The sequence below is a fragment of the Terrimonas pollutisoli genome, assembly GCF_029360765.1.
GTDB classification, from domain to species: domain Bacteria; phylum Bacteroidota; class Bacteroidia; order Chitinophagales; family Chitinophagaceae; genus Terrimonas_B; species Terrimonas_B pollutisoli.
In genome coordinates, this window is record NZ_JARKNA010000021.1 from 1 (window position 1) to 99678 (window position 99678).

Below are 99678 nucleotides of genomic sequence, written 5' to 3' on the forward strand. Positions count from 1 at the left end.
GGCAATTGGGTCATTGTCTAAAAAGTATGGCTGGCGCTTCAGAGTATGTGATAGACTCCTTTCCGGTAGCGGTGTGTGATAATATTCGAATCAGCCGATGCAAATTATTGCGGGGCAAACAATGGAGAGGTAAACAGTGTAGTATGCGCCGGTACTTTTATGGAGTAAAAGTTCCGGTATTGGTCAATTCCTCAGGCATTCCGGTTGAATTTGGATTTGTGCCGGGTTGTGAAAGCGATGTACAGGCTTTGAAAAAACTACCATTGGCAGTGGCGGCAGAGAGCAGGATTTATGGAGATTCCGCCTATACTGATTACCAGATAGAGGATGATATGAAAGAAACTGATTTGATCGAACTGATGATTCAACGTAGAAGCAATTCTAAAAGACCGGATGAGCCCTGGATACGGTTCATTAAAGAACAGATGAGAAAAGGAATAGAAACATCCTTTAGCGAAATAAAGGCGCTATTCCTTAGAAAAATACACGCAGTGACCTTTAAAGGATTCCTGCTCAAACTGGTAATGTTTATTCTGGCTTTTACACTGAATAAGCTTACCAATTAACTAGCAACTTGAATTAATTAATATTTTGAGGTGCTGGACCCGGTGTAAATAATTTAGCTGTCCCGTAGGGACAACAGGTTGGTAACAAAAAAGGGGAAATGATGCCTCTCGTCCCGTAGGGACGGTTGGTGATTCAGAGAAATGTTTTATCTTTTTTAAAATATTTTCTCATGGCCAATACCTATACTCAATTGCATATTCAATTTGTTTTTGCAGTTCAATACAGGGCAGCTCTGATTGATGCTTTATGGAAAGAAAGATTACATCAATATGTAACAGGAATTTTTCAAAAAAACCAACACAAGATGTTACAGATTAACAGCATGCCTGATCATGTGCATGTCCTGATAGGACTTCGTCCGAATCAATCCATTTCCTCATTAATGCAGGTTGTTAAAGCAGAGAGTACAAACTGGATCAACGATAATAAATTGACGAAAGAAAAATTTGCCTGGCAAGGCGGCTACGGTGCATTTTCGTATGCTAAAAGCCAGTTACCCCGGGTAATTTCTTACATTCAAAACCAGGAAATTCATCATAAAAAGCAAACTTTTTTAGATGAATACAGGGCTTTTTTAAAAGCATTTGAGGTGGAATATGACGAACAATATATTTTTAAAGAGCCGATCTGATTTTTATTTTTTTCAACAATCATCACATGACGCCCCTATGGGGCATAAAAACATTACCTGTTTCTTTCTACCAACCGATTGTCCCGCTGGGACAAACAAACGGATCATATTATTCCAGCACCTCGAAATATTAATTACCCCGCACTCATATTTACAAAGGTTCGGTGATAATTCAGGGTTTAAGCCATAAACAGGATTATTTTTATCTTTCACTGAAATCGTTAAGTGTCATGTTCAAATATTTGGTCGTTACCCTATCTGTGACCGTAGTGGTTTTTCTGCAAGCTTGTGTTCCCGGCTCGTACAGCAAAACAAACAAAAGTTATAAGAAACAGGCCAAAGGCTATGCCAAATTGTTGCGTGCATATCCCGTAGAAGATTCAGCCGGTTTGCCTTATGCTACAGAATGGGTCGGTACCACTAATTTCAGTATGCGGCGTCCTAATTATGTAATCATTCACCATACGGCGCAAAACAGTTGTGAGCAAACCTTAAAAACGTTTACATTGACCCGCACCCAGGTAAGTTCTCATTATGTTATTTGCAAAGACGGAACAGTGCATCACATGTTGAATGATTTACTGCGGGCACATCATGCCGGTGTTAGTAAATGGGGTAATGCATCCGACATCAACAGTAGCAGCATCGGTATTGAAATTGACAACAACGGGCTTGAATCATTTACCGATGCGCAGATAAATACTTTACTGGCCCTGTTGCAACGATTGAAAAACGCCTATACTATTCCGATAGCGAATTTTATTGGTCATGCCGATATAGCACCGGGAAGAAAGGTTGATCCCAACCGCAACTTTCCCTGGCAGAAACTGGCAGAGCAGGGTTTTGGCTATTGGTATGATACAACCAATGTGGAAGTGCCTGCTGATTTTAATGCTATGCAGGCATTGCGCATTATTGGTTATGATATCAAAAAAGAAGAAAATGCTATTCAATCGTTCAAATTGCATTTCGTGCAAAATGATTCAACTCAAGTTTTAACTGATAGTGATAAGAAAATATTAGTCGATCTGCAAAAAAAGTATCAATAACGACTTCTTCTATGCATTCTGCGCTTTTTTGCCTGTTATGAGTTAATTTTATCGGATAGTAAATGATTGTCCCACTGAAAATTCTTTTATAGCAACATGGTTGTTCGCCATCTTATTTGACGATAAATAATCTGAATGACAGCAGAACATCAGCGGCTGGCGGTGAATGCCGGTAAAGAAATTCCTTTGGTGCAATGGGGTCCCTACCTGAGCGAACGACAATGGGGTACTGTGCGGGAAGATTACAGCGTATACGGAGATGCCTGGCATTATTTTCCATTTGACCATGCACACTGCCGTGCTTATTTGTGGGGAGAAGATGGCCTCGCAGGTATCTCAGATTTTTTCGGAAATCTTTGTTTTTGTATTGCACTATGGAATGGCAAAGATCCCATATTGAAAGAAAGACTTTTTGGATTAAGTAATCCACAGGGCAATCATGGAGAAGATGTGAAGGAGTTGTATTATTACCTCGATAATCTTCCGACGCATTATTACATGGAGTATTTGTACAAATACCCGCAGCAAGCTTTCCCCTACGATCAATTAAGGCAGGAAAATCAAAAACTGAATAAACAGGAACCTGAGTATGAGATACTGGATACGGGTGTGTTCAACAACAACCAGTATTTCGATGTATTGGTAACATACGCCAAGCAAGGTGCACAGGATATTTTTATAAAAATTGATATTACCAACCGGTACAGCAAGTCTGCGGAGATTCATGTATTGCCTACCTTATGGTTTTACAACCGGTGGGATGGCGGCAGTTTCAGGGAGAAGCCGTCAATTACTTATGTAAATAAAAACACCGTTAGGGCCGATCATGAAAGACTGGGTGATTACTATTTTTATTTTCAATCCACGGAAAAAATTTTTTTTACCGAAAATGAAACCAATACCGAAAAGGTAAGTGGGATGCCTAATGAATCTATTTTCGTTAAAGATGCATTTCACGATGCGATCATCAACGGAAAAAATGTCAAAGAACTTTCTGAAAAACAGGTGGGCACTAAGTTTTCCCCTGTGTATAAAATGCGGGTCGCCGCAGGTGCTACCAAAACAATTTATTGCCGGTTGAACAATAAGTTAATGGATAATCCATTTAGCCGGGGGTTTAAAGATATTTTCTCTACTCGAAAACAGGAAGCCGATGATTTTTATGCGGCGATTTTGCCAAAGGGGATGAGTGAAGATATGGCAAGAATACAAAGGCAGGCCTTAGCTGGTATTTTGTGGAGCAAGCAATATTATCACTTTGACGTAGAGGAGTGGTTGAACAAAACAGATGGCATAACCCCTATTAACAATAACCGCCTTACGGGCCGGAATAATGATTGGACGCACCTGAAAAACCAGGACATCATAATGATGCCTGATAAATGGGAGTATCCCTGGTATGCGGCATGGGACCTGGCTTTTCAATGTATTTCCATGGCTGTGGTTGATCCCACGTTTGCCAAACATCAATTGCTGTTGGTAATGCGTGAATGGTATATGAAACCGGATGGACAATTACCGGCATATGAATGGAACTTCAGTGATGTTAACCCGCCGGTACAGGCATGGGCTGCGATGCAGGTATACAATATTGAAAAAAAGCAAACAGGAAAGGGCGACATTAATTTTTTAAAAAAGGTATTTCAAAAACTGCTGATCAACTTTACGTGGTGGATCAATCGAAAAGACGTAAGAGGTAACAATATCTTTGAAGGCGGCTTCCTGGGTTTGGATAATATCGGAGTTTTTAATCGCAGTTTTCATTTTGCCGGTGAAATGCAGTTGGAACAGGCGGATGGTACAAGCTGGATGGGCACCTATGCACTGGACATGATGGACATGGCAGTGGAAATAGCGATGCAGGATGCCTCGTTTGAAGATACAGCCACCAAGTTTTTTGAGCATTTTGTGTTAATCGCCGAATCGCTTAATCAACATGGTCTTTGGAACGAAGAAGACCGATTTTTCTATGATATATTGTGTGTGACGGGGGCGGCGCCTATTCCGCTGCGGATTCAATCGATTGTAGGTATTACGTCCTTATATGCGGTGTCTACCATCAGCAAAAAAGTTTTAGACCGGCTTATTGATTTCAAAAAGCGTATAACCTGGTTTGAAAACTATCGTAAAAAGAATAAAAAATTTTGGCCCAATGAGGAAAGAAGCAATGACGGTGAAACCTTGTTGTCGTTGATTCCAAAGGAGAGGTTGGTTGATTTACTCAAACCCCTGTTGGATGAAAACGGGTTTTTATCTGACGGAGGAATAAGGGCATTATCCAAATATCACGAAGAGAAACCTTACTCCGTGACGGTGGATGGAATTATCTACAGCATAAAATATGACCCCGGTGATTCAACCTCCGATATGTTTGGCGGCAACTCCAACTGGCGCGGACCCGTGTGGATGCCCATCAACTTCCTTATCATTCAATCCATCCGTAAATACGGTGAGTTCTATGGCGATACGTTGCTCGTCGAGTACCCAACAGGATCGGGCAATAAAATAACTCTTACCCAGGTAGCCAACGAATTGACCAAAAGAGTGATCAGCTTGTTTGAACAAAATGGAGATGGGAAACGTCGTTTATACGGAAAGTATAGCTGGTTTTATGAGCAGCCGGCCAATCAGCACCTGCTTACTTTTTATGAATATTTTCATGGGGACAGTGGCAGAGGATTAGGCGCCAGCCATCAAACGGGTTGGACGGCTTTGGTAGCGGAGCTGATCAGTGAGTATGGCGGCCATAAGCCCATTGAATAATTGAAAATTAATCTCTGAAACAGGAACGGTATGCTCCCGGTGTAATACCTTCTGTTTTTTTGAACAGGCGAACAAAATAATTGACATCACTAAACCCGCATTGCAAACTCACATTGGTGATGCTAATATTTTTATCGGTCAGTAATTGTTTGGCGAGTTTCACCCGTTCTTTATTGATGTATTCCAATGGCGTGATACCAAATTGTTCTTTAAACCAGGCAAAAAACAAATTGCGGCTCATATAAGCACGGCGGCTGAGTTTGTCGACAGCTATCTTTTCCGTCAAATGCTCATGGATATAATGCAACACATAATGAAGCCTGTTTTGATTGTTGTTGTTGCCACTGTCAGCCTTTACTTGTTGCAGGTGCTGGCTTTGTACGAGGCGTATCAGTAGTTCCTTCAGGTTTAGATCTGCAAAAATATTTTTGGCCTTGTCTCCGCTGCTGCAGACCCGCATTAGCTTGTTGATCAAATCTGTTACTTCAGTATCATTGTCAAAATGATATTGATTGAACTGTAGTTTCCATTCATGTTCTTCCGACCGGTCACTATTGTAAAAAGTATTAAGATACTGCAACGTGTTGTTTACATATCGTTCATCAACGGCCAGGGCAATACATTGTGTAGGATTTTCTGCCTGCGCTTCGGGGAAATCGATCACCATAGTTTCATTAGCGGGCACAATAACTGTTTCACCCGGCAAATAATCAAATGAAGGTTTGTCAAAAAGATGCATTACCTTTTTTCCACGCACCATGCTGGTAATGACAAAATCACTGAACGTTAATGGCACACGGTAAGTTTCCTGGTAGCTTTCAAAAATATTCAGTTCGCAATTATTCAGGTTAAAAATACGGCGATTTTCTACCAGCGTTTGCAGGTATTTGGGATGGGTGAGATCAATCTTATTTAAATAATTCCTGGCAGCCACAACCATTTTTTGTAAACTCAATAATAGCTATTCTTTTTAATCTGCCAAATGATTTTGGTACGATCGTGCTACAAATAAGTACAAAATTCACCCGGATTCACCTGATTTTTTTAAAAATTGGATCATTATTTAACGATTAAAACGCTTACATATGAGTACAGCAACAGTTTCAGCCCCTAAATCCAATGTGGCTGCCCGCCCAAAATTTAAAGACAAATACGATCATTATATTAACGGTGAATGGATAGCACCCAATAGCGGTGAATACTTCGATAATATCTCTCCTATCGACGGAAAAGTATTTACAAAAGCAGCCCGCGGCAATGCAAAAGATATTGATAAAGCTATTGATGCGGCACAATCCGCTTTTCAATCATGGGGAAAAACAGCCGCCAGTTATCGCAGTAATATTTTGCTAAAAATAGCGCAGGTACTTGAAGACAATTTAGAGTATCTCGCTGTCGTGGAAACAATTGATAACGGAAAGGCATTGCGGGAAACAAGAGCTGCGGATCTTCCATTGGTGATAGATCATTTCCGGTATTTTGCCGGTGTTATTCGGAGTGAAGAAGGTACGGTAAGTGAGCATGATGAGACTACTGTCAGTATCAACTTGCATGAACCTATCGGCGTAGTAGGACAAATCATCCCATGGAATTTTCCATTATTGATGGCCACCTGGAAAATAGCCCCGGCATTAGCCGCAGGTTGTACAGTTGTAGTAAAACCGGCAGAACAAACACCCACCAGCATCATGGTATTGATGGAACTGATCGGTGATATTTTGCCAAAAGGTGTTTTAAATATCGTGACAGGTTTCGGTCCGGAGGCAGGTAAACCGTTAGCATCATCCCCAAGAGTAAACAAAGTTGCATTTACCGGGGAAACAACAACCGGCAGATTGATCATGCAATATGCATCCGAGAACCTGATACCGGTGACGATGGAACTCGGCGGTAAGAGCCCTAATATTTTCCTTGAATCGGTGGCGGATGCCGATGATGAATTTTTTGATAAGGCTGTAGAAGGCGCCGTGATGTTCGCATTAAACCAGGGTGAGGTTTGTACCTGTCCTTCAAGAATACTGGTACATGAGAAAATCTATGAGAAGTTCATGGATCGGGTGATACAAAGAACGAAGGCGATCAAACTGGGAAATCCTTTGGACGGCTCAGTGATGATGGGCGCACAGGCGTCAGAAGACCAGTATAATAAAATTTTAAGTTACCTGGATATCGGAAAACAGGAAGGAGCGCAGGTACTTTGCGGCGGAGAAGCCTTTCATCAAAACAGTGGGTTAGAGCATGGCTATTACATTAAGCCTACTATATTCAGGGGCCATAACAAGATGCGCATATTTCAGGAAGAGATCTTTGGGCCTGTTACTTCGGTGACGACGTTTAAAACAACCGAAGAAGCTATCGCTATAGCTAATGATACCTTATATGGATTAGGTGCTGGTGTCTGGACAAGAGATGCACATGAAATGTACCAGGTGCCAAGAGCGATACAGGCGGGAAGAGTTTGGGTGAACTGTTACCATGCTTACCCGGCCCATGCTCCTTTTGGTGGCTATAAGAAGTCTGGTTTTGGAAGAGAGACACACAAGATGATGCTCAATCATTACCGCCAAACTAAGAATATGCTTATTTCCTACAATAAACAAAAGCTCGGATTTTTCTAGTTCGCAATGTTAGAGGCAAGCAAAACGGTGGCCCGTAAGCCACCTTTTTTCTTTTAAAAAAGTAAGATGGCTATAAAAAGAATACTGGCGACTGATGCGGCACTTGAATTAATTCAGCGCTTAAAGCAAACGCACGGTCCATTGATGTTTCATCAAAGTGGTGGCTGTTGCGATGGCAGCCAGCCGATGTGCTTTGCCGGGGGCGAATTTAAAGTTGGCGGAAGCGATGTTTGTCTGGGTGAAGTGGATGGCTGTAAATTTTATATGTCCGCCGATCAATTTGAGTATTGGAAACATACACAACTGATCATGGATGTAACACCCGGACGAGGTAGTAGCTTTTCATTGGAGATACCTTTGGGTGTTCGCTTTTTTATCCAGTCTAAATTGTTTACGGAAACTGAACTGGAAGACCTGGAACCTATGCTGGAAAAATAGAGATGCCTTACAGTTTGGCATAACTATTTCTGTCATTTCAAAAAATGATAGTTATGAACAAGGGTATTAAAGCCTTGCTGGCCTTTGTTTTACTGGCAGGCTCTTGCAACAACGAAGGAAAAACCTCTACACAAGTAGAAAAAGATTCTATAACTCCTCCCAACATGATAGCAGAGGATACTCTGTCATCGGGTTGTTATTCTCAAATAGTACAACGTGATACATCTTCTCTACAGTTACAAAAAAAGGGTAGTAGTTTAACCGGTGCTTTATCTTATTCCATTTACCAGAAAGATCGTAATGACGGAACGGTAATGGTAGAGCAGTCAGAAGACATTATAAAGGGATGGTACCTGTTTAAGTCAGAGGGAATAATTTCTGTTCGACAGGTCGCCTGGAAGATAAATGGCGAAGAACTATGGCCTGCCACCGGTGAAGTGACACAAAAAAATGACACGACACTATTTGCTAAACCTGATCAATTGAGATTTGACAGCACCAGGCCTTTTAAAAAAGTTTCCTGTGTTATTTAGGCGCCTAATTCATCGATGCACTGATTTTTCCTGATAACTCTGTTGACTTGATTGAGTACTTTTGAAGGAATAAAATAACAGTATGGAATTTGGACGGGTAGATGAAAATGAATTGCCGCATATTGATTTTTCTTTACCGGCAGAACCTGCTTTCAATAAGGCTGTACTAAAAGGAAAGCCTGCTAAGAATGCTAAAGTTTATCTGGGTTGCGCTAAATGGGGAAGGGAAGAATGGGTTGGAAAAATATATCCGCTAAAAACCAGGGAGAAAGATTTTTTGCAGCATTATGTTCAGCATTATAATTGTATCGAATTAAACGCTACGCATTATAAAATTTATGGTGAGCCGGGCATCCGTAAATGGGCTGATAAAGCAAAAGGAAAAGATTTTTTGTTTTGTCCAAAGATGTATCAGGGGTTGACACATAAAGGAAAGTTAGATGCAAGGCATCCTCTCCTTAATGAATTCTTCAGGGGTATCGTTGCTTTTGAAAAACATTTAGGCCCCGTCTTTGTACAGGTGAGTGATACATTTTCTCCCAAACGGAAACAGGAATTGTTTGATTTTCTTTTGGCACTACCAAAGGACCTGCAATTCTTCCTGGAAGTCCGGCATCCCGATTGGTTTGGCAAAGAGAAAGAAAGGACGGATCTATTTGCATTTTTACGGGATAACAATTTCGGGGCGGTGATCACCGACACAGCCGGACGCAGGGATTGTGCCCACATGCACCTAACGGTTCCGAAAGCATTTATCCGTTATGTAGGCAATAGCCTGCATCCAAGCGACTATACAAGAAGTGATGCCTGGGTGAAGCGGATGAAATACTGGCTGGAAAATGGATTAGAAGAATTATATTTTTTTATGCATATGCATGATGAAGCTACTTCGCCTGAACTAACTGTTTATTTGGTTGATAAACTGAATAAGGAGTGCCGGTTGAATTTGATAAAGCCAAAATTTATAGAGAGCGGACTAGCATCTAAAGTTTCTCAAAAAGGATTATTTGATTAATAGATTCAATCGCTGATAAGATTCATGATGAGTTTAATCATCAATTCCTTGGTAGAAGGATCGCTTTGTGCAACTAATAGGGCTAGAGCTACTAAAGCGTTGTCATTAATTTTCGCTTCATTGGTCTTTCTTAATAAATATTTGTTACGCTGTAAGAACCAAATAAACAAAAAGGCTCCGATACGTTTGTTACCATCGGCAAACGGATGATTTTTTATTGTAAAATACAGCAGATTTGCGGCTTGTTCTTCAATTGTTGGATACAGGTATTCTCCATCAAAGGTTTGTATAACACTTTTTAATAGACTTTTAAAGCCATCGTCCCGCTGTCTGCCGAATAACTCGGATGCTTCATGCACCTCCAGCAATTTTCTCTTTAACTCTTCAATAGCAGTAACAGCTTCCTTATATTTTATTTCATAAGTAAGTTTTTTATCTGATGAAGTAGTTTCAAGACTTTCAGTATCAAATTTGTTAAGTAAAACAAATGAACGGGTATATTGGGAAATGATTTCCAGTAGACCTTGGGTTTCGTTATTCGTCAGTTCTTTTTTGCCAACCGTTCTTTTTAAAAACTCTACGGTTTGTTGTAATTCTTTCCATTTCTCTTGTTGCTCCTTCAGTCTTTTCTCATTAACGGTATAACCTTTTACCAAATGATCCTTTAGCGTTTGAGTTGCCCAAATACGAAATTGAGTGCCTCTTTTGGATTTAACACGATATCCAATTGAAATAATGACATCAAGATTGTATAAATTTACCTTGTATTTTTTCCCATCAGAGGCAGTTGTCAAGGATTCCTTGACAACTGTTTTTTTGTCTAACTCCTTCTCCTTGAATATATTGTTTATATGCAAACTAACATTCTGCTTGGTTTGTTGAAATAACTCAGTAACCTGACTCTGATTTAGCCAAACCGTTTCTTGCTCGAGTAAAACCTCTAACTGACTCTTCCCATCTTCCGTTTTATAAAGTAATATTTCCCCTTTTTTATCCATGGTCCAATTTACAAATTTTAGGGTCAGCTAATTGCATACAGTTCATTCCATCGTGTCGTATATCGTGGGCTTCTCAATTCCTGCCGCATTTTCCAATCCCGGGTAGTTCCGCTGGCCGCAAACTTTAATACATCATCCCGCTGACTGAAATTGACATTGTCAATCATATCCATCAGTTTTCGTTCGCAGTTTTTATTTTCCGATAAAAATAAATTTCCCTGTATGGATTCATCAGGAACAATACCACTCAGCATAACGCCGGCTTTTTTGTACAGCGTACCTTTGGTATAAAGCTTATCTACCAACTCAACGGCAGGTTTGATTAATTCGTTGGTAAATGATGTGGCAACAGGAAGCATCATTGAAGTAGTTAAGGTACCGCTTGCATAACGGTCCTTAAAATCGATCAGGTGATTCTGTTCTTTGGCAACGACAAAAATGCTAATCATTTTGGCTGCACTTTTTTGTCTTCTGAGCTTTTCGGCTGCTCTTGATGTGTAAGTGGCTATTGCTTCTTTAATGTCGCTGATATTACCAACCGGGCTGCCAAACATGCGGGTGGTAGCGATCATTTTCTTGGTGACCAGTTCGTCTTCCATTTCTTTTGTCGGAATTCCTTTCAACTCTCTTATCATTCTTACACCAACTACGCCGCCGAGGTGAGTGTGAGTAAACTCCTCGCTCATATTTCGCAACTGCAATGCATCATAAATGCACCAGAGTTCTTTTAACTTTTTGGCATATTGATGGCCTATTCCCCAGATATCACCTACGTCCGTTTTACGTAAAGCGTCAGTGATTTTGTCATCGGTGTCAAGTACCATTACGCAACCTGTCTTTTCTTTGTTTTTTTTCGAAAGCCGGTTTGCCAGTTTAGCCAGCACTTTTGTAGGTGCGACACCCACTGATACTTTAATACCGGTCCATTGTTCTACGGTTTCTCTTATGTCCTTTGCAATAGAAGGAAGATCTTCTACAGGAAAAATGCTCAAATCTAAAAAAGCTTCGTCTACAGAATACACTTCTACATTTTGTTTGCCTACAATCGTCCTAAGCGTTTCCATTACCCGCCAGCTCAGATCGCCATACAGGTTATAGTTGGAAGAAAATACGGCTACATTATGTTTTTTAATCAACGGCTTCGCCATAAAATAAGGACCTGCCATTTCCACTCCCAGTTTCTTCGCTTCATCACTTCGGGAAATGATACAACCATCGTTGTTACTTAATACAACAACCGGCTTATTGTCAAGATGCGGCTTAAACAACCTTTCGCAGGAACAATAAAAATTATTGCAATCAACTATTGCTTTCATGTGCTTATTTTATTTTAACGCCAGGTCACATGGTCCCGACAAAGTTGGGATTCATCGCTGTTGGTATAATAACTCGTCCGCCGCGGCGGATTATGGCTCATTTCATTTGAAAATTTTTATGACTCTTCTCATATTGCTGTTCGTTGCATTTTGCTGTTCTTATTCGACTGGTAAGCTTGTAATGAACTGTCCAGTACATGTATCACGCAAGTCACCACGCCCCAGGCATTGTATTGGCTAAATTCACCAACTTCAACTGCCTGATGATTTTTATTTTCGGCAGTCAATATCATTTTATTAAAACTCAACTGAAGGCGACGCACCAGCAATTCTCCATCTACTGCTGCTACGATGATTTTGCCATTGCTTGCTTTCACACTACGATCAACCACTAATATATCGTTCGGATAGATGCCGGCACCCACCATCGCTTCCCCGGTCATACGAAAGAAAAAGGTGGCGGGTTTGTTCATGATCAGCTGCTCATTCAAATCGATACCACGTTCCATATAATCATCGGCCGCAGCGCCGAAGCCAGTGGCGTTGGCGGTCTTTACTTCTTTTTGGGTGAACTGCCTGGAGCCCTTGTAGGCTGCACCATAAAATTCTTCACTGTCCATAAAAAAGATTTTTTGATTAGCTAAAAATTTTAGTAAATTTATGCTAAATATTTGATCATACTAAAATTTCTTTATGCAGCGGGAATTCATACAGCCAGAAATGCCTTTTGACAATTTCAGGGGCATGAAGGAGTATTTATTGGTCATTCAACCAGATGATGAGGTATATAATAAAGTGAGTAAAGAAAAGCAATGCTTTTATGAGCAATACCGGCAAAAAGTTTCTATCAAAACAAAGCCACATATTACGATAGCCAATTTTATGGCTCGTGAAGAGATGGAAGAAACGATGATACGCTGGATTCAACGTATCGGGCTTCAGCATGGCAGTTTCCCTGTAACATTAAATAATTACAGTGGATTCCCGCCTCATACTGTTTACCTGAGGGTTCAGGACCATCAACCGTTCAAAAGATTGGCTACTCAGTTGCGGGTTATTGATACCTATGTACGGTCAAGTGGATGCCCGCCGGTTTATTTGTGTAGCCGGCCACATATGACCATTGCCCGCAGGCTTCCTGAGAAAGTGTATGAAAAGGCCATGATGGATTATTCGCAAAAAACATTTATTGAAACGTTTGCTGCCCGTGAGTTAACACTTCTCAAACGGGACCATCAATATGATGGCTGCGAGGTGGTAAGCAGATTTCAACTACCGGCAAATAACAATAATCTTTTCAATTAATACTTAATCTTATGCAACTGGATATAACAACAACCTTACCCGGCTATCGAATTAATGAGTATTTGCTTGTATTAAGTCCCCATGAAGAATTATGGAACAGAATAATAAAGGTTAAGGAGGAGTTTGGTGACAAATACCAATCAGATCAGGCCAAATGGAGCAAACCACATATAACGCTGGCCAATTTTGTACAATATGAAATGATGGAAGAGCGGCTGATCAACCGGCTGAAAGTGGTCGGTATGGCATTCCCGCCATTTAAAGTAGAATTAAAGGATTTTGGCAGCTTTCCTTCGCACACCATTTTCATTAATGTTACTTCCAAAGTTCCCATTCAAAGCCTGGTAAAACAAGTGCGCAGTGAAGCCCAGCGCCTGATGAAATTGAATGATGAAAATAAACCGCACTTTATCATGGAACCCCATGTAACGATTGCCAGAAAGTTGCAACCCTGGCAGTACGATAAAGGCTGGCTTGAATACAGTAATAAAAATTTCACCGGGCGGTTTATTGCTAATGAAATGACATTGCTACGAAGGCCCGTCGGTGAAAAGAAATATAAAACGGTAAGACGATTTGAGCTTCAAAACCTCCCGGTGTTGACAAAGCAGGGGGAGTTGTTTGGATAAATTTTAAATCAGGGAGAGACTATGTTAAAAAGCAACGCTGACGTTTATTATAACCATTAACCGAACGAGAGCAATGGCTGGCAGCGCTGATTATTGATATCGCAATATCAATACATAAGGCATTTGGACCCGGGTTACTTGAAAGTGTTTATGAAAAATGCTTTTGTTACGAGTTGACAAAACGGAAAATTAAATTTCAAAGACAAAAAGTTGTTCAACTGATGTATGATGAGCTTGTCATTGATGAAGGCCTTCGTATTGATATTTTGGTTGATGAGTTGATTGTTGTCGAATTAAAAGCCCAGGAATATTATCATCCGGTTTGGCAGGCTCAGGTATTAAGCTATCTTAAACTTAGTAATAAACGATTGGGCTATATCCTGAATTTTAATATGCCAGTAATGAAGGATGGCATTTCAAGATTAATACTATAAGGAGATTTTGGAACACAGGGACACGGAGTCACAAAGTCACAGGTGTTGTCAAGGTGAACTAATTTTTCTTATCGTGCCTCTGTGTTTCAGAACAACTTTTCCTATAATAATAAATAAAATTCCATGTCAGAAAAACTAAAGCAGGATCATTTTAAGGTCGCTGCGAAAAATAAAGAAGAATCGGAGCAATACCTGCAGGGCAGGGGTGCGCAATTCAACACAAAGAACCGGTTTCTAAAAGATGAGCGAACAAGAGAACATATTGAAGGCATCGACGATTGGAGCGAGGAAAATGTTGCGACACAATATTTGGAACAGGAATCAAAAACCATTGTCAACAAGGTGGACAGCCCCGATGTAGGGATGATGTACAGCATGAACCCCTATGCCGGTTGCGAACATGGTTGTATCTATTGCTATGCCCGGAATGTACATGAATACTGGGGTTATAGCGCCGGTCTTGATTTTGAACGGAAGATCATTGTAAAAAAAAATGCACCGCAACTGCTTCGAAAATTTTTGATGCATCCGAAATGGGATGCTACACCCATCATGCTCAGCGGTAATACAGATTGTTACCAGCCGGCGGAGCAAAAATATCGTTTGACGAGAGGATTGCTGGAAGTATGCAATGAGTTTAACCAGTCAGTGGGAATACTGACAAAAAATTCCTGGATATTGAAAGATAAAGATGTATTGCAGGAAATGGCGAAGAAAAGAATTGTATCGGCGATGGTTTCCATCACGTCTTTCAATGAAGATCTAAGGCGGGTAATGGAACCCAGGACAACTACTGCAAAACAAAAATTAAAGGTAATCAATGAGCTCAGCAATGCCGGCGTACGCATGGGTGTCATGATGGGCCCTATGATACCGGGACTGAATGAACATGAAATGCAACGGATCATGAAAGAGGCTAGGGATAATGGCGCCACTTTTACTGCTTATACTTTTATCCGTTTGAATGGAGCAATTAAATTCTTATTTCATGATTGGTTGTATAAAAATTTTCCTGACCGGGCGGACAAAGTGTGGCACCTGCTTGAGCAAAGCCACGATGGAAAGGTAAATGACAGTCGATGGGGCGTACGGATGAGAGGTGAAGGGGCAATTGCGCAAATGGTAGCACAACAATACAAAAAGTATGGTAAGCTGTATGGAATGAATGCAGAGGAATGGCATTTGGATACGAGTATTTTCAGGAGGCCGGGGGAGCAGGGGAGATTGTTTTAGACTTATTTTTACGTTAAACAGAATTACTGTTATTTTATACTTTGTAATTTTATAGTGGCCATGATAACAATTTCTCATAAGCAACAGTTAGGGACAGGCATTTACACAGTTCCAGATATTGGCAGGCTTTTGGGCCTTCCACAAGCTAAAGTTCGGCGTTACTTAAACGAATACTGGGATGAAAGACTGGGAAAGAGATTTTTTAATGAAACTTATTCATGGTCTGCTGGAAATAATATCAAGGCAGTAAATTTTTATACACTTATTGAACTGTATACCTGTTTCCATTTACAAGAATTGGGAGTTTCTCCAAGACAGATTTTGAAATCAAGAGTCGCAATCGCAGAAGATTTACGAATCCCCTATCCATTTGCAAGTGCGAATCTTTTAAGTGATGGGAAAAAAATTTGGTATGAGTTTAAAGATAGTGTCGTAAATGCAGACGGATCCAAGCAAACGGATTTCGTAGAGTTTATTCGGAAATTTGCAAATAAAATTGAGTTCAATTCAAGCAAAATAGCTGAAAAATTCTGGCCAGCAGGAAGAAAAAGTGATGTTGTAATCAATCCCCATCATCAATTTGGCCAGCCAGTGTTGAACGGGACAAATATTAATGCCGAGGTGATTTTTTCAATGTACGAAAGCGGCGAATCTGTGGAGTCTCTTGGTATTCTTTATGATTTGACCCAGAAACAAGTTAATGACGCAATATCCTTTTATAAAAAATCTACCGCATGACAGAGGTTTTCATTGATGAGAATCTATCAGAATATGTGGCGGATGCACTTAATTCCTTAAATAAGGGATATTTTAAAAACGTACTGGTTTATTCAACTAAAATTAAATTTGGTAAAGGACAGCCCGATGAGATTATAATTCCTTCCATAGGCAGGTCTAACGGTATTATGATAACTAAGGATTTAAATATTTACAAGACCAGATTGCAGTATCAGTTATGTGAGCAATACAAGATTGGAGTTTTCTTTATTAAAATGCAGAGAGGCATGGATAAACACTGGGAGATCGTCAAACTTCTTATTAACTCTTGGGAGGAAATTCTTGATAAAGTTGCTAAAGAAAAAAGGCCATTTGGATATGAGATTCCTATTAGAGGCAGAATGAAAAAAATATAGCATGTGCTGAAAGTTTTTGTAATAAGTGCCATTAAAAAAATAAGCTGATTGCTTAGTGAAAGAACTTATGATGCAATGCCGGCTATTGAAGAGGTAAACTTCTAAAAAATTACCTTGCCCACAAATAAATCACTTCTTTTGTTTCATCCGAAAAATCCTTAATGTCGTCTTCGGTAATTACTTTTTCAGCAAATAGCTGGGCAACGGTCATCAGCCATCTTGAGCCTCCTAAGCCATTATACCGGTTGGCAATAGCGCCGTCATGTTTTTCGATAACTTTAAAGAGCTTCAGGTATGCATCACGGGTATTTAATTTTTCCGTATGCCAATCCTGTAATGTCCGGCCAGCATCATTCAACGCATTGATGTAAGCTGTATTTAAACCCTTATCTATACATTGCCTGGCGATTTTCTTTTCTCTTTTTGATAAGTCGTAGTACATAAATATATTTTTAAGCAAAATTGATGCTTTAATTCTGCGGTGCGGCCCGGAATATGCCTTTGATATGTTTTTTGCAAAATTAACCGGATGTATTTTCGGGTGACAACTATTAAAATACTTGTTGATAATTTCAGTAGCTTTCATAAAAATTGCCGGCTATGGTAGATTTTAATCATCTTGAAGGAGACGAAAAGCTTAAAGCAGAAAATGAGTTTCTGAAAATGAAACTAATGCTGGAACAAGGGACACATTTCGCTGGTGATGACAATACTAATTTGCCGACAGAAATAGAAAACCAGTTTCTGAATAATGTAATGGCTTTTGAAAAACAGTTTGCGGAGCATAAGACAATAAAGCTGTATGATAAAATAGGAAGGCCAACACATTTTAAACCTGTAGCGGAAATTGCAGACGAAGATGTTGAAGAGGCATGGGACCAATTGAGTGAATATCTCAACGAACATGGTATTGACCTGAGTGTTTGCAGCCCCAACATTTCAGCAAGAGAACTGTATCGCTTTACCACCGAAGAATTGTTTGAACATGAAATGGGTGATATGGACCTGCCCGGCTGGACCACCAATTTTATTTATGATGAGTTTCATCCTGATCCGGTGTATGATAATTCAAGATTGGTAGAGCAAGATTTATTTAATGATATATTCCGGAAGGCTGATCTTTTTTATGATATACATTATGCTAAAGATGGTTTTGTTTTCAATGGCCTTTACTACAATGATTTTAAATTATACGGTGAAAGGATAAACAGGTTTAAGTCATTGTTTGATGAAATTGAAGTGGCTGAATTTAATGTTGATGACTGCACTGTAAAAGAAAACCATTGTTTGGTACGGGGGCAATACAAAGCCACGGCCAGGATGGGAGATGATGAATCAATTTTTACTGGTTCATATGCGGTAAAGCTGGTCATAAGTGAATTGGGATATTGGGACATGAAAGAAATACAGATCAGCGGTTTTAATCCTGATTGAAAAATAATTTTAAAATTTCTTATTCAAAATTTGGTAGCAACAAAAAATTATTTCAATCTTTGCATTCGCAAAACAAATTATATGCTCTGTAAACAAAGATTACATATTGAATCAATGAACTGGTTTAGTCCCAAAGGCGACTATACAGTTTGCGGGGCATGTAATGCTGCAGGATAAGTTGAAACAACGAATTCGCTCAAATACAGGCCCCGACAGAATCGTCGGGGTTTTTTTATACCCCCAACCCCTAAAGGGGAGGAATGTATGAAGTGTGTTTAAAGATGTAAGCGGCTTATGTATTTTTTGATTGATTGAATCTATTAACAAGAAAGAAATAAAAGTGCTGAAGCAATTACGACATAAACGATTTACAATGCAAATGCTTGATGACAGGCTATCGTCACTCAGATGCGATTGGTATGTGCAGGCGAATCAAAGTATTGAGCCCATAGGCAATGTGAATGATAGTGATCATAAACGACCGTGTTATATCTGTACGTAGTCCGCCACAAGTGGATTATACAAAGAAGCCCGGTCGCAGCAAACGACCGGGCTTCTTATTTATTGACAATTAAAGATGATGTTATGTTTCATTTATTCAGCAAAAGGATCAGCCATGTGATTGGGTTGTTCCAGGGACATTATGTTGATGTAAGATTGTTTTACACATTTCGCTTCAATGAGATGGCTGTAGTCAACTTCATAGGTGAACTGGATGCGTCAAAAGCTTTTCAGTATATCAGTGAACAATACAAACATAACATCACCGGTATTTACCAGCACAACTATTTTGATCATGAAAAGAAAGGTATCTTTTTTAACAACACCGTGTTTGTTTTGAAAGATAAAAGGATGATCGAGATAGCAGTCAATTACTGTCATGTGCTGCATAGCAACAAGCAGTATAACTGGGGAAATGAATTAACCCGTGAACTGGCCAAATTCCGTGCAGAAGCAGCATCTGCAAATGATAATAAAGTGATCGGTTTTGCACGCAGCAACAATATGAATTAATAAATGAATGAAAGAGATTATGTGCAGAAGGAGGAAATAAGCTTTCCCCGGAGATGCACGGGGAAGCTTTTCCAAAACGAAAGACCATTAAACCCAAATATGAAAAGGCAGTGGAGTACATCTTCACTGCAACTATAGCAGTATTCCAATTGGTTGGATACTTCGTTTGGAACGAAGAGGTTGCTGGTTCGAGTCCGGCCTGTTATACTTATGGCCCGTTCTTCTAATGGTTGAGGATATCATACTTTCTATGTGATGATACGGGTTCGAATCCCGTACGGGGTTACTTAGAGTTCGTTGGTGTAACGGCAAACATTTCAGATTGTCTATCTGGAGCTATGAGTTCGACTCTCATACGAACCGCTGAATTATATGCAGCATACGCATTGACGGTGGTGTGCCGGTCTTCCAAATCGGATGAGAGTGTTCGAATCACTCATGCTGCACTCATTATTGGATGGTGCAATGGTAGCATTTCAGAATTTGAATCTGAAGATGCTGGTTCGAGTCCGGCTCCGATAACAATTAATGTTGGCTTTAGCTTAACTGGTAAAGCGCCACACTGTGAATGTGGAGAACAGGGTTCGAGCCCCGGAGTCAACCAATGAAAAGAGTGCGGCTTGGTGTAACCGGCAACACGGTCATCTTCCTCCCTTTCTGGGAGGAAAACATAAGATGATTGTTTTCAGTTCAAATCTGAAAGCCGCACACGATAGCTTATAGTTCAACGGATGAGAATACTTCACTACGAATGAAGAGATGAAAGTTCGAATCTTTCTAAGCCAACTGTTTGAACTGGGATGAGTGGGATGTTTGAGATCAATGAGATGATCTTAGTAATTCCGATAATCTCATAAATCCTGGTTCAGACAATTTAAGCCTGTAGCCCAACAGGGAGAGGCAGTAGTCTCAGAAACTACTTTGTGTGAGTTCGAATCTCACCAGGCTGACAAAGAATTGTGGTTTAGAGTAACGGTTAACTCAGAAGTCTCATAAGCTTCAGATGTTGGTTCTAATCCAACAGCCGCAACAAATGATGACTTAGCTCAATGGTTGAGAGCATTACCCTGATACGGTAAAGGTTGATGGTTCGATTCCATCAGTCATCACAAAAAGGAATGCGACTTAATTCAATGGAAGAAGATCATCGTTACAAGGTGATAGTAGTTGGTTCGATTCCAACAGTCGCAACAATAAAGTCTCGTAGCTTAATTGGCCAGATGTACCCGGCTTTTAACCGGGGGGTTCTGGGTTCGAATCCCAGCAGGACTACAAAGGATGAATAGCTCAATGGAAGAGTCCGCCACGGGCGGATTAAGCGACAAGATGAAAGTTCGAGTCTTTCTTCATCCGCTTATAATGTTATTGCGAGCATATCGAAGCAAGTGAGTGCGCCAACGATGGTGAGTTGGGCTTGTCTGTAAAACAAGTGCCTTCGGGTTGAATAAGTTCGAATCTTATCACTCACACAAAAGGGAGAGTCCGGTTGGTTGAGCCCCGATAGCTATCGGGGTTGAAAACAGACGTTTCGCCGAAGGTGGATCAAGAGTTTGAGTCTCTTTCTCTCCGCAGTTGAGGATGAAACACAAAGCCACTAAGGCTCAATGGCACAAGGGAAAAAGACAAATAAAAAATCTTTGTGTTTCTGTGTCTTGGTGCCTTTGTGGTTCAAAAAAACAAAGGAGAGTTGACAGAGAGATAATGTGCAGGTTTGCTAAACCCAGGCTATCGGTAAAACGGTACAAAGGTTCGACTCCTTTACTCTCCGCAGGTTTGTGATGAATGAATTCGATGATGAGGAAAAGTGATCAGTCAATATTCAGCACAAACAAATGGACGAATAGCTCCAATGGCAGAGCATCGGTTTGAAGCGCCGACAGTACTGGTTCGAGTCCAGCTTCGTCCGCAAAAAAATGAGTTTGGTGTAACTGGCAACATGACGGTCTCCAATCCGCCAGAGGCGGACGAATCTTGTAACTCATGCTCGATCATAAAACGATGTAAAAAACAAAACAATGGAACAGGTACAACAGCAATGGAGAAAGTTAAACGGCGAACGAATTAAAATTCCTATTGCCGAAGAAGTAAGCAATGTATTGATGCGTGAAAGAGAAGCCGGTCATGAACTGAAGGTTTGCATCGGTACCGATAGCCAGGTAAAAGGAAAGATTACTGAATTTGCCATCGTGATCGTATTCATCCGGAAAGGGAACGGTGGTTTCATGTACATACACAATGAGATCAGTAAACAAAAGATGAGTATCAAACAACGGATGCTGATGGAAGCAGGCAAAAGTGTGGAAGTGGCTTTTGAATTGTGTAAGATCTTTTCCCGCTTTAGTGTGGATATGGAAGTGCATGCCGACATTAACACCAACCCAAACTTCAAAAGCAATGATGCTTTGAAAGAAGCTATGGGTTATATCGTAGGGATGGGATTTGCTTTCAAAGCAAAGCCGGAAGCTTTTGCCAGTTCCAGTTGTGCGAATAAAGTGGTGCAGTAAAAAGAACTAAGATTTGGAAGGATTAAATGGATTATGAGGAAAAGCATTAGTCTCAGTAATCCTTCTGAATCCGGGTTCAGATGAGTATAAAAGTTTAAAAAATAATACAATGCTGACTCGTGTAATGAAATAGTAATTGATCATTGAAAACGAAAAATGATTTTACTATTTAAAAATTAAATAACATGGACAATTTATATAACCAGAAAGTGATCAGTGCCAACAATGTGTTTGCTGATTCCTTCCTGGATGCTAAAATTCTTTACCTGTACAGCTTCAACCTACTGCCCAGTATTAATTATATCGGGCAGATTGATGGTGAAAAAACTTTTGCTGCAATAAAGGAAAAGTTTGCAGGCAGCGTAAAGAATATACACCAAACAAGATGGTACAAACGAAAGAAAAAAAAGTTTGAGTTTGACAAGACAATCATGATCCTGGATAATAATTGTGTGCTTGAATTTGATGAAGACTATTGTGAGGTACTGCATGATGGAAGGCAGCCTGATTTTGTAGAAGCCATTTCAGCTATTGCTGTTCAGTTTAAAGAAAGACAAAGAAGGCAACCGCTGGAGATTAATCTTATCGTACAGGCAAGAAACAGGCTGGAGTTAAAAGCTATGGATATCAAACGGACAAAGCTTGATCTGGATCTTTTTTATGAGGATGATTTTAAAGAAACTGATGAAGTGATAAGAAAGAGATTAAGCCAGAGGAATGATAAAGGAATCGTTCTGTTGCATGGGTTGCCGGGCACAGGCAAAACAACATACCTGCGCTACCTGGTGGGTAAGATCAAAAAAAGAGTATTGTTCTTATCGCCATCAGTAGCCGGCAACCTGATGAATCCTGAGTTCATTGAATTGCTGATTGACAATCCGAATACAGTGCTGATCATTGAAGATGCTGAAAACATCATCATGGACAGAAAACACAACAATAGTTCATCTGTGTCGAACCTGCTGAATATTTCTGACGGTCTGCTTGCAGACTTTCTGAATGTGCAACTGATCTGTACGTTCAACAGTTCGTTGACGATGGTGGACAATGCCCTGATGCGAAAAGGAAGATTGATCGCTAAGTATGAATTTGGAAAATTGGAAGTAAGGAAGGCGCAGAGATTGTCGAAACACTTTGGATTTGATACTATCATCAATCAACCGATGACCATAGCCGAGATTGCTAATCCGCATGAGAAGGCGCAGCAAGTTGAAAAAATGGAAGTGGTTGGCTTCAGAAGACAGGCAGAGTTGATGAATTAAGTTCTTTAAAATATTTCCTTCCTCTTTTAAGGATTAGGAATAAAAGCTTGCCTGACGGCAAGACTGGTATAGGCCTGTTGACGACAAACCAGGTTTATGTTTCGAAGAAGCATAGCAGTGCAGACGCAGTAGCTATCTGTATGCTGTTGTTGCACCAGGATATGCCAGCCCAACCGCTGGTGTCATGGGTTCAATTCCCATTCCCGACTGTAAACGTCGGGATAGCTCAGGAGGTAGAGCACAGCAAGGAAGCGCAGGTTCGATTCCTGCTCCAGGCTTAGAATCTGGATAGCTCAGTTGGTTAGAGCACTACACGGCTAATGTAGGATGAAAAGAAGTACACCGCTTCTCAAATGGTGATAGACATTAAAGCCAGGCTTATAAACCGGCGATGTTGAAGTACCATACAGTTTTTATACTGCGTGGTCATGGATACAAAGCAATCAGTTTGTTGCCTGCAAGTTGATATGCTGATAATGAAAGGTATAATACTCCGGTAATTAAAGAAGGTTTATCTGTTAAGCCTTAAGGTTATCGCACTGTTATAATAATCGTTATTCACCATCAGCTTCCGTAATAAAAAGATGGTTTATAAAACTGGCTTTATTAAAAAAGATGAACAGCGAACGGAACGATGAAAGGAGCGTCGCAACGAAGCTCAATCGGAGTTAATGTCGCTGGTAAACAAATAAAAAATTTTAAAACAAAGAAAGATGAAACGTGTAAAAGTAAACGAATACCAGGTAGCGCTGGTATTTAAGAACGGAGCTTATCAGCGTGTATTGCTGACCGGTAAGTATTGGTTTTGGAAAAATGAAAATGTGTACGTGAATGATGTAACCAAGCCATTCGTTGCACCGGTGGAACTGAACATCCTGCTGAAGGATGCTATGTTGGCAGACATCCTGCATGTAGTAGAAGTAAAGGACAACGAGATCGTACTGCAATACGAAAACGGTTTGCTGAAACAGGTATTGACCGCCGGTCGTTACACTTTCTGGAAATCTGTTATTCAATACCAGTTCATTCGTGCTGATATTAGTAAGATTGAGATCACTGAAAACATTGATCGTACTGTTTTGCTGAGTAAGTGTGTTGTTCCTTATGTTCGTAACCTAAGTGTTGAGAACTATGAAAAGGCTGTGCTGTTCATTGACGGTAAGTTTGATAAAGTGTTGAACAGTGGTGTGTATTACTGGTGGAAGAACAACATTGCCGTTCATATTGCCCGTGTAGATATGCGTCAGCAGCAATTGGAAATAAACGGCCAGGAGATCCTGACCAGGGACAAGGCTGCTTTGCGTATCAATGCATGGGCGCAGTATAAAGTGACCGATATTGAAAAAGCCGTATTGATGAACAAAGAATACGATAAGCAATTGTATGTGGCTTTTCAACTGGCGTTGCGTGAATATGTAGCCGGCTACAGCTTTGATGAGTTGCTGGACAAGAAGGATAGCATTGCTCCTTTCATCCTGCAGCAGGTAAAACAAAAAGCTGAATCATTGGGTGTGGAAGTAAATGGTTTCGGTATCCGTGATATCATCCTGCCGGGTGATGTAAAGGAGATCATGAACCAGGTATTGATCGCTGAGAAAAAAGCCCAGGCGAACACAATTATGCGCCGGGAGGAAACCGCCAGTACCCGTAGTTTGCTGAACACTGCCAAACTGATGGAAGAAAATGCGATGCTGTGGAAGCTGAAAGAAATGGAATACGTAGAGAAGATCGCAGATAAGATCAGCAGCATCAGTGTAAGCGGTAATGGTATGCTGGTAGAACAGTTAAAGCAGATCTTTGTGCCGCCTAAACAATGATGATGGTTGCCAGCCAGGTTGCTTCTCCCGCTTACAGCGGGATTGCAATGACGCGGCTGGCAACCTTTTCTAAACTATTTTTATAGCACAAACAAGATGAAATAAAAATCTCTAATGAACTAACTGTATGATCATTCTTATTCAATGTAAAGATAAAGTTGGCCTGGTAGCGGTTATTGCGCAGGTGATGGCCGGCAATGGTATCAACATACTTTCCATGCGGGAACATGTAGACACCATCGAAGGACAGTTTTTTTTAAGACTGGCAACCGATTCGCATTCCGATGCTGGCAAACTGTATGATGAATTAAAAGCAGTGCTGCCCGCTGATGCAGCTATTACTGTAAATCCGCAGCCCGAAAAGAAAATAGTGGTGATGGTGACAAAGGAGTATCACTGCCTCGGAGATATTTTAATGCGCAATCATTTCAAAACATTGGGTGCAACGGTGCAGGCTGTTATCGGCAATCATGCTGTGCTGCAGGATATATGTGAAAGGTTTGCTGTGCCGTTTATACATGTCAGTCATGAGCTGAAAAGCAAAGAACAGTTTGAAGCGGAACTGGAAAGTCATTTGCAGCAATATGAATATGATTACCTGGTGCTGGCCAAGTTTATGCGCATATTGTCGCCGGCGTTTATTGCAAAGCATCCGCCGAGTATCATCAATATCCATCATTCATTTTTACCGGCATTTGTAGGAGCAAGTCCATACAAGCAGGCTTTTGTACGCGGGGTAAAATTGATTGGCGCCACGGCGCATTTTGTAACCAACAATCTTGATGAAGGGCCCATTATCGAACAGCAGATCATACCGGTCAATCATACGTTTACACCGGCTGCAATGGTTACTGCCGGCAAGGAAATTGAAAAAGCCGTATTGGCCAAAGCGCTGAAGATGCTGTTTGAGGACCGGGTGTTTGTATATAATAATAAGACGGTGGTGTTTGAATAGATTAGTGGAGAAAATATGTATGTAGCCGGCCTCAGTACTAATGGCATCGTTCCTTGCGTCGCACACTTCGGGGTTCGGTAATTCTATTCGGCAAATTAAAATAGCTTTAAAAGCAAGTATGATACAAGATGTAATTGATAGAATTGAGTGTGAATTGATCATAGCATTTGAAGATTTGGATTATTGGTTTGGAAGTCATGATAGTGAACTTCATTATTTGCCTTCAAATGGTGGATGGACAATAAGACAAATACTCGGGCATATTTCATTGACCAATCATTTTTTACTCATATTAGTCAGGAAAGGAACCTTAAAGTCTATTGAAATTGCGAGCAATACTGAATACAAGAATTTGCTGGTTAGCTACGATCTCGATTGGGAAAAATTGAAGTTGATTGGTGAGCATAAATCTTTTGAATGGAATAGGCCTCAACACATGGAGCCGACAAATAAAATTTCATTAATAGAAGTGAAACAAAAGCTAATTGATCAAAAAGAAGAGTGCTTGTCACTCTTAAATCAAGTATCGAATGGTGAGGGTGTACTTTACAAAACTATGATGAGTGTAAACAATCTTGGTAAGATTGATGTGTATCATTATTTGTATTTCCTCGTACAACATATCAGACGGCATCTAATACAAATGACAAAAGTGAAATTAGAATTTGACGCTTTAAAAACGGAACAATGAACAAACTTAAAATAACAGGAAAAGAACTACGATCCATCGGCTACCCTGAAGGGCCGGTGATCAGCATTGCCATGAATGTGATGCAAAAGAATTTTAAACATGATACAAAGGAAGAAGTAATGGAGATTTTAAAAAGAATATTGGAAAAGCCGGAAGCTTTTAAAGACGATCAAAAAGTAGCAATGATAGCTGATCAGCTAATACCTAAGCCATCAGCGGAAGGTGCTGAATTATCTCTAAATAAAACAGGAATTCAATTCAACGTCTTCGGGCAGGAGCATATCGAAGAAGGCGCCATGCACCAGATGTACACCGCTGCTAAATTGCCGATTGCAGTTGCAGGAGCATTGATGCCCGATGCGCATAGCGGTTATGGTTTGCCAATAGGTGGGGTACTGGCAACAGAAAATGCGGTGATCCCCTATGGAGTAGGAGTGGATATTGGGTGCCGCATGTGCCTGAGTGTATTTGATATGGACCCCAAAGAACTCGTACAACGTGAAAGTTATTTCGCAAGAGAGATCAACGAGGCTACGCTGTTTGGCAGCGGTGCACAATTTGACCGGGCTGCCGATCATGAAGTGATGGAGAATGAATTATTTCACCAGTTGCCCTTGCTGAAGAATTTGCATGGCCGTGCATGGAAACAATTGGGTTCTTCCGGTTCAGGTAATCATTTCGTGGAATTTGGCGAAGTGGAGATTACTGAAAAAGATGAAGTGCTGGGTATTGATCCCGGAATGTATGTGGGCTTATTATCGCATTCCGGTTCAAGAGCATTGGGAGCAAATATTGCCAATCACTACACAAAGCTTGCTATCAGCAAAAGACGTTTGCCGCAGGATGCAAAGAATCTTGCATGGTTAACATTGGATGAAGAAGAAGGCATTGAATACTGGAATGCGATGAACCTGGCGGGTGATTATGCATCAGCCTGTCATCATGTTATTCATGATAAAATTGCAAAGCAATTGGGAAGAAAGCCTCTGAAGATGGTGGAGAACCATCACAATTTTGCGTGGAAAGAAAAATGGGAAGGAAAAGATGTAATCGTTCACCGTAAAGGAGCAACGCCTGCCGGTAAAGATGTATTGGGTATCATTCCCGGATCCATGACGGCGCCAGGTTTTATCGTAAAAGGAAAAGGTGAAGCGGCCTCTGTCAACTCTGCGTCGCATGGCGCCGGAAGAAAAATGAGCCGCACCAAAGCCATGGCTTCGGTTACTGATAAACAATTGAAAGATGAATTGCAAAAACACGGCGTAAAATTGATTGGTGGCGGCCTGGATGAATCACCATTTGCTTATAAGGACATCGAAGTAGTGATGAAGAGCCAGCAGCATCTTGTTGATATCGTTGGCAAGTTTACCCCGAAGATCGTAAAGATGGATGGGGCAAAACATAAACAGTGGAAGTCAAAATCAAAAGGAGAAATTAGTGGGGAATAATGCCCACAGCGGTATTTAGCTGTTAAAGAAACTCTCGGTTGAATACCGCTACCTTTTATAGCGTTGTCATTTCCCGCAAACCATGGTATAGTCATAAATATTCTTGATTCAAATCGCCAACCCGCATCATGGTTTACCTGATTCTGAAGGATTGTTTTCACCCTTCCTATAACGCGATCTCCATCTTCTCAAACCGTTAGTCGAATGACAGATTTAACGCTTTATCCGGGCCTTTGAGTGGGCTTTGACCGGGATCGACCATATAGCAAAAAGCAACCTGTCTTGTACAATTCCGGCCAAAGCGGCCGAATTGGTAACAAACAGCTTTTGTGTTATTAGTTGGCATAAATGGCGAAAGCGGCCGGTTGGTTTTTAATCGCTACAGGTGCTTTGTATTCTTGTTGTGCAATTGCAAACATCATGATGCGGCTTAAACAGGATGTGCCGGTAAACATGCTGATCTTTTTACTTTCAATTTTTAATCATGGCACAACAAAAAGGGATAATCCCACTGAGAGGAACAATCGGTAACATCACATTTTATAAATCGGGTGATGGATACCTGGCCAGGGAAAAAGGCGGTATAGATGCTCAACGTATCGCTACTGACCCGGCTTTTCAACGAACCCGTGAAAACGGGGCTGAATTTGGCAGGGCTGGTATAGCAGGAAAAATTTTAAGAACTGCACTACGATCCTTGCTTCAAAACACGGCTGACAGCCGGATGATAGCCCGGTTGACAAGGGAAATGATGAAGGTGATACAAGCAGATGCAGTGAATGTAAGAGGCATGCGCAACGTCATCGATGGCGAAGCGGAATTGCTGGAAGGTTTTGAATTTAACAGTAACGGTAAACTGGGCACTACATTATTTGCCCCTTATACCAGCACTATCAACAGGGTGACGGGAGCACTGACGATTCAAATTGCATCCTTCATTCCAGCCAATATGATTGCTGCGCCCAACGGGGCCACTCATTTCAAAATAGTATCGGCCGGAGCCAGTATTAATTTTGAAAATGAAACCTACGAGGTGGTTACCAGCAGTACTGCGGAATTACCCTGGAATGGAGTTGCTACTGCCGTTATCAATCTTGATAATACTGTAGCTGCTAACAGCACACACCCCCTTTTCCTTGCTTTAGGAATTGAGTTTTACCAGCAGGTAAATGCGGTATTGTACCCGTTGAAGAACGGTGCCTTTAATGCGCTTGCACTGGTAAAGGTGAACGGACTGTAGAGACTTTACCTCCGACGCTTCGGTCGGAGCCAGACATTATCGTCTGGCCTAAATCCCTCTCCATCCTTCGACAAGCTCAGGAGAGGGGCTTTTAGAGAACCTCACCTCCGACGTTTGGGCCGGGACGGGGGACGTTTCGAAGAATTCAATTTTCGAGATTCAGCAATGAAACCGGGAGGCTTGAGTTTCATGATCCGTATCAAAGGCCATTCTTCCTAACAGAGACAGCTATCATACCTGATACAAACTTAAACCAGTGAATACCGATCATATCATTCAACCATGACCGAACCCGGTTTCATTATGAAAAATCATTGTTCAAATCCCGGTTGAAAAACCAATCTATTTTTTAACCCTTTCAATCAAACTAATATGAACAAGGTTGCAAAAAGAATGAATAAACCCACGCCAAGGTTTTTCAGGAAGCTCAGGAATATTGGCCTTGCTATGGCAGCCATCAGTACGGGTGTGCTCGCTGCGCCAGTAGCTTTACCGGTAGTTGTAACACAACTTGCCGGTTACCTGGCGGTAGCAGCTACCGTTGCCAGCACCGTGAGCCAGACTGCGATTAAAAATGAGCGGTACTGATGAACGAGCATTCCTATACCAAAACAGGAACTGTTGGGGGAACCATTACTATTTTACTGGCGAATATCAATAGCGGAGATGTGATCAAAACAGCGGTACTGGCTGGTGTTGGAGCCGTTGTAAGTTTTGTGCTCTCGCTGTTGCTGAAGGAACTGGTAAAATGGTGGCGGCGACCTTAGCATTTGACTCCTAAGAAGGTGAGACCCCGTCGAAAAGACGGGGTTTTGTTTTTTATTTTGATAATGATTTAATAATGTAAAAGATGGAGAGAAACGTATGTGAGCATCTTTATTCACCGGGAGTTGTGGTAGCAATATGATGCAGATGGTTACTTATAATACAACAGGCAAACAACAATAAACCTTTCCCGCTTTGACAATACCGGGTACTACCAGGTATAAATATCACGATAATCTTTCCTGGTAAAAACGTTGACCCATTCAACAACGACAACAGTTATAAAATGAATAGCGGACCGGATTCTTATTTTATATCGTCCATTGCTTATAGTTTCTTACTAAGATTGTAAAGCCTGATTTATCTGAATAAAGGCGGAACCCTATCATTGCCGGGTTTGACAGCCTTGTTAAGGCTGCTGCGGAGATGCAATCTCCGCACAACCATTCAGCTTTTTTATTTTTTATTCAACTTTTCGAGCCAGGATAAACTCACGAGAACGGGGATGGCTTATTGAAAATACTATAAAAAAAAATTGTTGCCAATTTTTAATGTAACCAGATTATTAAAATTTCAATCCTGCAAAAAATCTTTTATCAATTCCTCACTGATGCCGGTGAAAAGGCAAAACTCTTTGATGGTAATGAATTCGTGCGACCGCTTTCCTAATGCATTCCTGATTTTCTGTAACAGGCTCCGTGCTGTTCGTTCGCGGCGGCCGGTGATGTTGACAATATCCTTTGGATAAATTACAATACGGGTGGGTAAAGTTTTCATGGGTGGATATTTAAAGGTTAATGGCTATTCAAAATTTGAAATAAGCATTGGATATAGCCATCATGGAAATACACCCTGCGGGGGACATTAATGCTTTCGTGGAAATGCGACAGCGAGCTTAAAAGTCGTGGAAACGCTACAAAATAGTCGTGGAAACTGGATTTCACAGGCCTTGCTTACTAGAGATTTTTGTGCTGTAACAAACCATTTTTCTATGAACCACTTTATCTCAGTACCCGAAGCAGCAGCTATGACAAGCCGCTACAGAAATCAAAAAGAAACTATTTTGAAATCAGAGTACCAAGGGCAAAACATACTTTGCCAATCGGAGACATTTGACAGGTTAGCGTTTGATACCGTGCTAGGAAAAACGGGGTGCCAGGCGCTGCGGATTTATTATGGAATGGCTGAGGATTTAAAAATTCATGCTATCATTGTAGGAGTTGATGGTCAAAATGCAGACATCTTACCCGGAGCAAACGCCACATCCACTTTAACTGAAGACGATGATGCTGTATTTGACAGGGGAATCCGATGCCCTGACCTCTGTCCGGACTCATCGCCGCTGAACACTTAAAAACCATTGCATGAGCTTTGTTTTAAATGCTGTTTTCAGCTTGTCGGTTAGCTTAGCAGCAATTATAGGCTGGATCAGGATCAAGAAGATTGATCCGGCCTTTTTTCCTTTTATCCTGCTAATGATGGCAGGGTTGATTAATGAATCAGTAAGCCTGTTGCTGGTATATAAGGGATATTCCAATTCGGTTTCTTTTAACCTGTATTCATTGGCGGCAGCCCTTCTACTTGGTTGGCAATTTTATAAATGGGGACTGTTTAAAAGAAGGGCGGTCTATTACCTGATACAATTTGTTTTTTTAACGGGATGGATGTTTGAAACATTCGTGTACAGTAAGAACTTATTTAACTCCTATTTTATCATCGCCTACTCTTTCGTGGTAGTGCTATTGTGTATAGAACAAATCAATCACGAGATTTTCCCGGTGAAAAGGCGATTGTGGACAGACCCGATATTTCTTATTTGCATGGGCTTATTAGTTTTCTATACCTATTCTGTAATGGTAGAAGCGTTTTGGCATTATGGCCTGAACCGAAGCCGGTTTTTCAGGCTACGGATTTACGAAATAATGGCTTATATTAATTTATTTACGAACCTGTTATTTGCTTTTGCGGTGTTATGGATACCATTGAAACCTCGATATATACTGCGGTCCTGATTTGCTGCGTGGTGTTGGGTTTAGTATTTCTTTATTTCGGCATCACCATTGTCAGGCGCCAGCGCAAGCACTACGAGATGCAAAAGGCCAACTTTCTTGCAGAGATAGAGTTGCTTGATGGAGAAAGAAACCGGATAGCAAGCGACCTGCATGATGAATTGGGGCCGTTATTGTCTATCACGAAAATCGAAATAAACGAGATTAAAACAGGCGATACTGAAAGCCTGGCGTTACAGGCAAGAGCCAATCAACATATTGAAGAGCTTACCGAGAGGCTGGGCGGCATTGCGAGAAACCTAACTCCCCGCCGGCTTTTGCAAAAAGGGCTTGATGCTGCACTGGAAGATTATTTCAAACAATACCAGGAGGGAACCAGCATTCATTTGCAATTCCACTACCAGGCAGAAAGCACTATTCCTGTCCTACTCCGTTCCCAAATTTATAAGATGGTACAGGAAATGGTGCATAATGCAGTAAAGCATTCAGGCGGAACTTTCCTGAAGGTAATGCTGCAGCAGCGGAAAAATTTATTGTATATCTATTGTAAGGATGATGGGATCGGCATCAGGACAAATACAGCCAGTAAAAGCGGACTCGGCCTTGATAGTTTAAAAAACCGGGTAGCGCTGCTTGGTGGAAGAATGCAGTTTTCGGGTAACGGAGGTACAGAGTATTTTATTGAAATCCCCTTAACAGATTAAGATGAGTAACACAATCCGCCTGATGATAGCAGATGATTATCCCCTGTTTAAAGAGGGATTGCATCTTTTGTTGCGCCATTATCCACAGCTGGTCATTGTTGGCGAGGCCGACAATGGAGAAACGCTTTTATCGCTCATTCAAAAAGACCAGCCAGACGTAGTAATTACGGATATCCAGATGCCTGTGCTCAATGGCATTGAACTTACCAAGATTATCAGGAAAGATTACCCGGATACGAAGGTGATTGCTTTGACCATGTATGAAGATGAACATTTAATAACTGATATGCTTGAAGCGGGAGCGACAGGCTATCTCCGAAAAAATACCAGCAAAGAAGAACTGGTTGACGCCATCGAAGTGGTAAACGCGGGAAAAACCTATTTCTGTAATTCCACCTCGATGCAATTATCAAAAGCAGTTGCCGCCACTAAGGCCAATCATTTTCGACACCTGAAGGAAATGCCTTTCAATGAAAATGAGCTGGAAATTATCCGCCTGATCTGTGAACAATATGCGAGCAAGGAAATTGCCGGTATCACACATCTTGCCCACCGAACTATTGAAAAATACCGGGACCGAATCATGGAAAAGATAGGCGCCAAGAACGTGGTAGGAGTGGTGATCTACGCAATAAAGAATGGGATATATAAGCCGTGAGTGGGTGCAGTTGACAGTCGGCAGTTGGTGGTTGATGATTTGGGGTTTAACATGAACTAATTTTTTCGGGCTGAGGTGAATGATTAGCAGCTTTTTTGTTATGAAAGTGACCTTACTGAGTAATGAGACAGAATTGCTGCTGGAGCATGAGCAGGAGGGTAATGGCCATGACCAAATTTACTCCCGGAAAATTGCTGCTGAAACAAGGGTGGGACAATGCCATTTCCAAATCATAGATACCGGCGCATGCCTGCTATGGCTGGGTGATTATCAAATGCAACAGCCTTTTCTTATTCAAACGGCTTCCACGAATGATGAATTAAAAATAATTGTACAGTGGCCAACGAGTATTGACAATGATTATGCAAAGGTGTTTGAAAAAACATTACTCGTTTACCGGATTCCTTTTTTATCCGGTCATCATTCACCTATTGAACTGCGCTGCACGGCGGGGAAAGGCAGGTTGCTATTGTTACAGTATAGCACAAAATTTATTGACGCATCCAGGTTACCGGTGATCAAGACAATTCCCCGACAAAACGACCTGGCGCTGGACAGCAGCATGGCCAGCATTGTACAACATATGTTGTACTACCCGGTATCGATTGGACATCAGCAACAGTACCTGCGTATAAAATGCGAAGAGTTTTACGTGTTGTTTCATGATGCTGCTACTGCTGTTCAAAAAAAGGACTTCATCCCCGAGCCGATAATTGAAAAACTAATCAACATCGATTTACTGATACGCCGACAGGTTGATCAAAACTTTACTGTAACACAGCTGGCCAAAACTTTTTCCCTGAATACCGAACAATTGAAGCGCTACTTTAAATTGTATTATGGCAACACTATTCATCAATATATTCTTGCAATTAAAATGGAACTTGCCGAACAACTCATTCAAAAGAGCGATCAATCGTTGAAAGAAATTTCCTTTGCTCTTGGGTTTAAAACTGATGCTCACTTCTCGGAAGCCTTCAAAAATTATTTTGGGTACCCTCCAGGCTTTTTGCGAAAAAAGAATAACAGTCACTCCTAATAAATAGTACTGAAACCATAACGCTTCCGGCATGGTTGTGATGCAACTTTATCCTGTCATGCATGATGCAGGTAAAGCTTGAAACCTGGATAAATGTCAGAAAGCATTAACCTTAGAGTTTTTATTGTTTTTTAAGATTATAAAAGCAAGATATACTATGATCAAATTAAAATTCATTTTACCTCTTGTTGCCGTGTTATTAACTGCAGGTATTATTATTGGCTTCAGTTCTTTTTCCGGCGACAAAGAAAAGAAAGAACAGCGGCCTACCGAGTATTTCTGGTTTGCTGTTGACTATAGTGTGCCGGAAGGAAGAGTACCATCTGGTGCATCACCTGTATTTTCCGGTAACAAATTGACACAAGCTGATGCACAAGCCAATGACGGCTGTGCAGACGTCAATCAAAAGCATTGCCTGAGGGGATTTACCAGCATGCCAAGCTTGCCAACCACATCGTATGATGCTTCGACGCCCAAGCCCCAATAATTAAGCCGGGCCAATTACTTTTGGCAAAGGACTACACGAGAAAACAAGGAGTAGCCGCATAGCGGCTACTTTTTTTTATTATTGGTTTTTCTTTTGGCTTAAACACAGAACAGGCATATCTCTTACTTCCAGACACAATTCAAGCCCCGAGAAATGAAGATCCTGCATCAAGGAAGATACATTCAACGGTGTTACAGAACTTGCCTTCACGATTGCATTTATTAGGATCGTTTCATTCAATTCATTAATAAACGGGTATTCATAAGCGATCCAACCTTCTAAAAAGTTTATTAAATCGCCCAGCGGCTGATTGATAAAATGAAAAGCTGAATCTCCATTTATTAAAACCCGCCTGGTTGAAGAGGAAGTCGGTATAGTATTTTTAAGTACGAGGCTTTTAACCTTCCTTATCTCAATCTTTGCATCCAGATCAAAAAAACGCTGGAGGTCCTGCTGCATAATTTTAAACCGATTGTTAGCCATGGCAACAGGTACTATCAACTGGTAATTGAATGCGTGATTATCCAGCCAGTCATCCATTTTATTGTTGTCAGGAGGCGAGGTATAAGAATATTTATCAGATACCTGTAGGTCCAAACTATATTGGGCTGCGAAGTTGTATTTTCCTTTTTCTTCAAAAGCAAGTTTGTATAAATCCAACACTGAAGAACAATTCACCGAGAGTTTTACGGCTTTGTCTTCATTTATTATTTCTCCCATAGCGTTACCGATATCCAGTTCATTGGAACATCGGGAGATTGCCGAGTAGTATATCAATCCTTTTTGCATTGTGGTATTCATTGCCGGGTTATCGTTTCTTTTCCTGAGCGTTGGATCTTTCAATTCCAGTTTACTACCTTCCAAAAAATCCGAGATGTGTTTAGCTGTTGTATTGTAGCCGCCGGAGAAGTAGCTGATTGTCCCGTTCCTGTCGATCCAAACATGATAGGGATAACCTTCGGACGGAAACATAGATGACAACAATGTGTCACCAGTGATCATGGGTAGCGAGGGCATTTTTATTTTTTTTCGCCGGGCAAAAAAATTGATTGTTGAGTCTTTGCTTTCTTTGTTTACCAGTATCAATTGTATATCATTATCGAATTGTTGCTGTAGTGAATCAAGGTGCGGGAAGGCTGCAAGACAGGGAACGCAACGATGGTTCCAGAAATCGAGGATAATGGATTTGCCTTTGTAATCGGCGAAGTTTAAATGGCCCGATTTGTTGTTGATGGTGTTTGGCAAGGTGAGTAAGGGAAGCTTATCACCGATTGATAATTGTTTTTGCTGGGAATGGGTTTGAAGGGTGATTAACACGAGGCCTATTGGGGCAATGTATTTTAAGGGATTCATGGTTTTGATTTTAAGTAAATAATTGTCTTTTTACTTTTTGCCTTTCAAGCAAGAGATCTTATAATTTGGGTGACCGGGTTTTTATAATCTATTATTTACTTTTTTGCTTGTCCAAAAAAGTAACAAAAAAAGACCCCCGAAAACGATTACAGCCCGTTTTCGGGACCGTACCCCTGATTAAGCTTTTGCACTACTGTGACTTCAACTTTTGTAATTCTACTCATCATACGCGCCGCTTGCCTCGTTTTTCAACAATTTTGTTAATGCTATTTTTCTGAGGCCGGTTAAAAAACCGATGTTAATAACCTGGATTTTGATAGAGTAAGGGGTTACTGTTTATTTCTGCCAATGGAATAGGGTACAATGTATCCGTGGCCTGCCAGCCTGCTTTCAACGGTTGTAAAACAGTACTAACTACACCTGTCCTTTTCAAGTCAAACCATCGATGACCCCATTCAGCCAACAGTTCAATTCTTCTTTCGTTTTGTATGGCTTCCAACAAAGTGCTTTTATCCGCAGCGGGTGTATCGCCCAGGCCAGCCCGATGACGGATGGTATTGAGGTCTGCTATTGCCCCGGCAAGGTCATCCTGTTGTGCCCGGGCTTCTGCCCTAATCAAAAACTGTTCTGCCAGTCGAAATACCATATAGTATTCAGTAGTGGGTGCAGCCGATCGCATTTTATACTTGAAAGGATAGTAATTGTTTTGACCACCGGCGGTACTTAGCTTCAGCCATTTTTCTTTTCGTATGTCACCGGGTTCAAACGCATTTAATAAATGGTCCGTGGCAACATAAGCAGGTTTGAAAAAGCTCAGTGCCGGAATAAAAGCCGCTGCCTCGGCAGTATTGTAATTGTCCGTGACGAGCTGCCAGATTGCTTCCGGTGAATCCATTACAAAAGCCTGGTCAATGTCGGTGACCAATTCATAGAGGCCTGCATCTATGATTGCCGTTGCCGCTATCGTTGCTTTTGACCAATCCCCTTTGTATAGATACACCCTTGCCAGTAGCGCTTCTACCGTGAATTGATTGGGTCTTGTTCTGCCTGCCGAAGGATAATTGACATTCAATAGTGTTTTTGCTGTTTCCAAGTCGGCGATGATTTGTTCATAAATGACCGAAGCTGCTTTACGAGAAGAACGGCTGTTTATTTCATAGCCTGATGTTATTAATAAAGGAACATCGCCAAAGAGATTAACGAGATAAAAATAATGGAGGGCTCTTACCAACAAGGCTTCTCCTTGTAGCTGGCTATGCACAGCGGGTGTTAAGGCTGAAGTATTCTGCAAACCTTCGAGAATTGCATTGGCATGGTAAATGGTTTTATAGGCCGGTATCCAAAAATTAGCTGCCAGGATTTCGTTATCCGGCATCAACGTGTTTGCAGTGAAACCATCTACAGCCATCGCTGAGTTGGTGTTTACCAGTTCATCGGCTGACAACCCACTGTATACCGTAACGCCGCCATTGGCCAGCCAAAGATTACTTGTGAGCATTTGGTTGTATAAACCAGTAGTGGCTGACACGGCGGCATCATCGTTTTCAAAGATTTGTTTTGTTTGGGTTTCTGTTTGTGAAGGAGGGATAGATAGGAATTTTTTGCAGGATGAAAAGAGTAAAAAGAATGAGCTGATGAGGAGAATTGTTTTATTGTTGAAGTGATGATTTATCATAAAAGATTTTTTATTGTTTCTTGAATTTTGAAAAGTAGTTTGCTTGATGCAGTGAAAACCTCACCTCCAACCTCCTCTCCAAGGGAGAGGAGGCTTTAGAAGGCCTCTCCCCCAAACCCCCTCTCCAAGAGAGAGGGGGCTTAGTGAACTACAACAAAAAGAGCCTGACGGGATGGAGGGTTGGGGTTTCATTTTAGAATTTAAGTTGAATGCCGAAGGCGATTGTTTTTAGTGGTGGCAGAACGAGTATATCCTGTGTTTCAGGATCGGAACCGAGATAGCTTGTGATGGTGAACAGGTTTTGTGCCTGCAGGTAAATGCGCAGGCTTTCGATGTTTGCCTTTTTTAAAAAATGGGATGGGATGTTATAAGCAGCATAGATGGTTTTTAAACGAATGAACGAGGCATCAGTATAGATGGCATTTGAATTCCTGAAATAATATGCGCCAAATGCCGCTGTGCCACTGTAGCTGCTGGAAAACTTTTGTACCGTGGTAATATCACCGGGATGCCGCCAACGATCCAATACGCCTACCGGCTGGTTTGTAGCGAGGCCGGGTTGATTGCCCAACAAACTGGCCAGGTAATTTTTGCCTAATTGCTTCCTGCCTTCGAAAAAGAGACTGAGTTCAAAACTTCTATAGGTAAAACTATTTTGTATGCCGCCATAATATTTTGGATCCGTGTTGCCGGGCACCTTGTAGTCACTGTTGTCAAATTGGCCATCGTTATTAATGTCCTGCACTGTATAAACGCCAGTTGCCGGATCAACGCCGAGATGGTTGAATCCTGAGAAAATACTGAGTGGCAATCCCTCTTTATAAACTGCTGCATAACCCGATTCTGCCAGGCCGGGAAATGAAACCAGCTTGTTCCTGGGGAAAGTGAGATTGAAGGAGGTGGTCCAGTTGAACTTGTTTGTCGTGAAATTTTTTGAGGTAAGTGAAAATTCAAGACCGGTGTTTTGAACCAATGCCGGCAGGTTTTGAATGATGGATGAAAAGCCTGACTGGTTGGGCAGCTTAAAACTGACCAACTGGTTATTGCTTCGATTGCGATAGTAAGCTGCTGATAAAAAAATCCTATCCCTGATAAAGCCCCATTCAATAGCCACTTCTAATTTTTTGTTGAACTCCCATTGATAATTGGGGTTGTAGAGAGCAGATGGTACCAAACCGGGATAGCCCTGGTAAGTATTGAAAGCAGCACGCCAACGGTCGAGGTATTTGTAATCACCGATCTGATCATTACCGGTAGAGCCATAGCTTGCTCTTAATTTTCCAAAACTTACGATGTTGCTTAGTTTCTTGAAAAATGGTTCATCCGAAAATATCCAAGCCATACCGATAGACGAAAAGTTGGCAAAGCGATTGCCGGGGCCGAAGCGGCTGGAACCATCCCTGCGACCGGTGAGGTTGAGAATGTATTTGTTTTGCCAATTATAATTGAAGCGGCCAAAGAAAGCGGTGTAACGATACTGGCTATAACTGTTCGATGCATTGACGAGACCTGCGGCATCCAGCGAAGTGAGCAATAAATCATTGGTATAATTTGTAGATGCTATGGATGTAGCCGAGTATTTTCTTTCCTGCAAAGTGGTGCCTGCGAGCAGCGTTACAATTCCTTTTGCTATTTTTTTGCTCCAATGCAATTGCGGTTCTATGATCCAACCGGAAGAAGATGATTTGGCAAAATTGGAAGAAGCTAATTCATTGGATTGAGGGCTTAGCGCTGCTTTAGGGATGATGGAGTTTTCATCGGTCAAGAAGCGATTGTAACCAAGGCTAGCTTTGGCTACCAGACCGGGCAGGATGGAATAGGATAAAAGGAGATTGGATGAAAGGTTTTCGTTGAGGGCCTTGTATTTCTTTAATAATTCGGCGGCAGGAATGGAAGCAAAGGACATATCGAGATTGTGCACCAGGATACCATCCTGTACCCAATTGGGATGGCCTGCATTGTTATACATTTTGAAATTGGGGGGCAGGTTCAAAAACTGGGTCAGGTCTTTTTGCAGCAAGTTGTTCTTATCACTGGTGTAGAAGCCAGCGAGTGAAGCACTGAATTTTTTATTGGCCGAGCTGTGGCTGATGTTGAAGTGCAGGCCTGCTTTATTATCAGTAAGCGACCTGGAAAAGAGATTTGTTTCGCGGTGGAAATTGCCCGCCATTAAAAAACGAGTAGTGCTGTTGCCACCGGACAATGATAATTGTGCATCCGAGGAATGAGCGGTATTGCCTATTAGTTCTTTCTTGTAATCGATAAAAACAGTGGTGTCCCAAACAAGGAGGTCGGGTGCATAGCCATCGGAATATGGAAAATCCTTTTGGGGTGTAAAGCCATCGTTGGCCATTGCTTCCCGACGCATGGAGAGGTATTGTGCGGTTGTCAGCATATCCATGGTGCGGGCCGCACGGCTGAAGCCTGCGCTGGTATTTACCGCCACGCTTGTTTTTCCAACAACTCCCTTCTTTGTAGTAATAAGAATAACACCGCCGGCACCACGGCTACCATAGATAGCCGTAGCATCAGCATCTTTCAGTACTTCGATACTTTCAATATCGGCAGGATTGATGGTGTTCAACGGGCTAAGGCCGCCTTCATTGGTGCTGCGGGGTTTATTGGCGGCTGATACAAGCTGGCTTGCCGGTAGATTGCCGGGCTCAAAGGGTACCCCATCGATGATGAATAAAGGATCGTTTCGTGACAGTGATAAATCCAACGAGCTGCGACCACGAATCTCTACATTGAATGAAGAGCCGGGCACGCCGCTGGTTTGGGTGATGACAAGGCCCGGTATTCTTCCCTGTAATGCAGCCAGGGGATTTGATACGGGTTGGCGCCTGATGTCTTCGCCCGAGAGTTTAGCAATGCTGCCGGTATTTAAGCGCCGGGTGGTAGTGCCATAGGCTTGTATCAATACCTGGTCGAGCTCAGTGATCTTTTGTTTTAAGATGATGGTAATTTGACCCCGTTCATTATTGGGCTCTTCGGTGGTTTGATAGCCGATGGCGGAGACGATGAAGGTGTCGGACAAAAGTGAAAAGTCAAAAGTGAAATGGCCTTTACTATCGGATGTTGTTGACTGTTTCGTTCTTTTTAACGTGATGGTGGCGGAAGGAACAGGCTCACCCTGTTCATTAATGATGGTACCTGTAACAGGTATGGTTTGACACATGCTGAAGAATGGGCAGAGGAGTGCAATGATGAAGTATTGGGGTTTCATATTAAGCAGTTAAACCCCCTCCCCGCTCCCCCTAAAGGGGGAGGGCTTGGGACGGTCGTTTATAAATGATTTTAAAATGCTACTGGAAACGGCCCCCTTCCCTGAACTACGTTCGCATCCTTCGCTACTTTTTCAAAGCAGCTCAGATGTCCCGGTGGGGGAAAGCCGGGGAGGTCGTTTAAATATGTTGAAATGCTACTAACCATATTACCTTAACGACAACATGAGAGCTACCCTTGGGCCCTTCGATAAACTCAGGATAAACGCAAGGGCGAGACAGAGCCCCCTTCGCCGGGCTCAGGGCGGCCTTAAACGGGGTTCTTTGGTTTAACCGCGAAGCGGGTAAGCAATAAGTGAAGTTCTTTGTGGATGTAGTGAACTTTCATATTTACAGGTTTGCCGCTTTATAGTCCTGTAAGAAAGTTCCTTGCCTTTAGTATGTTTTTAAACAATAAAGTAAGAGAGTACGTTTTGAAAAAAATTTAGGCGTGGAACTCAACTTACCGCTTTGAGGCCCTCGGAGAGCCCAGACACGAATAAGAGAGCCCACGCCGTAGCGTGGGCATTCACCTTATCATCTCGTGTCTTGTGAAATTTCCGAGGTTTCAAAGCGAGACTCAAAGCGAATGCTTCAAATAATTTTTGAAGAAACGCAAAGCTATATAACTAAATATAACCTTGAGGTAAATATAGGATATTTTATGTCGTTACGCTACACCGTAATAGAAAATTTTTAAAAAACTTGTTCTTTTCCGAATGGTAAAAAATGAAGAACAAGTATATGTGAAGTATAGATATGCACTCGCCTTAAGGAAACTGTTGGACAAAAACAAAAGGCAGAAATTAAGGAATGATAAGCTGGGGATAAAGGATAAAGATTTAGATCATAGTTATTCCGCTATTTCGAGTTCTACTGGTTTAAGGCCGGCTACATTGTCAAGTATTCTGACAGGTACATCGGAAATAAAGGCTTATACTTTGTTTCTAATTTTAAATTCTCTTGGTGTTTCATTTGCCCACTTTGGTCGTGTGTTTGACGCCCTTACCGAAGCAGAAGTAATAAAATATAAGAATGAAATAGAGAAAGAAAAAGGCCAAAGAGAAAAGCGGCTATAGTTGCGGTTGAGACAAAGTTTCAAGTAGTCGTGGAAACACGATTGTTTTATTATTCAATACGCTTGAAATTTGATCCAAATTCCCTTGTATGAAATATTTATTTTTAATTGCATTCATCTCCGTTGCAACAATAGCTTATTCTCAAAAAACGATCAAGCTTGAAGATGTAGGTAAACATGTGGGAGATAGCGTAAAGGTATGTGGTAAGGTATATGGTATCCGGTACTTTGAGCAATCTAAAAACAGCCCCACACTTATTAATATTGGCGGAGCTTACCCGAATCAGCTGCTGACGGTGGTGATATGGGGTGATGTGAGAAATAAGCTTGAAAAGACACCGGAAGAGTTGTTTAGGGATAAGGATGTATGTGTGACGGGGAAGATTGAATTGTATAAGGGGAAGGAGCAGGTAGTGGTGAAGGAAGGTGAACAGATTAAAGAAGAATAAATGCTGATACTTATTTGTTTTTTTAAAAACAAGTTCTATTTTAGAAACTTCATAGGATAAGGTTTAATGGTTAATGGTTTTTGATTAGGGCCCCCGATTTTAGCGAGTCGGGGTTCTTTATTCATCAAAGGTTAAAAACTTGCAACCATGAAGTATTTCATTTCTTTCTTATTGCTGCCCCGGTGCTGTGTCGATATCCTGCTGCGGTGGTTGTGTCCGTTTAAAAAAGAACGCCCCGGCACGTGCCACCACGTGCCGGAATCTTAAACTAAACTTTAGGTAGCTTTGGGCAATGGTGTTCTCATATAAATTTTTTCAACCGGTGTTAATAAAATATGCCGGCATTTTGGCCAGAATTTTGGAACTAGAATGGCTGTACTGTATTTTGTGCATCTAAAAACGGCGTCATGACTCAAACCCTTATCCAAGACCAGATCAGAACCATTCAAAAGGCAACTGAAAATGCTGCCAAATCTAAAGAAGCTGCGCTACAATTTCTTAAAGAGGCCGGCATCGTTAAACGTGAACCGACTTCTGCGGTAAATCGTGACGACAAAAAGAAAAAGTAGGATTGCCTCATCATCATCCCTTCAGTATTATTGGTTTCCATAGTTGTGATAGAGAAGTAGGGCTACGTGTATTAAACGGAGATGACGAACTCAGGCCGAGTCAAATACCTGGGACTGGCTGGGAGAGGGAATTTATTTCTGGGAACATAATCCTATCAGGGCTTTTGAATACGCCCGGGAAAGTGCGGAAAGAAAACAATTCAATAAAATTCCAATCGTTACTCCGTTTGTGCTTGGCGCTCATATTGAATTGTGCAATTGCTTAAACCTGGTAGAAAACCAATCTTTAAAAATATTACAGGAGGCGTATGCCGGTCTTGAAAAATTAATGTGGGAGGCCGGGCAAGGCATGCCGGTCAACAAAGGCAATAATAAAGCACTTGATTGCGCCGTCATTCAATATATCCATCAATCTAATAAAAAGGAAGGAAAACACCGGTATGATACGGTGCGGTGCGCTTTCCAGGAAGGATCGGCAGCTTATCCCGGCGCAACGGTTTCCACGAGATTGCATATACAAGTTTGCGTGATCAACCCCGATTGCATCCGCGGCTATTTTTTACCAAGGCCACTTGAAAAATTTAATCCGCACCTGAAGAAGTGGCCGAAGTAAAGCTTATTGTAATGCATTTATTAATAAAGTACTGATCGCAGGTGGTAAGTTGCCTGTAAAAAATATGAAAGACCATATTTGCAGAGCTATTAATTTTTCATAATTACCGATTCTCCCATGCTGGCTTAGTTTATCAGCCAAGTAAAAGGGGAATGTACCAATACAGTAAAGCATAACCCGGACAGCCAAAGAAATATTTCTTTGGCTTATTGAATGGGGAAAGATTGCCACAGCTTCATTTTTCTCCGGGTAACGGCGATAACAAGAGCCAGCGTAAAAAAAATACCGGCTGCAGTGCTTATCCTTCTTTTAAAGACGGGTATGTTTTGAAATTTATCCGGCCAAAAAAGCCCCCTTCTCTTTCCTCCTGTGAAGTAATTACAAAGTCTTCTCTATAGTTGGAAAAACTAAATTTCTTCAACTGCTCTTTATGCTGTTTGATTTTTTTCAGTGACGCAGTGATCAATTTTGTGAAAGGCTTTTTCATATAAATATTTTTGCTTGTGACACAGGTTTCAATTACTGTGCCATCCAAAACCAGCAAATCGAAGAGTGGATTAATTATTCCGCCTTCCCGCTTACGACAAACTAAACTTTCACATAAATTTTTTTCCTGTCCATCCAATAACAGATAGCCCACATGAAGATAATGACGCAAATGGCATAGAGCAGAGAGCCTAATCTTGGATCACCCGGTATATTGACCAATACTTTTTGGTAGAGCCAGTTCCATGGACTTGTATATAGCGGTTCTCCCTTCGTGTTGAATCCATTGGGGATACGGATTAACGCCAAACCCTTGGGCAGAAAAGCACTCAGGGCAAAAACAAATAATGCATTCTTTCCAAACACATCGAAGAAACGGGAAAGACCACCCCTGATATTTTTTATTTCAATCATATAAATCATCGTGGCAATGGTGATCGTAGCCAGGCCGGAGGTATAGATAGTGTAGGAGCTTGTCCATATTTTTTTATTGATGGGGAAAACCATATCCCAGCAAAAGCCTGTAACCATCATAGCTATTCCGGCGACAAATAAACCTGTTATCATTTGGTAGGGGCCGTTTTGACTGGAGCCGACAGCCTGTGGTGTTTGCTGCTTTCCTTTCTTTTGGATATAGTCGCCTACCAGGTAACCCAGTATCACTTCTACAATTGCGGGCAGGGTGCTTACCAGGCCTTCGGGATCAAAGGGAACGCCTTCTCCTTTATATAGATGGGCTATGCCCAACACATCTTTATCAATAACGGTTCCAAACCAACCTTTCAGGCTATAGGGGTCGATTGGATTGCCAACATAACAAAGCAGCCAATACAGCAGCAGGATTACCAAGCCGACATAAAACGCCTTTTTTAGTTTGAGGTAATAAATAATGACCGAGGCAAAAAAATAACATAGTGCTATTCGTTGCAGTACACCCAATATTCTCACTCCTTTTGACGGGTCTTCTTTGTTCACCCAATTGATAAAGGAGAGCTGATCGCCCTGCCACCTGAAGAAGGGCCACCAGTTTAAAAAGAGGCCAATCAGAAAAATGATAACTGTTCGGTTTACTACTTTTTTCCAGAACACAGCATCACCCGCTGCTTCCAGTCTTGGCATCACAAAGGCCATGGCATTACCCACCGCAAAAAGAAAAAAGGGAAAAACGAGATCGGTTGGCGTTAATCCATGCCAGGGAGCATGTTTTAGCGGCGGGTAAATATGTCCCCAGGAGCCGGGATTGTTGACCAGGATCATGAGGCAGACGGTGGCTCCGCGAAAAACATCTAATGAGTAAAAACGTTGGTTCAAAGCAGTGACACTTTAAGCTTTAAATGTAAGATTTTCAACTATATACTTATTAATCAAATTGATCCTGCTCTTAGCCGCACCTGATAAGTTCCCGAAAAACGTAACGGGTAATTGGCTAATGACAAGTAATTTATTAATAATCAAAAACGATGAACTGTGTGGGTAACTGATTGCCCGGTTACATTGCCAAAGGCTTCACAATCTGCTAATTTTATTCTTTTGCCAGTCCCATTTAGCCACCTATATTTGCAGCCGAAATACAATAGCCACTAAGCAAAAACCGTTACAGTGGCCATTCTTTTTAGCCGGTCACAAAAAATAAGCTGTGACTGAGATGGCGAAGCCATCCGAATTACCCGCAATGTCCCGTAAATGGTTAGCCATATACAGCCGTCCCCGCTGGGAAAAAAAAGTCACCCAATTGCTCACTGAAAAAGGACTGGAAAGCTACTGTCCTTTAAATAAGGTAAGACGTAAATGGAGTGACCGGGTAAAGCTGGTGGAAGAACCGCTTTTCAAATCCTATGTATTTGTAAAAGTGAATGATGAAGACAGGACTGAAGTGAGAATGACGCCGGGTGTCATCAATTTCGTGTACTGGAACGGGAAGCCTGCGGTGGTAAAGGAAAAAGAGATCAATGCGATCAAGAGTTTTTTGAACGAGTACGAGAATGTGGAAGTGAAGCCGATGACGGTAGAGTTGAAGCAACGGGTGAAAATTACTGCTGGTCCGTTGATGGACCAGGAAGGGGAAGTGATCGGTATCAACCGCAAGTCTGTGAAGGTGGCCATTGACAGCCTCGGGTATCTGCTGGTAGCTTATATTGACCGAACTAAATTAACTTCGACAGACCCCGATTGAACAAATCTTATTTTTGCGGGCTTCTACTAAAATATCATCCATGAAATTTGTCCGGCTTCTTGTATTACTTGTGTTATCTTTTTACTTAATTTCCTGCGGCACACAGCGTAGAATCCCCAATTACCTGCAACATGTAAATGACAGTACCGGTAAAGGTGAGGTGAAAATTCCTGAGCTGAAAATTCAGAAAAACGACCTTTTATCTATCCAGGTATATAGTGCTAGTACCAAGCCTGAAATTTCCGATGCGCCTTATAATCTGCCTTCATCAAGTTCATCCTCGGGTGGCCAGGGGAGCAGCGGTTCGGGATCGGGTACCGGAGGTTTTTTGGTGGATGTGAATGGTAATATTGAGTATCCTCAATTAGGCGTAATCCAGGTGGAAGGTTTGACCAAACTTCAGCTGGCAGATACTATTAAACGAAAGATCAACGAAAAGGATTCGGTGCTGACAAACCCATCTGTCATTATTCGTTTTATGAATTTAAAGGTAACCGTGCTGGGTGAGGTAAATAGGCAGGGACCCGTTAGCGTACCGGGAGAAAGGGTGACATTATTGGATGCGATAGGGCTGGCGGGCGGTACTACTGATTTTGGAATGAAAAATACTGTCAAAGTGATGCGGGAAACAGATGGAAAGCGGGAAGTTGGATTGGTCGATCTTTCATCCAGGGATCTGTTCGAATCCCCTTATTATAATTTACAACAAAATGATGTAGTGGTGGTAGATCCTACAAAAAGAAAAGCGAAGAAAGCCGAACAAGATGTCGTGATGCGGCAGGTCAGCTTTGGCTTAAGCCTTATTACGGCGATTGCTTTGCTCTATAATATTTTTAACTAATGGCTATTTCCGAAAACTCATCGCAAGTAATAATCGAGGAACAGGTTACCAACAACGGCAAATCAGAATTGTCAAATTTAAGTGTAAGGGACCTGTTCTATAAATATATTCGTTTCCTGCCTGTATTTCTTTTATCAGTAGCCCTTGCTTTGTTGATAGCTTTTGTTTACCTGCGTTATGCGACGCGTATTTATAGTGCAGCCGGTAGCCTGCAAATAAAAAGTGAAGTCTCAGGAGGCGGGCGTTCGTCCGACAAGGTGGAAGATATCCTGATGGGAAATAACCGGACGGAAAATATTCAAAGCGAAATTGAAATTCTGAAGTCCCGGCCATTGATGGCCAGGGTGGTCAAAAAACTCGATTTGCAATTTAGTTACACGGCGATCGGAAGAATAAAAGATGAAAATGTTTATAAGAGAGCTCCTTTTACGATCAAAGCTTTTGAAATAAATGATTCTTCCCGGTCATTCAGCATGAATATAAAGTTCAACGATGAAAACAGGTTCTATGTTAATCATGAATCAACTGAGATAGGTTTTGGCCAGGTATTTAAAAATAAATATGGCGTATTTGCCCTAGAAAAGAAAGGCGGTGCCGTCACCGGTACGGAATATGAAATCGGGTGGAGACCTATCGAGGCAGTTGCTACGAGCCTCGCTGCTGCTGTAAACGTGACGCCAAAAGTGAGCGGGACCGGGCTTATTATTAGCATGGAAACTACTAATGCGCAAATGGCGGCTGATATAGTCAACAATTTAATGGTTCAATATGACTCCCTGACGATTGAACAGAATAATTTTTCCACCGACCAGATGATTGGTTTTATTGACGTGAGGCTGGATAAATTGAAAGGTGAATTAGACAGTTTACAGGGTATTTTACTAGACTATCGCCAGAAAAATAAGCTGATCAATGTGGAAACGCAGTCGACCAATTCCTTTCAAACTATCATGGAGGCTGACAAGCTGATCAATGAGCAACAAATGCGGCTTTCGGTGGCAGGCATGATCGATGATTACCTGAGAGATAAACAAAATCAATACAGCAAAATAGTTGTTCCATCTTCGCTGGGCCTGGAAGATGTGACGTTGAATGAACTGGTGAGTGGCTATAACAAAGCACAATTGGCACGAAAATCATTATTGGAATCCAATATACCGCCGGATAATCCCGCCGTTAAAGAATCAGAGGCCCTGATCGAGCAGCAACGGGAGAGTGTGCTGGAAAACCTGCAAAATATCAAGTCTTCTTTTAGCAATGCTATTTCCAGGTTGAAAGGACAGACCCAATCCGAAGAAAGTGAATTAGAGACCCTGCCTTATAAGATGAAAGAGTATGTGGACCTGGAACGGCAGGTTACTACCAAACTCGCCCTCTATAGCCTGCTGGAAGGAAAGAGAGAAGAAGCTGCCATTTCCAGGGCAGCCACTATCTCTAATTCAAAGATCGTTGATAAAGCCACGGCGTCATCTAACCCTGTAAAGCCTAATGACCGAACCATTCAAATCATGGCCATACTTATCGGTTTAGCCCTGCCGGCGCTGATTATTTTTATAGGTGAATTGTTAAACGATAAAGTGACTACCCGCTTTGATATCGAGAAAATTACGCAGGTACCTATCATGGGCGAGGTGGGGCATTCCTATTCGGAAAATGCCCTTGTGGTAAACAAAACCAGCCGGCGAATGGTAGCCGAGCAATTCCGGATCATCCGGTCCAACCTGCAATATGTTTTGACAAAAACTGAAAAACCGATTATTCTTGTTACATCCTCCTTTAGTGGAGAGGGGAAGTCTTTTGTAAGTACAAATATGGGGGCCGTAATGGCGTTGACAGGCAAGAAAACCGTGATCCTGGAATTTGATATTCGTAAACCGAAAGTGCTGGCCGGACTAAACATGGGAAAACATCCAGGAATAACAAATTACCTGGTAGGAAAGGCCGATCTGAAAAATTTGATTTTGCCCATTCCCGGGCATGAAAACCTGTATGTGTTACCATGCGGGCCCATACCTCCGAACCCTGCCGAGTTGTTGCTTGACAGTAAAGTGTCGGATTTGTTTGCGTGGCTAAAACAGAATTTTGATGTGACCATTATAGACACAGCTCCGGTCGGTATGGTTAGCGATGCCCAAACGCTGGGTAAATATGCCGACTGTACTCTTTACCTAGTGCGGCAGGGTTATACCTTTAAAAAACAGATTGCGCTGATCGACGACCTATACCAGGACAGAAAACTTCCTCACGTTTCTATCGTCGTGAATGATGTGAAATTGAAAGCCGGCTACGGATATTATGGCTATGGCCGCTATGGTTATGGTTATGGTTATGGTAACAACGGATATTACGAAGAAGAGCAACCCGCAAAAAGCTGGTCGGATAGGTTAAGTGTCAAAAAATGGTTTCGGAAAAAAGCTGAGAGGTAAAGGTTAAGGTTGAGGTAAGGATTTAGAAGAGTTGTGGTTTAATGGGGTTGAGATTTTTATTTTATTTATTACTGAATTGATATGCGAATTTTAGTTACCGGGGGGGCTGGTTTTATTGGTTCCAATCTTGTTGAAAAGCTATTGAGCGATGAAAGAGTCAGTTTTGTACGGGTGCTGGATAATTTAGCAACCGGTTCGTTGAAAAATATTTCTTCATTTTCTTCGAATCCCAAATTTGAGTTTATAGAAGGTGATATCCGGAGTTATGAAACCTGCCTGCAGGTTTGCGAAGGGATCAATCTCATTTCACACCAGGCGGCTTTAGGCTCTGTTCCGCGTTCGATTGCCGATCCGCTGACAAGCCATGAAGTCAATATCACCGGTACGCTGAACATTTTTACGGCTGCAAAAGAAAAGAAAGTAAGGCGGGTGGTGTATGCCGCCAGTTCGTCCACTTATGGTGATCATCCCGACCTGCCTAAAATGGAAGATAGGATAGGTAACCCCCTCTCTCCTTATGCCGTTACCAAATATGTAAATGAATTGTATGCCCGGGTGTACGGCAATTTATATGGAGTTGAGTTTATAGGTCTGCGTTATTTCAACATCTTTGGTCCGAGGCAGAATCCGAATGGTCCCTATGCTGCGGTTATCCCCCTGTTTGCAGAAGCCTTACTGGATAACAAGGCTCCTACAATCAATGGCGATGGAAGCCATAGCCGTGATTTCACTTATGTTGACAATGCAGTGCAGGCAAATATTCTTTCGCTTTTCACGGATAATTCAAAAGCAGTAAACCAGGTTTATAATATTGCCTGTGGTCATCAAACATCATTGTTGGAGTTGTTCAACTCTTTAAAGCGTGAAGCAGGTAGCGGTTTACAACCAATTCATGGGCCTAATCGTACCGGCGATGTGAAGCACAGCCTTGCAGATATTTCAAAGGCATCCACCTTGTTAAACTATCACCCGCTGGTGGATGTAGAGGAGGGATTGAAGAAAACATTTAACTGGTATAAGAAGGAAAGGAAACCGGTTAATTAGGCAACCATTCTTTTTTTACCGCAGAAGCATATAGCTTATAAAATTCAACTATGCCTAAAACAATTATCATAACCGGCGGTGCGGGGTTTATTGGTTCGCATGTTGTTCGCCGTTTTGTTACAAAATACCCGGATTATAAAATCATTAATCTTGATGCGTTAACGTATGCAGGCAACCTGGAGAACCTCAGGGATATTGAAAGTGAACCCAACTATTTTTTTGAGAAAGCCAACATACTCAATGTTGATGAACTGGAGCGGATTTTTGTTCTTCATCAGCCTGATGGTATAATACATTTGGCCGCTGAATCACATGTAGACCGGTCCATACTTTCGCCTCTTGATTTTGTGTACACCAATGTAATAGGAACGGTGAACCTGCTGAATACAGCGAAGCATTTCTGGAAAGATAATTACGAAGGAAAAAGATTTTATCATGTATCAACCGATGAGGTGTATGGAGCCTTAGGCGATACCGGGTATTTTACTGAAGAAACCAACTACGATCCTCATTCTCCTTATAGCGCCTCCAAAGCATCCAGTGATCATTTTGTAAGGGCTTATGGTGACACCTATGGGTTGCCCACCGTGATCAGCAATTGTTCCAACAATTATGGGCCCAATCACTTTCCTGAAAAGCTGATTCCCCTCTTTATTAATAATATCATTACCAAAAAACCTTTACCTGTTTATGGTGATGGTTTATATACGAGGGACTGGTTGTTTGTAAAAGATCATGCGGCAGCTATTGACCTCGTGTTTCATAACGGGAAAAATCATGATACTTACAACATCGGGGGATTTAATGAATGGAAGAATATTGACCTCGTGAAACTGTTGTGCAAACTGATGGATGAAAAACTCGGCAATCCGGCCAGCACCAGTGAGCAACTGATCACTTATGTAAAGGATCGCCCCGGGCATGACAGGCGATATGCCATCGATGCCACAAAAATCAACAAAGAATTAGGCTGGCAACCTTCGGTAACCTTCGAAGAAGGGTTGGCGCAAACTATTGACTGGTATTTTGAAAATAAAGAGTGGTTGAAGCATGTAACGAGTGGGGAATACCAGGGTTATTATGAGAAGCAGTATGCGGAGAGAGGTTGAGGTTAAGATTAAGGTTAAGATTGAGTTGGAGGGAGGAGGTTTGAGAATGAGGTTGAGGACTAGAGAAAGGTTGAGAATGGAGTTAAGAAGAAAGAATTTAGGTTTAAGAAAAGGAATATAAATGGCTTATAATGATTTTGCTGAGATGCCTGTTTGGCAATTGGGGGATCAAATTGTTGCTGAAATTTATAAATTAACGGAAGCCCTTCCTAAAAGAGAGGACTATGCTCTCTGTTCGCAATTACGTGACGCTGCAGTAAGTATTACCGGAAATATCGCTGAAGGTTTCGGCAGAGGACATGTAAAGGATAAGATCAATTTTTATTATTATTCAAGAGGCAGTGCACATGAAGTCCGAAGTCACTTGTTCAGCGGAAAAACGGCAGGATATTTTAATCTTGAACAAATTCATCCCATTCAATTAAAATGCCTGCAGGTAATTGAAGGATTAAACAAAATTATTAAAGGTCTTTCAAGCCCTTAATCTTAAACTCATCCTTAACCTTTTTCTTAACTCATGAAAGGAATTATTCTCGCCGGCGGAAGCGGCACAAGGTTATATCCCATTACCAAAGCTATCAGTAAGCAACTGATGCCCATTTACGATAAGCCGATGATCTATTACCCGCTTTCCACTTTAATGATGGCAGGCATAAAAGAAATATTGATCATTACTACGCCAGAAGACAATGCATCCTTTAAACGTTTGTTGGGCGATGGCAGCCAGGTAGGTTGCCGCTTTGAATATGCCATACAGGAAATACCCAATGGCCTGGCACAGGCTTTTGTGATTGGTGCTGATTTTATTGGCACTGATAAAGTGGCGCTGGTATTAGGTGACAATATTTTTTACGGCGCCGGCCTTGGTCGTCAGTTGAAAACGCTAAATGATATTGACGGTGGTTATGTATTTGCTTACCAGGTGAGTGATCCTGAACGGTATGGTGTTGTGGAGTTTGATGCTGAAATGAAAGCCATCAGTATTGAAGAAAAACCTGCAAAGCCGAAATCAAATTATGCGGTGCCGGGTTTATATTTTTATGATAACGAAGTGGTGAAAATTGCTAAAGAACTGAAACCATCTCCGCGGGGTGAATATGAAATTACGGATGTCAACAAAGAATACTTGCAACAGGGTAAATTAAAAGTGGCTGTACTGGATCGCGGCACAGCATGGTTAGATACCGGCACTTTCGATTCTTTAAGCGACGCCAGTGAATTTGTAAGAGTGATCGAAAAAAGACAAGGCACCAAGATTGGCTGCATAGAGGAAGTGGCTTATCGAAATAAGTTTATTAATAAAGAGCAAACCCTGGCCATAGCGGATACCCTGAACAAAAGTGGCTATGGTGTGTACTTAAAAAAAATTGTACAGTAAGGCGATATAATTTTAATCCTGATTTGTTTTATTCGCGGGGTCAAACATCTAATAACCTAGTAGCTAAAAAGTATGTCCTCTGATCGTCCCAGGATTTTTTTTCCCAATCTTGATAGCCTAAGATTCCTGGCTTTTTTATTGGTTTTTCTCCAACACGGATTTTATAATGGTTTTAAAGCTTTTGAGGGTAAAAGCTATTTATCAGACAGGCTGATCAGTTTCTTTTTTACGGGTGGGGCAACCGGAGTTCAAATATTTTTTGTATTAAGCGGGTTTCTCATCACCTATTTATTACTGAACGAACAAAGAACAGCAGGCCAAATAGATCTGAAAAAATTCTACTTGCGCCGCACATTAAGGATCTGGCCTTTATATTATGCTACTGTGATTTTTGCCTTTATATTTTATCCCTACCTCAAATCTATCATAGGTATTAATTCAGACCTCTGCTCAAGACCCTGGTATTACTTTACCTTCCTCGCCAATTTTGATTCCATTTATATTAGCCAGCACTGTCCCGGCCAAAGCGCCATGACCCAGGGTATTGTTTGGTCAGTTGCTATTGAAGAACAATTTTATATTTTCTGGCCTTTGTTGTTTCGCCTGTTACCTTCTTCCCGGCAATGGCTGATTTTCCCGCTCGTTATTGCTGCCTGCATTGGTTTTAGGATCTATAATGCCGATGCTGAAGGAAAGGTATTGTACTTTCACACATTTGCAGTGATGGGCGACCTGGCGATTGGCGGTCTCTTTGCCTATTTATGCATGCACAACCAAAAGTTTTTAGCGTGGCTGCAGCAGTTGCCAAAAAAGGCCATTGCCTTTGCTTATCTTTTTATTTTCTTCTGTTATTTTTTTCAGGACCTCATTTTTACGTTTCCCGGGTCGGTAACATCTAGCAGGCTAATCTTTGATTGCTTTTGGGCGTTTATTATTGTTGAGCAATGCTTTGCCAGAAACAATTTATTTGCATTAGGCAGGAATGAAAAGTTCTCCAGCCTCGGCAAAGTTTCGTATGGTCTCTACATGCTTCATCCAATAGGAATTTTGATTACAGATATAGCATTCAGATTATTAAAGATCAATACTAGTTCATCCTTTATACTGATAGTGATGGGCTTAATAAGCCTGATACTTAGTATTTTGATAGCAAGGTTGAGTTATAAATGGTTTGAGATCCCATTCCTGAGACTGAAAGATAAATTCGCCGTTGTAAAAACACAAGTGGTTTAAAACACGCAACCAATCCGGAGAATTAAAAACTATTCAACTAACATTCAAAATTTGAAGAACGCTAGATCACTTTATCTTCCTGGCCTTAATGGCATCCGTGCTATCGCCGCTTTATTGGTTGTTATATCACATATAAGTTTGCAAATTGCCGATCTTGGCTTCGCGGCAAGAGGAAGTATTAATATGGCGGGGAAGGGTGTTACTATGTTTTTTGTATTGAGCGGCTACCTGATAACAACCCTGCTTTTAAAAGAACAGGATAAAACCGGTGCTATTTCTTTACGCAAATTTTATGTCAGGCGTATTCTTCGTATCTGGCCTATTTATTACCTGGCATTGATCATTGCCATTTGCTGGTTCTTATTCTCCAATCAGCCGATTGATGGCAGTGGCGCTTTTTTCTATACCTTTTTAATGGCCAATGTTCCCTTTGTATTTGGAGGAGTTATCAGCCCGGTGGCTCAATTGTGGAGTGTAGGTGTTGAAGAGCAGTTTTATCTTTTCTGGCCCTGGCTGTTCCGTTGGAAGCAACGGCTCCCGTACCTGATGTTAGGAATTATCGTATTGTTTCTCGGCTTACGATTGTTGTTGCGGGTAGTAGAGAATGGGAATTGGTACACGTTTATTGGTGTTACCCGGTTCCATTGTATGGCGATAGGCGGACTTGGTGCCTGGGCCATCCATCACAAAAAAGCTTTTGTTCAAAAATTGTATCACCCGGTATTGCAGGTGGTATGCTGGCTGATATTAGCGATATCTGTATACAAGCCCCTCCATTTTCTTTCCATCATTGATAACGAGCTCTATGCTTTTCTGTTCCTTGTTATCATTATTAACGTTAGCACCAATCCCAAAACGGTTTTACGGCTTGAGCATCCCATCATCAGTTGGCTGGGGCGAATATCATATGGCATCTACGTATATCATTTATTTGCTATCATTATTGGATTTGCTTTGTATAGACGCTTGCTGCCGGCATCTCCGGGTTATGAGATCATTGTGTATATTTTGGTAACAGGCATTACCTTGTTGATGGCCCATATTTCGTATTACTATTTCGAATCCTGGTTTTTACACCGCAAGGAAAAATTTGCAGTGGTACCCAGTACCAATGTGGCTCAGGATTTACCACGCAACGATCAAAGTGAATTAAAAGTGTCAATTAATACGGTGGGAAATAATGCCGATTAAATTTTATTATAACTCTTCAATTATTCTTAAAAATGCAGGCTGTTTTCTGTTGCCTGGTAAATTAAATCATACTTATCTATGTCTTTAGATCTTAATGGCAAATCAATTTTGATTACTGGTGGCACAGGATCATTTGGAAAAGCATTTACAAAAACGGTGTTAACTAAATGGCCCAATATTAAAAGACTTGTTATCTATTCAAGAGATGAGCAAAAGCAGTTCCAGATGGCCCAGGAGTACCCCTTCAACAAGTATCCACAAATACGATTTTTTATTGGCGATGTTCGGGATGAGGAAAGGCTGATCAGAGCCTTTCGGGGAATTGATTATGTAATTCATGCAGCCGCCATGAAGCATGTGCCCATAGCAGAATACAATCCTGACGAGTGTATTAAGACAAATGTAGTAGGTGCACAAAACGTTATTCATGCTTGTCTTGAAACTGCAGTAGAAAGAGTAGTTGCGCTTTCAACAGATAAGGCCTGTGCGCCAATCAATTTGTATGGCGCCACAAAACTTACTTCCGATAAATTGTTTATAGCCGCCAATAATATCAGGGGTAATAATCCAATTAAGTTTTCGGTGGTCCGTTATGGCAATGTGATGGGATCTAACGGTTCCGTCATTCCTTTTTTTATTCAAAAGAAAAAAGACGGCGTGTTGCCAATCACTGTTGAATCGATGACTAGGTTTAATATTACACTCGAAGGCGGCGTAGACATGGTATTGCATGCTTTGGAATATGCCTGGGGCGGTGAATTATTTGTACCGAAAATACCGTCCTATAAAATAATGGATGTAGCAAAAGCTATCGGACCCGCATGCGAGCACAAAATTGTTGGAATAAGACCCGGGGAAAAAATTCATGAGGAGATGATCACCTCTTCCGATTCATTTTTTACCTATGATCTCGGAAAATATTATGTAATCGTTCCCCAAACTCCCAATTGGAAAATCGATGAGTTCATACAGCATTTTAATGCAAAAAAAGTTCCGGATGGGTTTGCCTACGATTCAGGTACCAACTCTGAATGGGAAACAGTCGAAAGCCTGCAACAATTGATCCGGGAACATGTAGATCCTGATTTTGTAGCTTAATTTAGTCAGTATTAATTGTATAATAATGATCCCTTACGGCAGGCAAAATATAACAGAAGAAGATATTAAAACGGTGGTGGAAACCTTGCAATCGGATTTCCTGACACAGGGCCCAAAGATTGCAGAATTTGAAGAGGCCTTTGCAAAATATGTGGGTAGCCAATATGCTGTGGCTGTAGCCAATGGCACAGCCGCTTTACATTTATGTGCCCTTGCGCTAAACGTAAAGGAAGGCGATAAAGTCATTACTACACCGATCACTTTTGCAGCTTCGGCTAATTGTGTACGCTATTGCGGCGGCGAAGTAATTTTTTCGGATATCGATCCCCGAACCTATTTGCTTGATATCGAAAAACTAAAAAATCTGCTGCAGTCATCACCCAAAGGAACCTACCAGGGAGTAGTGCCGGTAGATTTTGCCGGCCGGGCGGTTGATCTTGAAGCCATTCGGGCATTGGCAGATGAATATGGGCTATGGATCATTGAAGATGCCTGTCATGCGCCGGGCGGATTTTTTACTGACAGCAAAGGGAATAAACAATTTTGTGGTAATGGAAAGTTTGCTGACCTGGCCATTTTTTCTTTTCATCCTGTCAAGCATATTGCCTCTGGTGAAGGTGGTATGATAACTACCAATGATGAAGGATTATATAAAAAATTATTAACGCTTCGTACGCACGGTATTTCCCGTGATACGAATAGTTATGCCAATGAACCCGCATTTGCCGCCGGCACGGACTCAAATACCTATCCGGGTTGGTATATGGAAATGCAGACATTGGGTTACAATTACAGGTTAACTGATTTCCAGGCGGCATTAGGAAGCAGCCAGTTGAAAAGAGCAGACAAAGGTTTGAAGAGAAGAAGGGAAATAGCGGCCATTTATGAAAAGGCATTCCAAGGAAAATCTTTTATCAAAGGACAGTCAGGTGTGGTAGAGGGACATGCTTATCATTTATACATTCTCGAGGTTGACAACAGGTTAGGGTTGTACAATTATTTAAGAGAGCATAAAATTTTTGCCCAGATACATTATATACCTTGCCACCTCATGCCTTATTACAAACAGTTTGGCTGGAAAGAAGGAGATATGCCGAATGCTGAAAACTATTATCGTCATTGTATCAGCTTACCTATGTATCCAACTTTAACACAGGAAGAACAGGAATTTGTAATCGATCAGGTAATAAAATTTTTCAATTAAAAACTATTAAAATGGAATCTACAAACCAGGAAAAATTTTGGAAAAGTGATTTTGGAAAAGAATATACTGATCGCAATAATTGGAAAGATGATGAAGACTGGGATAAAGTATATGTTGATACGTGGGGCTTGACGAAGCTGGAGATCAACGATAAAATCTTAAAGGATTTACCAAGGGATATAAAAATTCTTGAAGTAGGATGTAATTACGGTGCCCAGTTGCGGGGATTTCAGCGAATGGGTTTTGAAAACCTGTATGGTATTGAATTGCAGCCTTACGCTGTGGAAAAGAGCAAACAAAAATTTTCAGGGCTTAATATCATCTCGGGTTCGGGATTCGATCTGCCCTTTAAAGATGGATTTTTTGATTTGGTTTGCACCAACGGAGTTTTAATTCATATTTCACCGAAAGATAATTTTGGTTTTATGAAAGAGATACATCGCTGTAGTAAAAAATACATCATGGGATGGGAATATTATGATAATGAAACAAAAGAGCTAAACTACCGCGACAATCAAGGATTCATGTGGAAGGCGGATTATGCATCCATCTATCAAAAAAACTTTCCTGATTTACAGTTGAAGGACGAGCATTTTGTAAAATATCTCGCTAACGATAACAGGGATTCAATTTTTTTGCTCGAGAAAAAATAGCTTGGGCGATATTTACATGAAAGTATATTTTCGGGCAGACGGTAATAGTGAAATGGGGCTCGGTCACATGGTAAGGTGTGGCGCCCTGGCCGAAATAATCAGGGAAGATACCAGGCGTATTCTTTTTACACGATGCCAACTCGGGCCGATAGTTGAAGAAATGCGAGAGGTGTTTGATGAAGTAATACAATTGCACGAGGAAATTTCCGCTCAGGAAGAACTCAAACAATTTACACAGGCAATATCGCCCGCCGATTTGGTTGTGATCGATGGATACCATTTCAAAGGAGACTACCAGCAAAAGATAGTTGACAGCGGCGCACTCCTTGTGTGTATAGATGATATACATACTTATCCATTTAAATCTTCAGCGATAATTAACTCCGCGGGTAATATTAAACCTTCGGATTACGATGCACTTCCTCAAACCCAGTTCTTTCTTGGACCAGCTTATACTTTATTGAGGAAGTCTTTTTTGAAGAAGGCTTTAAAGAGGCAACAACGAATAGAAAACAGCAGTGTTTTTATTTGTCTTGGCGGAGCAGATCCGGCTAACGCAACCCTTGACGTTTTAGAATTTGCCATAGCGCTAAACAAGTTTGATCAATATTTTGTAGTAGTTGGCAACGGGTACCGGTATTTTGATGAACTGGAGCGCTATATTGCAGGTAAGGATGATATTTCGGTACTCAAAGGATTGTCGGCGGCTGACCTTGCTGATACCATGGCGAAATGCTCTTACGGCATATGTTCACCAAGTACCGTTTGCTACGAATACATGACAGTAGGAGGAGTTGTTTATCTAAAACAGATAGCCGATAACCAGCAGGATATGATTCAGTACCTGGTTGAAAACGGATTTTCTTTTTTGCTGGAAAATGCAGGCAATACAACAAAAGAGCAGGAGGAAGAAAGTCTCATCAGGCAAATGAACGTATTTGACGGTAAAGCTGGTGAAAGACTAAAATCTGTTTTTGAAAAACTTTTTCTTTCGAAACAGGTAAATACCAGGAGAGTTAAGAAAGATGACCTGATGCTGTGTTATGAATGGGCTAACGATCCAATGGTTAGAGAGCAGTCTTTTAACAGCAACGCGATTCCATTAGCAGAACATGAACAGTGGTTCAATTCAAAATTACAGGACCCGTATTCGTTTTATTATATATTGGAGCTGGAGAATAATTCGTTTGCGCAGATACGGTTCCAGGTAAGCGACTCCAACGCCGTATTAAGCTATCTTATTGATAAGGACTACCGGAATAAAGGACTGGGAACAACGATTCTTTCGAAAGGAATAGAAGCATTTATTAAGGACTTCAACACAGCAATAGATATAATTGGTTATGTTAAGTTTTCTAACGTGGCATCCCAGCGATCATTTGAGAAATTAAATTTTGAAAAACAGGAAGCGATTGAATACGATACTTCTTATAAATATGTAATGCATTATGATGGAAATTCAAATTCTAAATAAAAAAATTGGTGAGTTTCATAAGCCATTTATTATTGCTGAAATGTCAGGCAATCACAACCAGTCGCTTGACAGGGCGCTTTCCATCGTAGACGCAGCGGCGGAGGCAGGTGTAGACGCCATTAAGCTTCAAACATACACGGCCGATACTATGACCATAAAAGGAGCTTATCAAATCAATGATGAGGCTTCATTATGGAAAGGAAGAGAATTATATGATTTATACAAGGAAGCCTACACGCCATGGGAGTGGCATAAAGCGATATTTGACCGTGCAAAGGAAAAGGGGATCGTCGCTTTTAGTTCTCCCTTTGATGAAACCGCTGTTGATTTTCTCGAAGAATTAAATGTTCCCCTTTACAAAGTGGCTTCATTTGAAAATACAGACTGGCCCCTGTTGAAACGAATTGCCAAAACCGGAAAGCCGGTCATTATGTCGACGGGCGTAAGTGCATTGTCTGATATAGACGAGTCCGTGAGAGTGCTTCGTCAGCATGGATGTAATGAGTTAGTATTGCTGAAATGTACCAGCACTTACCCGGCTACTCCTGAGAATACCAATTTGATGACCATTCCGCATCTTCAGCAACTTTTCAATTGTGTTGTTGGTCTTAGCGATCATACCATGGGTATAGGCGCTTCTGTTGCAGCAGTGGCACTAGGCGCTCGTGTAATTGAAAAGCACTTTACATTGAGAAGAACTGATGGAGGTGTTGATAGTGCTTTTTCTTTGGAACCCGAAGAATTGAAATCACTGGTTGTTGAAGCCGAAAGAGCCTTTTTGGCATTGGGTAAAATACAATACGGCGTACAAAAGGCAGAAGAAAAAAGCAAGGCGTTCAAACGTTCTATCTATATCAGTAAAGATATCAAAGCCGGCGATATAATCAGTTTGGACAATGTCAAAGTCATCAGGCCTGGCAATGGCCTTGAAAGCCGTTACCTTGATCTGGTGTTGGGTCGAAAGGTTCAAAAAGACGTAGCGGCCGGGACACCGCTTACCTGGGACATTATTTAATACCTATTTATGAACAGCAAGACAGTTGCTATTATTACTGCCAGGGGTGGAAGCAAAAGAATTCCCCGCAAAAACATAAAGAATTTTTTGGGTCAGCCCATTATTAAGTACTCAATTGATGCAGCTTTAAGCTCGGGCATTTTTGACGAAGTGATGGTGTCTACGGATGATGAAGAGATTGCAAAAATCGCTACTCAGTATGGTGCAACAGTTCCTTTCATGCGATCGTTAGAAACAGCCAATGACTATGCTACGACAGCAGAAGTTTTACTGGAAGTGTTGGCCCGGTATAAAAAAGTGGGCAAAGAGTTTCAGTCTGGTTGTTGCATTTATCCTACAGCACCGTTTGTAACAGGTGAAAAATTAAAGAAAGCCTTTCAATTGCTGAGCGAGAATAAAGCAGATTCAGTGATACCCGTTACCCGTTTTAGTTTTCCTATCTGGCGGTCATTTAAAATGGAGGATGGAAGATTGCTCTACAACTGGCCCGAAAATGCCAGCAGGAGATCGCAGGATTTGCCTCCCGCTTTTCATGACTGCGGGCAGTTTTATTTTTTTGATACAGTTAAGTTTTTGGAAACAAAAAGCCTGGTTTCAGCAAATACTTTTGCACTTGAAGTACCGGAGTCTGAAGTTCAGGATATAGATAATGAAGAGGATTGGAAGATTGCTGAAATTAAGTACTCGTTCCTGGCCGCAAAATAAATTTGATAAATTGACTGGTTTAATAATCGGGTGCGGTAATATCGGAGCGTTGTATGATTTGAACGATTCTGAAAAAGTATGGACGCATGCCAAAGCTTTTTCCAGGACTTTCGGCATTGATTTCGTTGTAGCTGATTCAAACCATGTGTTGGCAACTAAGGTCGCAAAGAAATATAATGTCAGTTCGGTTGAATTGTATAGAGGATTCGATTTTGATAAGTATAGTATAGTAAGTATCACTACTCCTACTCCTACGCATTTTGAATACCTTAAGCTATTGCTCCAACAAAAAGTACCTGTCATCATTTGTGAAAAGCCGGTAGCGGCAGATAAAACGGAATTAATTGAACTTACGAGGCTTTATCAAAAAAGTGAAAGTAAAGTACTTGTCAATTATATACGCCGGTTCCAGCCTGCGTATGAAAAGTTAAGGAAGTCACTGAAAAAACAATTGAACCCGCAGGGTTGTAAAGGCATCAATATAAAATACCAGCGGGGATTGCTTAATAACGGCGGCCATGCATTTGATCTGCTGGAATTTCTTTTTGACAAGCCTTTTTCTTTTGAGAAGTTTAAGTCCCAGCATTTTGTATTTGATGCATTTCCTTATGATCCTACTGTTTCAGGTTCCTGTTTTTTTGAAGGATGCCCGGTAACGATACTTGGTGTTGAAAATGCTTCCTATCCCGTATTCGAAATAGAACTTTTTTTTTCTACCGGGAAAATTGTCATTTGTCACAGCGGAGATGAAGTGAGATTTTATGAGTACAGGAAAGGGAAGGGTTTAGTGGAAAACCAAAAACTCCGGCAAACCAATATTCTTTCCCAATACATGATGCCGGTATTGAGTAAGGCAAGAAGATTATTTGATAGGAAAGAAGAAGCTGACAATTTTTTACAGGCTGTTGAATTAAATAAAAAAATTTCCGATGTTATATCAACCATCCGAAAAAAAGGTAGCTAGTATGTCAAAAAAATTAGCCATCAATGGCGGCACTCCCATAAGAACAAAACTGTTTCCAGCTTATAACACGATTGGGGAGGAAGAGAAAAAAGCTGTGATGAAAGTACTGGATTCAGGAAATCTATCGCAGTATCTCGGTGCATGGACGCACGACTTTTTGGGAGGTCCAACGGTTAGGGCTTTTGAAAAAAACTGGTCCGAGGTGTTTGGGGTAAAACATTCGGTTTCTATAAATTCAAATACATCAGGTTTATTTACTGCAATGGGTGCTATTGGCATTCAGCCCGGCGATGAAGTAATAGTATCACCTTATAGCATGTCCGCCAGCGCTATTGCTCCGTTGGTGTATGGAGGTATACCTGTCTTTGCAGACATTGATCCAGATAGTTTTTGCATGGACCCGAAGAGTATTGAGAAGTGTATTACTCCACGGACAAAGGCTATTTTGATCGTTCATATTTTTGGTAACCCGGCCGACATGGATGCGGTCATGGCTATTGCTAAAAAGCATAAGTTATACGTGGTAGAAGATTGTGCACAGGCGCCAATGGGAAAATACAAAGGCCAATATGTAGGTACTTTCGGGGATTTAGGTGTATTCAGTTTGAATTATCATAAGCATATTCACACTGGCGAAGGCGGAGTTATTATTACAAACAATACAGAACTAGCTGACCGTTGCCAGATGATCCGTAATCATGCTGAAAATGTAACAGCTCCCAGGGAAATAAAAGACCTTACCAACCTGATCGGCTACAATTACCGGATGACGGAAATTGAATGTGCTATCGGTATTGAGCAACTCAAAAAGTTGCCTTCTCTGCTTCAACAACGATTGGATAATGTGGCTTTTTTAAATGAGCAGTTTGCGAAGTTTCCCGCGTTTGAAATATTGCCAACTCTTACAGATGGATCAGTCAATACATACTATGTGTATCCAATAAAATTCAATCAGCAAGTCGCCGGTATACATAGAAATAAATTTGTGGAGGCGCTAAATGCGGAAATTCCTTCAGCTGTCTTGAGAGAAACAGCTCCATTGGTAGGTGCGGGATATGTAAAACCAATTTACCTGCAGCCAATTTACCAGCAAAAAGCAGCCTGGGCGTATGATCCGAAATTATATGACGGAGATGTTAATTACGCCAAAGGCCTTTGCCCGGTGACCGAGAAAATGCATTTTGATGTTTTATTCACACACGAATACATGCGCCCGGGTATGCATAAAGAGGATATGATGGATGTAGTGAATGCGATGGAAAAAATATTAGAGAATGTCCATGAATTGAGTTGATCATGTTTGGATTGCCCGATGGGAACGGTGTAATGGCATTCAGTGATACGGCAGGAGCCAACGCTTGTTTGTCGCTTGCTTTTATGTTACAAGCGGAAGGCCAGCCAATTCCAACCTTGTTTACTAATAACCCGGGCTTTGCCAATAATGATTGGGCCCTCACTGTCAACTATGTTGATAAAAGTGATATTAATATAGATGATTCTTATGCCAGCTATATTTTTACCGGCACGTCACATCCGGACAGTTCCAGGGGGTTTGAACTTGGCTTTATCCGGTTGGGCAGGCAATTAAACATACCATCCATTTCTTTTATTGATCATTGGGTAAACTTCCGGGTAAGATTTGAGATAGGGGGTGAAAGGATACTACCTGATACAATATGGGTGTTAGACAAGAAGGCCAAAGAAATTGCTATTACAGAAGGTTTACCGGCTGACAAACTGTTGATCCATAAAAACCCGCAGCATGAGTACCTGGCGAAATATTGGAGATCACAGTTTGAAGGTTATGGATACCTGGACACGTTGGGGATAAATATTGTACCGGGCACGAGGGTTGTTTTATACGCTCCCGATCCATTATCGCTTCGGGGCAAAAGCAAAGAACTTGGATTTGACGAAACTTTAGTATTGATCGAGCTGGTCAATGCTTTGTCAAAACTCCCCGGTTCGCCTTCCATTCTTCTACTTATAAAACCGCATCCTTTACAACCGGAAGGAAAATTGGAGAGTGCAGTTGAACATACTAGTGCGAATATCCAGGTGAAGATTATAAAACAAGCGAAAAATACCGAGCTTATCAATTGCGCTGATGTTATAGTAGGGATATATTCAAATTTCACCTTAGAAGCAAAGCAAATGCACAAGCCTGTAATACGGTATTTCCCGGCTTCTCAAGATCTTGACCCGCTCCATCATCTTGAAGATATAAGGCCTGTTGCGGATAGGGAGTCTCTTTTTTCTTTACTTAATACGTATTTAAAGTATGAGTGATGTCATTTTTTTAAACGGTGAAAGAGTTTTATTGAGGCCACTCACTAAAAATGATCTTACACCTGTATATCTCCAGTGGCTCAATGACGAAGAAGTTACACGATTTAATTCACACGCCACCTTTCCTAACACGCAGGAAAAGATGGAAGCTTATTACAATTCATTGCAGGATAACAACAGGAATGTAGTATTGGCAATTATTGATAAAGCCGGCAATAAACATATCGGGAATGTATCGCTGCAACAAATCAACTGGATATCCAAGAATGCTGAATTTGCCATTTTACTCGGCGATAAAGAGTTTTGGGGCAAAGGGGTAGGTGAAGAGGCAGCGATGCTGATTGTTGACTACGGATTTGAGCGATTAAATCTTCATCGCATTTATTGTGGCACTATCCAGGGTAATGACGGAATGAAAAAACTTGCTAAAAAGTTATTCATGACGGAAGAGGGATTGCGTCGCCAGGCCATTTTTAAAAATGGGAAATATCTCGATATAATTGAATTTGGCGTTTTAAGAGAAGAGTTTAAAAAGAATAAATAATAATAATAAGCACAATGGTTTTTTTGTAAACACAAAGAAGCCTGATATCAGATATAGTATGGAGGAAAAAAAATTGAGGATTGTTTTAGTAGTACCTCCTTCCAGAAAAGATTTTTACTCCCAATTGAGTGAACTTGAAAATGCCGAGGTTTATATTTTGTGGTATGTTAAAAAGAAAGCGGATAATGCCCAACCACTTGACTTTATAGTTGGTCAATATTACTGGTCTGATTACCGGACGCCTTATTCATTTCTACGCAAAGTCAAACCAGACCGGATTGTTTTTTTTGAAATGATTGACCTTCGCCAGATTGCACTTATTATTTCAGCCCGCTCCATGAAAATTCCCACGTTTTATCTGGAGCATGGAGCAGCCGGAGACAAACAAACTACACTAAAGAGATTTAATGAAGTAAGTTTTCTAAAGCACAAACTGCCACGCTTGTTTCGCCGGTTCATCAGTGATCTGCCCGACATATTTTCTTCAAAGATTTTTTATTATTCTGTATATAAAAAATTTGATTCCTTTAGATCATATCTTAAATACTTACTCTTACCTGTCCAGATATTGAGAGCAGCACCGAAGAAAGTTTTGCGAAAAAATATTTTTCGCGAAAGGATACCGGATCATCTCATTGTTTTTAGCCAGATAAATTTTGAAGTGGTGCAGCTGTATACTGGCATAAAAAAAGAAGATGCTTTTTTAACCGGGCTTCCATTTTTTGACAAGTACTTTAGTCCCAGTGCAGCAGTGCACAATTATGTGGTTTATATTGAACACCCTTATTTGGAAGGTAACCTCCTGGGTTGGACTCCGGCGCATCACAAACAAATTGCGGATGAACTTTTTGATTTCGCTGAAAAAAATAAAGTAAAACTCTATATTAAACTTCACCCTGTTTCCAACAATTCTAACTGGCAAAGATACTCCTACAACAAAGATTATGTTGAAATCATTCAGCACGGAGACTTCACCCAGTTGTATTTGGAGGCAAAGTTAATTTTAGGATTTAGCTCAAGCCTGATTACCGGTTTGCTATGCGCTAAAAAGAATATTGTATTACTGGGATGGCATCCGGAACCCAGCATATTTGGCAATGATTTTTCAAAAACAGGTTTATGCCATGTTTCCTTTTCTCCTTCTGAACTGAACACAAAATATCAATATTGGGTAAACCATAATTTGGCCCAGGAAAATGAAATAGCCTATAATGAGTTTCTGACGAATTGCAATTATCCGTTTGATGGAAAGGCTACGGAAAGAGTGTTAAAGATTATAACCGAACATGAAGTTAGCTAAGCAGTTCTCAGTTTATACACTTGTCGGATTTTTAAATGCCGGCATCGGGTTTCTCATTCTTCCGGTTTTGACGCATTATCTCTCGCCTGCTGACTATGGAGTTATTTCCTTAATGAACACATATGTTCAAATACTTATGCCTGTAGTTGGTTTATCCACTGCCTCCTTTATTTCAGTGGAATATTTTAATAAAAAACTGGAGGCTCATCAATTCAAAGAAATTTTTTCATCTGTCCGTGCGATACCCTTACTTCTCCTTTTACCTTTTCTCCTCCTTTTCATAGCTGGATACAAGTTTTTACCCTCCCTGATGGAGCTCCCCATACTGGCTTATTGGTTATTGCTCCCTCTTACCCTGTTTGTATTATACACAGACAACTTTAAATCTTTCCTGGTTATTTCCAAGAGGATGACCTTGTTTACCGTTACCACACTTGGAAAGATTTTAATTGAAATTCCTCTTACGCTGTTGTTGCTTATCTACGTTCACCTGCAGTGGGATGGTAGAATTTATGCATGGTTATTTACCGTAGTGATTTTTTCATTACTATCTGTTTACTATTATCGTAAATGGAATTTGCTGGAGTTTATTGTTAAAAGAGAATATGTCAAACAGGCTATCGTGTTTGGCGCTCCTCTTATACTCCATCAAATTGGAAAATTTGTGATCAACCAGTCAGATCGGTTATTTCTTACAAAAATGATTTCAGTAGAAGAAATGGGTATTTATAGTGTTGGATACCAGGTTGGGATGGTAATACTTATTCTTGTTACTGCTTTTTCTAATTTCTTTTCTCCGTTTCTTTATGAGCGATTGAATCGTAATACAGAACAAGACAAAATAGAAATAGTACGCGTAAGTTATCTATTTATAATTGGGATGTTTTTGACATTAACAATACTTACTATACTGACCCCTGGTTTTTTTGCATATTTTATTTCGGAAAAATTTTCCAAAGCTTCCATCTATGTTTTTTGGATTGGCTTGAGTTATTGTTTTTGGGGCATCTATATTGTTTTTACAGGTTATATTTTTTATTTGAAGAAAAGTAAGGTACTGGGGAGGTTGGCAATCTTAAACGTTGCAGTAAATTTGAGCAGCAATTATTTTTTTATTAAATGGTTTGGCACTGTAGGTGCAGCCTACGCTACCTGTCTTTCTTTTGCTTTGGTTTGCATTATCATAGTTGTAATTGCTCAGAAATTATATCCCATGCCGTGGCTTGCCTTCCGGCGCTTACTTAATTTCAAAAAAGAAAATTGATGAACGCTCACAGTGACGAAAAGCGCAGATGAAAAAGAGCATTTTATTTATTATCCCAAGTCTTCAGTACGGTGGTGCGGAGATGTTACTGCTTCAGCAGGTAAAATGGTTGAAAGATAATGGTTGGCAATGCTTCGTTGCTATCCTGTCCGACAAAAATGAAGCTTCATTGATCAAGCTACTTGCATTATCGCCAGAACAATTAATTATTTTTCAGTCAAATCATTCCGTTCTTAACTCTGCTGCGCTTTCATTTGCCTGGCGTCATCAGCAACAGTTAACTGGTTTTACCAGAAAAAATAATATCAAAAATATCGTAGCCCATTTACCATTGGCTCATTTTTGGGGTAGGTTGGTTAAACGTAAAATGCCAGTAGTGAAGTTGGTTGTGTATCATCATTCTATGCAATACGACGCGAGTCCATTAGACTCGGCCCCAAAAAAAATATTTAACTGGCTGCAAAAGATACTTGCTAAAAAAACTGATGATATTTCTGTTTGTATTTCAGAGTCTGTTAAGGAAAATATTGCATCACATTTCGTGGTTAAAAACCCGGTGGTGCTTTATAACGCAGTACCGGATAGAGGCCCTCTGAGAAGCAAAAATAGCGTAGGCGAGCCAGGCAAGAATTTAAAACTTATATTGCCAGGCAGGTTACACCCGGCCAAAGGCCATCTTTTTTTTCTCGAAGTGTTTAAAAGGATTGTTAAAGAATTAAACCAACCAGTCAATTTGGAAATTGCAGGCGGCGGAAATTTGCAAGAGAAGATTGAAGAGTTTACTAACAAGCATCAATTACAACAGTACGTATCTATAACAGGATTTCTCAGCAATGACGACCTGCTTTCGCGTATTGCTGATGCGGACCTGGTCATCATTCCCTCCATTTCAGAAGGGCTGGGTATTGTTGGCATCGAAGCGCTGATGCTTGGTAAAACGGTGATCGCATCGAATACCGGGGGGCTGAAAGAAGTGTTTAAAGATGGGCAAAATGGCTATGTGTTTGAAGCCGGTAATCCTGAATCCTGCTTAAACGTTGTGCTGTCTGTTTTGTCTAAATTTCCGACGTCTCAATTGGACCCGGCTTATTTAAGAGAGGAGTATGAAAAGCGATTCTCGTTTAATAGTTATATCAAAAAATTTGAGGCGTTGTTAACATAAATGATGAAGACAGATTTTATAAAAAGAATAGTATTAGCAAAATTTTTGGTATTCTCATTTTTGCTTGCTTATTCACAGCAGAAAAATGACATTTCAAAAATTGTAATGCTTTTTCACAAAGAGTTGCGCAAGGGGGGGATCAACGCCGATGCTGATAATATTCAGCTTCAGTTGCTGACGCAAGCCAATTTAAAAAATTACAATCTTTCCGATGCACCATCTGACGCTTTTTATATATGCGTTAAGAATAGAATAATTGAGATAAAAAGCGGTTCAAACGAAGGTTTAAGAAATGGCGCCTACTGGTATCTTGGTCAACTCGGTTATCGCTACTATTTTCCTGGCGAGAGCTGGCAGTTTGTTCCGAGGCTTGAGTCAGCATTCAAGGCGATGGAAAGAACAGTCGTACCATCCTTTTCACATCGTCGTATCTGGTATGCATATGGAACTGGATCAGATAAAGCGGATGCTGATTATAACGAATGGTTCCAGGCCAATTTGCTCGGAGGTGAAGAAGTAAATACCGGCCATTCTTACGATGGCATCGTGAATCGCAATAAAATAACGTTTTTACAGCACCCGGAGTATTTCGCTCAAAAAGTTTCAAAGGGTAAGATACCGCCGAATCCAAAGTTTGAAGTAGCAAATGATGAATTAGTGAATTTGGTTATAAAGGATGCATTCACACAAATTGAAAAGAGGCTACAACAAACAGGTAAATTGCCGTCTATGATCTCCATGGATCCTTCAGATGGCGGTGGATTTTCCACAAGCCCTGCATCGCTGAAGATCGGCGGACCGAGTGAGCAGGCATTTTATCTTGCCAACAAAGTGGCCAGCGCCGTGTGGGAAAAATATCCTTCCATTAAAATTGGGCTGTATGCCTATAATCTTCATGCGGCGCCACCGAAGTTTTCACTGGAACCTAATATCGTTGTTTTGGTAGCCACTACATTAAATCAGTCTGCTTATCGCACGGATGAGTTGATGGATCTGTGGAAGAAGAAAGGCGCGGGGGTGGGTATAAGGGATTATTATGGAGTGATGGCCTGGGATTGGGATATGCCCGGTCAACCGAAAGGAAGTAAACTTGCGTATGTGAATCTATTAAAGGATTATCACAAAAGAGGGATTCGATTTTTTTCTGCTGAAACAAATATTGGTTGGATCAGCAGGGGACCAGGCCATTATATAGCGGCTCAATTATTATGGAATATTGATGCCGATGCTGATAAAATCCAGGACGAATTTTTTGCGAACATGTTTGGAGAAGCAGAGGACGAAATGGAAGAACTGTTCAAAGCCTGGCAAAAATATACGCAGCCTGTTCCCCAGGACGGAGATCTTTACGACTGGAGCAAATTGCTCGAAAAAGCTTCTAAAAAAGATATTAATGCCGCTACGCAAGACCGCATTGACCAGGTAAAACAATACCTGCACTACGTTTATCTTTTCAAAAAATGGAAAGCGGATAGTACGGATGAAAATTTAATTGGATTACTGAATTACGCTTATCGCGTGCAAGACAAAGGTATTGTAGCCAGTTATCCCCTGTTCAGGCGTATTGCCAATGCTGCTGTCGCAGGCAAGGCTAATATGCGCTTTAACGACCCTAACGCGAAATGGAAAAAGAATAATCAGCCTCTCGGGCAAGAAGAAACCAGGCGAAACTTCTATGGAGACCTGAATTTATTGAACCGCCAGGAAAAGACAAAACTGGTAGCCTTGCCTGGTGCAACCCAATTTAAAAAAAGGGCACAGCAAAGGCTTAGTCAGGTTTCATCGCATAATCTGAAAACTTCGCCGCAACTGAAGCTACGTGGTATTCATAGAGTGGTTTTGCAAATACATGGCGACAATGCGTTTATTAATTTATCAAGCGGTCTTATAAAGGCGCATCAATACAAGTCACTTCGATTAAACATCTATCCTTACCAGGAAGATTTAAGTATAGCTGGAACGCCTTTGCTGAGTGATACCGTTCAGCCTTCGAAGCCAATGAAACCCATATCACTTGAATCGCTTCAGCCCGGTGTTTATATTGCCGTGATCGATGACGCAAAAAATGGTTTTACCGTGAGTGTGTCCGGTAATGTGTCGTATGCTATTGTGGCCAGTGTACAAAGTAAGGCGTGGACATTCAGCCGGAATTGGCTTGTGTTTGCTGTCAATTATGAAAAAGAATTCCGCATAAAGAATGAAGGCGCGATGACACTCCGCAGCCCCGCAGGAAGAGTAATTGATCTTCAAAAGAAGAAAGGAATTTTTACCATCCAGGTGCAGGAAGGTGAAAAAGGTATATGGAAGTTAGAGAGACAAAGCGGGACTTTTTACCTGGAAGGCTTGTTGCCATTTGTGGGTATTGCACCGGAGTTTTTGGTAGTTCTTAAAGACTGAGATGAAAAAAGTTTTATACCTGTCATACACCGGCATGACAGATCCCTTGGGTCAAACGTAGGTACTGGGCTATTTAAAAAGACTTTCTGAAACAGGCCAATACCAGTTCAAGATTATCGATTGCCGTGATATATCGCTTCACTGGTTAGCCTCAGCCTAAAGCAAAAGTCGGGATTTTCGTTTTTTTTGATATGCGTGTAAAAGAGGTGTGTTTTAAATTCACCGTATTTCTTTTTTTGAATACGGATTCAAATTATTAATTACTTTATGAAGAATAACGTAAGGGAAGTTTTATATCTGTCTTATACCGGCATGACCGACCCATTAGGCCAGTCGCAAGTGTTACCATATTTGAATGGTCTTAGCAAAACGGGCCAATATAAATTTGTGTTAGTAAGTTTTGAAAAAGCCAAAAATTTTGCGCAGCTGGGTGATTTCATTAAGGAATATTGCCATGAGTCGGGTATCATTTGGCATCCTCTTTCTTATACAGCCAAGCCGCCTGTGTGGTCAACTTTCAAGGATGTAGAGCGGATGAAAAAATTAACCGAAAAACTGGCTAATGAATACCGGTTTTCACTGATTCACTGCCGCAGTTATATTGCTGCACTTGCAGGTCTGCATTTAAAGAAGAAATTTTCCATTCCATTTTTATTTGATATGCGGAGTTTTTGGGCTGATGAAAGGGTGGAGGGCGGCTTATGGTCGTTATCGAATCCGTTGTACAGGCTGATCTATAAATATTTCAAAAAAAAGGAAAGACAATTTTTACGACAATCAGATCATATAATAAGCCTGACCGATAACGCTAAAAAGGAAATATTATCCTGGAAGGTTAATTTTCCGCTTGCACCCATTACTGTTATTCCTTGCTGTGTGGATATTGAAATATTCGACCCCACGACAATAATTGAACAACAAAAAATTGAAGCATATAATTCCCTGAAAATACCTGTTGGAGCGACTGTTATTTCTTACCTGGGTTCAGTAGGTACGTGGTATATGTTGGATGAAATGCTCGCTTTTGTGAAAAGGTACCAACTTGCTGAGCCCGATTCTTATTTTATGATACTTACACACGAATCGGAATTGATGATTCAGAAAGCTGCTGAATCAGCAAATGTAGATGTAAGTCATTTGAGAGTTAAAAAGGTACAAAGGAAAGAAGTTCCAATATATTTATCACTCAGCAAGTTCAGCTTGTTTTTTATTAAACCTGTCTTTTCGAAAAAAGCATCATCGCCTGTGAAGCAAGGGGAGATAATGGCGATGGGCATCCCTGTGGTTTGTAATGACGGGATAGGCGATACATCTGAGATAGTGGAAAAGTCATCAGCGGGATACGTTATCAGAGAATTTAGCACGATAGCCTACGATAAAATAATTGAAGAATTACGGACCGCGGTATTTGACAGGTCGGAAATTCGGAAGGGGGCTTTTGATTTTTTTTCGCTTTCCAATGGGATTAGCCTGTATGAATCGGTTTATAAGCAAATGATAAAATGATACAGGAAAATCTTTTGTCTTAAGTTTTGAGGTATTCTGAAAACGGACGAAAATTATTTTTCTGCTTTGCTCTTTGGTTACTGGTAGTAAATAAAATTTATATGAAAAAGAACGTATTAATAACGGGGGGCGCAGGTTTTATAGGCTCCAACCTGGCACTTGACCTTCTGAAAAAAGGATATAATGTTCGTATACTGGATAATCTTTCTGAGCAGATACATGGACAAGAGCCTGTACTGCCGAAAAGAATAACTGGTGACATCGATTTTATAAAAGGAGATGTAAGAAACAGGGTTGACTGGGACAAGGCGTTGGATAATCAGCAAATAGTAGTTCACTTAGCCGCTGAAACAGGAACAGGACAATCCATGTACGAGATTCAGAAATATGTTGATGTTAATATTAATGGGACAGCAATCTTCCTTGACTACCTGGTAAATAACCGGCATTCGGTTGAAAAGGTTATCGTTGCTTCATCAAGAGCCATCTATGGTGAAGGCAAATATTTTTGTTCAAGCCATGGCGATGTGTATCCCGGCGAAAGAAGTGAAAGCAATTTACAAAAGGGCGATTATGAGCCAAAATGTCCTATTTGTAATAAAAGTATCTCTATCAGGCCTACCGACGAGAATTCAAAAATTCACCCGTCCTCCGTTTATGGTATAACAAAGCAGAACCAGGAACAAATGGTATTAAACGTTTGTAAATCGATAGGGCTTCCTGCAGTTGCTTTTCGTTATCAGAATGTTTATGGTCCGGGTCAGTCTTTAAAAAATCCTTATACAGGCATCCTGTCCATATTTTCTACTCAAATCAGAAATGGTAACAACATAAACATTTTTGAAGATGGAAGGGAAAGCCGGGACTTTGTATTTATCGATGACGTAGTTCGTGCAACCGCACTGGGCATAGAAAAGGAAGAAGCGAATTATCAATCCCTGAATGTTGGCAGCGGCATACAAACAAGTGTGTTAGAGGTGGCGACTATTTTGAATCAACAGTATGAAAAGAACGTTGAGCTGATCGTTTCAGGAAATTTTAGGCTTGGTGATATCAGGCATAATTTTGCTGATTTAACCAAAATAAAAAGTTTATTAGAATTTACGCCAGAGTTTGATTTTAATAAAGGAGCAACGCTGTTTTCACAATGGGTAAAGGGCCAAAAAGTAGAACAAGATAAATTCAGTAAGTCCATTAAGGAAATGGAAGCAAAAGGATTATTTAAATGACAGGAAAGGATTTTATTTTTTTTTCAGCAAATGATTTTGCCAAAGACGGCGGGGGTACCATACGTATGCTGGGTATAATGAATGAACTGGCAGAAAAGGGGCACCCAGTCACTTTCATCTCAAACACTACAAGATTTGAGCTGTTTCATCCCTCGATTAAACATGTCCAGATAAATTTTCGCATCAATCCTAAAGCGAAGCGAACAATGCAAAGTATCATTGGTTTTGCATCACCTTTTCTTTTGAATTGGTTTTTCCGGCCTCTTTTTCAGCGATTAAAGTATTTATTCATTCCGTATAAAAACTCAACTGTATATTTTTTTGAATACCTGGATAATTCAATTGGATATTGGCTAAACCGGAACGGCCTTATTGGTGGTTATATAAATGATTTGCATGGGGTTGCCGTATTGGAATTTGATTATCAGTATCGCACAGCGGATTCCGGTAAAAAAAAGATCGCACTGTATTTTAAATATCTCGGTGCAAAGTTTTTGGACTATAAAGTATTTAAGAAAGCTCAAGGGTTGATATATGCAAGTAAAGCCATGCAAAATTATTACTGGCAATCCATTCCATGCACCAGAGCTAAGAAAAGCTATATTTTACCCTATGTGCTTGATAAAAAGCAATTAAATACAGACGTGGATTTTGATCTCCAGCAAAGTTTAAAGCAGAGGTTTAAAATAAGTGAAACTGATAAAGTGATTTTTTTTGCGGGAGTATTTAAAAAGACGGGCGGCGTACCTGATCTTATCCGGGCCATTTCAATGTTAAATGATAAGCGTTTAAAATTATTGCTGGTAGGAGATGGGCCAACTTATAAAGAGTGCGAAGAAATAATACAGGCGCAAGGCATGGATAATATCTATTTGGCAGGCAGAGTGCCGTATAAGGATTTAAGAACCTACCAGAGTATTGCTAATATAATAGTTTGTCCGGATAGGGATAATGTTTATTCACAGCTAATCATACATGTTAAATACCTGGATGCGCTTATAGCCGAAAAGATTGTTGTAAATGGCGCCTTTGAAAGCGTGAAAGAAATCAATCAGGACGAAAAGCTTTCATTAATGTTTATTCCATCCGATGTTGAATCGTTAGCGAAAGCCATACAAAGGGGTTTAGAGAATGAGAGCCTATTATTAAAAAAGTACCAGGGCAATATTGAGTATATACGACAACACCTGACTTACAGTACAGCAATAAATGTGTTACTTGAAGAAGCTGAACTTAGTCTGCCTAACAGATCCCTACGATGAACGGACAAAATTGAAATAATGAAGAGAACTGATGGAGGTAAAAAATCGCCTCTAAATGAATTTCAAAGTCAAATACCCAAAAATTTAAAAAGGGGTTTTCCTTTTGTCACACCGCTTTGGTAATAGATCAGGAGCATGGCCAGTGCGTAAAATGGTAAGGCCGGTATTTTGTATCTTGACAATGCTCCGAAATTATAGGAGGTTACTCCCACTGCGAAAGCGAAAATGATCGAAAAGATCAGGCAGAATTGAATTGTAGGATTTTTGCTGATCGTTGTCCATGTGCGTTTTAAACCTACGATAAACATTACTTTCAACGTCAGTAGTAAAAAAAGTGCCGCCTCTATTGCAGATAAAAGCACAATGATTTTTCCAGATTCCCATAAATAGGGCCGGAATAAAGTAACATTTACGGCTAAAGGAAATTGAGCCAACATACCTGCGGTAGTGGGTGCAAAATCACCTAAACTATAACTTGATCCCTCATCTCCCGATGAGTAAGTAATCCACCGGCGGGTGCCTTCTGCCGTATTCTCAATATTTTCGAGAGAATACCTGCCCAGATATTCCTCTCCCAGGGAATCTAAAAAAAAGCTACTACCGCCTAAAATTATGAGGATGATGCCCAGTTTTAACGTAAGTCTTACTGCATAGGATTTAATCTTTTGTGTATAAACAAAAAGAATCCACATTGCGAGGGCTGGCAAAAAGCCTAGTAAAATGTACACTTTTATCTTCGCTACCAGGATTAAACTACAACTTGCAATTAGGACGTTTTTAAGACTAAAGTCCTTTTGAATCAGGAAGCGGCTGCAAGCATAGGTGAGCCATCCAAGCCCGAACATACAAATAGTGTCTTTAAAAATGCCCGAACCCCAGATGAAGGTACTGGGAATAAATAGCACCGCGAATGATATAGGCCTGGTCAAACGGGGATATAATGAGGCAAATGTTCGGAACAGCGCCCAAACACCGCTAAAAGATATGTAAGCGAAAATAACGGCGGCCGGTAAATAAGTGCCGCCAGTGAGGAAACTGATGAATGCAGTAATTGCACACACTATATAATTCGTGGGAGTATTATACCAGGGTATTTGCGAAGTGTACTCGTAATAGCCGACATCGTAGTAGCCGGGAATATGCAGCAGTAGATTCACCCATTTGATAAATGAATCATTTATTGAGCTATTGATAACCTTACCAAACCGGAAATAATTAAACGTATCACCAGCGCCGTAATAATATTGGTAGATCATGCCAATAAAGATGGCGCCAAATATTTTAACACTTAGCGCTGGAATGTAATACTTCCGCCAGGGGTGGCCATGGGGATATTTTTTGTTTCTTTTGTTATATGCAAGCGCATAAACAAGCAACAGAATAAACGGCAGGATAATATAGTCCAGTATAGTGATATATTGCATAAATTTCGCTAGTTGATTATTCTATACCAATGACTTACCAACCCAGTAACAAAAAGAAAACTGGCATATGGCCGCAATTTAATCAACTTCGCTGCAAAGCTTTCAGTAAAAAGTAAAAACATGCCCCGTATACTTCGTATCCTCAACCGCCTTGCCATCGGTGGTCCTTTATTAAATGCCAGCTATTTAACCAAATATATGTCGCCAGAGTTTGAAACCATGCTGGTGGTGGGTGAGCGGGAAGATCATGAGAAAGACGCCAGCTTTGTAACCGATCAGCTCGGGATTAAACCGGTCTATATCCCTGAGATGGGGAGGTCGATCGATCCGCGTAAAGACTATGTTGCCTATAAAAAAATGAAGAGGTTGATAGCCGATTTCAAACCCGATATTTTGCATTCACATGCCGCAAAGCCGGGGGCTATCGGCCGGATGGCTGCAAAGGCTATGAATGTGCCGGTCATTGTTCATACCTATCATGGCCATGTGTTTCATTCCTATTTTCACCCGTTGAAGACAAAGGTCTTTATCAATATTGAGCGCAGGCTGGGAAGGAAAACCGACGCTATCATTGCCATCAGCGAGCAACAGCGAAAGGAGCTGACGCAGGATTTTAATATTGCACCCGATGAAAAATTCAGGGTGGTGCCACTGGGCCTTGACCTGGATAAATTTCAAAACGGCCGGGAAGAGAAAAGGCAAAGTTTCCGGTCTTCCTTTAATTTAAGTGATGATGAAATAGTCATCACAATAACCGGCAGGTTAGTGCCTATTAAGAATCACTCGTTGTTTTTGGAGGGCCTTCATTATGTGTTGCAAAATAGCCAGCAAAGGATAAAAGCATTTATTGTCGGTGATGGCGAGTCAAGAAAGCAATTGGAAGCAAAGGCAGGCGAGTTAGGTATAGCTTTCACCACAGAAAAGGATACAGTGCATGAAAAGCCGCTGGTGTTTACATCGTGGCGAAGTGATATTGACCGGATCAATGCAGGCTCAGATATCGTGGCGCTGACTTCTTTCAATGAAGGGACGCCGGTAAGTTTAATAGAGGCACAGGCGGCAGGCAAACCTGTTGTTTCAACCCGGGTGGGTGGAATCGAAGATGTGGTCAGGGACGAAGAGACCGGACTGTTGTCTGACATCAATGACAGCAAAACGTTTTGTAAAAACCTTTTACGACTGGTGGAAGATCAGGAGTTACGATGTAAATTAGGTAGAGCTGGCGAGGGATATGTAACTTCAAGGTATAGTTACCGCCGGCTGGTTACTGATATGTCCGCTTTGTACAACGAATTATTAAGGCTCAAAAAATAGCAGGATTAGGTATTGTATTCGCCAACACAGTACAGTATTAACTTTTTACTTTTTTGCCTTGACGCAAAAAAGTAACAAAAAAAGTCACCCGATAGCTATCGGGACGAAAAAATGACTAAAAATTTCTTCGTAAACCTAAACCCGGCGAACTCGCCGCCAGATATCTCAGAAAGGAAGATACTGTTGGCTCAAACAACGCCGGCTTTTTAACGGTTTACTACGCAATTTTCTTAACGTCTTTTTTTCGAGGCCAGGACTACAATAGCAAGAAGAACGTTCTACCTAATCTAAAAAAATAATGTTCAACCTTTTTTCAAGGAAGAAAAGCAAGAGTGGAAAATTTGACTTTTCTATACTGAAAGCAGATATGCATTCGCATCTGCTTCCGGGAATAGATGATGGCGCAGGTGATATAGAGACCTCGCTGGAACTGATCCGGGGGATGAGGGAGTTAGGTTATACCAAGCTAATCACCACGCCCCATATTATTTGGGATATGTACCGCAATACGCCGGCTATTATCAATGCAAAGCTGGCAGAGCTGAGAGACGCTGTAAAAAAGGTAGGTATTGATGTTGAAATACATGCCGCGGCTGAATATTTTTTGGATGAACATGTGGAAGAACTACTGAATAGAAAAGAACCCTTATTGACTGTAAGTGGTAATAAAGTACTCACCGAATTTTCCATGGCCTTTCCATCGCTGAACATAAAAGATATTTTGTTTGATCTGCAAATGCAGGGCTACCAACCGATTATAGCTCATCCCGAACGCTATGTGTACCTGCAACGGAATAAAGAATTTTACCGGGAGTTGAAAGATATCGGATGCCTGTTCCAATTAAATATCCTGGCTCTAAGTAATTATTATGGTCGTTCCGTCAGGGAACTGGCGGAATACCTGCTGCAGCACGATTTTTATGACCTTTTAGGAACGGATCTTCACCATATCAGCCACCTGGAGCAGTTAAAACATGTCGAAATGACGGCGTCTTTACAACGATTGATAGAATCGGGTCGGCTTATCAATCACCAATTATAGCAATTTGGCCATTTTACTGTCTGGTAGACTTTTTGCGGTATAGCCAGAATTACCTGCTATTTTAATGTTAAAACACTGAATTTTGCAGGGACATGATGCCTATTTAGTAAATTTGATAAAAATGGATGGACATGGCCACAACCGAATTTAATGACATGCTGCTCGACAATGCTGACTTTCTCAAGCCATTTGCGGTAAATCTTACCAAAGATTCAGAAGCTGCTAATGACCTTTACCAGGAGACTTTGTTTAAGGCCCTTGCTAATCACGAGAAGTATAATGCAGGAACAAATATTAAAGCATGGTTATTCACTATCATGCGCAATATTTTTATTAATGATTACAGGCGTAAGGCAAAGCAAAAAACTGTACTTGATAACTCTGCCAATGATTACCTGATCAACAATAAACAAGCTACTATCAGCAATGGGGCTGAAAGCAGTTTGCGGATGAAAGAAATCAATGAAGCAGTTCATCAATTACCGGAAATATTCAAAATTCCTTTTCGTTTGTATTTCGAAGGATACAAATACCAGGAAATAGCTGACCTGTTGGGAGAGCCATTAGGAACAGTAAAAAGCAGGATCCACTTTGCCCGTAAGCTTTTGAAAGATCGTCTTACGCGGTATTAGAGATTAAATTTTTTATCAAGACCGGTAGAACCTTTAGCAACTAATCAGGATGCTTTGGGTTTTACCGGTTTCTTATTTTATACTGATGATCCTGTTATTGATCAGGATCCATCTGCATAAACTCTCTCTTGACGGCTTTAAGCATACTAAATAACTGGGCGACCTGTATCAGCAGCATCACTGTTAGTGCCAACAGCACGTACCAGGGCAATCTCACTTTTTCAATATTGGTGATGTGCTGAAATTTTTCAAGGTGCCAACCTGCCAGCGCAGCTCCAAACGCCATCCCCACCAACAAAAAAGAAAGAAGTGAGTACACTACTTTCATAAACATGATGCGCATGGTGGAATAACCCACCTTGAAATTTTCAAAAATAGCCGCAGGGATAATCAGCACCAGTGTTATCCAACTCCAATTACTTCCAAACCAGCTATCGCTTAATGCAAGATTGAGTACAAGTATCAGGACGATAGAAAGCAGCCCCCATGGAAAGGTGAGAAATGCGGAAGGCTGACCGGATGTTTTTACTGCCATAGCTTTTTTATTATTGAAAGAAAGATAAAAATAAATTTCAGATAAAATGATGGCCCGGTACAGTGCCGGAGAAATACTATTTTATTTAATTGAAAACTTAAAATCAGAAGTACTATATTTAGTACAGCAATATTTTTATGACTGAGTCCGGATTTCTGCAATTGAAATCAACTATACTGGAACTTTTACGTACTGACCTGGATCAACGGTTGACTTATCATTGCCTGGCACATACGGAAGACGTACTGGAGCAAGCACAACGTATTGCATTGACTGAAGGCATTGCTGATCCTAAGTTGCTTCTGCTGATAAAGATTGCCGCCCTTTTTCATGATACCGGCTTTCTTCACACTTACAAGGGACATGAAGAAGAGTCCTGTCGCATCATGGAAGAATATGTCAGGGATCCTGATCTTACCAAACGGGATATTGAAATGATCAAAGGAATGATCAGGGCCACAAAGGTTCCACAAACTCCACATAATCTTCCTGAAAAGATTTTGTGCGATGCCGACCTCGATTATCTTGGCCGGGATGATTTTAAACCAATCAGTGAAACCCTAAAAGATGAATTCCTGGTATATGGCATAATCAAAACAGAGCAGGATTGGGATGATATGCAGGTAAGTTTTTTTGAAAGTCACAGATATTTTACCGGCACATCTTTGCAAAATCGCCACCCTTTAAAAATGAAACATCTGCAAGCCCTAAAACAAAAAGTATTAAAATAATATGCAAATCACATAGATGACATGCGGCGAAATAATTTCTGGCTGAGGGTCTTAAATGTTTATCCCAGTGAATGGCGTTTAGTCAGGCAGTTGTATATATTCCAGTTTTTCCAGGGTGCAGGTATAGCCTTTTTCTTTACATCAGCCTTTGCGCAATTTTTGGAAAAATTTCCCATTACAGAATTGCCATGGGTGATGATTTATTCGGCACTTTTGTTATGGATCGCGGGATTTCTTTATACCCGGCTGGAACACACCATTAAATTTCACGGATTTAATCTTGCCATTGTTGTACTGATGGCGGCAAGTGTTGTATTGCTATGGATTGCCAACTATGAGTTAAACCAGGACTGGTTTCTTTATTTTTTGTTGGCCTGGTTCAACGTATTGTACTTGTTAAATAACCTGCAGTTTTGGGGAATAGCGGCTATGCTGTTTGATCTGCGACAGAGCAAACGCCTGTTTGCTGTAATTAGTGCGGGCGACATCCCGGCAAAATTTATTGGCTATACGCTGGCCCTGATATTTGTGCCTTATATAGGTACGCAAAATCTTTTGTTGCTGGGAGCCATCTGTATGCTGGTGTCATTACCACTGTTTAAAAAAATTTTGCAATCAGGGCATCTTGAAGCACATCATAAAGCACATAAAAAGCATCACGAACAAAAAGCTCACAAGAAGATTTCTAATTTGGTCAACAATATCGCCACTAACACCTATGTCCGCCGTATTGCGTTTATATCGTTGATTACTTCCACCTGCGTTATTCTTGTGAACTACGGCTTTTATGGCGAAGTAAAAAAAGCTTACCACGATGATGTTGCCCTGGCTGAGTTTATAGCCTTTTTTTATGCCGCATTAAGATTGGCTGCATTTATAACAAAAATGGTTTTCACCAGCCGGTTGACTGCGTCATGGGGAGTCCGGCAAACATTGTTCATTACGCCGGTTGGTATGCTGCTATTTATTGGAGCTATCGTAGCGTTCAGTAATTTTTCATTGAGCGGGAAATTGACTTTTTATTTGTTTGGCGTTGCTTCTATGATTGTAGATGTTTTACGCACTTCTTTCAACTCCCCCGTTCTTTTGACATTGATGCAGCCTTTGCATACCTACGAAAGGTTGAGAGCTCATAATATCGTTAAGGGTATTATGGAGCCTTTTGCTTCACTCTTATCCGGTATTTTTTTACTGGCTTTATTTTATATGCACGGCAAAGTGGACCTTATGTTTCTTTGTTATGTGTTGCTGGGGCTGGGTATATTATGGCTGACAGGAGTGATACTTGTTAACCGGCAATATCTTCAAATATTGGTAAAAACGATAAGCAGCCGCTTTTTTAGCCGGGAAGAATTTAATCTGAATAATGATGCTATACGGGAGCAGATAAGGAATAAGATGATGAACGGAACAGACCTGGAAGTAATTAGCATACTAAGAATGTTAAGCAGCAAGATGGATGCTGCCTCAGAAGATCTTATTGCGGAATTGCTGCATCATTCCTCCACGCAGGTGAAACTAGAGGCCTTGAGACTGATAAAAAACCGCTCAAATGCTGTTGTTAAACAAAAATTGGAAAGTCTGTTACAGCAAGAATCACTTGACATAACAATAAAGGCTGAAGCGGTAAAAACCCTTTGCAAAATAAGCAATGAGCCCGTAACACTTTTTCGTTATCTGAATAATGATGACCCACCCCTACGACAAGCGGCTATTACCGGGATGCTGGGCAGCAGGGACGAACAGGTAAAAGCTGTAGCGGAAAAAACGATTGAGGAATGGTTGCACTCGGATAGCAAGGAAGAAAAAATAGAGGCTCTTACTGTTTTATCAGAAGTAAAAGATGACTATGACCATCCCGACAGGGTAAGGCTATTGAAGGATCCTGATATTGCCATTCAGGAGGCGGCAATAAATTCCGTAGGACAAGCAGTTCAAAAAAATACGCTTAGTGAGTTAAGTAATTACGTAAATGAATTTGAAAAGCAGGTGTTAGCCGCATTTTACAATGTCGGGGAAAAAGCCATTCCGATAGTACAGGATATCATTCATTCTGAAAACGTTTCAACACAATTACAGGAAAGGCTTATTACTCTTATAGGGAAGATCGGTGGAGACAAGGCCGGAAAAATTTTGATTCAGCTATTAACTACTCAACCTTATTATATTGGCGTCATTATTAAAGCTCTTTATCGATGCCGCTATACGGCGACTGGTGAACAAAGAAAACTATTGGAAAGAATTGCCCATTCCTACATTGTATATGGAGTTGAACTATTGTATATGCAAAAATTGCTGGAGAAAAAAGAGCTCCAATACAACATTCTAAATGACTCCCTGAACCAGGAGGTCAATGAAATCCGGGAGATATTGCTTTGCCTTTTTGCCTGCCTCTACGACAGGCAAAAGATCAACCAGGTGAAGCAGGGCCTAAACACTCACCATAAGGACAGCATAGCCAATGCGATGGAAATAATTGAGCTAACTGTACGAAAGGATATTGGTAAACACTTTAATACCCTGTTTGAAACAATCGACATTGAGCAGCGATGTGCAGCTCTTCGGTCCCTGTTTACGGAGCACCAGTTTGGCAAGGTGGAACATATCCTGGAACGTATTTTATCCGAAAAGCCCATCCAGTATTATAACTGGACCAAGGCCTGTTCTATGTATATCTCCAAAAAATATGTTCACCACCTGGACACCGATTTGTACAAAAAATTCATTCGTTCCGAAAACAAACTGTTAAAAGAAACAGCTTTGTTTGCAGGTTCTTAACTTTACTCCATGCCCCAATCTAATTCAGAAAATTTACTACTCGTGGAAAAAGTACTGATCTTAAAATCTTTAAGCATTTTTAAGGAAACCCCGGAACATATACTCGCTGACCTCGCACCCCTTATGGAAGAAGAGGAATATGAAAAGGACAGCATTATTTTTAATGAAGGGGAGATTGGCGATTGTATGTACATTATTTACCAGGGCGAGGTCAGGATTCACAAGGCAAATACTACACTTGCGATCTTGAAAGAAAAGGAGGTTTTTGGAGAATTAGCTCTTCTGGATCCGGAAGCCAGGTCGGCAACAGCTACTGCCGATACGGATTGTGTTTTGTTCCGGATAGAACAGGAGCCTTTTTATGAACTGATTGAAAATCGCACAGAAGTAGCAAGAGGGTTTATCAAAATACTTTGCCAGCGTCTCAGAGCATTAAATGAGCGATCGCTCGGGAAGATTTGATCTTCTTTGCTAAAAAAATCTGACTGTATATCACTGGTTATCTCTTTTTCTCTGCGGCATTAGCATTACTGGCTAAAACAAATTAAATTTAAACAATGCTTATGCCTGATGTACAGGTTCTTTTTTTATACCATTTTTGTTTTTTGTTGCCTCCGCTCCCTGGCGCAGACTCCCCTTTATACACACCAGCAATTATTTAAAGTAGAAGATGGACTGCCGCAAAGTTTTATCAGCGGTATCGTACAGGATAAAGATGGGTTTATCTGGATTGCGACCCTGGATGGCTTAGCCCGGTATGACGGTCGTGGATTTAAAGTCTTTCGCCAGCAGCGAAAAGATAGTAACAGCCTCAGCTCAAACGTAATTAACCTGCTGGCTAAAGATAAGTATGGTCATTTCTGGATAAAATACCAGGGTCAGCAGGTTGACAATTTTGATCCGGTCACATTTAAGGTACAACATGCCAGTAATAATCCTGTATTGCAAAATGCAACAAAGCCCAACAATAACCGGGATTATGATTATCATTCTAACAGGTGGATATTCACTATCCCGGGAAAAGGGATAGGCTGGGTTGATACAAGAACCGGGGCGGAGATCTATGCAAACAGGAGTAATGGCGAATTGATGAATGATACCATTGTTAGTTTACTACAGGAAGAAAATGGAGTGTTATGGTTGGTATCTCCCGCTGGTATTCACAGGTCTGATTCGACCCAACAGCATTTCGAATGGATACCTTTTCGTATTCCTGTCAGCTTCGATCCTGAAACTTTTGTACAAACAATTTTTGTAGAAAAAATGATGGTCATCGGGTTATTGGATCGCCTCCTGCTGATTGATGTTGATGCCCAAAAAATTTCAACCATCACTATTCCACCCGGTAAAGTAAATGGAATTGATTTTCCAATGAATTCGCTTCAAAAAGACAATCATGGTGAATTATACTTCAGAAGCAGTGGCCGCATCTTCCGCCTGGAGAAAGACGGGAAGCTGACATTGATCTGGGAAAATAATATAGAGAAAGGGCGTCGGATTACTTCCTTTTTTGTAGATCATTCTGATGTGCTTTGGGTAGGCATTGATGCCGGTGGCCTCGCAAAGATCAATTTGAGGTCGATGCCTTTTATGGCTGGTCACTACCAGTATAACTTTCATACGGATGTATTGACACAGGCAGGCATTCCGTTACAATCACTACCGGATATATGGGTAAAATCCAAATGGTCATATAATTTCCGCTATGCTTACGGCGCTGACTCGGCATTATATATCAGTAATGTGGACTCGATTTTCAGCAGAGTTTATTGTTGGCAAAAGAATAAATTTTTTCCACTTTCTTTTCCGGCAGTAAAGTCGGCTCATTTTCGCGGATTGTATGCAGGCAATGACGGTTCCGTGTGGGCCCTGGATAATTATAATTATGGGATATGGTATTGGAAGGATAAGCTATCGAACCCGGTCTTTACTGCCGTTGAATTACCTGTCAATGCAAGGAGAAATTTTTTTGCTGACTTATTAACTATTGACAATTTTCAGTGGATCACTACATACGGCAAGGGGTTATTTCAATTAAAGGACGGGAGGGGTATTAATCATTATGAAAAAAGTTCCGGTAAAAATGCCCTGCCTTTTGATCTGACCGACCTTTGCCCTGATCCAAAGGACCCGCAGAAGTTTTGGATTGGCTCACTGGGAGGTGGGATGATACTGTGGGATAGTAAAAGCGGGGTAAAAAAAATATTTACTACAGACGATGGACTACCAAATAATACGATTTATTGCATTGTTGCTGACAAAAATGGTGAGTTGTGGTTAAGTACCAACAAAGGAATTTGCCGCTTCAATACAGTTGATTTTAGTACGCATAATTTTGAAAAAACCGATGGCCTTTCAGGGAACGAGTTCAATCGTTTTCATAAATTTCAATTCCCGGATAATCGTATTGCATTTGGTGGACCGGATGGTTATACAGTGTTTAATCCAGCCGATTTTAAACTGAAAAAAGACAATGTCCAGGCAGGTATACAAATTACCGGGATTCAGATCAACAACCAGTTGCAGGATTTTACAACCAAAGACAGTTACATTGACCAACCTTTTAATCAGCTTCGTAAAATCACCTTACCCTATAATCGAAATTATATTACGGTAGAGTTTGTTTCTCTTTTATTCAACGAACCCCAGAAAATCCGTTATCGCTACAAGCTGACGGGTGTGGACAATAATTGGAACGAGAGTGCCAGAAATTTTGCCCAATATACCCAGTTACGTCCCGGCAATTATAGATTGTTGATGAACGCCACGGATATGGACGGCCGGTGGAGTTCGAACATCAGGGAGTTGGAGATACAAATACGTCCTCCTTTTTGGCTCAGTTGGTGGGCTTATAGCCTCTATGTGCTTGCGGCTATAATGCTTATCCGGGCATACTGGCGATATCATGAAAAGCGAATTCTGGAACAGCAGCAACTGGTTTTCGAACAACTAGAGGCAAAGCGATTAAGAGAGCTTGACCAGGTAAAGGACCGTTTTTTTGCCAATATCACTCATGAGTTTCGTACCCCGCTTACCCTTATCACCACTCCTTTGGAAAGATTGGGAAAAGATCCAGGCCTTTCAGACAATGCCCGCCAGACTGTGATAACAGTGCAGCGAAATGCGGGTCAGATGCTCAGGCTAATAAACCAGTTACTGGACCTGGGCAAGCTTGAGGCCGGCCAAATGAAACTTGTTCAGTCAATTGGTGAGCCCAAAGTTTTCGTAGAAGAAGTTCTTGACTCGTTTAAAGAAAGGGCGAAAGAGAAAAGCATACAGTTGAATTTTTCATCGGAGGGCATTGATGGTATATACCGGTTTGACAAGGATAAATGGGAAAGAATTATTACGAATCTGCTGAGTAATGCGCTGAAATTTACTCCATTTGGTGGCACTGTCAATGTGTTGCTGGAGGGCAGGGATGAAGAAAATTCCGTTTTTGTCAGCAGGTTTATTGTGGAGGACAGCGGGCCTGGAATTCCTCCGGCAGACCTGGAAAAAATATTCGATCGCTTTTACCAGTCAGAATCAACGATGGCCGGCAGTACTGGTGGCACTGGTATTGGGCTTTCTTTGGTTAGGGAATTAGTTAAGTTTATGCACGGAACTATACATGTTGAAAGTAAGAAAGGTGACGGTGCAAAATTTATCGTTGAAATTCCTTTGAACAAAATAGAACCCGGGGAGCAAATACCTGAAGAAACAAATGCTGTGAGTGATGTGATACCTGTTGATAAGATGCAGGAAAAATCTACTCAAAGAGAAGAACCTTTGATTTTAGTGGTGGAAGATAGTGGGGAGCTTCGATCATATGTACTTGCCAGTTTATCCGAAAAATGGAGAAGTATTGCAGCTTCTGATGGCACGGTTGGATGGGATCTTATTTTACAAGAAATGCCTGATGTCGTCATCAGCGATGTTATGATGCCCGGAAAAGACGGCTTCGAACTATGCAGCTTATGCAAAACAGATAGCCGGACCGCTCATATCGGGTTTATCCTGCTAACCTCAAGGGCGGCCCATGCTGCCAGGATCGAGGGGCTTGAAACGGGTGCAGACGATTATATCACCAAACCCTTTCATCAGGATGAACTGGAGCTGCGCATTCAAAATCTTCTCCAGCTACAGGAAAGAACCAGGGAATTTCTTAAATCACAGCTTTTGCCTCGTGAGCCTGGCATAATAACAGCCCCGGTAAAAGACGATTTTATCAGCCAGCTGTATAGTGTAATAGAAAATAAGCTGGACGATCCCCAATTAAGCGTGGAATATTTGGCCAGGACCGTCGGTATGAGCCGAAGCAGCCTGAACAGAAAACTAAACGCATTACTGGATATATCCGCTAACGATCTTATCCGGAGTTACCGCTTACAAAAAGGGGCGGCTTATTTGACAGCCGGTCATGATATTTCGGGCACGGCTTACAGGGTTGGTTTTACAACTCCTTCCTATTTTGCCAAATGCTTTAAGGATGAATACGGTCTGACGCCTTCAGAATTTATTTCCAAATCAGCCCTGGGCCAAAATTGATAGTCTTCGCCTGAAATTTGATAGTAAAAATGAAATTTTATGCACTAACTTTAAAGGGTAAACACTTAGAGTGTTACAATTTCGGCTTTTCTCTTCTGCATCCTTCCCCTCTTGAATATGGTTTTGACGGTTGATCAATTTGATTAGTGGCATCATGTGCCATCTTTTGTACAGACTTAACTTTTTAACCACCTAATTGCGAAAACTGGCAGGGTCCAGTCAAAACTTATTTTATGAGGAAATTCAAGAAACTCCATCTCCGGTTTTGGTCCACGCTCTGCATTTTCATTACCGGTCTAATAACAATTACTTCAAATGCACAATCCCTTACCATGAGGGATTTTGCAATATTTGCCGGGTCGGGTGTGTCGGGGTCAGTAACTCCGCCGGCACCCGGATATGGGGTTCAAATCGGATCATCCATCACCATTAATAACGGCTCAATAGGTAGCTATAGCCTTATACAAACAACGGGCAATGCTACCATCAACTCAAATATTTACTCCGGTGGGAAGGTTGTTCTTACCAATAGCAATGTGGTGTCGGGTAAAATAGCAGCGGCAAATTCAGCCTCGTTACCCGGTACAATTTTATCTGTTGGATCCAGCGCCAGCCTTAGCGGCAATATTGATGTTAATGGAAACATCGTTGTTGGGGGAGGAACGGTTTCCGGCATCGTTACTCACCCTCCCGGTACTACTTATTCCGGGCCGTCAATTGGCTCCAGGGATGTTACGGGAACACCCACGTTACCCGATTTGCCGTCGATGCCCGGCATTACCCAGTTTCCGGAACCTGAGCCGAATGTTGTTCCCGAAAATATCACGACCACCAAAACAATTGGGCCAGGTTTTTATAAAGACGTGATACTAGGCGGAAACAAAACACTTACCCTGGAAGGTGTCGGAACCTATGTTTTTAATTCATTTCAACTCACCGGTAATTCCAACAAGCTTGTCTTTAATTTCAAAGATGCCACTTCCGGTAATCTCAAAATCTATGTCAAGGGTGATGCTGATTTTGGTAAATTAAACGCAACTACTTCCAACGGAGGCGATGCTTCCAGGATTTTTTTAGAAACTCATGGTAAGGGTACCAGTTCTTCTATTCCCGGATATTCGTTCGTTATTGCTAATGGCTCATCAGGGGGTGGGTCAAAATGGCTGGGTACGGTGTGGGCGCCTTATGCCGGGATAAATGTGGGGGCAGGAACAGGATCGAGTACTTTAACCGGCGCATTACATAGCGGGGTACAGGTAAAGCTTCAAAGTGGAGTAACGTTTAATCACAGTCCACTGGCTATTGAGGAAAATGTAATTTTTCCTTTTAATCCTTCGGTGGGCAAGGTTTCAACTATAATTGGAGCGGAGCTGACATCACTTACTGAGGGTGTGAGTGATGAGGCGCACAAGGTGTTGATGATTTTGGGCGATTATGTATTGATTGATGTGATTGCGAAGGAAGGCCATGAAGCAGAAGTTCAGAGTTATCTTTTAAGTGAAGGAATGATTGATATTGTGAGCAACGGATCCAATACGCTTATTACAACAGGAAAATTTCCTATCGCCAATTTGCTTCATCTTAATACAAGGGGTGATATTATCAATTTTTGCCGGCCGGTATATATCCCGTTAGGGAACAGTGGCCTGATAAAGAATGCAGGCGACACGGCCATCGGCTCACAGCTTGTGAGGAATGGCTATAACCTGCAGGGTCTTGGTGTGAAAGTAGGTGTCATTTCCGATAGTTATAATTCACAGGTTACACCCACCAGCAATCCGGCGGAGTTGGATATTTCAACCGGCGAAATTCCGGGTGTTGGAAATACTATCAATTCGACGCCTGTCCAGGTAGTGCAGGAGTTCCCTTATGGCGCCCGCTCGGATGAAGGAAGAGCCATGCTTCAAATAGTTCATGACATTGCACCCAAAGCGGAGTTGGCTTTCAGAACAGGTTTTATAAGCCCCGGTGATTTTGCTGTTGCTATTAAGCAGATGCAGGAGATAGGCTGCCAGGTAATCGTCGACGACATTACTTATATCAATGAGCCTTTTTTAAGAGATGGTCCTGTCGCTAAAATGGTAGATGAAGTGAAAGCGTTGGGAGTTACTTATTTTACATCAGCTGGTAATTTTAGTAATAAATCTCATGAGCAAAATTATCGACCTGTTGCTGCACCGGCAGGATTTGCTGCCGGCACCACTGCTCATGATTTTAGCGGCACGGGCGATGTGTACCAGCGCATCAGATTAAAACCCGGTTCTTATACCATCGCCCTGCAGTGGGATGATGACATTTATTCAATCGGGCAAACGCAGGCCGGAGGAACAAAGAATGATTTTGATATTTATCTCACTGATTTGACTGGCAATGTTATTTGTGGTTATAACAGGAATAATGAATCTGGAGATCCGTTTGAGTTTTTGGCCTATTCAGTTAGCAATAGCGTAGCAGAAGTAGATGCCAATATCTTAATTACCCGTGCAAATACAGGAACTCCGACTCCCCGATTTAAGTATATCATCTTCAGGGGTGATGCTGTCATTGCAGAATACCAGGTTGGTGGCTCTACCATTATTGCGCAGGCGAATGCAGCAGGCGCTATTTCGGTCGCAGCAATCAATTATTTTAAAACACCTGCCTTTACATCTGCGACTCCCACAATAGCACCCTATTCTTCCATAGGTGGAACGGTAATTGGTGGAGTAGATCGCCACAAACCGGATATAACAGCTCCTGATGGTGTAAATACAAGTGTAAACATGGGTGCTGATTATACCGGAGACACCGATCCTTTTTCTAATTTCTTCGGCACTTCGGCAGCGGCGCCACATGCGGCTGCTACGGCTGCCCTGCTTATTGAAGGCAGAAAGCGTTTTCTTGATGAAGTCGTTTCTCCGGACGGAGTGAAGGAGTTATTACAAACTACAGCAATAAATGTTGGTCCAGGCAATGCAGCCGGTGCAGGCCTCATCCAGGCAGACCTGGCTATGCGTTCCTTTGCTGAGCCCACGCCTTTTCTTATTTCCCTGGAGTATCCTTCCAGCATTACGCCGACTAGTTATCCCACAAGTCCTTTCACTTTAACGGTAAATGGTAATTACCTCTCAGAGGAATCACAGGTATTATTCAGGGGCACAGCGGTACAAACCACGTTTGTCAGTACTACTGAATTAACGGCTGTCATTCCTGCGTTTGATTCCGGAAATCCGGCTGTACAAGTTTATACGCCGCCATTGGCGAATGGAGATGGTGGCTATTCAAACATAATCCAGTTTTTCTCCATTGCAAAAAAGACAATCACTGTAACAGCAGATTCGAAGACAAAAAAATATGGCGAACAATTACCAACTTTTACCTCCACCATTTTAGTTGACACGGTGCCTTTGGCTGAAAGCGGATTAACACTCGAAGATATAGGGTTGGACAGCCTTACCTATGCAACCAATGCCACGCCACTATCCAATATCGGCAGTCAGTATTTCATAAAACCGGTGAGAACATTTGATCTTAACAATCCTACTGACGCCGGACTGCTGGAGCTTTATACTTATGATACTATTCCGGGTATATTGACCATTGAAAGATTGCCGGTGACTGTAATACCCAATAATCAAACACTTAATTATGGTGAAGCGATTGGAGAAATCACATTTACCTACCAGATAGATTCTGTAATAGCAGATGCTAATCCGGAAGTATTAAACCTCTTGCGGCTATCCCACGAAGCTCTTTTAACTACCGAAGCTATCGGGTTAATAAACGGACAACCGGTAGCGATTTCGAATGGTCAGCCCGTGGCTATATCCAATGGCCAGCCTATTGCGATATCCAATGGTCAGCCAGTAGCGATTTCGAATGGACAACCGGTAGCTATTTCCAATGCCCAGGCGGTAACGGGATTTGAAACAGGATTTGCCACAATTGTACCATATACATTGAGTGATGAAGAACTGGCCAACCTTAGTTTTTTTGTAAGCGATCAATCATTGCAAAATGTCCGAACGCTTTCTAATTCAACTAAAGTGGTTGATTTCGCCCAGGAGGCAGTATTAAACTACAATACTGATCCCGCCGAAACTAATATGGTGAATATTATTCCGCAGGTAAATGCAAGAGGAATACTTGGAGCCGATCAGTTGGCGAATGGTCAACCTGTCGCCATATCAAACGGTCAACCTGTTGCTATCTCAAATGGCCAACCAATTGCTATATCAAATGGTCAACCTGTTGCAATATCAAATGGTCAGCCGATCGCCATTTCCAACGGTCAGCCAATTGCCATTTCCAATAGCTTCAATCAGCAGGCTGGCAGGATCGCAGTCATTATCGATCAAAATGATGTTACAAATCAACAGGAAGGAATTATCATTAAATCAATCAATTCAATAACCGGTCTTGATGCAGGTGAACAAAAAATAATACCCGGTACTTTATTGAATGACAATTTTGACATTACTTATGGTTTAGGCACAATTACCATTAATCCTGTCAGCGTAACCGTCAAAGCAGACGACACTACCAGGGCATATGGAGATCTCAATCCGGAATTTACTGCTACTTATTCCGGATTACAGTATGAAGAGCAAGTGGAAACAAGTGATATTACGGGTACTCCCTCATTAACGACCGCCGCAGTTCAGTCAAGCCCCGTGGGCACTTATCCTATTGTCGCTTCTGTGGGATCACTCAATTCCAATAATTATACATTTAATTTTCAAGACGGAATACTAACTATTGAGACCAATCCTTGTTTACTTACACATAAGGCATTTACTAATTTTGGTAGCACGGCCAACCCTGGTACCGCTACCAGTTTATGGTTAAATATTGAGACAAAAGTAAGCGGACAGTTAAGCCAGCAGGGCGATTATCTTTTATACCAGTTTGGTACCGTTACCTTCAACAACATAAATTCAAAACCCGCTGTAAACGATCTGCCAATCCCGGCGGGAAAAATTGTAGCTGATAACGTCACCCAGCCCGAAACCCATTATGACGCAGCCGCTAACATGTGGATCACGAAAGTGCCAATAGGGTATAGCAGCACTTCCGATATTTTTATAACCGGGGTAATTATTAATTCTTCAAATGGATTTGCAAAGAAGAACAATGCAAATTCAGTGGTAAAAGGAATATTTTACAGCAACAAACAGTTTTCCGACCAGTGGGCCTATGGCATAGCTGCGTATCAGCCCCAGTTTTCGTATAGCGCCATTGCCGCTGCCGGCCAGGTGACCTCAGTCAACGGAGATTACCGGGCAGGTACGCCTACTACGCAGGTAAACAACCTTGTTAATGGCGGAAGTGGCGGAGGAGGAAATAATTATACCGGAAGCAAGAGTTCATTTGATAACTTTACAGCCTGTCAGCAAGGTTCGTCAGGTATCACAAATGCTTCAAGGCCAGGATCAGCCACCGGTAAGATTGCTAGCGAAAGCGGTAGTCTGGTAAAAACAAGATTTATAATTGCTCCCAATCCGGCCGGTAATTACGTTGAGATATCATTTAGTCCGTCGATATCAGGTAATACTAAACTTAGTGTTTATACAATTAGTGGAATAAAAGTAATGGATGTGTTCGATGGCTTAAGTGATACAGGGAAATTGTATCAGAAAAAAATAGATATAAGCCGATTGCCCGGCGGAGTCTATTTCATCAGGCTGCAAAACGACAGGAAAAATGAAATCAAAAAATTAATCATTGCCCGATAGAAATAGTAAATCCTTTGATAACTATTGATAAAGCGAATTGATATGAAACACAAAAAACTGCTTTTATGGGTGGCCATAACTGCATTTTCAATAAACGGACTAGCGCAGTCGGGCTCCGGTCCGGACATGGAAAAACAACAGGACACCGTATTAATAAATAATTTGATACAGCAAAGTGCCGACCAGCGAAATACCGACCCGGAGAAATCATTGGCATTGGCAGAAGAGGCAAAAGAATTGTCACAAAAGATTGAATTTAAAAAAGGAGAGGCCTATGCATATAAAAATATTGGCCTGGCTTACCTGGTGCAGGCCAAATATATCGAGGCGCTTCAGAATTACGAGCATTCCTTAACGATTTTCGAAGAGATAAAATATGACGAGGGGGTTGCCAACTTGTTGGGCAATATTGGAGTGATATATTACTACCAGGGAGACAACCTCAAGGCCCTTGATTACTATCTCAGGTCTTTAAAGATTGCAGAACGTACCGGCAATAAGTTGAGGATAATGCCTATGCTTAATAATGTAGGTGCCATTTATGGCCTTAAGAAAGCAACCTATGATAAGGCTTTGCAATATTATTTGCAGGCCCTTCCAATATGCGAGGATCTTAATGATAAAAATTCCCTCGGCGGCATTTCTGTGAATGTTGGCGATATTTACTTTCAGCAGGGCAATGATGATAAGGCTCTCTTGTATTTTAACCAGGCCCTGAAAGCTTATGGAGCCAACTCAGAGGGGAGTCCAAATGCATTCAATGCGATCGGTAAGTTATATCTCAAACAAGGAAAACACGATTTAGCCCTGCATAATCACCTGCAGGCATTATCTATATCAAAAAAATTAGATGACAAATTAAAGATTGCAGAGTCTTTAATAGGAACCGCAAACGTTTATGTAAGAGAGAGTGATTACAAGTCAGCAATAGCATATTACCAGCAAGCGGAACAGGCTGCATTGGAAATAAATGCTACCAATATTTTGTTTGAGCTGTATAAGCATATGGCAGATACGTATTCAAAAACAAAAGATTTTGGCAATGCGTTCAAATACCAGGCACTTTATAGCAACGTAAAAGATACCGTTTACAACAATGAAGCTGATAAGAAACTAGCGACTATCCAATTTGACTTTGATTTGGAAAAGAAACAGAACCAAATAAACCTTTTGACAAAAGATAATGCACTGAATGAATTACAGCTGAGACGTCAAAAGCTGGAAAAGACAGCGTTAACTGTGGTGTTGGTGTTGGTATTTTTAATCGCCATTTTAATATTGCGCAATAACCGGATCAAAGCAAGAACCAATAAAATACTGGATAAGCAAAAGGACGAGATCGAACACCTGTTGTTGAACATATTGCCGGCCGAAGTGGCTAAAGAATTACAGGTAAATGGAACTTCCGCTCCCCGCAATTATGAATCCGTGTCCGTTATGTTTACTGATTTCAAAGGATTTACATCCATTGCAGATAAAGTGTCTCCTCAAGAATTGATCGAAGAATTGAATGCATGCTTCCTGGTGTTCGACAATATTATCGAGAAATATGACCTTGAAAAGATAAAAACAATCGGCGATTCTTATATGTGTGCGGGTGGTGTTCCAACACCTGATGATCAGCATGTATTTAAAATCGTCAAGGCGAGCCTGGAAATACAACAATATATCACCGAAAATAATATCATGCGAAGGGAATCGGGTCGTGTTCCCTGGGATTTACGAATAGGAATACATGTTGGCCCGGTAGTGGCAGGTGTAGTAGGTAAGAAAAAATATGCCTATGATATCTGGGGAAGTACGGTTAATATCGCCAGCAGGATGGAAAGCAATGGTGAACCTGGACAGGTAAACGTTTCTTCCGCAGTGTATGATATAATCCAGGAAAAATATGCCTGTGCCTATCGGGGGAAAATTTATGCAAAAAATGTTGGGGAAGTAGACATGTATTTTGTGCAATATGAAAAGCCTGTGATTATACATCCGATGGGTCGAAATGAGTCTTCTGAATATTCTTTAAACGATCAAACTTTCCACCAGCCAGTTACTACAGGTTAGTTCGCATTACGAATTCCCTGTTCTTGCGTGCTAATGATTTTTTGCTTTGCGAAATCACATATTCCCTATCTTAGAGCTTTAGTGATATTCGAATGATTTTGATATGCAAAAAGAGCAAGCAGTACAACAGGTAATTGAAGATCAGGGAATACTTCCTTTGTTTTACAACGATAATATTGAAGTGTGTTTAGCTATCACACGGTCTTTATATAGTGGAGGGATCAGATGCATTGAATTTACCAACAGAGGAGAAAAAGCATTGGATAATTTCAGGCAACTGGTAATGGCCCGTGATGCTGATATGAAGGATATGTTGCTGGCTATCGGTACCATTAAAACGGGTGATGAGGCGTCGCGGTTTATTGATGCTGGTGCAGATTGCCTTATTAGTCCTGTGTTTGATAATACAGTCTGTGATGTTGCTTACCTGAATAAGGTTTTGTGGATCCCGGGTTGTATGACGCCAACAGAAATTGATGTAGCACAAAAGGCAGGCTGTACCACCTTAAAATTATTTCCAGGCAATGTATTGGGGCCGGGTTTTGTAGAAGCTATTCAACCTTTATTTACCGGTTTAAAATATATTGTGACCGGCGGCGTGGATATTACAGAAGAAAGTCTCCGTCCCTGGTTTAAAGCAGGCGCTGCTGGTGTGGGCCTGGGTAGCAAATTGATCACCCGGCAGGTTATCGAAAACAATGGCTATAAGGAATTGCAACGTTCAACGGAAAACATTCTCTCCATCATCCAAAAGCTTAAGAGTAAATAAAAGTAATCAGCGATTAGCTCTGCTGTTGATTTAGTGGAAGTGGTGATCACCCTGATGCCAATACCCTTTCACTTTTATATCAAATCTAATTGGCATCAGTAAAACAAAACCTCAAAGAACTCTACTCATTTGTAAACATAGGAGGTAATAAGGTTAGTGCTGTTTCGGAGCTATTGTTTACTAAGATAATCAGGTTATTTGCTTTCACCGGTTTCAAACCTTATTACCTTAATAGCACTTCAATTGTTAATTGAAATCAACCTTATTTTATTCAACTGCTCATAATTTTATCACTTGCACACCATAATTATTGAATACTCATCAATATTGCGTTTAAAAGTTTAGATTTGCATCCGCAACAAAAAGGGGTGCCTTGCAAAATATCAGGACTAATAATTCAGATATTTTGCTGAAACAAAGGCTGAGATTATACCCATTGAAAGAAGCATGCCCTTACATTGTTTCTTTCAAACACCTGATCCGGGTAATGCCGGCGTAGGGAATAGATAGTAAAATCATTGGTTCGGTCGCACCGCCCTTTGTTGGCTCAATATATTATTTCATTAAAATTGATTTCAATGAGCAATGAATGGCAACTGCTTTTGCAACAAATTAGCCAAACAGACTGGATTCAATGGACGGCAGTAATCCTGGGTGTGGCTGAAGTATTATTTGCAAAGGCAAATAAAATCTGGTTATACCCATCGGGAATTGCTAGTATACTGTTGTCTGTCTATATTCTTTTCCTGGCAGGTTTGTATGCTGAATGTTTATTACATGGTTATTATTTGGTGATGAGCATCTATGGCTGGTGGTATTGGAAAAAAAAGAAAGGTCAACCCTTGTTGGCGATCACTTCCTGCAGCTACAAAGATTGGAAAGTTGTTTTTACCATTATAATAGCAGGATTCATTGTATTGTTTTTGTTGTTAAAATATTTTACTCCTTCAACAGTACCGGTATGGGATGCGTGGGTAAGTGCTGTTGCCTGGGCCGGTATGTGGCTGCTTGCAAAACGAAAAATTGAAAACTGGATAGTTTTGAATATCTCCAATTTCTTTGCCATACCTCTGCTGTTCCATAAAGGTTTACCGCTGTATGCAGCGCTTACGATCTTTTTATTTGTTATCGCTATACAAGGTTATATAAAATGGAAAAGGATCATGAGGAGTGACAGTGAACAATTTCAATACTCAACAGCTTCATGATTCAAAAAGTTTTTTTCTGTTCGACAAACGATATTTATGAGCCAGATATCACACCCGGGAAGTTTCATTGCTTCTGAAATAACAGATGTAATAAGAAATAATGCTGCCGAAGCGGAAAAACTGGTCCGGCTGCATGATAAACAATTAGAAGTTATTTATCGTGAGAATTGGTTTAACCTGTTTGTTCCAAAATTTTTTGGAGGCTTAGAGTTGAGTTTACCCGAAGCATTACGGGTAGAAGAAGCACTTGCATGGGCCGACGGAAGCATGGGATGGACGGTGACATTGTGTAGTGGTGCTAATTGGTTCATCGGTTTTTTAGACTCCGATGCGGCAAAAGAGATTTTTTTAAATCCAAAAGTTTGTCTGGCCGGAAGTGGAAAAGTTTCTGCTATTGCAAAGATCACAGGCAATGGTTACGAGATATCTGGTCTTTGGAAGTATGCAAGCGGCGCTCCGCATGCTACCGTTTTCACGGTTAATTGTGTGATCGAAAGGGACGGCCTTTTTTTAAAAGATGATTTTGGAAATTCCCTTGTTAATTCTTTTTGGTTCTGGAGATCAGAAGTGATCATACACGAAGACTGGAATTGCATGGGGATGACTGCCACTGCCAGTCATAGCTTTGAAGTCAAACAAATACAGGTGCCAAAAAACCGAGCCTTTGTCATTGATAGTGCAACCGCAGTTTTAAACCATCCGGTATATAAATTTCCTTTCCTTCAATTTGCAGAAACTACATTGGCAGTTAATATGTCGGGAATGGCTACATGTTTTTTGGATCTCGCTGAAAAATTGTTGCAGGAGAAGATGCAACAAAATGATGAGGGAATAAAAAACATTGAAGCTATCAATGAAAAAATTGGGAAGGCAGGAATGAGGCTCAACGCTGCAAGGAAATTATTTTATACAACAGTAGAAAAAGCATGGAGTGAACTGCTTTTGACCGATGATATAAACGAAGCATTGTTAAATGAATTGAGCAAGGTGTGTCATCATCTTGCAAAAAATGCAAGAGAAATAGTAGATGCTCTTTATCCTTATTGTGGACTTATAGCTGCCAGTCATGATTCGGAGATCAACAGGGTATGGCGCAATTTGCACACGGCAAGCCAGCATAGCTTGTTGAGCAGTTTTAATGAAGAATAGTAATGACGCAGATCAAAAAATTAGGATAAACTGTAGAAGTTAAGATTTGATCTGACAGTTGGGATTAACTTTAGAGTAACTACAATCTATTTGTTAACCCCAAAATGTCAGATCATGAATCAGGAAACTAAGTTAATCAAATCCCGCTTAGGCTTACT

At 41.1% G+C, this 99678-nt stretch carries 86 protein-coding genes, 14 tRNA genes and 1 pseudogene; 88 read left to right on the plus strand and 13 right to left on the minus strand.

Translation table 11 applies throughout. From position 1 onward, the window contains the following. From P2W73_RS22730 to P2W73_RS22745, 4 genes are all read left to right on the plus strand, one after another. On the plus strand, nt 1-566 hold a 566-nt coding region (locus P2W73_RS22730), incomplete at its 5' end, for an IS982 family transposase (RefSeq protein WP_276504409.1). A 170-nt stretch (nt 567-736) separates the two neighbouring features. After that, nucleotides 737-1198 (plus strand): IS200/IS605 family transposase, encoded by a 462-nt coding sequence (gene tnpA / locus P2W73_RS22735; RefSeq protein WP_276504410.1) that lies wholly within the window; start codon nt 737-739, stop codon nt 1196-1198. Between the two features lie 230 nt (nt 1199-1428). Further along, entirely contained in the window at nt 1429-2247 is an 819-nt protein-coding gene (locus tag P2W73_RS22740; protein WP_276504411.1) for an N-acetylmuramoyl-L-alanine amidase, read from the plus strand. Between the two features lie 135 nt (nt 2248-2382). Next, complete coding sequence (locus P2W73_RS22745; protein WP_276504412.1) at nt 2383-5010, plus strand: MGH1-like glycoside hydrolase domain-containing protein; 2628 nt, start codon at nt 2383-2385, stop codon at nt 5008-5010. 7 nt (nt 5011-5017) lie between these two features. Here the strand turns inward: P2W73_RS22745 and P2W73_RS22750 are convergent, their stop codons facing one another. Then, nucleotides 5018-5965, minus strand: a complete 948-nt coding sequence (locus P2W73_RS22750; protein ID WP_276504413.1) for an AraC family transcriptional regulator — start codon at nt 5963-5965, stop codon at nt 5018-5020. A gap of 130 nt (nt 5966-6095) precedes the next feature. On the opposite strand from P2W73_RS22750, the gene P2W73_RS22755 reads away from it, so the two are divergent. From P2W73_RS22755 to P2W73_RS22770, 4 genes are all read left to right on the plus strand, one after another. Then, complete coding sequence (locus P2W73_RS22755) at nt 6096-7628, plus strand: aldehyde dehydrogenase family protein (RefSeq protein ID WP_276504414.1); 1533 nt, start codon at nt 6096-6098, stop codon at nt 7626-7628. Between the two features lie 66 nt (nt 7629-7694). Further along, complete coding sequence (locus P2W73_RS22760) at nt 7695-8066, plus strand: DUF779 domain-containing protein (protein WP_276504415.1); 372 nt, start codon at nt 7695-7697, stop codon at nt 8064-8066. A 53-nt stretch (nt 8067-8119) separates the two neighbouring features. Next, entirely contained in the window at nt 8120-8599 is a 480-nt protein-coding gene (locus P2W73_RS22765; protein WP_276504416.1) for a hypothetical protein, read from the plus strand. An 82-nt stretch (nt 8600-8681) separates the two neighbouring features. Next, complete coding sequence (locus P2W73_RS22770; protein ID WP_276504417.1) at nt 8682-9614, plus strand: DUF72 domain-containing protein; 933 nt, start codon at nt 8682-8684, stop codon at nt 9612-9614. Nucleotides 9615-9619: 5 nt separating this feature from the next. On the opposite strand, the gene P2W73_RS22775 is transcribed toward P2W73_RS22770, so the two are convergent. The 3 genes from P2W73_RS22775 to P2W73_RS22785 form a co-directional block, all read right to left on the minus strand. After that, complete coding sequence (locus P2W73_RS22775) at nt 9620-10612, minus strand: virulence RhuM family protein/type II toxin-antitoxin system death-on-curing family toxin (RefSeq protein WP_276504418.1); 993 nt, start codon at nt 10610-10612, stop codon at nt 9620-9622. Between the two features lie 23 nt (nt 10613-10635). Continuing rightward, complete coding sequence (locus P2W73_RS22780) at nt 10636-11928, minus strand: Y-family DNA polymerase (RefSeq protein WP_276504419.1); 1293 nt, start codon at nt 11926-11928, stop codon at nt 10636-10638. 128 nt (nt 11929-12056) lie between these two features. Continuing rightward, entirely contained in the window at nt 12057-12548 is a 492-nt protein-coding gene (locus tag P2W73_RS22785) for a LexA family protein (protein ID WP_276504420.1), read from the minus strand. A gap of 73 nt (nt 12549-12621) precedes the next feature. Here P2W73_RS22785 and P2W73_RS22790 point away from each other — a divergent pair, with 73 nt between their 5' ends. The 6 genes from P2W73_RS22790 (at nt 12622) to P2W73_RS22815 (ending at nt 16662) form a co-directional block, all read left to right on the plus strand. Continuing rightward, the gene (locus tag P2W73_RS22790) at nt 12622-13233 is read left to right on the plus strand and encodes a 2'-5' RNA ligase family protein (protein WP_276504421.1); all 612 of its coding nucleotides are present in this window, start codon (nt 12622-12624) and stop codon (nt 13231-13233) included. A gap of 11 nt (nt 13234-13244) precedes the next feature. After that, complete coding sequence (locus tag P2W73_RS22795; protein ID WP_276504422.1) at nt 13245-13862, plus strand: 2'-5' RNA ligase family protein; 618 nt, start codon at nt 13245-13247, stop codon at nt 13860-13862. A 92-nt stretch (nt 13863-13954) separates the two neighbouring features. Further along, nucleotides 13955-14296 (plus strand): GxxExxY protein, encoded by a 342-nt coding sequence (locus P2W73_RS22800; protein ID WP_276504494.1) that lies wholly within the window; start codon nt 13955-13957, stop codon nt 14294-14296. Between the two features lie 123 nt (nt 14297-14419). After that, on the plus strand, nt 14420-15529 hold the full coding sequence (locus P2W73_RS22805; protein ID WP_276504423.1) for a PA0069 family radical SAM protein: 1110 nt from the start codon (nt 14420-14422) through the stop codon (nt 15527-15529). A 60-nt stretch (nt 15530-15589) separates the two neighbouring features. Continuing rightward, nucleotides 15590-16267 carry a DUF433 domain-containing protein gene (locus P2W73_RS22810; RefSeq protein ID WP_276504424.1) on the plus strand — a complete coding sequence of 226 codons (678 nt, stop codon included), beginning with the start codon at nt 15590-15592 and terminating at the stop codon, nt 16265-16267. Next, nucleotides 16264-16662 (plus strand): PIN-like domain-containing protein, encoded by a 399-nt coding sequence (locus tag P2W73_RS22815; RefSeq protein WP_276504425.1) that lies wholly within the window; start codon nt 16264-16266, stop codon nt 16660-16662. Before P2W73_RS22810 ends, P2W73_RS22815 begins: the two co-directional genes overlap by 4 nt. A gap of 109 nt (nt 16663-16771) precedes the next feature. On the opposite strand, the gene P2W73_RS22820 is transcribed toward P2W73_RS22815, so the two are convergent. Beyond that, a complete protein-coding gene (locus P2W73_RS22820) occupies nt 16772-17104 on the minus strand; it encodes a hypothetical protein (RefSeq protein ID WP_276504426.1) in 333 nt (110 codons plus the stop codon). 158 nt (nt 17105-17262) lie between these two features. Here P2W73_RS22820 and P2W73_RS22825 point away from each other — a divergent pair, with 158 nt between their 5' ends. The 26 genes and pseudogenes from P2W73_RS22825 to P2W73_RS22950 all read left to right on the plus strand — a co-directional run bounded on the left by P2W73_RS22825 (nt 17263) and on the right by P2W73_RS22950 (nt 29794). Then, nucleotides 17263-18096 (plus strand): hypothetical protein, encoded by an 834-nt coding sequence (locus tag P2W73_RS22825; protein WP_276504427.1) that lies wholly within the window; start codon nt 17263-17265, stop codon nt 18094-18096. A gap of 585 nt (nt 18097-18681) precedes the next feature. After that, nucleotides 18682-19110, plus strand: a complete 429-nt coding sequence (locus P2W73_RS22830; protein WP_276504428.1) for a hypothetical protein — start codon at nt 18682-18684, stop codon at nt 19108-19110. Nucleotides 19111-19244: 134 nt separating this feature from the next. Then, nucleotides 19245-19317 (plus strand) — tRNA-Pro (locus tag P2W73_RS22835). A 5-nt stretch (nt 19318-19322) separates the two neighbouring features. Beyond that, nucleotides 19323-19395, plus strand: a tRNA-Glu gene (locus P2W73_RS22840). An 89-nt stretch (nt 19396-19484) separates the two neighbouring features. After that, a tRNA-Gly gene (locus tag P2W73_RS22845) sits at nt 19485-19556 on the plus strand. A 5-nt stretch (nt 19557-19561) separates the two neighbouring features. Next, a tRNA-Gln gene (locus P2W73_RS22850) sits at nt 19562-19632 on the plus strand. An 8-nt stretch (nt 19633-19640) separates the two neighbouring features. Continuing rightward, nucleotides 19641-19713: transfer RNA gene (locus tag P2W73_RS22855), tRNA-His, on the plus strand. 110 nt (nt 19714-19823) lie between these two features. Then, nucleotides 19824-19896, plus strand: a tRNA-Arg gene (locus tag P2W73_RS22860). A 90-nt stretch (nt 19897-19986) separates the two neighbouring features. Further along, nucleotides 19987-20057: transfer RNA gene (locus P2W73_RS22865), tRNA-Leu, on the plus strand. A gap of 11 nt (nt 20058-20068) precedes the next feature. After that, a tRNA-Met gene (locus tag P2W73_RS22870) sits at nt 20069-20140 on the plus strand. Nucleotides 20141-20145: 5 nt separating this feature from the next. After that, nucleotides 20146-20219, plus strand: a tRNA-Ile gene (locus P2W73_RS22875). Nucleotides 20220-20229: 10 nt separating this feature from the next. Beyond that, nucleotides 20230-20301, plus strand: a tRNA-Val gene (locus P2W73_RS22880). A 6-nt stretch (nt 20302-20307) separates the two neighbouring features. Next, nucleotides 20308-20382 (plus strand) — tRNA-Lys (locus P2W73_RS22885). A 4-nt stretch (nt 20383-20386) separates the two neighbouring features. Then, a pseudogene (locus P2W73_RS22890) lies at nt 20387-20463 on the plus strand. Nucleotides 20464-20791: 328 nt separating this feature from the next. Next, nucleotides 20792-20878: transfer RNA gene (locus P2W73_RS22895), tRNA-Ser, on the plus strand. Nucleotides 20879-20944: 66 nt separating this feature from the next. Continuing rightward, nucleotides 20945-21016, plus strand: a tRNA-Phe gene (locus P2W73_RS22900). Nucleotides 21017-21125: 109 nt separating this feature from the next. Then, entirely contained in the window at nt 21126-21614 is a 489-nt protein-coding gene (locus P2W73_RS22905) for a ribonuclease H-like YkuK family protein (protein WP_276504429.1), read from the plus strand. A 185-nt stretch (nt 21615-21799) separates the two neighbouring features. Continuing rightward, nucleotides 21800-22876 (plus strand): AAA family ATPase, encoded by a 1077-nt coding sequence (locus P2W73_RS22910; protein WP_276504430.1) that lies wholly within the window; start codon nt 21800-21802, stop codon nt 22874-22876. Nucleotides 22877-23095: 219 nt separating this feature from the next. Beyond that, nucleotides 23096-23151 (plus strand) — tRNA-OTHER (locus P2W73_RS22915). Between the two features lie 438 nt (nt 23152-23589). Further along, entirely contained in the window at nt 23590-24693 is a 1104-nt protein-coding gene (locus P2W73_RS22920; protein ID WP_276504431.1) for a slipin family protein, read from the plus strand. A 127-nt stretch (nt 24694-24820) separates the two neighbouring features. Continuing rightward, nucleotides 24821-25648, plus strand: coding sequence for a formyltetrahydrofolate deformylase (gene purU, locus P2W73_RS22925; RefSeq protein ID WP_276504432.1), 828 nt, complete (start codon nt 24821-24823; stop codon nt 25646-25648). 118 nt (nt 25649-25766) lie between these two features. Continuing rightward, complete coding sequence (locus P2W73_RS22930) at nt 25767-26339, plus strand: DinB family protein (RefSeq protein WP_276504433.1); 573 nt, start codon at nt 25767-25769, stop codon at nt 26337-26339. Then, nucleotides 26336-27787 (plus strand): RtcB family protein, encoded by a 1452-nt coding sequence (locus P2W73_RS22935; RefSeq protein ID WP_276504434.1) that lies wholly within the window; start codon nt 26336-26338, stop codon nt 27785-27787. Before P2W73_RS22930 ends, P2W73_RS22935 begins: the two co-directional genes overlap by 4 nt. Nucleotides 27788-28271: 484 nt before the next feature. Beyond that, nucleotides 28272-29027, plus strand: a complete 756-nt coding sequence (locus tag P2W73_RS22940) for a hypothetical protein (RefSeq protein WP_276504435.1) — start codon at nt 28272-28274, stop codon at nt 29025-29027. A gap of 372 nt (nt 29028-29399) precedes the next feature. Then, nucleotides 29400-29615: a hypothetical protein gene (locus P2W73_RS22945; RefSeq protein WP_276504436.1), complete on the plus strand. Its 216-nt coding sequence runs from the start codon at nt 29400-29402 to the stop codon at nt 29613-29615. Next, the gene (locus P2W73_RS22950) at nt 29615-29794 is read left to right on the plus strand and encodes a hypothetical protein (RefSeq protein ID WP_276504437.1); all 180 of its coding nucleotides are present in this window, start codon (nt 29615-29617) and stop codon (nt 29792-29794) included. Before P2W73_RS22945 ends, P2W73_RS22950 begins: the two co-directional genes overlap by 1 nt. A gap of 571 nt (nt 29795-30365) precedes the next feature. On the opposite strand, the gene P2W73_RS22955 is transcribed toward P2W73_RS22950, so the two are convergent. Further along, nucleotides 30366-30569, minus strand: coding sequence for a hypothetical protein (locus P2W73_RS22955; protein ID WP_276504438.1), 204 nt, complete (start codon nt 30567-30569; stop codon nt 30366-30368). Nucleotides 30570-30783: 214 nt separating this feature from the next. Here P2W73_RS22955 and P2W73_RS22960 point away from each other — a divergent pair, with 214 nt between their 5' ends. The 6 genes from P2W73_RS22960 to P2W73_RS22985 all read left to right on the plus strand — a co-directional run bounded on the left by P2W73_RS22960 (nt 30784) and on the right by P2W73_RS22985 (nt 34689). Further along, nucleotides 30784-31146 carry a hypothetical protein gene (locus tag P2W73_RS22960; RefSeq protein ID WP_276504439.1) on the plus strand — a complete coding sequence of 121 codons (363 nt, stop codon included), beginning with the start codon at nt 30784-30786 and terminating at the stop codon, nt 31144-31146. Between the two features lie 10 nt (nt 31147-31156). Next, nucleotides 31157-31804, plus strand: a complete 648-nt coding sequence (locus tag P2W73_RS22965; RefSeq protein ID WP_276504440.1) for a hypothetical protein — start codon at nt 31157-31159, stop codon at nt 31802-31804. Then, a complete protein-coding gene (locus P2W73_RS22970) occupies nt 31765-32505 on the plus strand; it encodes a sensor histidine kinase (protein WP_276504441.1) in 741 nt (246 codons plus the stop codon). Before P2W73_RS22965 ends, P2W73_RS22970 begins: the two co-directional genes overlap by 40 nt. Before the next feature lies 1 nt (nt 32506). Further along, entirely contained in the window at nt 32507-33163 is a 657-nt protein-coding gene (locus tag P2W73_RS22975) for a response regulator transcription factor (RefSeq protein ID WP_276504442.1), read from the plus strand. A gap of 100 nt (nt 33164-33263) precedes the next feature. Continuing rightward, on the plus strand, nt 33264-34202 hold the full coding sequence (locus P2W73_RS22980) for a helix-turn-helix domain-containing protein (RefSeq protein ID WP_276504443.1): 939 nt from the start codon (nt 33264-33266) through the stop codon (nt 34200-34202). A gap of 157 nt (nt 34203-34359) precedes the next feature. Beyond that, entirely contained in the window at nt 34360-34689 is a 330-nt protein-coding gene (locus P2W73_RS22985) for a hypothetical protein (RefSeq protein ID WP_276504444.1), read from the plus strand. Nucleotides 34690-34767: 78 nt separating this feature from the next. Here P2W73_RS22985 and P2W73_RS22990 read toward each other — a convergent pair whose 3' ends face one another. From P2W73_RS22990 to P2W73_RS23000, 3 genes are all read right to left on the minus strand, one after another. Beyond that, entirely contained in the window at nt 34768-36042 is a 1275-nt protein-coding gene (locus P2W73_RS22990; protein WP_276504445.1) for a TlpA family protein disulfide reductase, read from the minus strand. A gap of 298 nt (nt 36043-36340) precedes the next feature. Next, nucleotides 36341-37717 (minus strand): RagB/SusD family nutrient uptake outer membrane protein, encoded by a 1377-nt coding sequence (locus P2W73_RS22995; protein ID WP_276504446.1) that lies wholly within the window; start codon nt 37715-37717, stop codon nt 36341-36343. A 193-nt stretch (nt 37718-37910) separates the two neighbouring features. Beyond that, nucleotides 37911-40943, minus strand: coding sequence for a SusC/RagA family TonB-linked outer membrane protein (locus tag P2W73_RS23000; RefSeq protein WP_276504447.1), 3033 nt, complete (start codon nt 40941-40943; stop codon nt 37911-37913). A gap of 756 nt (nt 40944-41699) precedes the next feature. On the opposite strand from P2W73_RS23000, the gene P2W73_RS23005 reads away from it, so the two are divergent. The 4 genes from P2W73_RS23005 (at nt 41700) to P2W73_RS23020 (ending at nt 43689) form a co-directional block, all read left to right on the plus strand. Further along, nucleotides 41700-42059 carry a hypothetical protein gene (locus tag P2W73_RS23005; protein ID WP_276504448.1) on the plus strand — a complete coding sequence of 120 codons (360 nt, stop codon included), beginning with the start codon at nt 41700-41702 and terminating at the stop codon, nt 42057-42059. An 88-nt stretch (nt 42060-42147) separates the two neighbouring features. Next, nucleotides 42148-42507 carry a hypothetical protein gene (locus P2W73_RS23010; protein WP_276504449.1) on the plus strand — a complete coding sequence of 120 codons (360 nt, stop codon included), beginning with the start codon at nt 42148-42150 and terminating at the stop codon, nt 42505-42507. Nucleotides 42508-42914: 407 nt separating this feature from the next. Next, nucleotides 42915-43076 carry a hypothetical protein gene (locus tag P2W73_RS23015; RefSeq protein ID WP_276504450.1) on the plus strand — a complete coding sequence of 54 codons (162 nt, stop codon included), beginning with the start codon at nt 42915-42917 and terminating at the stop codon, nt 43074-43076. Nucleotides 43077-43305: 229 nt separating this feature from the next. Then, on the plus strand, nt 43306-43689 hold the full coding sequence (locus P2W73_RS23020) for a hypothetical protein (RefSeq protein ID WP_276504451.1): 384 nt from the start codon (nt 43306-43308) through the stop codon (nt 43687-43689). Between the two features lie 298 nt (nt 43690-43987). Here the strand turns inward: P2W73_RS23020 and P2W73_RS23025 are convergent, their stop codons facing one another. Together P2W73_RS23025 and P2W73_RS23030 are read right to left on the minus strand one after the other, a co-directional pair. After that, nucleotides 43988-44176 carry a hypothetical protein gene (locus P2W73_RS23025; RefSeq protein WP_276504452.1) on the minus strand — a complete coding sequence of 63 codons (189 nt, stop codon included), beginning with the start codon at nt 44174-44176 and terminating at the stop codon, nt 43988-43990. A gap of 101 nt (nt 44177-44277) precedes the next feature. Further along, complete coding sequence (locus tag P2W73_RS23030; protein WP_276504453.1) at nt 44278-45486, minus strand: acyltransferase family protein; 1209 nt, start codon at nt 45484-45486, stop codon at nt 44278-44280. 334 nt (nt 45487-45820) lie between these two features. Between P2W73_RS23030 and P2W73_RS23035 the strand changes: the two genes are divergently transcribed. From P2W73_RS23035 to P2W73_RS23160, 26 genes are all read left to right on the plus strand, one after another. After that, nucleotides 45821-46348: a UpxY family transcription antiterminator gene (locus tag P2W73_RS23035; protein WP_276504454.1), complete on the plus strand. Its 528-nt coding sequence runs from the start codon at nt 45821-45823 to the stop codon at nt 46346-46348. Nucleotides 46349-46388: 40 nt separating this feature from the next. After that, nucleotides 46389-47189 (plus strand): polysaccharide biosynthesis/export family protein, encoded by an 801-nt coding sequence (locus P2W73_RS23040; protein WP_276504455.1) that lies wholly within the window; start codon nt 46389-46391, stop codon nt 47187-47189. Next, nucleotides 47189-49615, plus strand: a complete 2427-nt coding sequence (locus P2W73_RS23045) for a GumC family protein (protein WP_276504456.1) — start codon at nt 47189-47191, stop codon at nt 49613-49615. Before P2W73_RS23040 ends, P2W73_RS23045 begins: the two co-directional genes overlap by 1 nt. Nucleotides 49616-49696: 81 nt before the next feature. After that, nucleotides 49697-50659 carry an SDR family oxidoreductase gene (locus P2W73_RS23050; protein ID WP_276504457.1) on the plus strand — a complete coding sequence of 321 codons (963 nt, stop codon included), beginning with the start codon at nt 49697-49699 and terminating at the stop codon, nt 50657-50659. A 50-nt stretch (nt 50660-50709) separates the two neighbouring features. Further along, nucleotides 50710-51768, plus strand: a complete 1059-nt coding sequence (gene rfbB / locus P2W73_RS23055; protein WP_276504458.1) for a dTDP-glucose 4,6-dehydratase — start codon at nt 50710-50712, stop codon at nt 51766-51768. Nucleotides 51769-51889: 121 nt separating this feature from the next. Continuing rightward, on the plus strand, nt 51890-52252 hold the full coding sequence (locus P2W73_RS23060) for a four helix bundle protein (protein ID WP_276504459.1): 363 nt from the start codon (nt 51890-51892) through the stop codon (nt 52250-52252). Between the two features lie 33 nt (nt 52253-52285). Further along, nucleotides 52286-53146, plus strand: coding sequence for a glucose-1-phosphate thymidylyltransferase RfbA (gene rfbA / locus P2W73_RS23065; protein ID WP_276504460.1), 861 nt, complete (start codon nt 52286-52288; stop codon nt 53144-53146). Nucleotides 53147-53218: 72 nt separating this feature from the next. Then, the gene (locus P2W73_RS23070) at nt 53219-54379 is read left to right on the plus strand and encodes an acyltransferase family protein (RefSeq protein WP_276504461.1); all 1161 of its coding nucleotides are present in this window, start codon (nt 53219-53221) and stop codon (nt 54377-54379) included. 51 nt (nt 54380-54430) lie between these two features. Further along, nucleotides 54431-55570 (plus strand): acyltransferase family protein, encoded by a 1140-nt coding sequence (locus P2W73_RS23075; protein WP_276504462.1) that lies wholly within the window; start codon nt 54431-54433, stop codon nt 55568-55570. Between the two features lie 78 nt (nt 55571-55648). Next, nucleotides 55649-56668 (plus strand): UDP-N-acetylglucosamine 4,6-dehydratase (inverting), encoded by a 1020-nt coding sequence (gene pseB, locus P2W73_RS23080; protein ID WP_276504463.1) that lies wholly within the window; start codon nt 55649-55651, stop codon nt 56666-56668. A 25-nt stretch (nt 56669-56693) separates the two neighbouring features. Continuing rightward, nucleotides 56694-57872, plus strand: a complete 1179-nt coding sequence (gene pseC / locus P2W73_RS23085; RefSeq protein ID WP_276504464.1) for a UDP-4-amino-4,6-dideoxy-N-acetyl-beta-L-altrosamine transaminase — start codon at nt 56694-56696, stop codon at nt 57870-57872. Nucleotides 57873-57883: 11 nt separating this feature from the next. Next, nucleotides 57884-58525, plus strand: coding sequence for a pseudaminic acid biosynthesis-associated methylase (locus tag P2W73_RS23090; RefSeq protein WP_276504465.1), 642 nt, complete (start codon nt 57884-57886; stop codon nt 58523-58525). Between the two features lie 16 nt (nt 58526-58541). Beyond that, complete coding sequence (pseG, locus tag P2W73_RS23095) at nt 58542-59999, plus strand: UDP-2,4-diacetamido-2,4,6-trideoxy-beta-L-altropyranose hydrolase (RefSeq protein WP_276504466.1); 1458 nt, start codon at nt 58542-58544, stop codon at nt 59997-59999. After that, on the plus strand, nt 59977-61014 hold the full coding sequence (pseI, locus tag P2W73_RS23100) for a pseudaminic acid synthase (protein WP_276504467.1): 1038 nt from the start codon (nt 59977-59979) through the stop codon (nt 61012-61014). The genes pseG and pseI overlap by 23 nt, the downstream gene beginning before the upstream one ends. 9 nt (nt 61015-61023) lie before the next feature. Further along, nucleotides 61024-61719, plus strand: coding sequence for a pseudaminic acid cytidylyltransferase (pseF, locus tag P2W73_RS23105; RefSeq protein WP_276504468.1), 696 nt, complete (start codon nt 61024-61026; stop codon nt 61717-61719). Between the two features lie 10 nt (nt 61720-61729). Further along, on the plus strand, nt 61730-62683 hold the full coding sequence (locus P2W73_RS23110; protein ID WP_276504469.1) for a Gfo/Idh/MocA family protein: 954 nt from the start codon (nt 61730-61732) through the stop codon (nt 62681-62683). A gap of 1 nt (nt 62684) precedes the next feature. Next, nucleotides 62685-63977 carry a DegT/DnrJ/EryC1/StrS family aminotransferase gene (locus tag P2W73_RS23115; protein WP_276504470.1) on the plus strand — a complete coding sequence of 431 codons (1293 nt, stop codon included), beginning with the start codon at nt 62685-62687 and terminating at the stop codon, nt 63975-63977. A gap of 2 nt (nt 63978-63979) precedes the next feature. Continuing rightward, nucleotides 63980-64972, plus strand: a complete 993-nt coding sequence (locus tag P2W73_RS23120; RefSeq protein ID WP_276504471.1) for a CDP-glycerol glycerophosphotransferase family protein — start codon at nt 63980-63982, stop codon at nt 64970-64972. Next, on the plus strand, nt 64965-65516 hold the full coding sequence (locus tag P2W73_RS23125; protein WP_276504472.1) for a GNAT family N-acetyltransferase: 552 nt from the start codon (nt 64965-64967) through the stop codon (nt 65514-65516). The genes P2W73_RS23120 and P2W73_RS23125 overlap by 8 nt, the downstream gene beginning before the upstream one ends. Nucleotides 65517-65574: 58 nt before the next feature. Beyond that, complete coding sequence (locus P2W73_RS23130) at nt 65575-66816, plus strand: CDP-glycerol glycerophosphotransferase family protein (protein ID WP_276504473.1); 1242 nt, start codon at nt 65575-65577, stop codon at nt 66814-66816. Then, entirely contained in the window at nt 66803-68080 is a 1278-nt protein-coding gene (locus P2W73_RS23135) for a lipopolysaccharide biosynthesis protein (RefSeq protein ID WP_276504474.1), read from the plus strand. The genes P2W73_RS23130 and P2W73_RS23135 overlap by 14 nt, the downstream gene beginning before the upstream one ends. Nucleotides 68081-68108: 28 nt before the next feature. Further along, complete coding sequence (locus tag P2W73_RS23140; RefSeq protein WP_276504475.1) at nt 68109-69242, plus strand: glycosyltransferase family 4 protein; 1134 nt, start codon at nt 68109-68111, stop codon at nt 69240-69242. 3 nt (nt 69243-69245) lie between these two features. Further along, the gene (locus P2W73_RS23145) at nt 69246-71639 is read left to right on the plus strand and encodes a DUF4838 domain-containing protein (protein ID WP_276504476.1); all 2394 of its coding nucleotides are present in this window, start codon (nt 69246-69248) and stop codon (nt 71637-71639) included. Between the two features lie 267 nt (nt 71640-71906). Then, nucleotides 71907-73145 carry a glycosyltransferase gene (locus tag P2W73_RS23150; RefSeq protein WP_276504477.1) on the plus strand — a complete coding sequence of 413 codons (1239 nt, stop codon included), beginning with the start codon at nt 71907-71909 and terminating at the stop codon, nt 73143-73145. A 101-nt stretch (nt 73146-73246) separates the two neighbouring features. Continuing rightward, the gene (locus tag P2W73_RS23155; protein ID WP_276504478.1) at nt 73247-74374 is read left to right on the plus strand and encodes an SDR family NAD(P)-dependent oxidoreductase; all 1128 of its coding nucleotides are present in this window, start codon (nt 73247-73249) and stop codon (nt 74372-74374) included. Then, nucleotides 74371-75636: a glycosyltransferase family 4 protein gene (locus tag P2W73_RS23160; RefSeq protein ID WP_276504479.1), complete on the plus strand. Its 1266-nt coding sequence runs from the start codon at nt 74371-74373 to the stop codon at nt 75634-75636. The genes P2W73_RS23155 and P2W73_RS23160 overlap by 4 nt, the downstream gene beginning before the upstream one ends. A 68-nt stretch (nt 75637-75704) precedes the next feature. Here P2W73_RS23160 and P2W73_RS23165 read toward each other — a convergent pair whose 3' ends face one another. After that, nucleotides 75705-77060, minus strand: coding sequence for a hypothetical protein (locus P2W73_RS23165; protein WP_276504480.1), 1356 nt, complete (start codon nt 77058-77060; stop codon nt 75705-75707). Nucleotides 77061-77180: 120 nt separating this feature from the next. Here P2W73_RS23165 and P2W73_RS23170 point away from each other — a divergent pair, with 120 nt between their 5' ends. The 3 genes from P2W73_RS23170 (at nt 77181) to P2W73_RS23180 (ending at nt 80048) form a co-directional block, all read left to right on the plus strand. Next, nucleotides 77181-78374 carry a glycosyltransferase gene (locus P2W73_RS23170; protein WP_276504481.1) on the plus strand — a complete coding sequence of 398 codons (1194 nt, stop codon included), beginning with the start codon at nt 77181-77183 and terminating at the stop codon, nt 78372-78374. A gap of 298 nt (nt 78375-78672) precedes the next feature. After that, the gene (locus P2W73_RS23175) at nt 78673-79416 is read left to right on the plus strand and encodes a tyrosine-protein phosphatase (protein WP_276504482.1); all 744 of its coding nucleotides are present in this window, start codon (nt 78673-78675) and stop codon (nt 79414-79416) included. Between the two features lie 131 nt (nt 79417-79547). Then, entirely contained in the window at nt 79548-80048 is a 501-nt protein-coding gene (locus P2W73_RS23180; RefSeq protein WP_276504483.1) for an RNA polymerase sigma factor, read from the plus strand. A gap of 94 nt (nt 80049-80142) precedes the next feature. On the opposite strand, the gene P2W73_RS23185 is transcribed toward P2W73_RS23180, so the two are convergent. Further along, complete coding sequence (locus P2W73_RS23185; RefSeq protein WP_276504484.1) at nt 80143-80583, minus strand: hypothetical protein; 441 nt, start codon at nt 80581-80583, stop codon at nt 80143-80145. A 137-nt stretch (nt 80584-80720) separates the two neighbouring features. On the opposite strand from P2W73_RS23185, the gene P2W73_RS23190 reads away from it, so the two are divergent. The 9 genes from P2W73_RS23190 to P2W73_RS23230 all read left to right on the plus strand — a co-directional run bounded on the left by P2W73_RS23190 (nt 80721) and on the right by P2W73_RS23230 (nt 99520). Further along, nucleotides 80721-81314, plus strand: coding sequence for an HD domain-containing protein (locus tag P2W73_RS23190; protein WP_276504485.1), 594 nt, complete (start codon nt 80721-80723; stop codon nt 81312-81314). A 21-nt stretch (nt 81315-81335) separates the two neighbouring features. Beyond that, the gene (locus tag P2W73_RS23195; protein WP_276504486.1) at nt 81336-84092 is read left to right on the plus strand and encodes a hypothetical protein; all 2757 of its coding nucleotides are present in this window, start codon (nt 81336-81338) and stop codon (nt 84090-84092) included. Nucleotides 84093-84101: 9 nt separating this feature from the next. Beyond that, a complete protein-coding gene (locus tag P2W73_RS23200) occupies nt 84102-84554 on the plus strand; it encodes a cyclic nucleotide-binding domain-containing protein (protein WP_276504487.1) in 453 nt (150 codons plus the stop codon). Nucleotides 84555-84662: 108 nt separating this feature from the next. Continuing rightward, nucleotides 84663-88622 (plus strand): ATP-binding protein, encoded by a 3960-nt coding sequence (locus tag P2W73_RS23205; RefSeq protein ID WP_276504488.1) that lies wholly within the window; start codon nt 84663-84665, stop codon nt 88620-88622. 233 nt (nt 88623-88855) lie between these two features. Further along, entirely contained in the window at nt 88856-94336 is a 5481-nt protein-coding gene (locus tag P2W73_RS23210) for an MBG domain-containing protein (protein ID WP_276504489.1), read from the plus strand. A gap of 42 nt (nt 94337-94378) precedes the next feature. Continuing rightward, on the plus strand, nt 94379-96394 hold the full coding sequence (locus tag P2W73_RS23215; RefSeq protein ID WP_276504490.1) for an adenylate/guanylate cyclase domain-containing protein: 2016 nt from the start codon (nt 94379-94381) through the stop codon (nt 96392-96394). 103 nt (nt 96395-96497) lie between these two features. Continuing rightward, nucleotides 96498-97163, plus strand: a complete 666-nt coding sequence (locus P2W73_RS23220) for a beta/alpha barrel domain-containing protein (protein WP_276504491.1) — start codon at nt 96498-96500, stop codon at nt 97161-97163. 578 nt (nt 97164-97741) lie between these two features. Beyond that, nucleotides 97742-98371, plus strand: coding sequence for a nicotinamide riboside transporter PnuC (gene pnuC, locus P2W73_RS23225; protein ID WP_276504492.1), 630 nt, complete (start codon nt 97742-97744; stop codon nt 98369-98371). Nucleotides 98372-98407: 36 nt separating this feature from the next. Continuing rightward, nucleotides 98408-99520, plus strand: a complete 1113-nt coding sequence (locus tag P2W73_RS23230; RefSeq protein WP_276504493.1) for an acyl-CoA dehydrogenase family protein — start codon at nt 98408-98410, stop codon at nt 99518-99520. Nucleotides 99521-99678: the final 158 nt, after the last annotated feature.

Coding starts and splice junctions, on each gene's coding strand:
- tnpA (WP_276504410.1), top strand. CDS start 737: ATGGCCAATACCTATACTCAATTGCATATTCAATTTGTTTTTGCAGTT.
- P2W73_RS22740 (WP_276504411.1), top strand. CDS start 1,429: ATGTTCAAATATTTGGTCGTTACCCTATCTGTGACCGTAGTGGTTTTT.
- P2W73_RS22745 (WP_276504412.1), top strand. CDS start 2,383: ATGACAGCAGAACATCAGCGGCTGGCGGTGAATGCCGGTAAAGAAATT.
- P2W73_RS22755 (WP_276504414.1), top strand. CDS start 6,096: ATGAGTACAGCAACAGTTTCAGCCCCTAAATCCAATGTGGCTGCCCGC.
- P2W73_RS22760 (WP_276504415.1), top strand. CDS start 7,695: ATGGCTATAAAAAGAATACTGGCGACTGATGCGGCACTTGAATTAATT.
- P2W73_RS22765 (WP_276504416.1), top strand. CDS start 8,120: ATGAACAAGGGTATTAAAGCCTTGCTGGCCTTTGTTTTACTGGCAGGC.
- P2W73_RS22770 (WP_276504417.1), top strand. CDS start 8,682: ATGGAATTTGGACGGGTAGATGAAAATGAATTGCCGCATATTGATTTT.
- P2W73_RS22775 (WP_276504418.1), bottom strand. CDS start 10,612: ATGGATAAAAAAGGGGAAATATTACTTTATAAAACGGAAGATGGGAAG.
- P2W73_RS22780 (WP_276504419.1), bottom strand. CDS start 11,928: ATGAAAGCAATAGTTGATTGCAATAATTTTTATTGTTCCTGCGAAAGG.
- P2W73_RS22785 (WP_276504420.1), bottom strand. CDS start 12,548: ATGGACAGTGAAGAATTTTATGGTGCAGCCTACAAGGGCTCCAGGCAG.
- P2W73_RS22790 (WP_276504421.1), top strand. CDS start 12,622: ATGCAGCGGGAATTCATACAGCCAGAAATGCCTTTTGACAATTTCAGG.
- P2W73_RS22795 (WP_276504422.1), top strand. CDS start 13,245: ATGCAACTGGATATAACAACAACCTTACCCGGCTATCGAATTAATGAG.
- P2W73_RS22805 (WP_276504423.1), top strand. CDS start 14,420: ATGTCAGAAAAACTAAAGCAGGATCATTTTAAGGTCGCTGCGAAAAAT.
- P2W73_RS22810 (WP_276504424.1), top strand. CDS start 15,590: ATGATAACAATTTCTCATAAGCAACAGTTAGGGACAGGCATTTACACA.
- P2W73_RS22815 (WP_276504425.1), top strand. CDS start 16,264: ATGACAGAGGTTTTCATTGATGAGAATCTATCAGAATATGTGGCGGAT.
- P2W73_RS22820 (WP_276504426.1), bottom strand. CDS start 17,104: ATGTACTACGACTTATCAAAAAGAGAAAAGAAAATCGCCAGGCAATGT.
- P2W73_RS22825 (WP_276504427.1), top strand. CDS start 17,263: ATGGTAGATTTTAATCATCTTGAAGGAGACGAAAAGCTTAAAGCAGAA.
- P2W73_RS22830 (WP_276504428.1), top strand. CDS start 18,682: ATGTTTCATTTATTCAGCAAAAGGATCAGCCATGTGATTGGGTTGTTC.
- P2W73_RS22905 (WP_276504429.1), top strand. CDS start 21,126: ATGGAACAGGTACAACAGCAATGGAGAAAGTTAAACGGCGAACGAATT.
- P2W73_RS22910 (WP_276504430.1), top strand. CDS start 21,800: ATGGACAATTTATATAACCAGAAAGTGATCAGTGCCAACAATGTGTTT.
- P2W73_RS22920 (WP_276504431.1), top strand. CDS start 23,590: ATGAAACGTGTAAAAGTAAACGAATACCAGGTAGCGCTGGTATTTAAG.
- purU (WP_276504432.1), top strand. CDS start 24,821: ATGATCATTCTTATTCAATGTAAAGATAAAGTTGGCCTGGTAGCGGTT.
- P2W73_RS22930 (WP_276504433.1), top strand. CDS start 25,767: ATGATACAAGATGTAATTGATAGAATTGAGTGTGAATTGATCATAGCA.
- P2W73_RS22935 (WP_276504434.1), top strand. CDS start 26,336: ATGAACAAACTTAAAATAACAGGAAAAGAACTACGATCCATCGGCTAC.
- P2W73_RS22940 (WP_276504435.1), top strand. CDS start 28,272: ATGGCACAACAAAAAGGGATAATCCCACTGAGAGGAACAATCGGTAAC.
- P2W73_RS22945 (WP_276504436.1), top strand. CDS start 29,400: ATGAACAAGGTTGCAAAAAGAATGAATAAACCCACGCCAAGGTTTTTC.
- P2W73_RS22950 (WP_276504437.1), top strand. CDS start 29,615: ATGAACGAGCATTCCTATACCAAAACAGGAACTGTTGGGGGAACCATT.
- P2W73_RS22955 (WP_276504438.1), bottom strand. CDS start 30,569: ATGAAAACTTTACCCACCCGTATTGTAATTTATCCAAAGGATATTGTC.
- P2W73_RS22960 (WP_276504439.1), top strand. CDS start 30,784: ATGAACCACTTTATCTCAGTACCCGAAGCAGCAGCTATGACAAGCCGC.
- P2W73_RS22965 (WP_276504440.1), top strand. CDS start 31,157: ATGAGCTTTGTTTTAAATGCTGTTTTCAGCTTGTCGGTTAGCTTAGCA.
- P2W73_RS22970 (WP_276504441.1), top strand. CDS start 31,765: ATGGATACCATTGAAACCTCGATATATACTGCGGTCCTGATTTGCTGC.
- P2W73_RS22975 (WP_276504442.1), top strand. CDS start 32,507: ATGAGTAACACAATCCGCCTGATGATAGCAGATGATTATCCCCTGTTT.
- P2W73_RS22980 (WP_276504443.1), top strand. CDS start 33,264: ATGAAAGTGACCTTACTGAGTAATGAGACAGAATTGCTGCTGGAGCAT.
- P2W73_RS22985 (WP_276504444.1), top strand. CDS start 34,360: ATGATCAAATTAAAATTCATTTTACCTCTTGTTGCCGTGTTATTAACT.
- P2W73_RS22990 (WP_276504445.1), bottom strand. CDS start 36,042: ATGAATCCCTTAAAATACATTGCCCCAATAGGCCTCGTGTTAATCACC.
- P2W73_RS22995 (WP_276504446.1), bottom strand. CDS start 37,717: ATGATAAATCATCACTTCAACAATAAAACAATTCTCCTCATCAGCTCA.
- P2W73_RS23000 (WP_276504447.1), bottom strand. CDS start 40,943: ATGAAACCCCAATACTTCATCATTGCACTCCTCTGCCCATTCTTCAGC.
- P2W73_RS23005 (WP_276504448.1), top strand. CDS start 41,700: ATGGTAAAAAATGAAGAACAAGTATATGTGAAGTATAGATATGCACTC.
- P2W73_RS23010 (WP_276504449.1), top strand. CDS start 42,148: ATGAAATATTTATTTTTAATTGCATTCATCTCCGTTGCAACAATAGCT.
- P2W73_RS23015 (WP_276504450.1), top strand. CDS start 42,915: ATGACTCAAACCCTTATCCAAGACCAGATCAGAACCATTCAAAAGGCA.
- P2W73_RS23025 (WP_276504452.1), bottom strand. CDS start 44,176: ATGAAAAAGCCTTTCACAAAATTGATCACTGCGTCACTGAAAAAAATC.
- P2W73_RS23035 (WP_276504454.1), top strand. CDS start 45,821: ATGGCGAAGCCATCCGAATTACCCGCAATGTCCCGTAAATGGTTAGCC.
- P2W73_RS23040 (WP_276504455.1), top strand. CDS start 46,389: ATGAAATTTGTCCGGCTTCTTGTATTACTTGTGTTATCTTTTTACTTA.
- P2W73_RS23045 (WP_276504456.1), top strand. CDS start 47,189: ATGGCTATTTCCGAAAACTCATCGCAAGTAATAATCGAGGAACAGGTT.
- P2W73_RS23050 (WP_276504457.1), top strand. CDS start 49,697: ATGCGAATTTTAGTTACCGGGGGGGCTGGTTTTATTGGTTCCAATCTT.
- rfbB (WP_276504458.1), top strand. CDS start 50,710: ATGCCTAAAACAATTATCATAACCGGCGGTGCGGGGTTTATTGGTTCG.
- P2W73_RS23060 (WP_276504459.1), top strand. CDS start 51,890: ATGGCTTATAATGATTTTGCTGAGATGCCTGTTTGGCAATTGGGGGAT.
- rfbA (WP_276504460.1), top strand. CDS start 52,286: ATGAAAGGAATTATTCTCGCCGGCGGAAGCGGCACAAGGTTATATCCC.
- P2W73_RS23070 (WP_276504461.1), top strand. CDS start 53,219: ATGTCCTCTGATCGTCCCAGGATTTTTTTTCCCAATCTTGATAGCCTA.
- pseB (WP_276504463.1), top strand. CDS start 55,649: ATGTCTTTAGATCTTAATGGCAAATCAATTTTGATTACTGGTGGCACA.
- pseC (WP_276504464.1), top strand. CDS start 56,694: ATGATCCCTTACGGCAGGCAAAATATAACAGAAGAAGATATTAAAACG.
- P2W73_RS23090 (WP_276504465.1), top strand. CDS start 57,884: ATGGAATCTACAAACCAGGAAAAATTTTGGAAAAGTGATTTTGGAAAA.
- pseG (WP_276504466.1), top strand. CDS start 58,542: ATGAAAGTATATTTTCGGGCAGACGGTAATAGTGAAATGGGGCTCGGT.
- pseI (WP_276504467.1), top strand. CDS start 59,977: ATGGAAATTCAAATTCTAAATAAAAAAATTGGTGAGTTTCATAAGCCA.
- pseF (WP_276504468.1), top strand. CDS start 61,024: ATGAACAGCAAGACAGTTGCTATTATTACTGCCAGGGGTGGAAGCAAA.
- P2W73_RS23115 (WP_276504470.1), top strand. CDS start 62,685: ATGTCAAAAAAATTAGCCATCAATGGCGGCACTCCCATAAGAACAAAA.
- P2W73_RS23120 (WP_276504471.1), top strand. CDS start 63,980: ATGTTTGGATTGCCCGATGGGAACGGTGTAATGGCATTCAGTGATACG.
- P2W73_RS23125 (WP_276504472.1), top strand. CDS start 64,965: ATGAGTGATGTCATTTTTTTAAACGGTGAAAGAGTTTTATTGAGGCCA.
- P2W73_RS23130 (WP_276504473.1), top strand. CDS start 65,575: ATGGAGGAAAAAAAATTGAGGATTGTTTTAGTAGTACCTCCTTCCAGA.
- P2W73_RS23135 (WP_276504474.1), top strand. CDS start 66,803: ATGAAGTTAGCTAAGCAGTTCTCAGTTTATACACTTGTCGGATTTTTA.
- P2W73_RS23140 (WP_276504475.1), top strand. CDS start 68,109: ATGAAAAAGAGCATTTTATTTATTATCCCAAGTCTTCAGTACGGTGGT.
- P2W73_RS23145 (WP_276504476.1), top strand. CDS start 69,246: ATGAAGACAGATTTTATAAAAAGAATAGTATTAGCAAAATTTTTGGTA.
- P2W73_RS23150 (WP_276504477.1), top strand. CDS start 71,907: ATGAAGAATAACGTAAGGGAAGTTTTATATCTGTCTTATACCGGCATG.
- P2W73_RS23155 (WP_276504478.1), top strand. CDS start 73,247: ATGAAAAAGAACGTATTAATAACGGGGGGCGCAGGTTTTATAGGCTCC.
- P2W73_RS23160 (WP_276504479.1), top strand. CDS start 74,371: ATGACAGGAAAGGATTTTATTTTTTTTTCAGCAAATGATTTTGCCAAA.
- P2W73_RS23165 (WP_276504480.1), bottom strand. CDS start 77,060: ATGCAATATATCACTATACTGGACTATATTATCCTGCCGTTTATTCTG.
- P2W73_RS23170 (WP_276504481.1), top strand. CDS start 77,181: ATGCCCCGTATACTTCGTATCCTCAACCGCCTTGCCATCGGTGGTCCT.
- P2W73_RS23175 (WP_276504482.1), top strand. CDS start 78,673: ATGTTCAACCTTTTTTCAAGGAAGAAAAGCAAGAGTGGAAAATTTGAC.
- P2W73_RS23180 (WP_276504483.1), top strand. CDS start 79,548: ATGGCCACAACCGAATTTAATGACATGCTGCTCGACAATGCTGACTTT.
- P2W73_RS23185 (WP_276504484.1), bottom strand. CDS start 80,583: ATGGCAGTAAAAACATCCGGTCAGCCTTCCGCATTTCTCACCTTTCCA.
- P2W73_RS23190 (WP_276504485.1), top strand. CDS start 80,721: ATGACTGAGTCCGGATTTCTGCAATTGAAATCAACTATACTGGAACTT.
- P2W73_RS23195 (WP_276504486.1), top strand. CDS start 81,336: ATGCGGCGAAATAATTTCTGGCTGAGGGTCTTAAATGTTTATCCCAGT.
- P2W73_RS23200 (WP_276504487.1), top strand. CDS start 84,102: ATGCCCCAATCTAATTCAGAAAATTTACTACTCGTGGAAAAAGTACTG.
- P2W73_RS23205 (WP_276504488.1), top strand. CDS start 84,663: ATGTACAGGTTCTTTTTTTATACCATTTTTGTTTTTTGTTGCCTCCGC.
- P2W73_RS23210 (WP_276504489.1), top strand. CDS start 88,856: ATGAGGAAATTCAAGAAACTCCATCTCCGGTTTTGGTCCACGCTCTGC.
- P2W73_RS23215 (WP_276504490.1), top strand. CDS start 94,379: ATGAAACACAAAAAACTGCTTTTATGGGTGGCCATAACTGCATTTTCA.
- P2W73_RS23220 (WP_276504491.1), top strand. CDS start 96,498: ATGCAAAAAGAGCAAGCAGTACAACAGGTAATTGAAGATCAGGGAATA.
- pnuC (WP_276504492.1), top strand. CDS start 97,742: ATGAGCAATGAATGGCAACTGCTTTTGCAACAAATTAGCCAAACAGAC.
- P2W73_RS23230 (WP_276504493.1), top strand. CDS start 98,408: ATGAGCCAGATATCACACCCGGGAAGTTTCATTGCTTCTGAAATAACA.